The organism is Tunturibacter empetritectus, assembly GCF_040358985.1.
Lineage (GTDB): Bacteria > Acidobacteriota > Terriglobia > Terriglobales > Acidobacteriaceae > Edaphobacter > Edaphobacter empetritectus.
Genome location: NZ_CP132932.1, coordinates 4,194,251 through 4,309,593, shown reverse-complemented (window position 1 = coordinate 4,309,593; position 115,343 = coordinate 4,194,251). Strand labels below are relative to the sequence as shown.

101 protein-coding genes and 2 pseudogenes (2 of these 103 running past the window's edge) are annotated in these 115,343 nt (G+C 58.6%); 39 read left to right on the top strand and 64 right to left on the bottom strand.

Annotated elements, in window-relative coordinates:
• A protein-coding gene (locus RBB75_RS18005) for a carboxypeptidase-like regulatory domain-containing protein (RefSeq protein WP_353068860.1) crosses the window boundary here: on the bottom strand, nt 1-1,512 show its 5' portion. The gene continues 120 nt to the left of window position 1, outside the view; the window shows 1,512 of its 1,632 coding nt (coding positions 1-1,512); its start codon is at nt 1,510-1,512; its stop codon lies beyond the left edge, outside the window.
• A 162-nt stretch (nt 1,513-1,674) separates the two neighbouring features.
• Here RBB75_RS18005 and RBB75_RS18000 point away from each other — a divergent pair, with 162 nt between their 5' ends.
• Nucleotides 1,675-2,946, top strand: coding sequence for a WD40/YVTN/BNR-like repeat-containing protein (locus RBB75_RS18000; protein ID WP_353068859.1), 1,272 nt, complete (start codon nt 1,675-1,677; stop codon nt 2,944-2,946).
• A gap of 316 nt (nt 2,947-3,262) precedes the next feature.
• Here the strand turns inward: RBB75_RS18000 and RBB75_RS17995 are convergent, their stop codons facing one another.
• Nucleotides 3,263-4,243, bottom strand: coding sequence for an AraC family transcriptional regulator (locus RBB75_RS17995; RefSeq protein WP_353068858.1), 981 nt, complete (start codon nt 4,241-4,243; stop codon nt 3,263-3,265).
• A gap of 121 nt (nt 4,244-4,364) precedes the next feature.
• On the opposite strand from RBB75_RS17995, the gene RBB75_RS17990 reads away from it, so the two are divergent.
• The 8 genes and pseudogenes from RBB75_RS17990 (at nt 4,365) to RBB75_RS17955 (ending at nt 11,516) form a co-directional block, all read left to right on the top strand.
• Entirely contained in the window at nt 4,365-5,096 is a 732-nt protein-coding gene (locus tag RBB75_RS17990) for an SDR family NAD(P)-dependent oxidoreductase (RefSeq protein ID WP_353068857.1), read from the top strand.
• A 78-nt stretch (nt 5,097-5,174) separates the two neighbouring features.
• On the top strand, nt 5,175-5,909 hold the full coding sequence (locus tag RBB75_RS17985) for an SDR family NAD(P)-dependent oxidoreductase (protein ID WP_353068856.1): 735 nt from the start codon (nt 5,175-5,177) through the stop codon (nt 5,907-5,909).
• Nucleotides 5,910-6,070: 161 nt separating this feature from the next.
• On the top strand, nt 6,071-6,673 hold the full coding sequence (locus tag RBB75_RS17980) for an NADPH-dependent F420 reductase (protein WP_353068855.1): 603 nt from the start codon (nt 6,071-6,073) through the stop codon (nt 6,671-6,673).
• Between the two features lie 95 nt (nt 6,674-6,768).
• A complete protein-coding gene (locus RBB75_RS17975) occupies nt 6,769-7,185 on the top strand; it encodes a nuclear transport factor 2 family protein (RefSeq protein ID WP_353068854.1) in 417 nt (138 codons plus the stop codon).
• 89 nt (nt 7,186-7,274) lie between these two features.
• Nucleotides 7,275-7,379 (top strand): annotated as a pseudogene (locus tag RBB75_RS17970) (SDR family oxidoreductase); the annotation flags it as partial.
• Nucleotides 7,380-7,633: 254 nt separating this feature from the next.
• Nucleotides 7,634-9,166, top strand: a complete 1,533-nt coding sequence (locus tag RBB75_RS17965) for a hypothetical protein (RefSeq protein ID WP_179638017.1) — start codon at nt 7,634-7,636, stop codon at nt 9,164-9,166.
• Nucleotides 9,163-10,245 (top strand): acyltransferase family protein, encoded by a 1,083-nt coding sequence (locus tag RBB75_RS17960; protein ID WP_179638016.1) that lies wholly within the window; start codon nt 9,163-9,165, stop codon nt 10,243-10,245. Before RBB75_RS17965 ends, RBB75_RS17960 begins: the two co-directional genes overlap by 4 nt.
• Nucleotides 10,246-10,289: 44 nt before the next feature.
• Nucleotides 10,290-11,516 carry a glycosyltransferase family 4 protein gene (locus tag RBB75_RS17955; RefSeq protein WP_179638015.1) on the top strand — a complete coding sequence of 409 codons (1,227 nt, stop codon included), beginning with the start codon at nt 10,290-10,292 and terminating at the stop codon, nt 11,514-11,516.
• On the opposite strand, the gene thiS is transcribed toward RBB75_RS17955, so the two are convergent.
• The 9 genes from thiS to RBB75_RS17910 form a co-directional block, all read right to left on the bottom strand.
• Entirely contained in the window at nt 11,492-11,710 is a 219-nt protein-coding gene (gene thiS / locus RBB75_RS17950; RefSeq protein ID WP_179638014.1) for a sulfur carrier protein ThiS, read from the bottom strand. The genes RBB75_RS17955 and thiS overlap by 25 nt on opposite strands.
• Before the next feature lie 27 nt (nt 11,711-11,737).
• The gene (locus RBB75_RS17945) at nt 11,738-12,094 is read right to left on the bottom strand and encodes a hypothetical protein (RefSeq protein WP_179638013.1); all 357 of its coding nucleotides are present in this window, start codon (nt 12,092-12,094) and stop codon (nt 11,738-11,740) included.
• A 229-nt stretch (nt 12,095-12,323) separates the two neighbouring features.
• Nucleotides 12,324-13,130, bottom strand: coding sequence for a bifunctional hydroxymethylpyrimidine kinase/phosphomethylpyrimidine kinase (gene thiD / locus RBB75_RS17940; RefSeq protein WP_179638012.1), 807 nt, complete (start codon nt 13,128-13,130; stop codon nt 12,324-12,326).
• A gap of 87 nt (nt 13,131-13,217) precedes the next feature.
• Nucleotides 13,218-13,658: a DUF1801 domain-containing protein gene (locus RBB75_RS17935; protein ID WP_179638011.1), complete on the bottom strand. Its 441-nt coding sequence runs from the start codon at nt 13,656-13,658 to the stop codon at nt 13,218-13,220.
• Nucleotides 13,659-13,774: 116 nt separating this feature from the next.
• Nucleotides 13,775-14,194 (bottom strand): DoxX family protein, encoded by a 420-nt coding sequence (locus RBB75_RS17930; RefSeq protein WP_179638010.1) that lies wholly within the window; start codon nt 14,192-14,194, stop codon nt 13,775-13,777.
• On the bottom strand, nt 14,178-14,615 hold the full coding sequence (locus tag RBB75_RS17925) for an SRPBCC family protein (RefSeq protein WP_353068853.1): 438 nt from the start codon (nt 14,613-14,615) through the stop codon (nt 14,178-14,180). The genes RBB75_RS17930 and RBB75_RS17925 overlap by 17 nt, the downstream gene beginning before the upstream one ends.
• On the bottom strand, nt 14,612-15,076 hold the full coding sequence (locus tag RBB75_RS17920; protein WP_353068852.1) for an SRPBCC family protein: 465 nt from the start codon (nt 15,074-15,076) through the stop codon (nt 14,612-14,614). Before RBB75_RS17920 ends, RBB75_RS17925 begins: the two co-directional genes overlap by 4 nt.
• Nucleotides 15,076-15,375 (bottom strand): ArsR/SmtB family transcription factor, encoded by a 300-nt coding sequence (locus RBB75_RS17915; protein WP_353068851.1) that lies wholly within the window; start codon nt 15,373-15,375, stop codon nt 15,076-15,078. Before RBB75_RS17915 ends, RBB75_RS17920 begins: the two co-directional genes overlap by 1 nt.
• A 145-nt stretch (nt 15,376-15,520) precedes the next feature.
• Entirely contained in the window at nt 15,521-16,474 is a 954-nt protein-coding gene (locus RBB75_RS17910) for a winged helix-turn-helix domain-containing protein (protein ID WP_353068850.1), read from the bottom strand.
• A gap of 265 nt (nt 16,475-16,739) precedes the next feature.
• Between RBB75_RS17910 and RBB75_RS17905 the strand changes: the two genes are divergently transcribed.
• Nucleotides 16,740-17,402, top strand: a complete 663-nt coding sequence (locus RBB75_RS17905; RefSeq protein WP_353068849.1) for a YceI family protein — start codon at nt 16,740-16,742, stop codon at nt 17,400-17,402.
• Between the two features lie 387 nt (nt 17,403-17,789).
• Nucleotides 17,790-17,990: a hypothetical protein gene (locus RBB75_RS17900; RefSeq protein ID WP_353068848.1), complete on the top strand. Its 201-nt coding sequence runs from the start codon at nt 17,790-17,792 to the stop codon at nt 17,988-17,990.
• Between the two features lie 123 nt (nt 17,991-18,113).
• Here RBB75_RS17900 and RBB75_RS17895 read toward each other — a convergent pair whose 3' ends face one another.
• The 4 genes and pseudogenes from RBB75_RS17895 to RBB75_RS17880 form a co-directional block, all read right to left on the bottom strand.
• A complete protein-coding gene (locus RBB75_RS17895; RefSeq protein ID WP_353068847.1) occupies nt 18,114-18,863 on the bottom strand; it encodes an SDR family NAD(P)-dependent oxidoreductase in 750 nt (249 codons plus the stop codon).
• 88 nt (nt 18,864-18,951) lie between these two features.
• Nucleotides 18,952-19,251, bottom strand: a complete 300-nt coding sequence (locus RBB75_RS17890) for a winged helix-turn-helix domain-containing protein (protein WP_353068846.1) — start codon at nt 19,249-19,251, stop codon at nt 18,952-18,954.
• A gap of 132 nt (nt 19,252-19,383) precedes the next feature.
• Nucleotides 19,384-21,248 (bottom strand): annotated as a pseudogene (gene htpG / locus RBB75_RS17885) (molecular chaperone HtpG).
• 132 nt (nt 21,249-21,380) lie between these two features.
• Nucleotides 21,381-22,880: a B12-binding domain-containing radical SAM protein gene (locus RBB75_RS17880; protein ID WP_353068845.1), complete on the bottom strand. Its 1,500-nt coding sequence runs from the start codon at nt 22,878-22,880 to the stop codon at nt 21,381-21,383.
• Nucleotides 22,881-23,359: 479 nt separating this feature from the next.
• On the opposite strand from RBB75_RS17880, the gene RBB75_RS17875 reads away from it, so the two are divergent.
• The 4 genes from RBB75_RS17875 to RBB75_RS17860 all read left to right on the top strand — a co-directional run bounded on the left by RBB75_RS17875 (nt 23,360) and on the right by RBB75_RS17860 (nt 25,925).
• Complete coding sequence (locus RBB75_RS17875) at nt 23,360-24,187, top strand: cytochrome P450 (protein ID WP_353068844.1); 828 nt, start codon at nt 23,360-23,362, stop codon at nt 24,185-24,187.
• A gap of 174 nt (nt 24,188-24,361) precedes the next feature.
• Complete coding sequence (gene pyrF, locus RBB75_RS17870; protein ID WP_353068843.1) at nt 24,362-25,093, top strand: orotidine-5'-phosphate decarboxylase; 732 nt, start codon at nt 24,362-24,364, stop codon at nt 25,091-25,093.
• Nucleotides 25,094-25,345: 252 nt separating this feature from the next.
• The gene (locus RBB75_RS17865; RefSeq protein WP_353068842.1) at nt 25,346-25,729 is read left to right on the top strand and encodes a hypothetical protein; all 384 of its coding nucleotides are present in this window, start codon (nt 25,346-25,348) and stop codon (nt 25,727-25,729) included.
• Nucleotides 25,713-25,925: a PEP-CTERM sorting domain-containing protein gene (locus RBB75_RS17860; protein ID WP_353068841.1), complete on the top strand. Its 213-nt coding sequence runs from the start codon at nt 25,713-25,715 to the stop codon at nt 25,923-25,925. The genes RBB75_RS17865 and RBB75_RS17860 overlap by 17 nt, the downstream gene beginning before the upstream one ends.
• A 437-nt stretch (nt 25,926-26,362) precedes the next feature.
• Here the strand turns inward: RBB75_RS17860 and RBB75_RS17855 are convergent, their stop codons facing one another.
• From RBB75_RS17855 to dnaE, 6 genes are all read right to left on the bottom strand, one after another.
• Nucleotides 26,363-27,271 (bottom strand): dimethylarginine dimethylaminohydrolase family protein, encoded by a 909-nt coding sequence (locus RBB75_RS17855; protein WP_353068840.1) that lies wholly within the window; start codon nt 27,269-27,271, stop codon nt 26,363-26,365.
• Nucleotides 27,272-27,487: 216 nt separating this feature from the next.
• Nucleotides 27,488-27,667: a hypothetical protein gene (locus tag RBB75_RS17850; RefSeq protein WP_020713649.1), complete on the bottom strand. Its 180-nt coding sequence runs from the start codon at nt 27,665-27,667 to the stop codon at nt 27,488-27,490.
• A gap of 200 nt (nt 27,668-27,867) precedes the next feature.
• Nucleotides 27,868-28,992: a hypothetical protein gene (locus RBB75_RS17845; RefSeq protein ID WP_353068839.1), complete on the bottom strand. Its 1,125-nt coding sequence runs from the start codon at nt 28,990-28,992 to the stop codon at nt 27,868-27,870.
• 137 nt (nt 28,993-29,129) lie between these two features.
• Nucleotides 29,130-30,164, bottom strand: a complete 1,035-nt coding sequence (locus RBB75_RS17840; RefSeq protein WP_353068838.1) for a CPBP family intramembrane glutamic endopeptidase — start codon at nt 30,162-30,164, stop codon at nt 29,130-29,132.
• 29 nt (nt 30,165-30,193) lie between these two features.
• Nucleotides 30,194-31,051, bottom strand: coding sequence for an acetyl-CoA carboxylase carboxyltransferase subunit alpha (locus RBB75_RS17835; RefSeq protein ID WP_353068837.1), 858 nt, complete (start codon nt 31,049-31,051; stop codon nt 30,194-30,196).
• Between the two features lie 50 nt (nt 31,052-31,101).
• A complete protein-coding gene (gene dnaE, locus RBB75_RS17830) occupies nt 31,102-34,650 on the bottom strand; it encodes a DNA polymerase III subunit alpha (RefSeq protein ID WP_353068836.1) in 3,549 nt (1,182 codons plus the stop codon).
• A gap of 73 nt (nt 34,651-34,723) precedes the next feature.
• Here dnaE and RBB75_RS17825 point away from each other — a divergent pair, with 73 nt between their 5' ends.
• Nucleotides 34,724-35,098, top strand: coding sequence for a DUF3592 domain-containing protein (locus tag RBB75_RS17825; protein ID WP_179637994.1), 375 nt, complete (start codon nt 34,724-34,726; stop codon nt 35,096-35,098).
• A gap of 14 nt (nt 35,099-35,112) precedes the next feature.
• Here RBB75_RS17825 and RBB75_RS17820 read toward each other — a convergent pair whose 3' ends face one another.
• A complete protein-coding gene (locus RBB75_RS17820) occupies nt 35,113-36,150 on the bottom strand; it encodes a M20/M25/M40 family metallo-hydrolase (RefSeq protein WP_179637993.1) in 1,038 nt (345 codons plus the stop codon).
• A gap of 62 nt (nt 36,151-36,212) precedes the next feature.
• Here RBB75_RS17820 and RBB75_RS17815 point away from each other — a divergent pair, with 62 nt between their 5' ends.
• Nucleotides 36,213-36,917, top strand: a complete 705-nt coding sequence (locus RBB75_RS17815; RefSeq protein ID WP_373563142.1) for an alpha/beta hydrolase — start codon at nt 36,213-36,215, stop codon at nt 36,915-36,917.
• Between the two features lie 4 nt (nt 36,918-36,921).
• Here RBB75_RS17815 and RBB75_RS17810 read toward each other — a convergent pair whose 3' ends face one another.
• Nucleotides 36,922-37,854, bottom strand: coding sequence for an alpha/beta fold hydrolase (locus RBB75_RS17810; protein WP_353068835.1), 933 nt, complete (start codon nt 37,852-37,854; stop codon nt 36,922-36,924).
• 337 nt (nt 37,855-38,191) lie between these two features.
• On the opposite strand from RBB75_RS17810, the gene RBB75_RS17805 reads away from it, so the two are divergent.
• Together RBB75_RS17805 and RBB75_RS17800 are read left to right on the top strand one after the other, a co-directional pair.
• Complete coding sequence (locus RBB75_RS17805; protein WP_179637992.1) at nt 38,192-41,200, top strand: GAF domain-containing sensor histidine kinase; 3,009 nt, start codon at nt 38,192-38,194, stop codon at nt 41,198-41,200.
• Nucleotides 41,193-42,638 (top strand): sigma-54-dependent transcriptional regulator, encoded by a 1,446-nt coding sequence (locus RBB75_RS17800; RefSeq protein ID WP_179637991.1) that lies wholly within the window; start codon nt 41,193-41,195, stop codon nt 42,636-42,638. The genes RBB75_RS17805 and RBB75_RS17800 overlap by 8 nt, the downstream gene beginning before the upstream one ends.
• Here the strand turns inward: RBB75_RS17800 and RBB75_RS17795 are convergent.
• From RBB75_RS17795 to recN, 8 genes are all read right to left on the bottom strand, one after another.
• Nucleotides 42,635-43,711: a zinc-dependent dehydrogenase gene (locus RBB75_RS17795; RefSeq protein ID WP_179637990.1), complete on the bottom strand. Its 1,077-nt coding sequence runs from the start codon at nt 43,709-43,711 to the stop codon at nt 42,635-42,637. The two genes, RBB75_RS17800 and RBB75_RS17795, sit on opposite strands and share 4 nt — an antisense overlap.
• Nucleotides 43,712-43,721: 10 nt before the next feature.
• Complete coding sequence (locus RBB75_RS17790; protein ID WP_179637989.1) at nt 43,722-44,471, bottom strand: nucleoside phosphorylase; 750 nt, start codon at nt 44,469-44,471, stop codon at nt 43,722-43,724.
• Complete coding sequence (gene hpnA, locus RBB75_RS17785; protein WP_353068834.1) at nt 44,468-45,478, bottom strand: hopanoid-associated sugar epimerase; 1,011 nt, start codon at nt 45,476-45,478, stop codon at nt 44,468-44,470. Before hpnA ends, RBB75_RS17790 begins: the two co-directional genes overlap by 4 nt.
• Nucleotides 45,479-45,559: 81 nt before the next feature.
• Entirely contained in the window at nt 45,560-46,006 is a 447-nt protein-coding gene (locus RBB75_RS17780) for a hypothetical protein (protein WP_179637987.1), read from the bottom strand.
• Nucleotides 46,007-46,011: 5 nt separating this feature from the next.
• Complete coding sequence (gene hpnH / locus RBB75_RS17775) at nt 46,012-47,151, bottom strand: adenosyl-hopene transferase HpnH (RefSeq protein WP_179637986.1); 1,140 nt, start codon at nt 47,149-47,151, stop codon at nt 46,012-46,014.
• Nucleotides 47,152-47,199: 48 nt separating this feature from the next.
• A complete protein-coding gene (gene shc, locus RBB75_RS17770; protein WP_353068833.1) occupies nt 47,200-49,224 on the bottom strand; it encodes a squalene--hopene cyclase in 2,025 nt (674 codons plus the stop codon).
• A 29-nt stretch (nt 49,225-49,253) separates the two neighbouring features.
• A complete protein-coding gene (locus tag RBB75_RS17765; RefSeq protein ID WP_179637984.1) occupies nt 49,254-50,267 on the bottom strand; it encodes a 4-hydroxy-3-methylbut-2-enyl diphosphate reductase in 1,014 nt (337 codons plus the stop codon).
• 370 nt (nt 50,268-50,637) lie between these two features.
• Entirely contained in the window at nt 50,638-52,332 is a 1,695-nt protein-coding gene (gene recN, locus RBB75_RS17760) for a DNA repair protein RecN (RefSeq protein WP_353070412.1), read from the bottom strand.
• 166 nt (nt 52,333-52,498) lie between these two features.
• Here recN and RBB75_RS17755 point away from each other — a divergent pair, with 166 nt between their 5' ends.
• The 6 genes from RBB75_RS17755 to RBB75_RS17730 all read left to right on the top strand — a co-directional run bounded on the left by RBB75_RS17755 (nt 52,499) and on the right by RBB75_RS17730 (nt 57,968).
• Complete coding sequence (locus tag RBB75_RS17755) at nt 52,499-53,290, top strand: MotA/TolQ/ExbB proton channel family protein (RefSeq protein ID WP_353070411.1); 792 nt, start codon at nt 52,499-52,501, stop codon at nt 53,288-53,290.
• Nucleotides 53,291-53,292: 2 nt separating this feature from the next.
• Nucleotides 53,293-53,706, top strand: coding sequence for an ExbD/TolR family protein (locus tag RBB75_RS17750; protein ID WP_353068832.1), 414 nt, complete (start codon nt 53,293-53,295; stop codon nt 53,704-53,706).
• A gap of 82 nt (nt 53,707-53,788) precedes the next feature.
• Nucleotides 53,789-54,511 carry an energy transducer TonB family protein gene (locus RBB75_RS17745; RefSeq protein WP_353068831.1) on the top strand — a complete coding sequence of 241 codons (723 nt, stop codon included), beginning with the start codon at nt 53,789-53,791 and terminating at the stop codon, nt 54,509-54,511.
• A gap of 94 nt (nt 54,512-54,605) precedes the next feature.
• A complete protein-coding gene (locus tag RBB75_RS17740; protein WP_353068830.1) occupies nt 54,606-55,976 on the top strand; it encodes a translocation protein TolB in 1,371 nt (456 codons plus the stop codon).
• Nucleotides 55,977-56,054: 78 nt separating this feature from the next.
• A complete protein-coding gene (locus tag RBB75_RS17735; protein WP_257030918.1) occupies nt 56,055-56,819 on the top strand; it encodes an OmpA family protein in 765 nt (254 codons plus the stop codon).
• A gap of 147 nt (nt 56,820-56,966) precedes the next feature.
• Complete coding sequence (locus RBB75_RS17730) at nt 56,967-57,968, top strand: tetratricopeptide repeat protein (protein ID WP_353068829.1); 1,002 nt, start codon at nt 56,967-56,969, stop codon at nt 57,966-57,968.
• A 2-nt stretch (nt 57,969-57,970) separates the two neighbouring features.
• On the opposite strand, the gene RBB75_RS17725 is transcribed toward RBB75_RS17730, so the two are convergent.
• Nucleotides 57,971-59,029, bottom strand: a complete 1,059-nt coding sequence (locus RBB75_RS17725) for a dihydrodipicolinate synthase family protein (RefSeq protein ID WP_179637978.1) — start codon at nt 59,027-59,029, stop codon at nt 57,971-57,973.
• A gap of 122 nt (nt 59,030-59,151) precedes the next feature.
• On the opposite strand from RBB75_RS17725, the gene RBB75_RS17720 reads away from it, so the two are divergent.
• Nucleotides 59,152-59,637 carry a hypothetical protein gene (locus RBB75_RS17720; RefSeq protein WP_179637977.1) on the top strand — a complete coding sequence of 162 codons (486 nt, stop codon included), beginning with the start codon at nt 59,152-59,154 and terminating at the stop codon, nt 59,635-59,637.
• Between the two features lie 29 nt (nt 59,638-59,666).
• Here RBB75_RS17720 and carB read toward each other — a convergent pair whose 3' ends face one another.
• The 3 genes from carB to RBB75_RS17705 all read right to left on the bottom strand — a co-directional run bounded on the left by carB (nt 59,667) and on the right by RBB75_RS17705 (nt 64,922).
• The gene (gene carB / locus RBB75_RS17715; RefSeq protein ID WP_179637976.1) at nt 59,667-62,981 is read right to left on the bottom strand and encodes a carbamoyl-phosphate synthase large subunit; all 3,315 of its coding nucleotides are present in this window, start codon (nt 62,979-62,981) and stop codon (nt 59,667-59,669) included.
• A 72-nt stretch (nt 62,982-63,053) separates the two neighbouring features.
• Entirely contained in the window at nt 63,054-64,193 is a 1,140-nt protein-coding gene (gene carA / locus RBB75_RS17710) for a glutamine-hydrolyzing carbamoyl-phosphate synthase small subunit (protein ID WP_179637975.1), read from the bottom strand.
• 417 nt (nt 64,194-64,610) lie between these two features.
• Nucleotides 64,611-64,922, bottom strand: coding sequence for a Rieske (2Fe-2S) protein (locus RBB75_RS17705; protein WP_353068828.1), 312 nt, complete (start codon nt 64,920-64,922; stop codon nt 64,611-64,613).
• A 98-nt stretch (nt 64,923-65,020) separates the two neighbouring features.
• Here RBB75_RS17705 and RBB75_RS17700 point away from each other — a divergent pair, with 98 nt between their 5' ends.
• Nucleotides 65,021-65,995 carry an alpha/beta hydrolase gene (locus RBB75_RS17700; protein ID WP_353068827.1) on the top strand — a complete coding sequence of 325 codons (975 nt, stop codon included), beginning with the start codon at nt 65,021-65,023 and terminating at the stop codon, nt 65,993-65,995.
• A 54-nt stretch (nt 65,996-66,049) separates the two neighbouring features.
• Entirely contained in the window at nt 66,050-66,448 is a 399-nt protein-coding gene (locus RBB75_RS17695) for a DoxX family protein (protein WP_353068826.1), read from the top strand.
• Nucleotides 66,449-66,734: 286 nt separating this feature from the next.
• On the opposite strand, the gene RBB75_RS17690 is transcribed toward RBB75_RS17695, so the two are convergent.
• From RBB75_RS17690 to RBB75_RS17675, 4 genes are all read right to left on the bottom strand, one after another.
• Entirely contained in the window at nt 66,735-68,057 is a 1,323-nt protein-coding gene (locus tag RBB75_RS17690) for a DUF1501 domain-containing protein (protein ID WP_353068825.1), read from the bottom strand.
• Nucleotides 68,058-68,185: 128 nt separating this feature from the next.
• On the bottom strand, nt 68,186-70,432 hold the full coding sequence (locus RBB75_RS17685; protein ID WP_353068824.1) for a DUF1800 domain-containing protein: 2,247 nt from the start codon (nt 70,430-70,432) through the stop codon (nt 68,186-68,188).
• A 207-nt stretch (nt 70,433-70,639) separates the two neighbouring features.
• The gene (locus RBB75_RS17680) at nt 70,640-72,841 is read right to left on the bottom strand and encodes an alpha-ketoacid dehydrogenase subunit alpha/beta (RefSeq protein ID WP_353068823.1); all 2,202 of its coding nucleotides are present in this window, start codon (nt 72,839-72,841) and stop codon (nt 70,640-70,642) included.
• A 176-nt stretch (nt 72,842-73,017) separates the two neighbouring features.
• Entirely contained in the window at nt 73,018-75,327 is a 2,310-nt protein-coding gene (locus RBB75_RS17675) for a sodium-translocating pyrophosphatase (RefSeq protein ID WP_257030916.1), read from the bottom strand.
• Nucleotides 75,328-75,543: 216 nt separating this feature from the next.
• Between RBB75_RS17675 and RBB75_RS17670 the strand changes: the two genes are divergently transcribed.
• Nucleotides 75,544-77,247, top strand: a complete 1,704-nt coding sequence (locus RBB75_RS17670) for a S8 family peptidase (RefSeq protein WP_353068822.1) — start codon at nt 75,544-75,546, stop codon at nt 77,245-77,247.
• A 196-nt stretch (nt 77,248-77,443) separates the two neighbouring features.
• Here the strand turns inward: RBB75_RS17670 and RBB75_RS17665 are convergent, their stop codons facing one another.
• Nucleotides 77,444-77,806: a hypothetical protein gene (locus RBB75_RS17665; protein WP_353068821.1), complete on the bottom strand. Its 363-nt coding sequence runs from the start codon at nt 77,804-77,806 to the stop codon at nt 77,444-77,446.
• Nucleotides 77,807-77,922: 116 nt separating this feature from the next.
• On the opposite strand from RBB75_RS17665, the gene RBB75_RS17660 reads away from it, so the two are divergent.
• Nucleotides 77,923-78,855 (top strand): mechanosensitive ion channel family protein, encoded by a 933-nt coding sequence (locus RBB75_RS17660; RefSeq protein WP_353068820.1) that lies wholly within the window; start codon nt 77,923-77,925, stop codon nt 78,853-78,855.
• Between the two features lie 104 nt (nt 78,856-78,959).
• Here the strand turns inward: RBB75_RS17660 and RBB75_RS17655 are convergent, their stop codons facing one another.
• Both RBB75_RS17655 and RBB75_RS17650 read right to left on the bottom strand, forming a co-directional pair.
• Complete coding sequence (locus RBB75_RS17655) at nt 78,960-81,182, bottom strand: thioredoxin domain-containing protein (RefSeq protein WP_353068819.1); 2,223 nt, start codon at nt 81,180-81,182, stop codon at nt 78,960-78,962.
• Between the two features lie 486 nt (nt 81,183-81,668).
• Nucleotides 81,669-83,816 carry a TolC family protein gene (locus RBB75_RS17650; RefSeq protein ID WP_353068818.1) on the bottom strand — a complete coding sequence of 716 codons (2,148 nt, stop codon included), beginning with the start codon at nt 83,814-83,816 and terminating at the stop codon, nt 81,669-81,671.
• Between the two features lie 475 nt (nt 83,817-84,291).
• Here RBB75_RS17650 and truA point away from each other — a divergent pair, with 475 nt between their 5' ends.
• From truA to RBB75_RS17605, 9 genes are all read left to right on the top strand, one after another.
• Nucleotides 84,292-85,155, top strand: a complete 864-nt coding sequence (gene truA / locus RBB75_RS17645; protein WP_179637965.1) for a tRNA pseudouridine(38-40) synthase TruA — start codon at nt 84,292-84,294, stop codon at nt 85,153-85,155.
• Complete coding sequence (locus RBB75_RS17640; protein WP_353068817.1) at nt 85,155-86,504, top strand: M20/M25/M40 family metallo-hydrolase; 1,350 nt, start codon at nt 85,155-85,157, stop codon at nt 86,502-86,504. Before truA ends, RBB75_RS17640 begins: the two co-directional genes overlap by 1 nt.
• Before the next feature lie 399 nt (nt 86,505-86,903).
• Nucleotides 86,904-87,773 (top strand): hypothetical protein, encoded by an 870-nt coding sequence (locus RBB75_RS17635; RefSeq protein ID WP_179637963.1) that lies wholly within the window; start codon nt 86,904-86,906, stop codon nt 87,771-87,773.
• Nucleotides 87,774-87,964: 191 nt separating this feature from the next.
• Nucleotides 87,965-88,531, top strand: a complete 567-nt coding sequence (locus RBB75_RS17630; RefSeq protein ID WP_179637962.1) for a TetR/AcrR family transcriptional regulator — start codon at nt 87,965-87,967, stop codon at nt 88,529-88,531.
• 53 nt (nt 88,532-88,584) lie between these two features.
• Entirely contained in the window at nt 88,585-89,517 is a 933-nt protein-coding gene (locus RBB75_RS17625; RefSeq protein ID WP_353068816.1) for an SDR family NAD(P)-dependent oxidoreductase, read from the top strand.
• A gap of 578 nt (nt 89,518-90,095) precedes the next feature.
• Nucleotides 90,096-91,880 (top strand): amidohydrolase, encoded by a 1,785-nt coding sequence (locus RBB75_RS17620; protein ID WP_353068815.1) that lies wholly within the window; start codon nt 90,096-90,098, stop codon nt 91,878-91,880.
• Nucleotides 91,881-92,807 (top strand): DMT family transporter, encoded by a 927-nt coding sequence (locus RBB75_RS17615; RefSeq protein ID WP_353068814.1) that lies wholly within the window; start codon nt 91,881-91,883, stop codon nt 92,805-92,807.
• A gap of 162 nt (nt 92,808-92,969) precedes the next feature.
• Nucleotides 92,970-94,637, top strand: a complete 1,668-nt coding sequence (locus RBB75_RS17610) for a trypsin-like peptidase domain-containing protein (RefSeq protein WP_179637958.1) — start codon at nt 92,970-92,972, stop codon at nt 94,635-94,637.
• Nucleotides 94,638-94,862: 225 nt separating this feature from the next.
• On the top strand, nt 94,863-95,282 hold the full coding sequence (locus RBB75_RS17605; protein WP_179637957.1) for a peptidoglycan-binding domain-containing protein: 420 nt from the start codon (nt 94,863-94,865) through the stop codon (nt 95,280-95,282).
• Nucleotides 95,283-95,351: 69 nt separating this feature from the next.
• Here RBB75_RS17605 and RBB75_RS17600 read toward each other — a convergent pair whose 3' ends face one another.
• From RBB75_RS17600 to flgC, 22 genes are all read right to left on the bottom strand, one after another.
• Complete coding sequence (locus RBB75_RS17600; RefSeq protein ID WP_179637956.1) at nt 95,352-96,359, bottom strand: hypothetical protein; 1,008 nt, start codon at nt 96,357-96,359, stop codon at nt 95,352-95,354.
• Entirely contained in the window at nt 96,347-96,655 is a 309-nt protein-coding gene (locus RBB75_RS17595) for a FliM/FliN family flagellar motor switch protein (RefSeq protein WP_179637955.1), read from the bottom strand. The genes RBB75_RS17600 and RBB75_RS17595 overlap by 13 nt, the downstream gene beginning before the upstream one ends.
• 14 nt (nt 96,656-96,669) lie before the next feature.
• Nucleotides 96,670-97,683: a flagellar motor switch protein FliM gene (locus RBB75_RS17590; RefSeq protein WP_353068813.1), complete on the bottom strand. Its 1,014-nt coding sequence runs from the start codon at nt 97,681-97,683 to the stop codon at nt 96,670-96,672.
• A 59-nt stretch (nt 97,684-97,742) separates the two neighbouring features.
• Entirely contained in the window at nt 97,743-98,672 is a 930-nt protein-coding gene (locus tag RBB75_RS17585; protein ID WP_179637953.1) for a sigma-70 family RNA polymerase sigma factor, read from the bottom strand.
• Nucleotides 98,673-98,728: 56 nt separating this feature from the next.
• Nucleotides 98,729-100,813, bottom strand: coding sequence for a flagellar biosynthesis protein FlhA (flhA, locus tag RBB75_RS17580; RefSeq protein WP_353070410.1), 2,085 nt, complete (start codon nt 100,811-100,813; stop codon nt 98,729-98,731).
• A gap of 35 nt (nt 100,814-100,848) precedes the next feature.
• Entirely contained in the window at nt 100,849-102,039 is a 1,191-nt protein-coding gene (locus RBB75_RS17575; protein ID WP_353068812.1) for an EscU/YscU/HrcU family type III secretion system export apparatus switch protein, read from the bottom strand.
• 53 nt (nt 102,040-102,092) lie between these two features.
• Nucleotides 102,093-102,875 (bottom strand): flagellar biosynthetic protein FliR, encoded by a 783-nt coding sequence (locus RBB75_RS17570; protein WP_179637951.1) that lies wholly within the window; start codon nt 102,873-102,875, stop codon nt 102,093-102,095.
• 8 nt (nt 102,876-102,883) lie between these two features.
• Nucleotides 102,884-103,153, bottom strand: coding sequence for a flagellar biosynthetic protein FliQ (locus tag RBB75_RS17565; protein ID WP_353068811.1), 270 nt, complete (start codon nt 103,151-103,153; stop codon nt 102,884-102,886).
• Nucleotides 103,154-103,170: 17 nt separating this feature from the next.
• Nucleotides 103,171-104,088, bottom strand: coding sequence for a flagellar type III secretion system pore protein FliP (fliP, locus tag RBB75_RS17560; RefSeq protein WP_353068810.1), 918 nt, complete (start codon nt 104,086-104,088; stop codon nt 103,171-103,173).
• On the bottom strand, nt 104,088-104,396 hold the full coding sequence (locus RBB75_RS17555; protein WP_353068809.1) for a flagellar biosynthetic protein FliO: 309 nt from the start codon (nt 104,394-104,396) through the stop codon (nt 104,088-104,090). Before RBB75_RS17555 ends, fliP begins: the two co-directional genes overlap by 1 nt.
• A gap of 87 nt (nt 104,397-104,483) precedes the next feature.
• Nucleotides 104,484-104,822 carry a FliM/FliN family flagellar motor C-terminal domain-containing protein gene (locus RBB75_RS17550; protein ID WP_179637948.1) on the bottom strand — a complete coding sequence of 113 codons (339 nt, stop codon included), beginning with the start codon at nt 104,820-104,822 and terminating at the stop codon, nt 104,484-104,486.
• 41 nt (nt 104,823-104,863) lie between these two features.
• Nucleotides 104,864-105,451: a flagellar basal body-associated FliL family protein gene (locus RBB75_RS17545; protein WP_179637947.1), complete on the bottom strand. Its 588-nt coding sequence runs from the start codon at nt 105,449-105,451 to the stop codon at nt 104,864-104,866.
• A gap of 200 nt (nt 105,452-105,651) precedes the next feature.
• The gene (locus tag RBB75_RS17540; RefSeq protein WP_179637946.1) at nt 105,652-106,887 is read right to left on the bottom strand and encodes a flagellar hook protein FlgE; all 1,236 of its coding nucleotides are present in this window, start codon (nt 106,885-106,887) and stop codon (nt 105,652-105,654) included.
• 83 nt (nt 106,888-106,970) lie between these two features.
• A complete protein-coding gene (locus RBB75_RS17535) occupies nt 106,971-107,465 on the bottom strand; it encodes a flagellar hook capping FlgD N-terminal domain-containing protein (RefSeq protein ID WP_353068808.1) in 495 nt (164 codons plus the stop codon).
• Between the two features lie 46 nt (nt 107,466-107,511).
• The gene (locus tag RBB75_RS17530) at nt 107,512-109,329 is read right to left on the bottom strand and encodes a hypothetical protein (protein ID WP_353068807.1); all 1,818 of its coding nucleotides are present in this window, start codon (nt 109,327-109,329) and stop codon (nt 107,512-107,514) included.
• 69 nt (nt 109,330-109,398) lie between these two features.
• Nucleotides 109,399-109,881 (bottom strand): hypothetical protein, encoded by a 483-nt coding sequence (locus RBB75_RS17525; RefSeq protein WP_353068806.1) that lies wholly within the window; start codon nt 109,879-109,881, stop codon nt 109,399-109,401.
• A 3-nt stretch (nt 109,882-109,884) separates the two neighbouring features.
• Nucleotides 109,885-111,225 (bottom strand): FliI/YscN family ATPase, encoded by a 1,341-nt coding sequence (locus RBB75_RS17520; RefSeq protein WP_373563137.1) that lies wholly within the window; start codon nt 111,223-111,225, stop codon nt 109,885-109,887.
• Nucleotides 111,222-111,962, bottom strand: coding sequence for a FliH/SctL family protein (locus RBB75_RS17515; protein ID WP_353068805.1), 741 nt, complete (start codon nt 111,960-111,962; stop codon nt 111,222-111,224). Before RBB75_RS17515 ends, RBB75_RS17520 begins: the two co-directional genes overlap by 4 nt.
• Nucleotides 111,943-113,031 (bottom strand): flagellar motor switch protein FliG, encoded by a 1,089-nt coding sequence (gene fliG, locus RBB75_RS17510; RefSeq protein WP_353068804.1) that lies wholly within the window; start codon nt 113,029-113,031, stop codon nt 111,943-111,945. The genes RBB75_RS17515 and fliG overlap by 20 nt, the downstream gene beginning before the upstream one ends.
• Nucleotides 113,031-114,827 carry a flagellar basal-body MS-ring/collar protein FliF gene (fliF, locus tag RBB75_RS17505; protein ID WP_353068803.1) on the bottom strand — a complete coding sequence of 599 codons (1,797 nt, stop codon included), beginning with the start codon at nt 114,825-114,827 and terminating at the stop codon, nt 113,031-113,033. The genes fliG and fliF overlap by 1 nt, the downstream gene beginning before the upstream one ends.
• Before the next feature lie 32 nt (nt 114,828-114,859).
• On the bottom strand, nt 114,860-115,165 hold the full coding sequence (fliE, locus tag RBB75_RS17500) for a flagellar hook-basal body complex protein FliE (protein WP_179637941.1): 306 nt from the start codon (nt 115,163-115,165) through the stop codon (nt 114,860-114,862).
• A 74-nt stretch (nt 115,166-115,239) separates the two neighbouring features.
• A protein-coding gene (gene flgC, locus RBB75_RS17495; protein WP_353068802.1) for a flagellar basal body rod protein FlgC crosses the window boundary here: on the bottom strand, nt 115,240-115,343 show its end. It continues 424 nt past the right edge of the window; 104 of the gene's 528 nt are visible here — the last part of the coding sequence; the start codon falls outside the window, past its right edge; it ends in the stop codon at nt 115,240-115,242.

Genomic DNA, 115,343 nt, shown 5'->3' with positions numbered 1-115,343 from the left:
GTCGGCTGAGTGCCGTCGCTCAAAGGCGATAGCCTGATAACTCCCTGGCGGAAGATGATCGAAGCTATAACTGCCGGTCGAACTGCTGCGGGTACTGTAATCCAACTGAGCGCTCCGCCTGTTCGGGATCAGATACACCCAACTCGCCACAGGATCGCCGTTGAGGCGCACCGTCCCCTGCAACGCCGCCGTCTGATTGCTCACCATAATCCGTATAGGAGTTCCAGACGCTCCAGGCGCTACAACCAGCTCCTGCTCCAACAGGTCGGAGTCGCCATAGCTGGCAGACTTGATATACCACGCGCCGCTATTGCGTCCCACCAGCCGATAACTTCCAGGAGCAGCCGAGAAGAAGAAGGTCTGATTGCTCCGAGGTGACAACCTGACACTGGCCGATCCGCCATCGGAATCAGCCTGCTCACTCTGCAGACTGAGGCCCAGTTGCGCCAGTACAGTGATACTCGCGGCGGAGGAGGAAGATTCGTCGATCAACAGCTCCACCGGAATCGACGGCACTGGCGAAAATCGTAGAGCCACTCCAGAGATATCGTGATCCGGAACCGTAACCGTTGTCTCAGCCAGCTCGGGAGCATCGGTATCACCCATCGTTCGCACCGTCAGCGCATACGTTCCCTGGGGGAGCTGTATCTTGGTCTCATCTCCGCTTGCCGGCATCGAGCTGACCTGCACCGTACCTCCATTGGAGGCGCGGGCAGAGATGCGCTGGAAGCCGCGATCAGGGCGAACCTGTGAAATCTCAACGGTGTGAATCGCACTAACCGCCGGACGCAGTTCGAACGTCTGCTCTTCGCCGCTATGAATCCGAATGAGTTGTGAAGTATTACTTGCGCTACCGCTCGGAAATGTAACAGGAAGTACAGCTTCGCCAATTGCGGAGCTCCGCGGCAAGTAGCCTGTCTGCACTCGGTACTCCCCGGCAGGCACAGGAATTCGAAAGCCCCCATGCACGTCTGTCTGACGTTGATCAACCGGCACCCAACGTCGCCCCATCTCGTCATACACCCTTCTCATCGCGGTCACCGAGATCTCCGGAAGAGGTGTTCCATCCGGAGCCAGAACCACACCGGTAAGCAGCGCCTCAGGATAGATGCGAAGCTCCAGCGATGCCGCAAGTTGTGCGGACTGCAGATACAGATTGCCGGCATCGCCATACTCTGCACTCGCATAAAACCCAGGCTTGGTCACCAGAAGGTTGGCGCTACTCTCTTTATTCTGTTCGAACCGGAATCTGCCTTCGCTATCGGTCAGTACTGCGCGGGTGTTGAGCCGAACCAGCGCTCTACGAACGGGCTGACCGGTGGCGGCATTGATCACTCGTCCCGAGATCAGGTCTGGCATACCAGAGCTTGCAATCGATGGGCCTCCCCCCGCACTGCCGCCAACCTGGGCAGGCGAGCGAACTCCATCCCCCAGCAAGGCACAGACCAGAGCTACAAAGCAAAGCAGCGAATCGCTGCGTCGGAGGCGACAGACGATTCGGTTTACGGACACGAAGCAGCACCTCGCCAGAAATAAGACGTCTCACACCCATATTAGTGAGAACCGAGTACCCCGGGTGAACTTTGCCTGACGCTACCCACAACTCATAAGATCCTGCGCCTTGCGATAGATTTGGGATGTTGTTGATTCAAGCGCATCGAAACTGTTCTGGCCATGCCACGCCTACTCCCATATCGAACGGTCCTCAGTACAAGCCTGCTCCTCTGGATGACCCTCCCTGTAGCAGGGCAGGGCCAGGCTCTGACTTCCACTCCGAATCAAGCCGTCAGCACAGAGAGCAACGCAGCGAACGACAGGAACACCTGCTTCGTTCATCGAGTGACTGGCCTGCCGGGAAGTCATCAATTTGCCAGCGACTTTATCGAGGCCATAGCTGCCGACCCCAGCCCTGACGCCAATCCTGACTTGATCTGGGGGCTCACTGCGGATCTCAGCAACAAGCTTCCATCCCAGGACCGAGCCATGTACATCTCGAAGTCAACCGACGGAGGCGCGTCATGGACGCAGATCGCTCGAGTCGATTCCACATACTTCGATGCTCGAATCGGTGAGGGTCTACGCAATGGTTTCATCATCTCTCCCGATGCAACTTACTTTGTAATCACCACGCAACGGGGAGCATTTCAAGTATCTCCTCAATCAAACCCCAACCAGCCGCTGGTCAAACCCATTGCAGGTCCCCGCGTTCCAGATACGCCGCCCCGCACTCCCATCACGAAGAAGCCGGGCGACCCCCTGAGAGCCAGCGTCGTAGAGATCACACCCGACGGACAACATCTCCTCATCGGCTATGGCTACTTTGACCTCGAGCCCCAGCTCCTCCGCTACCACAAAGAGAGTGACGGCTCATGGATCGAAGATGGACCCATCCCACATCTCCCAACCGATATGGACCTGCTCTCCCTTCAATTTGATGATCCCAAAAAACTCAACCCAGGCTTCCTCTATCTCGGAACAGGGGATCAGGTCTACCTGCTCAACCTCCACTCGATGAAGTGGAGCCGCATCGAAGGCGTCGGCCCTGACTCGGCGATCCATGGGATGAGTGTCGTCGGCGGTCTCCACCTGGCCGCGTGCTGGGGAGTCTACAACCCCTCAGGTCCAGGCACCGTCCGGCGAGTCACCAACGCCAGATTTCTCCTGCATAGATCAACCGACGAAACCGGCTCCAACGTCCGCGCCTATAGCGTAGACGTCGACCCTGCAAAGCCAAGCCGGGAGGTCGTCACCTCGCTCACCGGCGTCTACACCAGCCAGGACAGCGGCGAAACCTGGACGAGGCTCAACGATCTTCCAGAAGAGGAGTTCCGCTCCGCCCACTTCAACTCCGATGGAACCATCCTAATCTCCGGCATCGCAGGCACCTTCCTAACCAATCCATTCGCTGACTCCTGTAAGCCTCATCTAAAGAATCGCGAGAAATAGCTCTCGTACTTTGTTGATAGCGACGCAAGTGGAGTTATTGAGAGGCAACAGAACTAAAACACAACGTCCGATAACACATATTATGTATAGTGAGGAGGCAGTCGACAGAAGTGTCATGGTTCTAGCCATTAGCGCATTTTTGCCAGCTTTCATGAGCTAGTTCCATAAGCGTTTGCTATCCTTCTGCACGTCCTGAAGATCTGCACTGGCCTATATCCATCCCCGTGGAAAAGCTGAGCATATCTCTTGTGCCACCGTGAGCAGCGCTACGTCGGAAGCCAATTGACCTTGGGTCTCCCGCTTCCCTATCGCGTTTTCAGAAGGCATTACCCTGGTCTCCAAAACCACGTTTGAGGTATTCTCCAGGGCTTGCCCCGACAACTCGTTTGAACGCTTTACTGAACGCAGCGTCGGACTCGTAACCGACCGACCGAGCAACGTCTATGAGCTTTTTGTCACGCTCTTGTATCAGCTGCATCGCCTTCTGCATCCGCCACTCGGTTACATATTCCAGTGGTGTTTGTCCGAGTAGCTCTTTAAAACGGACTGCGAATGCGGAGCGAGACATGGTTGCCGCTGCGGCCAGAGATTCGACTGTCCAGGGTGTACTCACACTGTCGTGAATGGCACTCAGGGCAGGGCCCATCTGAGGATCAAAAACCGCACGAAGCCATCCTCTGTTACGTTCCGGTCCCGACGCGATATGCGCACGGAGCACTTGAATAAACAGAACCTCGGCCAGTCGAGTCGCGACGACTTCAGATCCCGGCGCCTGTTCTGCCATCTCTGACGCCAGCGCTTGCACTGTGCTGTGAAGCGCAAGCGTGCGTGCCTGATCGGCCTTCATCAGAATGAAGCTCGGCAATAACTGAGTGACCGGCTTCAGGCTGGCGCGATCGAAACTCAGGGACCCACAGACGATTGTCGTCGGTGCGCCACCACCTCCATAAAGAGCGACATTGCCGTTGGCCCTAGCCCCGATCTCGCTGAAACTCCACTTCGGACGTGTTCGCGGGCTGTCGCGCAAAACAATCGAAGTTCCCTTAGCCAGCAAAAAACAATCACCCCCGGTGAGCGGAATCGGCTCCGCAATCCCTTCCACACTCAGCCAGCAGTTGCCGCGCGAGACCATGGCGAAGTGCGCCAAATCTGTGGGCGGCATCTTATTGCCGGAAGGCGTGATTTTTTCTTCGGTCTGATTTTCCTGTTTCACGCCCCACGGAGCTGTGGCTTCGAGCCTGTGCAGGCCGAAAGCGGTTACATGCAATGTTCTGAAGATATCTGTTATCGGGTCCAATTTAGCCTCCCCTTTTGGACGAATAGACAAAATATTAGGACTACTGAGCAGTTCTCGTCCACTGCCAAAGAACTCTACTCTACTGTACCGGATGCTACACATCTATCAAAAGGGAGTCATTATGGGAAAGCTTGAAGGAAAAGTTGCAGTCATCACAGGTGGATCGAGCGGCCTGGCGCTAGCAAGCGCCAAGCGCTTCGTTGAAGAGGGTGCCTACGTTTTCATCACAGGCCGGAGGCAGGAGGCGCTCGATGAGGCCGTCAAGCTGATTGGCCGGAACGTGACCGGCGTGCGCGGCGACGCGTCCAATCTCGACGACCTCGACCGCCTGTTCGACATAGTAAAGCGGGAAAAGGGCAAGATCGACGTCCTGTTCGCGAGCGCCGGCAAGGGCGAAGCCGCCAAACTGGGCGAGATTACCGAGCAGCACTTCGATGCGGGCTTCGACCTGATTGTGCGCGGAACGCTGTTTACCGTTCAGAAGGCGTTGCCGCTGTTGAACGATGGCGCATCGATCCTCATGACCGGGTCCGTTGCTTCTGTGAAAGGCTTCCCTGGTTTCGGCGTGTATGCGGCGAGTAAGGCGGCATTGCGTTCCTTCGCACGCACATGGCTCAACGAACTGAAGGGCAGGAAGATCCGGGTGAACGTGTTGAGTCCGGGGCAGGTGGACACTGCGGACTCGCAGCGACTCGACGAGCAAACGAGGCAGATGTTCGAGTCCCTGATCCCACGAGGAAAGATGGGTCGCCCTGAGGAGATCGCAGCGGCCGCGTTGTTTCTTGCTTCCGACGAAGCAAGCTACGTGAATGGGGTGGACTTCGCTGTCGATGGCGGCTTCTCGGCGATCTGAATCGGGGGCTGTTGGTGAGTGCGCTACACAACTATCAGCTACACAACTATCAGTTACACAACGATCAAGGGAGTCATTATGGGAAAGCTTGAAGGTAAGGTTGCAGTCATCACAGGTGGGTCAAGCGGCATGGCGCTGGCGAGTGCCAAACTGTTCGTGGAAGAGGGTGCCTACGTTTTCATCACGGGCCGAAAACAGGAGCAGATCGACGAGGCGATTAAGGTAATAGGCCGGAATGTAACCGGCGTCCAGGGTGACGCGGCCAATCTCGACGACCTCGACCGACTGTTCGACACAGTCAAGCGAGAAAAGGGCAAGATCGACGTCCTGTTTGCGAGTGCCGGTATAGGCGAGCCCGTCCCGCTGGGAGAGATCACCGAGCAGCACTTCGACAAGACATTCGACCTGAACGTGCGCGGCACCCTCTTCACGGTGCAGAAAGCGTTGCCACTGTTCAACGATGGTGGCTCAATCTTCATGACCGGGTCCAATGCTGCGGCAAAAGGTTTCCCTGGTTTCGGCGTATATGCGGCGAGCAAGTTGGCGTTGCGCTCCTTCGCACGCACCTGGCTCAACGAACTCAAGGACAGAAAGATCCGCGTGAACCTGCTGGTTCCCGGTGCCATTGCCACACCGATGCAGGAAGGAGTTCTCACCAAGGAGGCGAGGCAGTATTTTGAATCACTGATCCCACGGGGAACGATGGGTCAATCTGAGGAAGTTGCGACGGTCGCGCTCTTTCTTGCTTCAAACGACTCGAGCTTCGTGAACGGGGTGGAGTTATTCGTCGATGGCGGCATGACGGCGATCTAACGTCTGCAGACCTCGGCTAGTGGCTGACCTTCCGGCCGCCCGCAAATTTGATTTACTGCGGGACGTTTACGGAAGGTCGCCACAGAACGAAACTGGATGTCCCTCGCCGTCGAAGGTTGGAAATCAACAGCAACACGGATCAGAAAAAGGATCGGGGAAACATGATGAGCTATGCAATCGTAGGATTCGGAAAGATAGGCCAGGCCCTCGCCCACGCCTTCGCCCGCAACAACATCAACGTGACAGTCGCGAGTCGACGGCCACCTGAGGAGTTGGCACCGCAGGCTCGAGCGATTGGACCAACCGTCACAGCCAAGTCACTGCAAGAGGCGCTCGAGGCCGACATAATCATCCTGGCGGTTCTGTTCGAGCAACACCGCGAGGTTGCGAAAGCGCTTCCGAGTTGGAAGGGCAAGACAATCATCGACACGACGAACGCGTTAGTTCCCTCTGAGGATCTGGAAGGCCTGCTGTCCTCCGCCTTCGTTGCGAAGTCTTTTCCCGGCGCCAAGCTCGTGAAAGGCTTCAATCATCTGGGTGCGGCCACCCTGGCCACCGATCCGATCGTTGAGGGCGGACATCGTGTCGTCTTTCTATCGAGCGACGACGAAGACGCGATCGCTCCCGTAGCGGATTTGGCCAAACAGCTCGGGTTTGCACCCGTGAAGCTAGGAAAGCTCAACGAGGGTGGCGCGCTGGTGCATGCGCGCGACCGCATTTGGGGTCCACTCATCTTCCAGGATCTGTTCAAAAAGAAGCAGTAATCGATCTACGAGCGTGTGATGCTGCCCAAGAAGTACCACTGCAAAATGCCTGATTCGCTCGAATACGCATTCCTGTACGGGAAAAGGAGATTTCGATGAGCATTGAAAAGAATGTCCAGACTGTAAAGAATTTTCTTGCGGCACTTGGCAGCCGCGATAAGCATGGCCTGCTGGCGTTGTCTGCGGAAGATATTGAGTGGACCGTTCCAGGCGAGGACTGGCCGCTGGCCGGCACGTACCGCGGGCATGCAGGATTGGAGAAGTTACTTCAGAAGGCTAACGAAACGGTGGAGACTTCGTACCCAGAGCCCCCCGAGTTCGTAGCGCAGGGAGACCGGGTTCTGGTCGTCGGCTTCGCTACGGGGAGAGTCAAACCAACCAATAAGACCTTTGAGGATCATTGGGTCTTCGACATTACCGTTCGAGACGGCAAATTGAAGAGCGTCCGGGAGTATGTTGACACGCAAGCACTGGCGCGGGCCGCCGAGATCGACGCGAGCCCCAGGCCCTGACCCATCGCACCGATCCCACACGAACCGATTCGTAAGGTCTACGAACACGTTGAACAGGGACAACGCTTTCTGAACCTTAAACAGCGTGCCGTCCTGAGAAATTTGCGACGGTCGCGCTGTTTCTTGCTTCAGACGATTCGAGCTTCGTGAATGGGGTGGAGTTGAATGTCGACGGCGGCTTCTCGGCCATCTGATATCAGCGATCTCGGTGAGTGCATGATCGCCAATGCGCTCATTGCTTCAGGCCGCACGGCTACGGCGAGGTATAGAGTGACATTTCTAAAGGGCGAATCCCCCTGTCATTTCAATTGAGCAGCAACAGACGACCTGGCGACCTAGGCCAATCCTAGAGCCAGACTCTATACTTCTCTCTGAAACACAATCCGGAGGCTCGGCCCTGACGCAACACAATATCGGCATCTCTTCCCCTGCGCTCAAACCGTCGACCTTGCGCATCCTGTTCGCCCTTCTTACCGTCTGGCTAGCGGTCTCCGTAGGTATCACAATCGTTCACTCCATGCACTGGCCGCTGGTGCACGACAGCCCCATCCTGCTCTACATGGTCTACCTGAGCGAACATGGAATGCGTCTCTACCGCGACATCGTCGAAGTACAGTTTCCCGGATCGCTTCTTCTTTACAGCCTCGAAAGACACCTTCTCGGCCCCAGCGACCTCGCATTCCGCCTCTTCGATCTCTTCGGCCTCGCCGTAGCTTTTACCTCCATGCTAGTCATCACGCGCCGGCGAGGACTCTGGTTCGCCTCCGTCTTCGGCATCTCGTTCTTCGTGCTCGAGCACACCGGTACCTGGGCCGGCATCATCAACCTCGGGCAGCGAGATTTCTACATGACCTGCCTGCTCGGGGCCGGTGTCGCATTGCTGCTTGAATCCTTCCATCGCCAACGCCCGCTCCTCATTCTCTTCTTCGGACTCTCAGTCGCGCTGGCTTCGACGATCAAGCCTACCGCCATTGTCTTCATTCTCCTCGTTCTGCCGTTGATCCTGGCACTTCGCAAGCGGCAACTCCCCCTCCGCTCTTATCTTGGATATCTCCTCGCCGGTTTCGCCGCCGGTTTCGCAGTCATATTTGCCTATCTCCTCTACGAAAAAGCTGTCGGCGCCTTTCTCAATCTCGAATGGACCATGGTTCCGGTCTATGCGACCACAGCCTCAAGGAGCTTTCTGGAGATACTTCCAGCCATCTTCGAACCAATCCATGTCTTGCCGGAGCTGGCAATCGGCTCGCTGCTCCTCGTCGCGCTGCAACCGGCCCTCAGAGACGACCTCGACCAGCAGACCTTACTCCTCGCCACAGTGCTGGGCGCCGCATCCTTCTTCCTGCAACACAAAGGCTTCACCTATCACCGGCTGCCCTTCTATTACTTCTTCTTTCTCTGGGCCGCCTGGGTCCTCGTAGCCACGGCCAGACAAAGCACAGCAAGCTATCGATGGCTGGCTCTCGCCCTGCTCCTGTTTTCCTCCGCAATCTACCCCCGTCTCTCACGTCCAGCCACGTGGGACAGGTGGAACGAAGGCGCACTTCAGAGTGACCTGACGGCCCTGCACGCTTCGGATGCGCCCGGCGAGGTACAGTGTCTTGACGTGACCAGCGGCTGTCTCAACGTCCTGCTCCACATGAACCTCACCATGGCCACTGGCTACGTCAACGACACCGTCTTCTTCCTCGACCGCAACGATGCGCGGGTAGAACACCTGCGAGACGACTTCCTCGCACAGTTAAAGAAATCCAATCCGCGGATCATCATCCTGACCAATGAACAATGGCCGACCTTCGGTGCCCGTGGCTACGACAAGCTGCAGTTCTGGCCACAGTTCACTGATCTCCTGAACCAGAACTACATCCTCTCCATACAACGTGGCGGCGATGCGCAGCACGAACGCGGCTACCGCATCTACCTTCGAAGAGACACTCCAGCGGCGACCCCACTTACCTTGAAGCCGGCCTCCCTCTCTCGATGAAACGACACGACTCGATCCAGATCCTCCGAGCGATCGCGGCCCTGCTCGTCGTCTACGTCCATTCCCTCTTTGTCGTCTCAGGCCACGCAGTCTCCCGCCAAAGTCACTTCTTCAACCTCACCAACTTTGGCGCCTGCGGAGTCGACATATTCTTCGCGATCAGCGGATTCATCCTCTCCACCGTCGCCATGAGCGTTCGCCCCACTCATCCCAACCTGCCCCATGGCGCAATCGACTTTCTCCTTCGCCGCTTCCTCCGCATCTTCCCCATCTACTGGATCCTCTCCTTCTTCTTTGTCCTGGTGCAGTGGAAGCAACACCATCTCACCCTTGCCTGGCTTCTCAACTCCTACCTTCTGCTTCCCTCGCTACGCTTTCCCATGCCGACGCCGCTCATCTTCATCGGTTGGACGCTCATCTTCGAGATGTTCTTCTACTACCTCCTCACCCTCAATCTCTTCTTCGGCGTCGTCCATGTAGTCGAACGAACTATCCTCACTATCCTCGCCTTCGTCGTTGTGGGTGGCCTGCTCGGCTTCCATCAGCCTGTGCTCATTTTGCTGGCCAATCCCCTCAACATCGAGTTCACCTTCGGCTGTCTCATCGGCTTGGCCTACGCGCGTTTTGGCAAGCGCCACGCCGTCGGCACCATGCTGCTCGCCGTCGGATCGCTATGGCTTCTCTCCACGCTCTTCTGCGGCTACTATGACCTCGGCAACGCAAAATATGTCCTCAACGGAGACCTCAGCTGGCATCGCGTCTTCCTCTGGGGCATCCCCGCTGCCATGATCACTGCAGGCCTCGTCTTCCGCTCTACGCAGATCACCTCCACCACCGGACGTTTCGGTGTCTTCCTCGGCGACGCCTCCTACTCCATCTACCTCGTCACGCTCCTCGTCTTCTACGGATACGATCGACTCTATCCCCATCTCGCGCGCCTGGGGCCCGACATAAACGTAGTCCTCGCCTTTCTGTCGGTCGCTCTCATCGGCCCACTCTGCTATCTCTTCGTCGAGCGACCCGTCACCCGCTTCCTCACCGCCAAATATCATCGCCCCGCCGTCCAGTCCGCCCCCTGACCACCTTTGTTACGATGAACCGAGGTCAATCGCCCACTGGCGCTATGCGAATTGTTCAGACGGTCTTCGGTGTCTTCCATCACTTTGAACTAGCCCGCCAGCTTAACCGCCGAGGCCATCTCCAGCGCATCTACTCGACCTGGCCCTGGACGCGCCTCAAGCGCGAAGGCCTTCCCCGCGAACTGGTCGAGACCTTCCCTTGGGTCCACACCCCCGAAATTCTCATGCAACGCTTTGGCATTCACCATCCATATCTAATGGATCAAATAAGTTATGCAAACTCACTCTCCTTCGATGAGTGGACCCTCCGGCGCACCCGCGCCGCCGCAACCCCAAACACAACCCCGGACGCTGTCATCGCCATCTCCGGCTCAAGCCTCAAAACCGGCAGCGAGATCCAGTCCCGCGGTGGCCGCCTCATCTGCGACCGGGGCTCCTCCCATCAGCGCTATCAGGAGACCATCGTCTCCGACGAGTACCAGCGCTGGAATGTGACCCGTCCCGTCACCGACATTCGCGACATCCTCCGCGAAGAAAAGATCTACGCTATCTCGGACGCCATCACCGTCCCCTCAAGCTTCGCCGCCCGTTCCTTCATCGAAATGGGCCTGCCAGCTGAAAAGATTCACGTCATCCCCTACGGCGTTCGCCTCGAAAACTTCACCCGCACCGGCGAGCCTCCCGATTCCAACGACCGCTTCGAGGTCCTCTTCGCCGGCTCCGTCACCCTACGCAAGGGAGTTCCCTACCTCCTCGAAGCTTTCGCCAAACTCCGGCATCCCGCAAAGCGCCTGCGCCTCGCCGGGTCCATCCACCCCGACATGAAGACCGTCCTCGATCGCCTTCCTCAGCAGCAAGTCGAGTTCCTCGGTCCACTCCCGCAGGAGCAGCTCGCCACCGTCATGAGCACCAGCCACGTCATGGTTCTCCCCAGCATCGAAGAGGGTTTGGCGCTGGTCCAGGGTCAAGCCCTCGCCTGCGGCTGCCCTGTTCTTTGCTCCACCAACACCGGCGGCGAAGACCTCTTCACCAACGGCGTAGAAGGCTTCGTAGTCCCAGTTCGCGACGCAGCCGCCCTCACCCAGCGCATGCAGCAACTCGCCGACGACCCCGGCCTCCAATCGCAGATGAGCGAAGCCGCCCTCCGCCGCGTCCAGCTACTAGGAGGCTGGGACGACTACGGCGACCGCTGGGAGTCTCTTCTAAAACGTCTGACAGCGAAAGATATACCGCACAAACCGGCCCATCAAACCCCACCCCCGACAAAGTGAACCACCTCCAGCCGGTCCCCTGCGCGCAGCGCCGTCTGTGCCCAGTTCGAGCGAGCAGCAATCTCCCCATTGTGTTCTATCGCCACGCGGTCGCTCTTCAATCCCAGCTCCACGACAAGTTGTTCAAGGCTGGCAGCTTCTTCAAGCGCGTCAAAGCTGCGGGACTGGCCGTTCAAGATCACCGTAAGTGCCATACCTATTCAGCCTAGCAGCATCGCCATCTAATCCAGCAACCGCACCGTCCGCTCAACAAACCAGTTCCACAACCTGCGAGTCAGCGTCTTCGGCTGAGCAAAGTCCTCAAACACACTCCGGCTCAGACCCATCAGGATGTGAATCGCCTCATCGTCAGATTTATTGTCGAAGGCCTGAATCGAATAACGCCGCGAGTTTGCCAGATACTCGGCCGCATGGCCCAGCGTCAGCAGCGTGCGGCCATGGTGTGTCTGGCTGATCCTGTGAATCGTCAGGTCTGCGTTCTTCGGCGCGGGGTTCCCCGGCGAAAGAGTTGGAACGCTCGAGGCGCTCCGGTTTACGAGTTCGGGTCGAAAGACCCCGGGAAAAGCTACTGTGGACATGGACCTGAATCCTCCGTCCTAATCCCTATCGGCCAACCTCTCCAAGGCATTATCCGGAATATTCCGACTAAGGCAACTCAACGCAGACCCTCAGCGCTATTCAAATAGTCCAGCCAAAGCCCGGCAATGACCCAAACGATGTAGTTTGTTCGTCTCAGAACCTGCCTCGCCACCCAAAACCGCCCCGCCACTCCAATTCCCGATTCAGCACACACCTTGTGCCATATAACTACTCATCCCGCAGAGGCCACAGCGGATTCACCGGCCCCAGCCCCGCACCCCTCGGCTCGGCCGTCCGAATCGCCTCCGCCACATACCGCTTCGCCATCCTCGCCGCAGCCAGTGGAGCATCTCCCATCACCACTCTGCTCAGCAGCGCACTTGAAAACGCACACCCCGTCCCATGCGTCGACCGGCTTACAATCTGCTCCCCCGGCAGCCACTCCATCTCTCCAGTCGCACGCACCAGTAGATCGTCCGGCGGCATCAGGTGCCCACCCGTCGCCACCACATTTAACCCAGCTCCCATCGCTTGCAGATCCCGGGCCGCCGCTGGCATATCCCCCCGCTGCATCACAATCCGCCCCGCCAGAACCCCCAGCTCTTCCAGGTTCGGCGTCACCCAATCCACCAGCGGCAGCAGCCTCCCCCGCAGCGTCCCTACTCCCTCCGCATCCAGCAGTTCCCTGCCCGAGCTCGACCGGATCACCGGATCCAGCACCACCGGAACCCGCCACCCCCGCCCGCGCAGGCCCTCAAGAAACTCCGCCACCGCAACCACATTCGCTGCTGTACCCAGCATCCCAATCTTGATCCCCTCCGCCGGCAGATCGCTCTCCAGACAACCGAGCGTAGCCCGCACCAACTCCGCGGGTACCGGCAGACTATCCCGCACCCCCAGCGTCGACTGCACCGTCAGGCTTGTTATGCACGAGGTCCCAAACAACCCATGCGCCGCAAACACCATCAGGTCGGCGGTCACACCCGCACCCGATGAGGGATCAAATCCAGCAATCGTCAAAACTGTCTGCGCCATCGCCTCTCAAGCATAAAGGAAGCGCTGCCTTCGATGAGCCCGCGATCGACAAGTAGTAGCGGAGATATCTCCAGCAGCTGCGAGAAGCTAGCCGCCTCGTTCGCTGAGCGCCGGCCGGAGCTTAGGCTGGCTCTTGGCTTTGCCCTTGCCCTCGAGATTGAGCGCCACCGCAGCCCTGATGAGATCCTTCAAAGCCGCTTCATTGATCTTGTCGCCTTCCTGGATATCGATGGCACGCCTGACATTCCCTTCAAGGCTTGAATTGAACAGACCTGAAGGATCCTTCAATGCAGCTCCCTTGGCAAAGGTCATCTTGACGACGCTCTTGTATGTCTCTCCCGTGCACACAATGCCGCCGCGGGAAAAAACGGGAGTTCCCATCCACTTCCACTCTTCGACGATCTCAGGGTCTGCCTTACGGATGATCTCGCGCACCTTCGCGAGCATCTTCCCACGCCAGTCGCCAAGTTCGTTGATCTTCGCGTCGATCAACGCAGAAGCAGACTCCACCGGAACGGACTTCTTCATGGACATCTCCAAATCTCGCAACCTAATTTAGCCGTACTCAGCGCAACCTGCAACCTTCGCCAACCGCGCAGACTCCCTGCACCCCTTCTATCCAGAACTGTTCGCTATTCACGTGACTATACCGGCCTGCTGTCTGTCGAAGGAAAGAGCACACCGATAATACGGCTTTGCGGTCGCAGTGCCCACGACACCGCTGTAACTACGGTGAGGATGAGTGGGGCGAGGACGTGAAAGCCATAAGCACCATAGCCGCCGACTGCAGCGCACGATGCGGCAGCGCCCGTCAGATCGAAGAAGATACCGGCATACGCCCATTCCTTGAGCCGCGGAAGACCCGGCACAAGAATGGCGATGGCTCCAAGCATCTTCCAAACTCCCAGGATGGCGAAGAAGTACATTGGGTAGCCAAGCGCGGGCACGACGCCGTGGGGGTTGCGCTGAAACTGTACCAGCTGCCCGGCGCCGCCGCTTCCGATAAAAAACGCTATAAGTGCGGTGGTCGTCCAATACGTAACGTTCTTAGTCTTCGCAGTCATTGCACCTCCCGAGAACACGCTCGAGGCCACCAAAGAACCTCTGCCAGCCGTAGTTTGCACCTTGATACGCCGCCTGTTGATCCGGACCGAAGCCGGACTGCTCCATGCGAAGGTGGGTTCCACCCGCCTCTGGAGTCAACGTGAAGAGTACGACCCATTGAAGCCCGGCTTCGCCCCCTCCAACGCCCCAGTTATAGGACAGCCGTTGCAACGGGTCGACGACCAGCACCTCGCAGTCGACAATGCCATTCCAGTTCGGCATAGGATCGGCGCGGAACTGGAACCTCCGTCCAACCACCGGCTCGAAGTCGTTGTTCATCATCCACTGCGCGAGCAGCGGGCTCTCCGTAAGCGCGCGCCACAGCTTCTCTGGTGGGTGCGGGAAGACTCGTTCGACGACAAGGGTATTGGGGGAGGTCATTGGTCCACCTCCTCTGCATTCAACTCACCAGCCACACGCTCGAGGTTAGCGAGAACACGTGGCCAGCCGAAGCTCATCGCCTGATAGCCGCCCTCGTCCTGCGCGCGGAAGCCGGACTGCTCCATCCGAACGTGGGTGCCAGCATCAGTGGGCGTCAGGGTCCAGGTAACAACCGAACGCAGGCCGTCGGCTGCCTGCTCGCCGGAGGCGTTCTGGCTCCAGGAGAGACGCTGCGGAGGCTCGACGAGGAGAACCTCGCAGTCAGAGACCCCGTTCCAGCCGGCCATGGGTTTGGCGCGGAAGTTGAACTTGTGCCCGACGATCGGCTGAAAATCGTTCTTCATCAGCCATTGCTCGATGAGCAGGCCTTCGGTGAGCGCACGCCAGACTTTTTCCTGTGGATGCGGCATCTGGCGTTCGACGACGATGGAGCGAGCGGAGGTGTCAACGGCTGGGGTCATTAATCCATCCTTTCCAAAAGTGCTTCAAGCTGGTCGAACCGGTCGCGCCAGAAGGCGCCGTAGTGATTGAGCCAGTCCACCATCGGCGCCAGTGCATCAGGCTGCGCACGATAGTGAGTCTCGCGACCCGCACGGCGATGCCGTACTAGCTTTGCCCGCTTCAGTACCGTCAGATGCTTGGAGACGGCAGGCTGGGAGACCCCCGCATAGTGAGTCAATGCGTGGACGGTCTGCTCCCCCTGTCGGGTCAGCTCCTCAAAGATGGCCCGGCGAGTCGGATCGGCAAGAGCACGGAACACGGGATTTGCATTGGCCGGTTTCACAGCAAAACCATAACCGTATGGTTATGGTTTGTCAAGAGAAAGAATCAACGTAAAAGTCATCCGATCGCTTCCGACAAGTCGGCCTAAAGGAATACGCGCTAACCGAATCAGCTTGCAGTGTTCAGCTTGGCTTAAACTCCGTCGACGCCCCCAGCGCCTTCGTCACTTCACCTGCGATGTCGTCCTGCACCATGAGGAGATCGTGAAACGGACGATCGTACGTCTCCGACCACACCACATACCCGTTATCCGCACGGATCAGCCGCGCCGCCACCCGCACCCGCGCACCAGACTTGCGTACGCTCCCATCCAGCACATACATCACACCCAGCGCCTTTACGATCTCCGCCACCGGCATCTCTTTATCCCTGTAGTAGAACGAAGACGTCGGAGACGGTACCTGCAGCCTGGGGAGCTTGCTGAGCTTGTCGATCAGCTCCTCTGTCATGCCATCGGCGAACTCCCCTTCATGCATCCCCTGGGTCAGGTCAAGAAACGGCAGCACCGCAATGGACTTCTGCGTCTGTGGAGCAGCGATCACAGCCGACTCCACCGGAGAATGATTCGGAGTCTTGGCGCGCAACACGAGGGCAAAAACAACCGCAAGACAGATCACCGCACCGCTAATCGTCAGGGCTATTCGGCGCGAACCCGGCCGCGGCGCATTCGCAATCGCAACCGAAGCTTCGCTCTCGGAAGCCACTGAAGATACCGTCGGTGAAACTGTCTGAGCAATCGGCTCCTCCAACCAAGGACTCACCGTCGCCACCATGCGATACCCCAGCCGCGGTACCGTCGCAATATAAGTAGGCTGCTTCGGGTCGTCGCCAAGCAACCGCCGCAACGACGCCACTGCCTGATAAACCGAGTCGGGTGACACGATAACCCCGGACCACACCTGGCTAAGCAGATCGTCGATGCTCACCACTTCTCCGGCATGCTCGGCCAGACACACCAGCAGCCGCATCGTCCGCGCTTCAAGCCGTGCGCTCTCTCCATCTCGTGAAATCTGGCCGGATGCCGGATTGACGCACCAGGTGCCGATGCGAAGCATTGTTGTGGGGGTGCGTTCCATACAGGTTCAGTACTACCTTCTGCCTTTAAATCAAGCTTCCATAAAAACCAGCGCCTGCCGATTATACCGATACCCACCATCCGAACGCAGTTCAACCCTTAACCCGCACTTACAGCCTTATTTCAGAACTATTCAGAGTATTTCAGACTGGATTCAGGACTTCCTCGCGCTCCTCTGCGTAGCGTAAGAACCGCAATGCGAGTTGCATCAACCGGAGGCAAGTGAGATGGTCAGCAGGAAAGTAACAAGATCAGTTTTAGAGAAATTGCACGATCTCTTTGGAGTCAGTGCTCTGCTTCTGGCAACTTATGCGATGTCCTGGACCTTTGCGGTGGCGGAGCCCCCTGCACCCGTTCAAAAGAGCGTCAAAGCTGACGCCCTTCCGGCTCCGGGAACATATAAGATCGATCCCGCTCACAGCTTCGCCTACTTCAGCGCGTGGCACCATCTGGTCGGGCGTGTGCGTGGCCGGTTCGACAAAGTTACGGGAACTATCACTGTATCGCCGGACCCAGCTGCCTGCAGCGTAGACGTCACGATCGACGTCTCCACGATCAGCACGCAGATCAGCAAGCGTGATGAGGATCTTCGCGGCGACGCGTACTTTGATGTGAAGAAATTTCTGACGATGACCTATCAGGGTCGCGGCATTCACCGTATTTCCTCAGATCTGTGGAGGATGGACGGCTCGCTGACAATGCACGGTGTTACCAGGGTCGTGCCGCTCACCTTCAAGTTCAATGGCACCTTCTCCGATACTGAGCCGAACGAGCCGGCCAGAGTGGCGTTCCATGGAACCGCAGGCTTGAAGCGTGCTGCATTCGGCATGGGAGCGCGGGACAACGCATCAGAAGTCGGCGACTCTACGGTGCCCGATGTCGATATCGAGATTGACGTTGAAGCAGACGCAAATCCCGCAACTCCATAGCAGAACTCAGTCTTTTCCTCCCTACTAGCCTCGACCACAAAACTCCCGCCAACCAGGGCGTCCAGTGACTCAAGAGGGATGTTGCAAACCAACCAGAAGTGAAATAGGAGATCTCAATGATTCAAGAGTCCGCACCCACGCGAACAACAACAAGAAACGCTCTACTGGCAATCGGCGTGGCGGGTCTCGTCGGCGCAACACTGGATCTCTTACAGGCCATGATCCTTGCGGGCCACGACATTATCCTCGTCATTACCTACGGCCTGGTAGGGGAAAAGGCGCTTAAGGGAGGCCCCGGCAAACTATACTCTGGGTGTCCTGCTGCACGTTATCATCTCCCTCATCTTCGCAACCTTCTACTACGCCGTAAGCCGCAAACTGAGATTCATGACGGAGTATCCGCTCATCTGCGGCCTCTGCTTTGGTGCTGGCGTTCACCTCGTCATGATGCTCATCGTCCTGCCGCTCTCCGCCCTCCACCAATACGACCCCATTACCATTCGCGGCATGCGCCTTGGCCTGCTCATCCACATGATCGTCTTCGGACTACCGGTCGCCTACGGCATCAGCCGCTTTGCAAAAGATTAACACTTGGTACTGGCATAACCGGTTGTCCACAATCGTGGCGACTCGGAAGTATCACCTCGGTTCCTACAGACAAAAAGCTCCGAGCTTCATCTCGAAGCCCGGAGCGCTCTTTCGGCAAATTCTTTACCGCATTCCACCCGCAACCTGCAGCAGCGAACCGGTCACCCACTTGGCATCGTCCGATGCAAGAAACGCAACCACGGTGGACACATCATCTGGCTGCCCGATTCGGCCGAGTGGCGTGCTCTGCAGCATCTGCTTTTCGAAGTCGCTTCCCTCAACCCCGGCAGACTTGAAGCCCTCCGTTACGATAGGCCCGGGGTTCACCGCATTCACTCGAATCTTCTTTGGCCCCAGCTCCTTCGCAAGCACGCGCGTAATTGCATCCACGGCGCCCTTCGTGCTGCTGTACACCGCCGACATCGGAGGCGTCTGGTCACTGGCAACCGATCCTATATTGATCACGCTGCCACCCTCCGCCGGAAACAGAGCCACGCCAGCCTTTGTAGCGAGCAACAGTCCCTTCACATTGATGCCCAGCATCCGGTCGATCGACTCCTCCGTAATCCCCTCCAGCGGAGCGAACTCATACACGCCGGCATTGTTCACCAGGATATCGACCCTGCCATAGGCCTTCTTCGTCTCAGCAAAAAGCGCATCAATCTCCGCAGTCTTCGCGACGCTCCCGCCCACGGCAATCGCCTTCCCACCGGCCTTTACGATCTCGGTAACCACCTTATCGGCGCCCTCTTTGCTCAACGCATAGTTCACCACCACCGACGCACCCTGCGCCGCCAGTTCCTTCGCAATCTCCGCGCCAATACCCTTCGACGCTCCTGTCACAACCGCTATCTTTCCTGTAAGCTTTCCCATCGCAATCTCCTTATTTCGATATCTATCGAACAGTGCAGCTATCGAATAGATGCGGGCAGGGTCCGGCCCGATTCGTCATTTACCAGATCTAAATAGAGGAGAGCCGTCTGACATAAGCCTCAAACACCGAACGGTGCAGATATAGGTTGGCCCCTCGACCCACGCGTCTTATCTCAATTAACCCCGCCTCGCTCAACTCCTTCATATGGTGGGACACCGTAGCCGGACTGATCGACTCATGCTCCTGCAGCGCACTGCACTCCATCCCCTCACTGGCCCCCACCTGTTGCAGAATCGCAAACCGGCGCGGATCACTCAGCGCCCGAGCAATCGCCTGAAACTGATCCTCCGACAGCATCACCTCCGCGCTTGGATCCCTCTTCTTCATACCCGAAACAGATGTCCCCCATTGGTCATTCGATGCAACACTGAGTCCGCACAGTAACGGGCCGGAACTCGCCAACTAATCTCCATGCAAAAAAGCATAGCGGCTGCTCCTCCCGCAGCCGCACGAAAGCCTCTAAACAGAAAGACTCAGCACACGATTCAGCCGCTGCACAAACGCCGCAGGATCCTGAATCGTCACACCCTCCATCAGCAGAGCCTGATCAAACAATAGCCACGCCGCATCCTGAGCCACCGAATCATCCGACCGCGCCAGCAGCTTCTTCACAATCTCATGGTCCGGATTGATCTCCAGCGTAGGCTTCATCGCAGGAAGATCCTTCTGCCCCATCGCCCGCATCATCTGCTGCATCTTCAGCGACGGCTCCTCCTCATCCGACACGATGCACGAAGGGCTATCCGCCAGCCGCACCGACGCTCGTACATCCTTCACCCGATCGCCCAGCGTCTTCTTCAGCATCTCGATCAGCGGCTTCAGACTCTCGCTCTTATCCGCTTCATCCTCGCCCCTCAAATCCTCGCTGGTAGAAGATTTATTCACTGCCTTCAGATCGATCTCGCCATACTTCTCTACCCCCGAGAAGATCACCTCGTCGAAGTCATCATCGAGAATCAGAACCTCAACATCCTTCTTCTTATAAATCTCCAGTAACGGCGAAGTCCGCAGCAGCGACTCCGCTCCACCTGTGATGTAGTAGATACTCTTCTGATCTTCCTTCATCCGCGACTTCACATCCGTAAGACTCGTCAACCCCTCCACCTTGGTCGACTTGAACCGCACCAGCTCCAGCAGAGTCTCGCGATTCGCATAGTCCCCGTACAGTCCCTCCTTCAGCGGACGGTTGTACTCAGCAATAAACTTCAGGTACTCCTCAGGCTGATTCGCCGCAACGTTCTTCAGCTCCGAAAGAATCTTCTTCACGCTAGCCGTGCGAATGCTCGTCAGCACCTTATCTGCTGCAGAATCTCACGACTCACATTCAACGGAAGATCTTCGCTATCGATAATCCCCCGGACAAACCGCAGGTACTGCGGCAGCAGCTCCTTCGCATCATCCATGATGAAGACGCGCTTCACATAAAGCTTCACCCCAACCTTGTACTCCGCGTTATACAGATCCAGCGGAGCCTTCGCCGGAATATAAAACAGCGTCGTGTACTCCAGACTTCCCTCTGCCTTCGTATGAAACCAAAACAGCGGATCATCCCAACCACCCGACACCGACTTATAAAGCTCCTTATAATCCTCGTCCGTCAACTCACTCTTCGGTCGACGCCACAACGCACTCGCCGCATTCACCTGCTCCGTCGTACGAACCTTGTCTGACTTCTTCTCCGCCTCATTCCACTCACTCTTGTCGTAGGTCAAAAAGATCGGAAACGCAATGTGGTTCGAGTACTTCTTGACAATCTCCTGCAGCCGCCAACTATTCGCGTACTGCGCCCCCTCGTCGTTGAAGTGAATCACGACCGTAGTCCCGGCAACGTCACGCTCCGCCGGCTCAATATCGAAACCTGTCTTACCATCGCTCACCCACCGCCACGCCTGCTCCTCCCCAGCTTTGCGCGACACGACCTCTACCTTATCCGCCACCATGAACACGCTGTAGAACCCAACACCAAACTGCCCGATCAGATTCGAATCCTTCTTCGCATCTCCCGAAAGCTGCGACAGAAAGTTCTTCGTCCCCGACCGCGCAATTGTTCCCAGGTTCGAAGTCAGATCCTCCTCATTCATCCCGATGCCGGTATCGCTGATGGTAAGCGTCTTCTTCTCTTCATCAAGCTCCAGATCGATCCGCGGATTGAACGGCAGCGCCTTATAAGCCTCGTCCGTAAGCGTCAGATGCCGCAGCTTATCCAGCGCATCCGAAGAGTTCGAAACCAGTTCACGAAGAAAGATCTCAGGGTGAGAGTAAAGCGAGTGGATGATCAGTTGCAGCAGCTGACTAACTTCAGTTTGAAATTCACGTTTCGACATAACCTCTATTATCGCCAAAAACGAAGCCAAAGACGAGAGCGGCAACCGAGCGAAAGGCCCGCTTTCATCTAACCGCCAGACATAGATTTCAGGTTCGCCGAACCGAAGACCGTACCACTGCAACTCCAGAGATCAGCACACCTTCGAGGCTTCCACTGGGAGTTCCTGTCCTGTGACGAGTGAACGACGTCTCACCAGATGCTCTGTGAGCTTTGAGAGCCACAGCTCCCAAGGAATGGAAAAAAGACTAAATTGAAGCCGCCAGCGAATCGTCGTTTCGAGTATCAGATCGAGTACTCGTTTTGCGAAGTTTGCTTCGTCAGAGTGCTTGCGCAGCTGATTTAAAAGAAGGAAATAGGAGAGCGTCCGCTCGAAGTGGCTAAACTCAGGTCCTTGAAGCCAGGGTAAGAGATTCGCACCCAGCGGCATATCCATCCATTGCTGTAGCGTCTTAGGTTCTACCACCCCCAGTTCGCGAAGCTGCGGCCAAATGGGAATTCCAGGATAAGGGGTGAAGATATTGGGTGAGAAGCGCATGTTACCGAACCTTCTACCGATATCGCTCATGGTTCGGAAGGTAATCAGCCGATCCTCGTCCGTCTCGCCAGGATAGCCAAGGATGAGGTTGAAGGTGACGCGAATGCCAGCCAGACTTGTCTTGCGCGCCGTCTCGTACATCTCATCGACGCGCTGGTGCCGCTTATTCATCAACTTTAGTACAGCCTTCGATGTGGACTCTGTACCAAAGCCCATATGAGTCACACCGCTATCAGCCAGTAGTTGAACCTCTTCCTGACTCATGCGGCAGATAAAATCAGTAGAAGCCTGAAAGGTCCAGGCGAACTTTACGCCTGAGTCGCAAATGCCCTGAGCAATGGCAATCGCACGCCGCAAATCGACCGGAAAGTTGGAGTCGAGCAATGCGACGTGGGTAATACCATACTGCTTGACGAGCCCAGTCAACTCACCAACGACATGTTCAGCGGAATAGGCATTGAAGCGTCGCTTATAGACGACCATGTCGGTGCAGTAGTTGCATGCATAAGGACAGCCAACGCTGGTCGCATAGGCCAGCTCTCGTCTTCCCGAAGCTTTTTCATAGGCATCAAAGTCGGTTAGCTCGTAGGCGGGAAGAGGAAAGGTATCGATCGGTTGAACGCGCCGTTCAAGGTTCTCGATTAGGCGCCCGTCCTTCTTCCAGGACACCCCCGGAATAAAATCCAGAGCCCTGTTATCGGCAAGCGCCCCTGCAAGTTCGACGATTGTGATCTCGCCCTGCCCACGCACCACCACATCGACAAACTCTTCTCGCAGAGTCGACTCCGGACAGAGAGTAGGATGCCAGCCGCCAAATACGACGCAGACATCAGGTGTATGTTTTTTTACGTGTTGGGCTGCCTCAATCGCACCGCGAATCATTGGGCCGGTCAGCACAGAGATACCTATGCAAAGAGCGAACTGACATTCTTCTTCAAGACGCAGCAGATAGTTCGGCTCGATCGCCGCATCGATCAGGACAACTTCGAAGGACGCCGCTCGAAGCGTTCCAGCCAGAGCAAGAAGTGAAAGAGGCGCACCAAGAGGTGGTCCGTCGTATGGCGGATAGAAAAGTACGACCTTTCCACGTGTCATCACGGCTAATCGGTTACCACGCTCTCAATCTGAGGATCGATCGCTGCGCGCAGAGGTGTGTCAGTCTGGTGTCATCGTGTTGTAAGCAGATTGTCATCGGTGTTTTGCATCGCGCATGTGGCTGTAATGATGAATCATGTCGCGTATCTCAAGGGCTGTTCTTACTGTCTTGTCATGCGCTCATGTGAGGCCGCAAGTCTCTTCGCGGAGGACGAGTTGCTATGAGTCTCTCGGATACTGTTGTGCACGAAGCTATCAACTCTCCAGTGCGGGAGAGACGCTGCGTGTCGGAAGATGATTGGTTAGGGGCTCGCAGTCATCCACAAGTTGAGCCTGCTTATTTCGATTCGAAGGCTGACTGTTGGATTCTGAGCCGTTACGCCGACGTCGTTGCAGCACTTTATTCTCCTGAGCTAACGTTGGTCGGCCCTTCGCGCAAGAAAGACGAGTTGATAGTCGATGAAGATGCGAGACTTCGCATGAGATTAGAGACACGCGACGCACTCTCGCCAAAAATGTTGCGCTCGGTGCGAAGACAGATGTTTGAAGATGCCAGAGCACAACTTGCAACTCTCCACTGGGACCAGCCTGTTGATCTAATTAGGGAGTACGCCGAGCCCGTCTGTCTTGCGCTTGCGCTCGAAGTGACGCAACCCTCCTGTAGCGACATAGACTTGCTCAAGCAGTTGGCCAGGCAGGTATCCGCCTCGTCTGCCGACCCCTTCGATCCTGAGATTAAATCAAGATCGAAGGCAGCCTCTGCCGTGCTGTGTCCTTACTTTGCCTCAGGCCCAATGCCTTTGCGTGAGTCTGGTTTTGTGGCACTCTCGCAGACTATGGTGCACCTGCTGGCGAATGTATGGTTCGGGCTCATCACTCATCCTGAAGAATGGAGTCGTCTTCATCGCCAGCCTGCTCTGATTGCGCGTGGAGTAGAGGAGTTGTTGCGCTTCGCCGGATTAACGCGATTCGTCTATCGGCGCGCCCAGGCCGATACGGTGATCAACGGAATCTGCATTAGCCAGGGAGAGCGGCTTACGCTGCGCATCTTCGCAGCCAACCGCGACCCTGATCGCTTCTCCAATCCAAACGCCGTCTCTGTAATGCGTCGCGGCCTGGGACAGGTCAGTCTTGGCGCTGGGCGGCATGCATGCGTCGGAGCACCTCTTATCCGTACCGCCGCTCTTGCCGCCACCTACGCACTCGTCGAGCGTCTTCCAGAGGTGCGCCTTCTCTCACCCATAAACTGGCGCGGTGGCGATGGCTTCCGCTCGCCCTCGACTTTGCCTGTCGTCGCTTCCTTGTAAGAGATCGCAGCCATGGAAGTACGGCCACCATCATCCTCATAAGGTGGTCTGGGTGGAGTAACTCGCGTCGCACGCGAACCGCTTTCTCGAAGATGGGCGTAGACGCTCGCAACTCCCGTACAAATCGTCACACTTCACTCCCATCCGGCAGCACAAAAAAGTTAAACTAACCTCATGCCCGATCCAAAAGCTCGCTTGGCAGTAGCCCTCGACTATCCAGACGCCCTGCAGGCCCTCAAACTAGTCGATACTCTCGGCCACACCTGCCAATGGTTCAAAATCGGCATGGAGCTCTACTACGCCGCCGGCAACACCATCGTCCGCGAACTTAGAGACCGTGACTTCGACGTCTTCCTCGACCTCAAACTTCACGACATCCCCAACACCGTAGCCGGTGCCGTCCGCTCCGCCACACAAGCCGGAGCAGGGCTCCTCACCATTCACGCCAGCGGAGGCTCTGCCATGATGGCCGCCGCAGCCGAAGCCGCCCGCGCCCCCGGCGGGCCCCGCCTCCTCGCCGTCACTGTCCTCACCAGCATGGACGCCGCTCAACTCACAGGCACAGGCATCACCGTCTCTCCCGCCGACCAGGTCCTCCGCCTTGCAAAGCTCGCCACTCAATCAGGCATTGACGGCTTCGTCTGCTCCGCCGAAGAGGTCGCCGCCGTCCGCGCAGCCACCGGCCCCGACACCCTCCTCGTCATCCCGGGAATCCGCCCCGCAGGCGCGGCCCTCGGCGACCAGAAACGCATCGCCACTCCAGCGCAGGCCATCGCCGCAGGAGCCTCCATGCTCGTCGTAGGCCGCCCCATCACCCAGGCCCCAGACCCCGCCGCCGCCGCCCAGGCCATCCTTCAAGAGATAGCCGAAGAGATAGCCAAAGCCGAAGCCCGCCAGAAAAAGTAATTCAACCTTAGCCGGATACGGGTGCCCCATATCTCGACTCTGAGATGTGGGCATTCGCGCCACGCGCGAACCGCTTTCTCTACACGCCGCCTTCAGAATCTCGTCGCCGAATACACATTCATGCACTTTCATCGCATGATGTGAGCCTTCGAGCAAAGCTCGAACCGATTCCACCGCCTCACAAATTCACTTGACGCCCCCCAAACCAAGGCGCACCCTTATTTCACTTAAAACTCGAGAAGGGATCCACTCATGCACAAAACTCTCTTCGTCCTTGCCCTCCTTGCCTCTGCCTTGTCCATCCCTCCAACCGCTCACGCCGACACCATGTACCAGATCACCTTCGACTTCCCCTCCCCTCCCGGAGTCCGCGGAGGCATCACCACCCTCGACTTCGCCCCCACCCCCTACTTCATTTTTTCTCCCCCATGCCCCCCGCTCGATTGCCTCACCGTTCTGGCCACCGACCCCGCCGAATCCGGATTTTACTCCCTCATCGACTTCACCCAGATTTCACCCACCGAGATGGTCGTCGGATACGCCCCTTACTCCCTGTCCTTCCCTTACCCCCCCTCCCGGTGCTTTCACCAATATCGTTATCTTTGGATCGCTTCTTCCCTTGGCCGGCCCAGCTGACGCTCCCACCGTTCTCACCGGAACCTTCGACGGCATGTTGGTACCCGACGCACCAATCCCAAACATCCCCGGCACCATCACCATCGAACCTCTCACCAACTCAACCGTTCCCGAACCCTCCTCCTTCGCCCTGATGGCAACTGGAATCCTCGGAGCAATCACCACACTCCGATACCGCAGATTCATAACAAGCTAAGGCCGGGTACAACCCAAACCTCTACCCCACCCTTAACGACTGGGTGCCCCATCCAACCGGGTGCCCCATCCTTCGCGCCTTTGCAAAGGGTGGGGTGCATTTTGTCAATCCATCATATATCCATTCCATCGGGTGCCCCATTCATGCAGCTTCATCGCATGAGTGGGCCTTCGAGCAAAGCTCGAACCTTCACCACAGAGCATAATCCCAATCGAGGAACGATCTGGTCACGCCCACCGCTGGCATACCCCAAAAAACTTCAAAAAGTTGGCGTATTTTTAGCACCCAAAAGAGCGCTGCTAAAACACCACATCCACCACACAAAACACCACAACTTCACCACCAAAACACCACGCGAAAGAGGCGCTTTTCGGAAAAACCCCCGAAAAAACGCCTCTCCACCACGCCAAAAAAAACCATCCACAAAAATGGGGAAGCTAGACCGCCGAATCGATCCGAAGATCCCCCAAAGCCTGCACCGAATCACTCAGCCGCAAAGCCAGCGACTTGGCCGACCCGCCCCCACGCTGGAACTCGCCCAGAGGCATCTCGGTCACATCAAAACCACGCTCCATCAATCGTTTAGCTAGGTCCGTCTCCACCGCGCCCATCAAAACATCGCGCCCCACATTGATCACATTGCAGCCAAACTGAGTAGCCTCTAACTCGCTGACAACAATCCTCTTATCCGCTGCATAGGCAGCATGGATCTTCTCGAGCGAAGCCGCATCGAAGGCGCCCGGAAAGTACATCAGGTACCCTCCGCTAAGTGGCGCAAAACAAAGATCCAAATGATAAAACCGTGGATCCACCAGATGCAGTGACGTCACTCGCGTATGCCACGCATCCCCCAGGTGCCGATGGCTATGCCTGCAAGTCCGAACCCCGTGTGCCGCCCACAGATGCCCGCCATTGGCGTCAAAGAGCGCATCCCCCTCACCCTCGAACGAAGTCTCCCGCGGCGTCTCCCACAGCAGAAAACCCGCGTCCTGCAACCACTTTCGCAGATGCCCCTCTTCGGTCTGCCGCTGCGGATGAGCAAAACTCGACACCGCCGCCAGCCCATGCTGCACCACCGCCGCATGCGCCACAAACACCATATCCGGCGACCCCTCCCGAGCGTGCAGCAAGCGAACATCCGCCACCCGCTGCAGCTGCCGGTACAGGTTCTTCCACTGCATAAACGCAGTATCCCGCGACGGTCGATGCAGATTCCCCGCCATCCACGGGTTGATCACGTAGTCCACGTCATAAAACTCAGGCGGGCACATCAGAAATGTAGGGCGAGTGAAGTGCGGGAGAGGTGCAAAAGCAGAAGAGGTCACTGCAGAGCTGCTGTTCATCATAAAACTGGGTTCCTACTTTCCAGCGTCGAGTCTGCCCGTCTCAACCAACGATCGTCAAGTCTCTCACGGTAAATTATCTGTACAACTTTGGTGCATAATCCTCAACGAACCCCAACCCATGTCAGACACTCACAAGGCACTCAAAAGAAAGGTCCGCACACAACAAAGAGCCCACACAGGGCCCTTTGTCGGTTGCATCTTTGTTGAATCTTTCGCTTAGAGTTTTTCGAAGAAATCGCACGCGGAGCAGGAGATATACACTCCGCCAGGAGTACCGCGCTCGCGGTCCTTCACGCGCTTCACAATGCGAGTTGGTTTGGAGCACTTTGGACAATCCGTGCTCTTGTTAGTATCCATGACCTTCTTACGGTCGCCGGTCTTGGCAATCTTCGCCATAATGCTTGCTCTCCCTAATACGAACGTTACAAATATCTCGGCCCACGCATTGGATATCTCGATCGACTATGACCATCGCGGGCAAGCAGAATCTCATCATCCGGTGCTTCTCGTAAAGATTGTCCGGGACGAACCACGGCGGGAATCGGAGGAGAAGAACTGCGATTGAAGCTCTCCTACAAGTCTACACGACCAAAGCCCTAACGTGGCTGTTGAGCCAACGCAAGATTGTTCGAAGGAGGCTGTGCCGACGGTGCGGACGCTCCGCCCTTACTGTCCTTCTTGTCATCCGGAAATTGAACTTTACCATCGGTGCGGCCCGCGGACGCCGCCTCACCCGGCTTTAGCAACGTCGGCGGAGCATTCGTCTTCTCGGTTCCATCAGGGGCCTTGTCTCCCATCGCGACCTCACGCGCTGGCTCGCCTGAGTTATACCCAGCCATCTCATCCTTGTCATGAATCTCGATCGGTTTGCCCAGCGCCGCAATCTCCACGACCGTCACGCGGTCCCCTACAAACCGCACAAACCGAATCGTCTGCGGCACGTGACCATAGATCCACTCCTCGTATCGTCCACCGCTCGCATCTCCGCTCGGCTGGTCCCGCATCTTGTTCTCCGGAGCGCCCAGCGCCGCCAGCACCATTCGATGATTCATCCCCACCAGAACTTCATGCGCCGCAATCGCCTCCTTCAACGAGGGAGGCAGAGTATCCGCATAAGCCTGTTCGGAGGTCTTCACCCCAAAATCGATCACTGGCTCCAGCAACGCCTTTACCTCCGGCGCGGAGATCTCCGGAACGTGCCCCTCGAAGATCAGCGTAATTCGCGACCCCGTGGCCCGGTCCTGATTCGTCTGCGCAACCGGCGCGTCATTGATCTGGATATGACTTAGAAACCGATGTTTCAGATACGGACCGCCGTTGAGGTCCAGCACAATCCGATCAGGCTTGATCTCCAAAGACGTAATGATGACTCGGTCGCCCAGCGCCGCAGCCTCACCCTTCTGGTAGATCATCTTTCTATACTCCGCCCCACCGGGACTAATCGGTCCATTCGCTCGCAGCGTCACCCCCGCGCTCACCGGCAACGCACGATGAGCGAACCCCTGCTCTGCTTCAAGATTTCGAACTAGCTCACGACGACCACGCTCCGTCATCGGCGTATCAGGCAACGAAACATGTGTAGGGGAAAAATCCGTAGAGATGTCAGCAGTCGCAGTCCCTTCCCCGACCACAAAGACCTGACCATGAGCCGCCTTCAAAGACAGCGACGACAATGCCAGACTACCCAGCAAAAGAGCCGACCTGTAGCGAAAAAGTGCCATGGAAGCGCCTCAGATACACAACAGCTTGCGCCTTCTCTTCCCCTTTGACAAGAGCCGGTTCACGAATTTTGATCAGACCACAGAGAAGTAGCGTTAAAGTCCCAAAATCAAAACAACAGCGCCTCAATCCGACCCGGCTAGAGCTTCGGTTCCTCGCCAACCGATCGCGATTGGGGAGTGGCCGGCAAAATCTGAACCAAGGATGGCACAGCGGCCGGTTTTGCCTCCTGCTCCATCGCCGCATGTGCCGGAGGTGGCGGAATCTCGATCGCATAGCCGCCCGCAACAATGGGTTTATGGGTGTAGTCCCATGCATAATCGCGAGTGATACGGACCAAAACCGCCACTGCGATCAGCAAAACGAAAGCCGTGAAAACCGCTCCCTCGGGTCCGTAGTTCCCTCCCGTCAGCCACAGTGGACCGAAGGACCGCGTCTGCACCACGCTCGAGAAGTCACTGATTCCGCTGATTGGAAGGCCAAACAGGATGCCGATGCTGGCGTTCCAGGCAAAGTGAAGTCCCCACGGTAGCCACAATCCGTGGGTCCGCAGCCACGCCACCGACAGCAGCAGGCCAGCTAGCATCGTCACAAAGACGCTCGTCCACGTAGCCCCCGGATTCAGTGCATGTCCGAGCCCAAAGAAAAGAGACATTCCAATTGTCGCCGCTACTGGTCCCATCGCTTCAATCAAGCGCCGAAAGGGATAGCCGCGAAATGCTACCTCCTCGGCCAGAGCCGCGACCGCAAGAGTTCCAAGATTCAAAAGCAGCAGCCAGATCGCCCGCGGCTGCAACCACAGCTGGACATCCAACTTTCCCGTCAGAGTCATAGGAAGAACGGCCAGCACCACGCAACCCCAGCCAACAGCGACCCCAAGGGTCCACTCCCGCCGCGATGTCACTCGCCTTGGAAGACCCAGAACCTCCCGAAGCGAAGACTGCCGATGGGCAATAGCCTGCAAGATCGAAAACCCGACCGCCAACAAAAAAAGAAGAAAAAGCGCCGCCAGCAGAGGTCTCTCCGCGTCAAGCCCAAATCGCTCCGAAAGGCCACGCGCCGAACGTCCCGCCAGAATATCGGAAGCCACAAACCAGGTCGCAGATGTTACGAAGAGCGCCAGCTGCAGCGTGCGCTCAGAGCGGCCTGAGTGTGTCGAATTGAGGGATTGCAACGCTGGCTGCTCCAGAAACGGTGGTTCCGCTAAACGGTGGTGTAAAACTGTGCGATATTACGAAACTTGGTGTAGCGCTGCTCAAGCAGGGTCTCGAGCGGCAGTGCCCGAAGCTCTGCGAGGTTGCCCCGCAGTCTTTCGTCGACCAATGTCATGGCCTCTTCCGGATTGTTCTGCGTCCCACCCCACGGCTCAGGCAATACCTCATCGACACAGCCAAGTAATTTGACGTCCACGGCGGTGTACTTCAACGCCGTCGCTGCCTGCTGCTTCTTGCTGGCATCCTTCCACATAATCGACGCGCATCCCTCAGGAGAGATCACCGAGTAGATCGCGTTTTCGAGCATCAACACTCGATCGGCTACCGCCAGCGCTAGTGCTCCGCCCGATCCACCCTCACCCGTAATCGTGGCGATGGTGGGCACCCGCAATCGGGACATCTCCAGCAGACTCCGTGCGATTGCCTCCCCCTGCCCGCGCTCCTCCGCCCCGATGCCAGGATTCGCTCCAGCGAGGTCGAGGAAGGTAAACACAGGCCTGCCAAACTTTTCAGCAATCTTCATCGCCCGCAGAGCCTTGCGATACCCTTCTGGATCGGGGCTGCCAAACTTCCGCGCCACCCGTTCCTTCAGCGTCCTCCCCTTCAGGTTCCCGATCACCATCACCGGTTCGCCGTGAAAGACCGCCATCCCACAACTCATCGCGGCATCGTCGCCAAAGGCGCGGTCGCCATGGATCTCGCTGAAGTCGGTAAACAATGCTGCAATGAAATCCATCGGGTAGGGGCGCTGGGGGTGCCGCGCCAGCTCCGTCTTAATCCACGCTTCGGGAGTCGGTGCGGATACTGCCTGGGAGTGCGCTGTTCTTCCTGTCTCGTGTTCTGCCATTGTCTAGGTGTGCTTCACTAACTTCTCTCTCGATTGTATGGCATTGGCGGCTAGTCGATGATGCGAACCCCTCCGCGGCCCACCAGTTCCTCCACCTGATCGATGAAAAGCCGATCCGCGGCGACCAGGCAGTTGTGGGGTTCAAGCACCGCACAAAACTCCCCCGGCTCTTCGAGATCTAGCAGCAGCTTTCCTTTGCCAGGAGCTCCAACCAGGATGGCATGCAGCTTCTCAAGCAGCGCCGCATCAGGATTATGCAGGGGAACCTTGATCCGCAACGAATCCGGCAGCTTGATCTTTACATCCTCCAGCGCCTGAATGCTCGAAACGGCAAGCTTCGGCGCCGAATCCTCTTCGCCGCGCAACACGCCCCGAACCACCACGGGCACATCGATCTTTAACTTCTCCGCAAGCTTCTCGTACGATTGCGGAAACGCGATCAACTCGATCTTACCCACCGTATCCTCAAGCGAAGCCTGCGCATACATCTCCCCCGAGCGCTTCGACTTCGCGACCTTCAGGCCTGTAATCACGCCCGCAATAGAGATCTCATTCTGCGGCTCTTCACTTCGTCCTCGTCGAAATACCTGCGGCTCAGGCTTCATCTCGCAGGCCGTCGCTGTATCGACAACCTTCATGTTCCGAAGCTTCTCGCGATACTTATCCATCGGATGCCCGGACACAAAGAATCCCAGCACCTCTTTTTCATTCTGCAAACGTGTGTGTTCGTCCCACTCCGCAACGCTTGGCAGTGCCTCCTCACCATTGTGCGAAGAAGGAGAATGAATATCCGCATCGAAGATTCCAAACAAGCCATGCTGCCCAGCCGCCTCATCGCGTTGAGACTTCTGTGCCCGCTCCATCGCCTTATCCAGAGCAGCGCACAACGCCGCCCGGCCGCCAAACACATCCATCGCGCCAGCTTTGATCAGAGACTCCAGCACACGCTTATTCAGCAGCCGCAGGTCAACTTTCTCGCAGAACTCCCACAAGCTGGAGAACCCCTTCTTTCCCGCAGCCTGCAGCGCCGTCCGCGCCGCAATGATCGACTCAATCGCGTTATGCCCAACATTTTTGATCGCTGCCAACCCAAATCCGATCGCAGCCCCACCGGGTGTTTCGATCGGAGTAAAGTTCGCATCCGAAACCTGCACATTCGGCGGCACCACCGAGATATTCATCTCGCGGCACTCCGAGATGTACTTCACCACGTTCTCCGGCTTCGACGTTTCGCTCGTGAGCAGAGCCGCCATAAACTCCACCGGATAATGCGTCTTCAACCACGCCGTGTGATAGGCCAGCAGCGCATACGCAGCCGAATGTGACTTATTGAAGCCATATCCGGCAAACTGCGCCATCAGGTCAAAGATCTTCCCTGCCGTATCCTTCGGATGTTTATTCGCCGCCGCGCCACTCATGAAGCGATCGCGCTGCTTCGCCATCTCCGCGGGATCCTTCTTCCCCATCGCCCGCCGCAGCAGGTCCGAATCGCCCAGTGAGTAGCCCGCCAGCACGTTTGAGATCTGCATCACCTGCTCCTGGTACACAATGACCCCCAGCGTCTCGCGAAGAATCATCTCCAGTTCAGGCAGCTCATAACTCACCGCCCGCCGTCCCCACTTGCGCTCGATGAAGTCGTCGATCATGCCACCCTGAATCGGCCCCGGACGATACAGCGCGTTCAAAGCAGTCAGGTCCTCAACCGTGTTCGGCTTATATCGCCGCAACACATCTCGCATCCCGCCCGACTCAAACTGAAACACACCCGAGGTCAGCGCCCGGTGATACACCTGCTCATACGTCTTCGCATCATCCAGCGGAACCATCGCCATATCGACATCCGTACCCGTCGTCGACTTGATCAGCTTCAACGCATCATCAATCACCGTCAGCGTCGTCAGTCCGAGGAAGTCCATCTTCAGAAGCCCCATCTTCTCGACAGCCTTCATGTCATATGCTGTGACGATATCGTCGTTCTTCGCACGCGTCACCGGAACCAACTCCGTCAGCGGCTTCGGCGCAATCACGACACCCGCCGCATGCACGCCCGCGCCGCGAACAAGTCCCTCCAGCCGCAGCGCCGCATCGATCAACTCCTTAATCTTCGGATCGCCCTCATACGCCCCTGCCAACGAAGGCGAATCCTTCAAAGCCTGATCGATCGTGATCCCAATCGTAGTCGGAATCATCTTCGCGATCCGGTCGACCTCGCCATACGGCATATCCAGCGCACGTCCCACGTCCTTGATCGCAGCCTTGGCCGCCATCGTGTTGAACGTAATAATCTGCGCAACCTGATCCCGCCCATACTTTCGGTTGACGTACTCAATCACCTCACCACGCCGGTTCATGCAGAAGTCGATATCGATATCCGGCATCGACACGCGCTCCGGATTCAGAAAACGCTCAAACAACAGTTCATTCTGCAGCGGATCGATATCCGTAATCTGCATCACGTAAGCCACCAATGAACCCGCAGCCGATCCACGCCCCGGTCCCACTGGAATCCTTTGCTCGCGCGCATACTTGATAAAGTCCCAGACAATCATGAAATAACCAGGAAACTTCATCTGTTTGATGATGTTCAGCTCGCGGTCCAGCCGCTCGTGATACTCAGGAATCGTTTTTTTCAACAATCCCCGGGAACGCAGATGGGCAACAGCCGTTTCGAGGCGCATCTCCAGGCCCTTGCGGCACACCTGCTCAAAGTAGGTATCAAGCGTCTCTCCCTCAGGCACGTTGAAATCCGGAAACGGATTGTCCACCTTCAACATCTTTACGTTGCATCGTTCAATAAACTGCATTGTCCGTGTGCAGACCTCGGGATTCTGCGAGAAAGTCCGCAGCATCTCCTCCGCGCTCTTGATGTAAAACTCCTGCGTATCGAACTTGAATCGCTTCGGGTCGTTCATGCTGCCGGCCGTCTGCACGCAGAGTAGAATCTCATGCGCTCGCGAATCATCCGAAGCGACATAGTGGCTATCATTGGTCGCGATCAGAGGAATATCAAGCTCGCGCTCCATCTTGAACAACGCATCGCAGACGCCCTTATCCGGCGCCAGTCCATGGTCCTGAATCTCGAGAAAATAGTTGCCTTTACCGAAAAGATCCTGATAAAAGCCAGCAATACGCTTCGCCTCCTCGTACTTGTCCTCCATCAAAAACTGATTCACCTCACCCGCAAGACAGCCCGAGAATCCAATCAAGCCCTCCGAATGTTTCGCAAGAAAATCCTTCGACACGCGCGGCTTTCGATAGAACCCATGCAGCGCCGCCTCGCTCGTCAGCCGAACCAGATTGCGATAGCCCTCCTGATTCTCTGCCAGCACCAACAGGTGGTTATACTTATCTCCCTCCGGCGCGGCACGATGATCGTCGTTCTTGCAGATGTAAAGTTCGCACCCGAGAATCGGCTTGATTCCCTTCTTCTGCATCGCTTCGAAAAAGTGCACCGCGCCATAGATATTTCCGTGGTCGGTCATCGCAGCCGCTGTCTGGCCAATCTTGCTCAAATGCCCGGCAAGTTTATCTACGTCGCAGGCGCCATCGAGGAGTGAGTAGTCAGTATGAAGATGAAGGTGAGTAAACTCTGCTGCCATCTCTATAGTTTAGAGCCGTCCCACCCATAGGAAAACGCGTCCCAAATTGCCGTATTAGAATCGTTACCCAAGTATGGTCGGCATCTTTTTCATCGACGCAATCAGCCGCAGGCTCCGGCGCAAAAATCGCGAGAAGAAACTTTGCCTCGCCGCTCAATGGCCTGTCGCCAAGGCCGAAATCAACCACTGGCAAGTCCTCTCCGCCGACGAAGACGTGGTCTCACCTGGGGTCACCTACCAGATCGAAGCCGGTTTCCACTTCAAGATCAACGGGGAATACTATGGCGGCTATCTTCGCAGCGTAGCTCTCACTCATCATGAAGCCGAGTCGAAGTCGACCGGCAGCCCCTCGGTAAACATCCGCTACAACCCCGCCAATCCAGACGAGACGGCCGTACTCGCCGAAGACAACCTGGGAAGTCTACCCTTCCGCATCCTCTCCGGCTGACATAGGAGGACACGCTACGACCGAACCAACTCCTCCGCCAACCGCACATAGAGATCGACACAGTCCAACAGTTCTTTCTTTGCGATCTTTTCATTTGGCGTATGTGCTACATGAATCGACCCGGGCCCCAACAGGAACGGCTCACCCCAGGCCGTCAGCTTCGGAATATCCGTCGTAAACTTTGCAATCATCGTCGGCAGCTGCCCAACCTTCCGCATCCTGACAAATGGTAGATCGAGGCTGAACTCAACATCCGCCCTGTCGCCGACGGCCGCAACGATCGATCTCCTCACTTCCTCCGAAGGCCCCACCAGGCGAACCAGAATATGTGCCTCTGCCTTATCCGCGATTACATTCGGAGCTCGCCCCCCTTCAATCAATCCGATGTTCAACGTCGAAGGGCCGATCTCCGGCTCAACCGGCAACGGCATCGCCAGAACATCATGCAGCGCTTCTATCAACTTATCGATAGCCGACTCCCCCAGCTCAGGATAGGCAGAGTGCGCCATGCGGCCCTTCGCCCTCAGTTCAACCCGCAACGCGCCCTTCGATGCCAGCGCCAGCCGGTTATCCGTCGGCTCTCCATTGATCAAAAACCGCGAACCCTTCGGAGATAAGTTGGCGACAGCAGCGCCCGCCGAATCCCGCTCCTCCCCCACCACAAAAAGCAATCCAACCTTCACTCCGCCATCGCGCAGCCGATCCGCCGCCGCAACCTGTGCCGCAACAATTCCCTTTGCATCGCAGGTTCCCCTGCCATACAAAAACTCGTCGTCCTCCGTGCAGCCAAAGAAGGGAGGAACCGTATCCATGTGGGTCGAAAGCACCACATCCGGCGCGACCCCAGGCATGGCGGCGTACACATTGAACCGCTCCCCACTGCCTGCTCCCGGGGTACTGGCACGGTCCGGCTGCTCAACCGCCGTTCGCTCCACCTCGTAATGCTGCGCCCCCAGATAATCATAAAGAAACGCACCGGCAAGACCCTCGTGATACGTAGTGGACTCAATATTTACTAGCTGTTTCGTCAGTTCGATAGGGTCAATCGCCATGCCCTCCAGCATACGGTATCCCCTATAAAGAGCGGACAACGAACACACCCGATAAACTGAAAATGATGACGCAAACTTCCAGCTCCCAGACCCCTAGCTCACAGATCCGTTCCATCGACGATCTCCACGGCCCCACCGGTCGCCTCGAAGCCCTTCTCAACACAGGTCGCGACGATGCCTCGTATGCTGCGCTCGTCTGCCATCCGCACCCCTCGGGAGGCGGAACCATGCACAACAAAGTGGTCTATCACGCCATGAAGGCCTTCTTATCCTTCGGCCTTCCCGTCCTTCGCTTCAACTTCCGTGGCGTAGGCCTCAGTGAAGGCGCTCACGATCACGGGCTCGGAGAACAGGACGACGTCCTCGCAGCTCTCGACTGGTTACAACACAATCTCGACCGTCCCATCCTCTTCGCCGGCTTCTCCTTCGGCTCGAACGTCGGGCTGCGAGCCTGCTGTGGTGATCCCCGCGTGAAGGGTCTCGTCGGCCTCGGCGTTCCCGTCCACGCAGAGGGCCGCGACTACACCTATAAGTTTCTGCCTAATTGCACCCAACCCAAGCTCTTTATCAGCGGCGACCACGACCAATACGGCCCACGCGACATTCTCGAAGGCGTCTTTGAAAGAGCGCCTGAACCAAAGCGCCTGGTCTGGATCTCAGACGCCGACCACTTTTTTCAGGGAACCACCGCGTCGCCCAACCCGAAGCTCGATCTGATGCAGGCCGAGATTCGCCTCTGGTTGCAGAGCGTATTCAGCTTAAGTTAGCGAACTAAGCCGCGCCTCGTTCAGCCACCTGGTTGGCAAACGCGGCAGACTCCGCATGCCGGCTCACCGTCACACGCGCTTCAGAAGGCAACGGTTTCTGTAACCACTCCCGCATCGCCGTATTGCAGATCTCCGGCATCTCCTCAAACGCGATGTGTCCGACGCCTGGAAGCACCATCAAACTCGATTGAGGCAGAATCCGCTGCAGCTCCCGCCCCGAGTTCAGGCCCACCGCCCTGTCGCGATCGCCCCAGATCAGCAGCATTGGCTTCGCCACCAACCGCTCCAGCACAGATCGCAGCAATCCCATATCTACAAACCAGCGCTGCACAATCTGCAACACGTGGTCCATGGTTCCGGGAACGTGTAGCCCTTCGATATACCCCTCAAGCGCCCCGGCTGAAACCCGGGAGGGATCCCCATACATGCGGCTAAGTGCTGTCGCCTTCAATCTCCTCGGGAAAGAAGGAATCTGTCGTGCGAACCAGATCCCAAATCGTGTCTGATAAAACCGGATCAACTGGTGTCCCAGGTCGCAGAACGGATTTGCCGGCGCGAACAGGATCAACCGGCGCACACGATCGGAGTGCCGTGCGGCAAACATCATAGCCACGGCCCCACCATGGGAATGAGCTGCTATATCGGCCTCGTCCAGACCAAGCGCGTCCATGTAAGCTGCCAGCCGGTCCGCCGTCGCTTCCAGTCCGGCATCAAGTCCAGGCACGCGCTCCGACTCGCCCATATTGAACAGGTCGATCGCGTACACGTCAGAGTCCTGCGCAAGAAAACTAATGTTTCTCCGCCAATTTTTGGCCGATCCTACCAGGCCGTGCAGAAGCAGCAGTGGTCTGCCCGAACCGGCGCGTTGATAGTGGACCTTCACCCCGTCCACCACAACAAACCCCTCACCAATTTGACTAATCTCTCTTCGTGTCACTTTCCGGCAGCCTCATTTTGCTCAAGGAAGGTCATTCCAAAGCAACCTTCAAATATTACAGGAGTATTAATTGTTTCCTATGGATTATTTTAGCTAAATCCAATATCACCTCAGAGATGTTTCAAATCCGATAATTGGCTCCTCCAATTACATAGATGCGTAGGATGTGAACAATTTCTTCATCGGCAGCGTAAGATTTGAAATAACTTCGAGTATTACGGAGTAGGTTATGATTTTCTGTAGACTTCAAGATGGCAAGTGACCTCCTGCTGGTGCATTGAACGTTATATCGTTTGGTCCTTAATGTGCTCACGTTGTTCTAAGCCGCCAGATTTTCATGAAAAACGCCTCCCAAACTCGCATTCTGGCTATCGTACTTGCAGTGGCGACTGTCGCCGCCTGCGTCCTTGCAGCCATGAACTTCGATCGGGAGAGCGGTTTCGACGTCCCCACTGACGGCATCTGGTGGGTCGAGGCAGCCACCGGCCTCCGGGCTGAGCGCGTTCCAGCGATATCCCCAGGCCATCGCGCCGGCATACGTACCGGCGACATTCTCGTCAGTGTCGACGACCAACCCACCCCCCGCGTCGCATCACTCACCCGCGAGATGTTTCGCAGCGGCATCTGGGCCCATGCCACCTACTCCATCCTCCGCCCGGTTCCGCAATCCATTGACCTCCACGGGGCGACCAAGCTCGACATTCAGGTCATTCTCGAGCCCAAAGACCGCACCATCAATCAAGGACTTCGCTTCATCGCGCTGGTCTATCTCTGCATCGGCATCTACGTCCTGTTCCGGCGCTGGACCGCTCCAAAGTCTGTCCACTTCTACGTCTTCTGTCTCGCCTCGTTTGTCCTCTACAGCTTCCGATCTACCGGCGAACCCGGCACCTTTGACTGGTTTATCTACTGGGGCAACATGGCCGCGCAGGCGCTCCAGCCAGCCCTCTTCCTTCACTTCGCAGTCAGCTTCTCCGACAACTTCGCCTCCGACCAACGCAACCGTCTGCGCCGACGCATCGGCTGTGCGCTGCTCTATCTCCCAGGAATATTTCTCATCGGTCTGCAGTACACGGCCATACGCTTCTGGTCCGCGACCGAGGTCCTTCTCCACCGCCTCGACCAGATCGCCCTTGGCTACCTGGCCCTCTACTACGTCATCGCCGCCATCGTCTTCCGCCTCCGTTATCGCTGGGCCGAGTCCGCACTCGAACGCCAACAACTCAAGTGGCTCACCCGTGGCACCCTCATCGCGGTCACGCCGTTTACCCTGCTCTACGTCATCCCCTACCTAGCTGACTGGTCGGTCAACAGCCAGATCGCCAAGATCGCCGGTCTCTCTCTCGTCGTCCTTCCCCTCACCTTCAGCTGGGCCATCGTCCGCTACCGGCTCATGGACGTCGACCTCATCTTCAAACGCGGCGTCACCTACACCCTGGCCACCGCATCGCTCGTCGGCCTTTACTTCGGCATCATCGCCCTCACCGGCGAGATCGTCCACACCCGGCTCTCCAGCCTCGGCGTCTGGGGCCTTCTCGCCGCCATCATCATCGCCGGGATCGTCTTCGATCCGCTTAAGCGCATGATTCAGGCGCGAGTCGATCGCGTCTTCGATCAAAAGCGCTTCGACTACCGCGAAACCCTCGTCGAATTTGGCCGCGGCATCAACGCCCAAACCGATCTTCGTGCCCTGCTGGACTCCATCGTCGAGCGCCTTCCCCAGACTCTCCTCGTCACTCGCGTCGCCGTCTTTCTCGCCTCGGAGAGCGAGGGCATCTACACCCCGCGACACTTCGATCTAGCCGCCTCCCACGGCCTCACCAACCTCCACACCGCCGAACTCCGCAGCCTCGATGTTCGCTTCCTGGACTTCGACCGCCCCGGAGCCAATAACCACATCTTCCTCGAAAACCCCCAGCAGATCCTCCGCCTCCCCGAAGCCCAGCGCCAGAGCGCAGGCCGCCTCGACCTCAACTACTACCTTCCCTGCCGCGTCGCCAATCGCGAAGGCGGTGGAACCCGCACCGTCGCGGTCATCGGTCTCGGCCGCACCGACGACGGAGACTTCCTCTCCAGCGAAGACATGGAGCTGCTCGAATCCCTCGCCGGCTACATCGGCATCGCCATTCAAAACGCGCAACTCTACCGCCGCCTCGAACAGAAGATCACCGAGTTCGAAAGCCTCAAGGAGTTCCACGAGAACATCGTCGAGTCCATCAACATCGGCGTCTTCGCCGTCGACCTCGACGACCGCATCGAAAGCTGGAACACCCAGATGGAGGGCATGTACTCGAAGTCGCGCAGTGAAGTCCTCCGCCAGCCCCTCTCGGCCATCCTGCCGCCGGACTTCGTAGCCCGTTTCAACAGCGTGCGCGAGGAACACGGCACCCACACCCTCTACAAGTTCCGCCTCGTCCTACCCGACGGAAAGGTCCGCATCGCTAACATCGCCATCGCCCCACTGGTCACGCGTAACTTCGTCGCCGTAGGCCGCATCATTCTCGTCGACGACATCACCGACCGCATTCAGCTCGAAGCCCAGCTCACCCAGGCTGAAAAGCTCTCCTCCATCGGCCTGCTCGCCGCCGGCGTCGCCCACGAGGTCAACACTCCCCTCGCCGTCATCTCCAGTTACACCCAGATGCTCACCAAGCACATGCGCGACGATGAGCGCCTCGCCCCCGTGCTCGAAAAGATCACGCAGCAGACCTTCCGCGCCTCCGAGATCGTCAACGGCCTGCTCAACTTCTCCCGCACCAGCGGCGCCGAGTTCGCCCCCCTCAACCTCAACGAGCTTCTCCGCGACACCGTCACTCTGCTCGAGCATCAGTTCAAAACCGCGCAGATCCGCGTCGAAACCAACTTCGATCCACACCTCGCCCGCATTCACGGCAACCAGGGCAAGCTGCAACAGGTCGTTCTCAACCTCATGTTGAACGCGAAGGACGCGATGTTTGGAACCGCCAACGCGACGCTCAAGATCGCAACCTTCAACGGCGCTGGCCGCGTCATCGTCCGCATTCAGGACTCCGGCAACGGTATCGAAAAAGAGCACCTCCACCGCATCTACGATCCCTTCTTCACCACCAAGACCAAGCCCCAGGAGGGCGAACACAAGGGCACCGGCCTCGGCCTCGCCGTCAGTTACGGCATCATGCAGGAGCACGCCGGAAAGATCCACGTTGAGAGCGAGATCGGCGTCGGCACCGCCTTCCAGTTGGAGTTCCCCACCTCAGCCGCTCGCCCTCCCGTCATCGCGGATGGACCTCCGAAGGCCGAAGCAGTAAAGGCCGAAGCGGTGAAGACCGAAGCAGTAACGATCGACAGGAAGGCGATGCATGTCTGAGATCACCGAGCTCGCCGCCGAAACCCTCCATCTCCAACGCACCGCCCGAGTCGTCGGCGATCCCCGCATCCTCATCATCGATGACGAAGCAGCCATCCGCGAGTCGCTCGACACCCTGCTCACCCTCGAAGGCTTCACCGTCAGTGCCGCAAGCGATGGCCCCTCCGGCCTCGAGCTGCTCTCACGCAACGAGTACGACCTGCTCCTCCTCGACCTCGCCCTGCCTGGTGAAAGCGGATTGGATCTCCTCCCCCGTATCGTCGAGATGCAGCCCAACCTTCCCGTCATCATGATCACGGCCTACGGCACGGTCGGCAACGTCGTCGACGCAATCCGCGCCGGAGCAGAAAACTTCGTCCAGAAGCCGTGGGACAACGAGAAGCTGCTTGCCGACATCCGCGCCGCCGTCGCTCGCCATCGTGCCGAAGAAGAGGTCGTTCAACTCAAGCGCACCCTCAAGCAGCGCTACAACTTTGAAAACATCGTCGGCAAGAGTGAGCCGATGCTCCGCCTCTTCGACCTCATCGCACAAGTCGCCCCCAGCCGCTCGACCGTTCTCATCCAGGGTGAAAGCGGCACCGGCAAAGAACTCATAGCCAAGGCCATCCACGCCAACTCCCCTCGCAAGGATCGTCCTTTCGTGCCGGTCAACACCGGTGCCGTGCCATCCGAGCTGCTTGAATCCACTCTCTTCGGCCACGTCAAAGGCGCCTTCACCTCTGCCGTCACAGCTAAAAAAGGTCTCTTCGAAGTCGCTAACGGCGGTACGCTCTTCCTCGACGAGATCGGCACCATGGGTATGGACATGCAAGCCAAGATCCTCCGTGTCCTTCAAGACCGCCGCTTCATGCATCTCGGCGGCGTACAGGAGATTCAAGTCGACGTTCGCATCATCGCCGCCACCAACGTCAACCTTCAGGACGCCGTCCGCGCAGGACGCTTCCGCGAAGACCTCTTCTACCGCCTCAACGTCATCAGCCTGGAACTCCCGCCGCTTCGTTCCCGCCGCGAAGACATCCCTCTGCTCGCATCACACTTCCTCAAATTTTACGCAGAAGAGAATGGTACGGAGACGCGCTCCCTCTCCCCTGAGGCGATGCGCATCATCATGGACTACGAGTGGCCCGGCAACGTTCGCGAACTTGAGAACGCCATGGAGCGCGGTGTCGTCCTCTCCACCTCCCGCAGCATCAATCCAGACCTGCTGCCCACTCAACTCACCGGAAGCACCTACTCGGCCAGCCTGCTCGACCACCAGCCAAACGCCAGTCTCTTCGACCTGATGGAAGAGATCGAGCGTCGCATCATCTCCGACCGCCTCGAACGTTGCCACTGGAACCAGACCGAAGCCGCCGAATACTTCAAGATTCCGCTCTCGACTCTCAACCAGAAGATCAAGCGCCTTAACGTAGAAGTCAAGAAACGAACCCGCGACTAGCCTCCAGGCTGAATCACAATCTTCATCGAGTCAGCCTGGGGATGCGACGCCAGATCGATCGCCGCCACCGCATCCTCCAGCGAAAACCGGTGCGAGATCAGGTTGGTCAAATCGAACCCGCTACGGTAGCCGTCGAACACCATCCGCGTCACCTCATCCTGTATCGCGACCGACGCACTGTAAGACCCCATCAACGTCTTCTCGTCCATACACACAGCCGCAGGATCGAACGGTGCCTCCCCATGCTGCGTCGAAGCAAACAGCACCACTCGTCCGCCCGGCCGAATCGCCTCCATGGCAACCTTGATCAACGCATCGCTGCCAACCGCCAGCAGAGCGATATCTGCACCGCGTCCTTCGGTAGCCTTCTTCGCCGCTGCAACCACATTTTCACGAGCATCAACAGGATGATCAAGCCCGAACTTCGCTGCCACGGCGTGCCGCTCTTTATACAGATCACTGGTCAGAACATTAGCTCCCGTCCGCCGTGCTAGCGCAGCCAGCAAAATCCCAATCGGTCCTTGGCCAATCACCAGCACTGTCTCATCCGCCTTCAAATCGAGCAACTGAATCGCCTTATAGCAGGTGTTCACCGGCTCCAGAAACGCCGCCTGCTCAAACGGAATATTGTCGGGAATCTTCACCAACCCACGCCGCACAATCCAGTCCATCACGCGAATGTACTCGGCAAAGCCGCCGCCAGAGGGCGCAAAACCCGCCGTACATCCAACCCTCTTATAAACCTCACACTGCGCAAACGTCTGTTTGCGACAGTAATAGCACTCGCCACAAGGAATGTGATGGTAAGCCATCACCCGATCGTCGACAGCGAACCTCTCAACCCCGGCGCCCACTCGCACAATCGTCCCCGCCATCTCGTGCCCAAAGACACGCGGCGCATCATGCGAACCGCTATGAATCTTCTTCAAATCCGTCCCACAGATTCCGCAGGTATGGATCTTGACTAACACCTCCCCGTCACCAATCTCAGGTACCGCGATCGTCTCAATCCGAACATCATCTACACCGCGATAGACCGCAGCACGCATCGTCTCAGGAATAATGTGTGACATCAACCGATCCTTATCTCTGCTTCTCAGTGTAGTCGCCGCTCGATCTGCGCACCGAACCACTCTCATCCAACCATTCATAGAGCGCCTCTGCCAAATTCTTAGCCGCGGCAGAACTATGTCTTCCCAACTTCATCAAAGCCGACCACGATCCAGGCCGCATCGCAACATGCGCCAAAAACGCAGGCATCTTTAACCGCCCATTCTCTGCGACAAACGGATTCAAGTCTGGCAACCGCGCATTGGCATCATCCGATACGGCCTTAAAGCAATAGAACGGAATGCCTTTTCTCAAAGCAGTCCGGGCAATCGTCGCTGCTTCCATATCCACAAGCCCCGCTCCGTAGCTTGCAGCTAACCGCTTCTTCTCGCGCTCATCAGCTACTTGCGTCGTAGTTGCCAACACTGGCCAAGATGGCTGAAAATCCGTCGGCCGAAACCGTTCTCCGGTCTTTGTATCGATAACTAAAGAGACGCCTGAAACGGATTCCGCCGCAGTAGCTCCATTCAGAGCACCCGCCCATCCCACCGAGCAAACAGCGTCAACCGCAGCAACCTTCTCCGCTTCAGCAAAGGCCACAGCAGCCCTCACTTCCCCCATGCCCGCGCACGCGGCAATCCAGCACCCATTCGCATGGCGGTACTCCCACACCGAACATCCTTTACCCGAATCTCTCCGCTTCCAACTCCCTGCACCTCGACCGCGAACCAGCGGCTTCAGTTCCCCTTCAAGCGCAGCAATAATCGCGATGTTTCCCTTCATGCCGCCTGTCCATCCAGTGGCGGCGCATATCCATGGGCGACGAACCACTCAATCGCCGCTCGCAACGCACTATAAACAGGCAGCACCTGAAATCCCAGATCCCGCTCTGCCTTCGCCGAAGAGGCAAACATCATCTTCTTTCCCATTCGAACAGCCTCGACGGTCGCACGAGGCTCCTTGCCCCTCAACTTGCCAGTAACGTTTTCATCAAAGAAGGCAAAGGCCATCGCCACCGCATGCGGCACCTTCATCGTCGGAGAAGGAAGCCCCGTAATCGCCGACATACGATCCAGAATCTGCTTCAGCGTAAGGTTCTCTCCACCAAGGATGTATCGCTCCCCAGGAGTTCCACGCTCGAGCGCGACGACATGCATCCGCGCCACCTCGACCACATCCACCAGGTTCAGCCCGGTATCCACATATGCAGGAAAATTTCTATTCAGGAAGTCGACAATGATCCTCCCCGTCGGCGTTGGCTTCGAATCGCCAGGGCCAATCGGCGTTGTAGGATTCAGGATCATCACATGCTGACCGGCCTTCGCCGCTTTGATAGCCTCAAGTTCGCCAAGAAACTTGGACCGCTTGTAGTGGCCGATCATCTCCTGCAACGAGACCGGCGACTCTTCATCCACGATCGTCCCATCTTTCTTGAAGCCCATCGTCGCCACGCTTGACGTATAAACCACACGCTCGACCCCAGCCTGGCAAGCGAGCCTCAGCAGCTCCCGCGTGCCAGTCACATTGGCTGCGTACATCTGGTCCGGGTCACGCACCCACAGACGATAATCCGCGGCAACATGAACCAGAGCATCGCAACCCACCAAAGCCGAGCGGAGCTTCTCAGGCTCGCGAAGGTCTCCGGTCACCATCTCGGCATCAAGGTCAGCAAGAGAGTCCAACCGGCTCGTCTGCCGAGTCAGCAGCCGAAGGCTGGCGCCCTCTGCCGCATAACTTCTGGCCACATGGCTTCCAACGAAGCCCGTCGCTCCCGTAATAAATACGCGCACTCTCGCTCTTTCCAGCCAAACTGGCAGGTAACCCTGGAACATCAACCTGCTACCCGGCAAACTCTACGCCCGACTGCGGTCTTAGTCCAGCTTCTCCGGCTCGATCTGGATGTTCTGTTCGCCGGCTGCCTTCTTCTCCCAGTACTTCTTCACCCACGCTTCGAAGGTCTTGCCCGCCGCCGTATCGCGGCCACTGAACGCAATCGCCGCAATGTCCGCGTAAGTGATACTTACCTTCGTCTTCTCATTCACTGGAAGAATTCGTACAAACGAATCAGCGAGGGAGGCACCTGTCCGTCGATCGAAAAGATAGCCAATCACTTGAGACCCATCTTTACGAGTAACTGTAATATCGCCGCGATAGTCAAATGCCTTCTCCAACGCCTCGGTGATCTCTTGATCGGTCGCAAGCGTCGGAATCCAGCCTTCAAGTTGTTCGCGGTCGCGACCCGCAATGTGCTCGAGTTCGTCCGCACTCTGATGCCGCAACTGTTCGATCTTCAGATGTTCCTGTTGTTCTGTTGCCATGACACCTAGTCTCCTGAGATCGATTGCAGTTCTGTCTTCGTTGTCCCGACTGGAGCTTGAATCTGAATTAGCGGACTGGCATGCTCCGGCCGCCACTCGTTGAGCAGCTTCTGTGCACCCTCATCAGGATAGAGAGACGAAAACATATACCTCTTGGCCGTGGTCAGAAAGCCCTTCAGAGAGCCAAAGTTATAGTCCACCGCAGAAGCTTCGTGTCCGGAGTGCACCATGCAGTTCGCGCATTGGGGATTACCGCTCTTCGCGCCGTAGTTCTCCCACTTTGTGGAGTCCAGCAGCTCTTGAAAGGTATCCGCATAGCCATCCTGCAGCAGGTAGCATGGCTTTTGCCAGCCAAAGATGCTGAAGGTTGGCATTCCCCACGGCGTACATTCAAAGTTCTGCTTCCCCATCAAAAATTCGGAAAAGAGGGGGTGAGTATTGAACTCCCACTCTTTTTTGCGATTGGAGAGTATGGCGCGAAACATTCTGCGAGACTTCGCCTTGCCGAGAAAATGATTCTGATCCGGCGCCTTATCGTAGGTGTAGCCAGGCGATACCATCATGCTTTCGACGCCGGCTGCCATCATCTCGTCGAAGTGGGCACGAACACTATTCGGATCAGCCCCGTCGAATAAAGTGGTGTTGGTCGTAACGCGAAAACCAGCCGCAACTGCAGCCCTTACGCCCTCCATCGCAATATCGTATCCACCTTCGCGGCAGACGGAGAAGTCATGATGTTCGCGCTGGCCATCCACATGGACTGAAAAAGAAAGATACTTGCTTGGCTTGAACAAGTGCAGCTTCTCTTTCAAAAGCAGAGCATTGGTGCACATATAAACGTACTTCTTGCGCGCTACCAATCCGGCAACGATCTCGGGCATCTGAGGGTGCAGCAATGGTTCCCCACCGGGAATCGAAACCATCGGCGTTCCGCACTCTTCCACAGCCTTGAAACAATCCTCTGGCGAAAGCTCTGACTTCAGGATGTGCGCGGGATACTGAATCTTCCCGCAGCCGGCGCACGCCAGGTTGCAGCGAAACAACGGCTCCAGCATCAGCACGAGCGGATACTTCTTCCGGCCCATCAGCTTCTGCTTCAAAACATAAGTTGCAACCGTCCAGGCTTGCGAGACTGGCACTGCCATCGTGTCTCCTCCAACTCCAGATAAATTCTTGACGCGCGGCTTACTGAGTTAGTGAGCCGTACCGCTCCTCATGGCACGTTCGTAGGTCGTCAATGCCAGCAGCGGGAAGTACTGTTTGTAAAGGTGGTATCCCAGATAAAACACACGCGGGAACCCCGTACCCGTGTAGTAGCTCTCGCCGTTGCGCCCCGGAACAAGCTCATCCCAGCTTCCATCTTCATGCTGGCGATCTACCAGCCAGCGAATACCCTTCGCCACCGAATCAGAACGCGTATCCCCCGCAGCCAGTAGTCCAAGCACAGCCCACGCCGTCTGCGAGGGCGTACTCGGTCCAATGCCACGCTGATTCGGATCGTCGTAGGTACCGCACGTCTCGCCCCAGCCGCCGTCCGCATTCTGCACCATGCGAATCCACTCAGCCGCCTGTTGTACCGCTGGTTCGTGATTCCAGAACCCCATCGCCTCCAGGCCACGCAGCACCAGGAACGTTCCGTAGAGATAGTTGACGCCCCAGCGCCCGAACCAACTCCCGTCGGACTCCTGCTCCTTCAGGATGAATTGAATCGCCTTCTCCACACGAGGATCGCTTCTTGTAACTCCATACAGCGCGAGCATCTCCAACATGCGACCGGTAATGTCGACTGTCGGCGGATCAAGCATCGCGTTATGGTCCGCAAACGGGATATACTGAAAGATCATCTTGGTGTTGTCGCGATCAAAACTCGCCCAGCCACCGTTCTTACACTGCATCGCCCAAATCCAGTTCAGGGCGCGCTGGCAAGCATCATACTGATATCGTTCCCGCGGATTATCCACGCAATTGAGCGCAAGAAGAACCTGTCCCGTATCATCCACATCCGGATAAAACTCGTTGTTAAACTCGAAGTACCAACCGCCCGGTTCAACATTCTTGACCTTCTCCGCCCAGTCGCCTTTTTGACGCACTTCCTTCGACAGGATCCAATCCGCAGCCTTTAACATGCGCGAATCGTCTCTGCGAACGCCCGCTTCACCAAGTGCATACATAGCCTGAGCTGTGTCCCACACCGGCGGAAAACAGGGCTGCATGCGAAATGTAGGCGTCGAATAGTCGTCCGTGCCATCAGGACAATCGATACCAAGCTTCTCAAACTCATCGAGCGCACGAATCAACTGAGGATCATCTACTGAGCGCCCCAGGCACCGCAGAGCCACGATCGAATTCAACATGGCAGGATATATCGCGCCCAGTCCATCAGACTTCTCAAACCGCTCCAGCATCCAGGCCTCGGCCCGCTTCAGTGCCACCTTACGCAATGGCCGAATGTGAACCCGCTCGGCCAAATGCATCACCCGATCTACGGCAAGAAAGAAGTTGCGCCAGCCAAACGGCTTTTTCTTATCCCAGCGAAGATGCAGATTGGCATTCTCGCGCCCGCCAACAAAAAGCTCCTCGATCCCCTGCTCCGGCGCGAGCTTTTTGAACGGTTTCTTCGCATAGATGATCGACAGCGGAACAAGAATGCCGCGCGACCACGAAGAGATCTCATAGATATTGAAGTAGCACCAGTTTGGAAAGAGAACAATCTCCGGCGGAATAGCCGGCACAGCGTCGTAATCGTACTGCCCCAGCGCGCACAGATAGATCTTCGTAAAAGTGTTGCACTCGACGACTCCACCATGTGCAAGCACCCACTCACGAGCCTTCACCAGCACTGGATGATCCTTCGACCATCCCATCAGCTTCAGAGCAAGATAAGCCTTGACCCCGTAGCTGATATTGGACGGTCCACCCGGAAACAAACCCCAGCCTCCATCGTCATTCTGGTGCCGAAGAATCTCATTGATCGCGCGTTCCATCCGGCCCGGTTCGCCTGTGCCCAGCAGCGTATGCATGAAGATATAGTCAGACTCCAGCATGCTGTCTGCTTCGAGCTCGCCGCACCAGTACCCGTCTGGATGTTGCTGCGCAAAGAGCCAGTCCTTCGCCCGCGCAACACCCTGCGTAATACGATCCAGTCCAACATCCATCCGGCCAAAACGCGGCTGGGCCGGCTGATCAACGCCCTTCGGATTACTTGCAGATATACCCATGAAAAGCAAACTCTCTGTTACGAAACTAGTTACCGGTTTACTGGTGGAGCAGATGCAATCGCCTGAACGATCTCCGGAGGCAAACCAAAGCGCACGTTCTCCGGCATCACTTCAACCTCATCGACGGAGCCATAGCCCATCGTCTGCAGATATTCGACGACATCCTTGACAAGAACCTCAGGAGCCGAAGCGCCAGCTGTCACAGCAACTGTATCGACACCATCAAGCCACTCCGGCCGAATAGCATCTGCCGTATCGATCAGATACGAATTCGTATCCAGATTCTTCGAAACCTCGACCAAACGGTTGGAGTTGGAGCTGTTTGTCGATCCGACAACCAGCACCAGATCCGCTCCATGAGCAACGTTCTTCACCGCAACCTGCCGGTTCTCCGTTGCGTAGCAGATATCCTGTGAGTGCGGCCCAACGATATTCGGATACTTGTTCTTGAGCGCCTGGATCATATCCCGGGCCTCATCGAGCGACAGCGTCGTCTGCGTCAGATACGCCACACGATTCGGATCCGGCACAACCAGGTCCGCAACCTCCTGCACCGTCGAAACCACCTGGGTCACATCCGGAGCCTCACCCTGCGTGCCCTCAATCTCGTCATGGTCACGATGCCCGATCAGCACCAGTGAGTACCCCTGCTTGGCAAACTTGATCGCCTCCACGTGAACCTTCGTCACCAGCGGGCAGGTCGCATCCACCACCTTCAACCCGCGTTCCTTCGCCCGGTCGCGAACCGCCGGCGAAACTCCATGAGCCGAGTAAATCACCCGAGCGCCCTCTGGAACCTCGTCAAGTTCGTTGACAAAGATTGCGCCCTTCTTCGCCAGGTCGGTCACAACATAGCTGTTATGAACAATCTCTTTGCGAACATAGATCGGAGCGCCAAAGGTCTCCAGCGCAATCTGCACGATATCGATCGCACGCACTACGCCGGCACAGAAGCCGCGAGGCTTGAGGAGGAGAACCCGCTTAGTTTTCGTTTTGTTGCCGCTCTCGGTTCCAGCAGCGTGGTCAAGGGTGGTTGTAATCACGTCCCTAGTATACCGCGTTCAACCCTGTCTTAGCACAGAATTGAACCATTCTAGGTGCAACATAACAAGCCAAGAAAGCAACAAAAGCCGCACAAATAATGGAACCTTTTAAGCTCCCCGGCATCGTCCAATCGCGCCAAAACCCTAAAGCTTTTGGCCAGCGCAGGCCGGGTGTCCGCAATCGCATTGCAGCTTCGTCTCACCCTTCGCAGTTTCACAATAAGCAGAACAGTACTTCTGCCCTTCAGGCGGCGTACAGAGACAACCCTTCATAGCGCACTTATTCGAATCGTTTGACATCGCTCATCCTCCTGAATCGCATCTCCTCACTCGGATGCGTACGCCGTCTTACAAGATGTGCGGCCAAAAATCAGCGGCTGCTCTCCAGCAAATGTGCTGCATGCTTGAGGCTGGTCTCCGTCAACTTCGCCCCACTTAACATGCGCGCAATCTCCTGCGTTCGCTCTGAGTCCTCCATGCGGCGAACCTCAGTCTGGGTGCGTCCACGCTTCTCCGTTTTTTCGATCAGAAAGTGCTGATCCCCAAACGCCGCAATCTGCGGCAGATGGGTAATACACAACACCTGCTGGCCTTTGGACAACGTCTTCAGCTTTCGCCCAACCGCCTCCGCCGCCCGTCCGCCGATGCCGATATCGATCTCGTCAAACACCAACGTCCGTGGCAGAACCGACTTCTTCTTCCTCCCCGCCCCACCCGACGCCGCCTCCTCCACAGTCACCTTCAGCGCCAGCATCACCCGCGACATCTCACCACCCGAAGCAATCTCATACAGCGGTTTCATCGGCTCCCCGGCATTAGTCGCGATCAGACACTCTACCTGATCCCAGCCATGCGCGGTCCAGCTCTCCGTCGACTTCTCCGCGGTCACGCGCACATGAAACCGCGTGCTCATGGCAAGATCGTTGATCTGCGCCTCCGCCAGCTTCTCCAGTCTCTTCGCAGCCTCTGTACGCCCAGCGGTAAGCTTCGCCGCAACAACCCTATAGGCCTCCGCGTCCTTCTCCTGCTTAACCTTAAGTTCCACCAGCAGCGCATCGCGATTCTCCACCTCAGCCAGCTGCCGCGCCGCCTCCGCACCAAAGTCGATAACATCTTTCAAGCTCTGCCCATACTTCCGCTTCAACCGATCGAGTGCAGCCAGCCGATCTTCAATCTCCTCAAGCCGCCCGGGCGCAGCATGAACATTGTCGGCAAAATCCCTCACCTCGGCATCGACATCTTCCACGATCGCCTTCGCCGCAGCCAACTGTTGCGCAGGCTCCTGAAACCGCGCATCGTACCGCGCCAACTCCTCCACATGCTTCAAAGCCGCACCCAGCGCGCTCTCCGCAGAGCTCTCCGACTCATACAGCAGCTCATGCGCGCTCATCGCCGCCGTATAAAGTTTCTCAGCATTTGCCAGCACTCGCTTCTCAGCCTCAAGCTGCGCGTCTTCATCCTCGGCACTCAGCCCAGCCTGATCGATCTCTCTACTCTGAAACCGCCACAGATCCGCCATCCGCAAACGGTCCTGCTCCGCAGACTGCAACTCGTCCAACTTATCCGTAGTCGCACGCCACGCAGCAAACGCCTCTGCCACTCCGTCCACACTCACCGCACCAAAGCGATCCAACAAAATACGTTGCTGCGCCTGGTCGAACGAGCCCATCGTCTCCCCCTGCGAGTGCACCAGCGCAAGCTCAGGCGCAAGCTGTCGCAACACGCCAACCGTCGCTGGCTGATTATTCACAAACACCCGTCCCTTGCCGCTAACCAGGATCTCGCGTCGCAGCAAAAGATGATCCGACTCACTGTCGATCCCATTCGCCTCAAGAATCGCAGCCGCTCCCTGGGTCAGTTCGAAGACGCAACTGACCACCGCCTTCTCTTCCCCATGACGAACAAAATCAGCCGATGCCTTCCCCCCCAGCAGCAGTGCCAGGGCATCGATCAGAATCGACTTTCCCGCGCCCGTCTCGCCAGTCAGCAGGTTAAGGCCCAGCCCGAACGTAGCGACCGCACGGTCGATCACAGCATAGTTTTCCGCTCGCAACTCCAGCAGCATAGGGCCCTCAGGCAAACACGTATCGCGAGAATAGCAAACCTCGCCCCCAACTATCGTTTACACCTGAAACACCCTCGAGATCCGCACCACAGAAGGTGCTCCAACCCGATTGCCAGCCACATTTGCCTCAACGACGATTTACACTAAGCACTGGTACACAACAACTATGGTCTGGACCCTTTCGTTAGCTCTTTACTTTTTCCAGGAAGATCCCTCAGCCGCCGCACCCCCCGCGGCCTCCAACACCAGCGCCTTGGTAGAGATGATCCACAACAGCGGCCCTGTCGCCTTCGCCGTCCTGATCATCCTGCTTATCGCCAGCATCTTCTCCTGGGCCATCATGTTTTCCAAGTGGTCCAGCTTCAGCAGAGCCCACACCCAGAGCCAGCGCTTCGTCCGCGCGTTTCGCAAATCGACTCGCCTCAGCGAAATCGCCGCTGTAGCCGACCAGTTCAAGCCCAGCCCACTCGTCGCCGTCTTCACCGAGATTCACGACGAGTACCAGCGCCAGAACGGCGGGCGCGGCCTCCCCCGCAACCCCGTCGCACTCGAACGCGCAGCCCAGACCGCCTCGAGCGAAGCCCTTACGTCAATGGAGAGCCGTATGACCTGGCTCGCCACCATCGCCGCCACCGCTCCCTTCATCGGCCTCTTCGGCACCGTCATGGGCATCATCGACGCCTTCCACGGCCTCGGCACCGCAGGCGCCGCAACCCTCCGCGCCGTTGCTCCCGGTATCTCGGAGGCCCTCATCACCACCGCCGCCGGCCTCGTCGTCGCCATCCCCGCCGTCGTTGGCTACAACCAGCTCACCGCACGTCTCCGCGAGTTCGGCGCACGCATGGACGACTTCGGTCGCGAGCTCCTCAACGCCATCGAAAACGCAGCTATGATCACTCCCAGCCAGCCCCAACCGCCCCAGCCGCAGCCCGAAGAGATCCGCCGGAGGACCTTCTAGCGATGGCCTTCTCTGCAAAAGGACGCACCCAGACCGCGCTCGCTGAGATCAACATCACGCCGCTGGTCGACGTCGTTCTTGTGCTCCTGCTCATCTTCATGCTTACCGCGCCGGTTCTCCAGTCCGGTGTCGAGGTCGCGATCCCCAAGACGCGCTCCGTCAATCAACTCACCGAAGAGCGGATGGTCGTCACCATCGACCGCGAGCAGAACGTCTTCCTGCAGGACAAGCCCGTCAACGTCAACCAGCTCCCCACCCTGCTCAGATCCACCGGCAAAGCCGACCCCTCCAAGCGCATCATCTACTTGCGAGCCGACGAACGCGTGCCCTTCGGCGCCTTCGCCTCCGTCATGGATGCGGTCAAGCAGGCCGGCATCACAAACATCAGCATCGTCACCCAGCCGATCCAGAAGTGAGGAGGGTGACATAAATACATCTCTCACAATCGGTCGCGACAGCAATCCCGACAAGCTCGGCGCAAACTTCGTCGGCTCCATCGTGCTGCACGGACTCATCGCTGCCGTCATACTGGGCTGGGCCTTCATCTTCCACACCCGAGGCCACGACTGGGGCGAGAACGCCTCAAATGCAGGAGCCATCCAGGCCACCATGGTCTCCTCGCTCCCGCTCCCTCCCACACAACGCACCCTCGATACCGGCGTCCTCACCTCGGAGGCCCCAAGCCCCGCCCCCGTCATTACCAAAGAGAGAACCGAACCGCCCCCGACTCTCAACGAAGTCGCAATCCCGGAGAAGATCACCAAGCCCATCAAAGAGGCTGAAAAACCCACGCCCGCGCCGCCAAAACACATCCAGCCCGTCACCCCTCCACCCACCAAAGCAGTCACCGGCGAGACCGCAGGTGTCCGCATCGCGCAATCGACGCTGGAGGTAAAAAACGGCACCGCCAGTGTCTCGGTCGAAGACCGCACCTTCGGCCAGCGCTTCGCCTACTACGTCAACATCGTCAACAGCAAAGTCGCACAGAACTGGTACACCGCAGAGGCCGACCCGCGCACCTCCATCGGCAAAAGCACAACCATCATCTTCGATATTAATCGCGAAGGCGTCCCCTCCAACGCCCGCATCGAGACGCCCAGCGGCTCCCCCTCGCTCGACCTCTCCGCCATGCGAGCCGTTCAGCGTGTCGACGGCTTCGGTCCCCTGCCGCAAGGCGATCACATCACCGTCGAATACACCTTCCACCTTCATCCCCAGTAAAAGCTTCGTTTTCAAGGAGTGTTTCTTTTGATTCTCCTTGACAACTGCCCGAAGACACCCCGTCCTGACGATTTTGCGTCTAACATAGAACAGAATGCATAGACAGAAACGTACGCCGTTCCTCCGGCACGCCTACCTTTGTCGTCTTGGAGTTCTTCTCCTTCTTCTCGTTGGCGCCTCCGCTCTGCAGGCGCAGGAAGGCTTCAAGACTGAAACCTCCAGCGGAGTCTCCAACATCCGCATCGCCGTCGCAGACTTCAAACCTGCCTCAGCAGATCCGCAAACCTCTGCCTTCAAGCACACCTTCGATTCAACCCTCTTCGCCGATCTCTCGAACGCAGGCATCTTCGACATCGTCTCCAAGAGTCTCCTCCCCCAATCCACCCCCGGCGCGCCCGCCGAGATGAGTATTCAGCAGTGGGCCAACGCCCCGACCTCCGCCGCCATGGTGGCCTTTGGCAACTTCAGCGTTCAAGGCAACAGAATCATCTGCAACGGCTTCCTCTTCGACGCCAAAAATATCCAGTACCCTCAGGTGCTCGCCAAGCAGTACAACGAGGACGCCAGCGACGACGCAGCCCGGCAGATCGCGCATCGCTTCGCCGACGAGATCATCTTCCGTCTCAGCGGAGGCAGCCAGGGTATCGCCGAATCAAAGATCTTCTACGTCAAGCTCACCGGCGCCGACAAAGAGATCTGGCAGATGGACTACGACGGAGCCAACCAGCACCCTCTCACTCACCTCGGCACCATCTCGATCTCCCCACGCATCTCGCCCGACAACTCCCGCCTGGCCTTCTCTTCCCTCGGTCGCGACGGCTTTCAGATCCGCATGTTCTCCCTCGTCCTTAACCGTATGGTGAACTTCTCCTCAGCCGGCGGCACCAACCTCTCCCCGGCATGGTCCCCCAACGGCAAGGACATCGCCTTCTCATCCTCCCGCAGCGGCGACCCCGAGATCTGGATCTCCGACACCAACGGAGGTTCCTCCCGCCGCGTCACCAGCTTCCGCGGCCCCGACGTCTCACCCGTCTTCAACCCACGCTCCGGCTCTCAGATCGCCTGGATCAGCGGACGCACCAATCTCCCCCAGCTCTACGTCATGGACACCGACGGATCCAACGTCCAGCGTATGACCGACGGCGGATATGCCACTTCGCCTTCATGGTCGCCTAACGGACAGTTCCTCACCTTCGCATGGGATCGCAAATACGGCCCCGGCGCACCTGGTGGACAGGATATCTACGTCATGGAGATCGCCACCAAACGCTGGATTCAACTCACCCACGATGGCGGTCGTTGCGACTTCCCTTCGTGGTCCCCGGACGGCCGCCACATCGTCTACGCCAACTCCCCCGACGGCAGAGCCACCCATATGAAGATCATGACCATGCTGGCCGACGGCACGCAAAAGCATGAGCTCACCGGCGCCGGCGCAGATATGCCCAACTGGAGTTGGAAGTAACAGCTTTTTATCGTCTCTGCGGAAACGCTTCGCAGGAAACTTGATCTTTGCACTATTACCGTTGGCAGGAGACAACAAATGAACGCGATGCAAATAGGAATTCGCAAGACCTTGGTGATTGCAGCAACTCTCATCTCCATAGGCGCCGTCACCGGCTGCCACAAGAAAGCCAGCGGGATCGACCCCAACGCGCTCGGGCCCGCGCCTGCTCCTCCCGCTGCCGCGCCCACCGCCACCATCACCGCCGATCCCCTCGCCATCGACCTTGGTCAATCTGTCATCCTCAACTGGCGCACCCAGAACGCCGCCACGGTCTCTATCGATAGCATCGGCGACGTCGCCACTAACGGCACCCAGACCGTCTCCCCATCCACCTCCACCAACTTCCATCTCACTGCTAAAGGTGACGGTGGCACCACCGAAGCTAACGTCCGCGTAACCGTTCGTGTCCCCGTAGCGCCTGCTGCTCCTCCGGCAGATACCGACATGGGCAGCGAAGCAGCCTTCCACCAGAACGTTCAGGATGTCTTCTTCGACTACGACAGCTACGATCTTCGTCCCGACGCAGTTGCAGCGACAACCCGGGCAGCCGCTTACCTCACAGTTCATCCCGCTATTAAGGTCGTCATTGGGGGATACTGCGACGATCGCGGCTCTGCAGAGTACAACCTCGCCTTAGGCGAGAACCGCGCCAACGCCGCACGCACCGCTTTGGTGAACTCCGGTGTGCCGGCCAGCCGCCTCCGCGTCATCAGTTACGGAAAAGAAAAGCAGTTCTGCACCGAAGAAAACGAAAGCTGCTGGCAGCAAAACCGCCGCGCTCAGTTCTCCCTCGACCGCTAACCACATTGCATCCCGATTCCAAACCACCCTTCCCCTGTCCTGAATCAAGGACAGGGGTTTCTGCTAACCTGACCCCACTCTTTCAGCTCCCGTGCACTCCACCGCCCGGAGGGCCGACCAAAAGACAGAAAGCCGAGTGCCTCTGACATGATCAAACCAAAGCAGCACCATCTCCGTAAGTTCCTCTCCCCGGCAATCCCATTAGCCGCTCTCCTCGCGGCCATCCTATTCTGTGCAGCCCCAGCCTTCGCTGTCAGCAAGGACATGGTGCAGCTTCAAACCCAGATCCAGGAGCTGCAGGACGCCGTAGCTCGCCTTCAGCAGTCTAACGACGAGCGCATGGGCGCCATGAAAGACCTCATCCAACAAAGTGCCGACTCCATCAACAAGATGGGCGCAAACGTCGACGTCATGCGCAAGCAGCTACAGACCCAGCAGGAGGCGCAGGGCGGGAAGGTCGACCAGGTCTCCGGTCAGATTCAGTCCCTCAACGACTCCGTCGACGAGATCAAGGCCCGCATCGCAACCCTCCAGAAGCTCATGCAGGACGTTCAAAACCAGCAGCAATCAATGAGCGCCGGCATGCCCCAGCCGACTGGCTCCCCGGCCCCGCCGCCCTCAAACCCAGCTCCGCTCACAACGCCCAGCCCGGCCTCCACCCTCCCGGCCAACCCTGCCTCCGGTCCCAACGGGAAAAGAGTCAAACCGTCAGCAAACGTCCCACAGGCAACCGACAGCCCCGGCCCCGCCGTACCACCCGCCGACGAACTCTACAAGACCGCCCTCGGCGACTACATGGCCGCCAAATATCCCCTCGCCTCCTCCGAGTTCGGCGACGTCGTCAAGTACTACCCCGACAATCCCCTCTCAGGAAATTCCTTCTACTACCAGGCGGAGATCAACTATCGCGACGGCCACTACCCCGCTGCCATCAAGGCCTATGATGCCGTCCTCGAGCAGTATCCCGACAGCAACAAGGTCCCCGCCTCTCACCTTCACAAGGGCATCGCCCTCTTCAACCTCAAGGAGAACGAAGCCGGTACCCGCGAGCTCCGCACCCTCATCCAGCGCTTCCCCAACTCGCCCGAGTCCATGCAGGCCCGCAGCAAACTCAGCGGAATGGGCATCCCCGTCACACCGAAACGCTAGCCTTAGTTCCGCATCCCCTGCATCAAAGCCTCAATCTCGGCTCGCTCGTCCCCGCCAAGCGCCAGCAAAGGTAGACGCGGCCTCCCTCCAAAGTACCCATTCAAGTCACACCCAAATTTGATACCCGCAACTCCCATCTGCCTTTCAATCCTGGCCGCAACCTCCTGCAGCCGAACCTGCTTCTCCCGCGCCAACCCCTCATCGCCATCCTTCCACGCCGCCAGCACCTCGTAGCAGGCCTGCGGAGCCGCCGCCGCAAACACTGGCATCGCGCCAACCGCGCCACCGCTCAAACCTTCCAGCATCCCATCCGTGCTGCCAGCCAGCCGTTGAAATCCCACCACCTTCGTTCGCGTCTTCGTCACCGTCTTCGTGGCCGTCGCCACCGCAGGCATCCCATCCATCAACTCAGTGGCTAGGATCAAATCTTTCGCCTCCGCACCCTCACTTCGACTCTGCATCCTCCCGGTCACCGCTGCGAACACGGCAGTCACAGTCACATCTCGCTTGTAATTCGCAGTCCCCGCCTTGATCGATTCCACCCGAGCACCGTCCCCCGAACCATCCACCATTCCAAGAATCTTCGAGTGCCCCGCCAGCTCGATTACAACCTCGGCAGGCAGCGCAGCTCCATCCTCCGCCGCAGAGCTGGACAACACCACCGGCAGCGCTGACCGGTCACTTACCGCTTGAAAGTAAGCCAGCAGCTCCTTCCTCCGCTCCCCGTTACCTCGGAGCATCGAAGGCCGCCTCACCAGCACCGCATCATAGCCAAACTCCGCAGCCGACTCCACCAGCTCCAGCGTCCCCGCCACGCTATCGCGAGACACTCCAGCGATCAGCACCTTCTCTGGCGCAGCTGCAGCCGACACACTCCGCAACACGTGCCGCGTCTCCTCTTCACTCAGCAGAGTCGGCTCTCCCACCTCGCTCAGCGCAACCAGCCCCGCGGCCGGCGTCTTCGAGTAGCGTGCCACATTGTGTTCCAGCTTATGAAGATTGAGGCGTCCGTCAGGATAGAACGGTGTAGTCAGCGGTAGTTGAAGCCCATCGAGCAGCATCTCTCTATTCTAAAAGCGAATGCCCAAACCATGCGATGAACCCGCAATCTCATACCCCGAAAGACGTAACAAACAAGCCGTCTCGACGAAACCCTATTGCAGTAATCTAGCTCTTGGTGCCCATGACCAACGGACGAGACATCCCGCAGGGTAAATCTCTAGGCGACCTCGGCCGCGAAGCCTCTTGGTTTCTCACCCACACCCTCATCGCCGTCCTCATGCTTGCGAGTGTCATCGTCGTCCTCTCTCTCAATCATCCAGACCCGGACTCAGCCAACCCCAAGCTGCTCGCCACCATCCTGGCCGCCCTCGTTCCCATGCTTGGCGGAGCCATCGTCACGCGCCTCCTGCAAAACGACATCGCACCTTACACCTGGATCTCCGGCCTCGTCATCTTCTCTATCGTCTGTGTCTGGGTGCTCGACCTGCCCACCGGCAAAGGCCTCTGCGAGAACTGCGGCGCAGTCGAAAAACTCTGGCGCACCTTCTTCACCTTCCACCACGGCAGCGGGCTCATGGGCGGGGACGGCCTCCTCATCGGCACTTGGCTCCCCCTCTCCATGATCAGCTACGCCATCGGCGCAAAGTTCGCCATGGATCCCTACTAGCCCCCTACTAAACCACCTTCCGGCGCCAGCTAATCCACAACAGCAACCGCTTTGACCTCGGCCGCAATTCTGTTCGCATGAAGCGTCTGGAGCGCAACCACACTCAACGTACCCTCCTGCAAAGCGGAGATACCCTCAGCCGCCGCCCGTGCCGCTGCCAGCGTCGTGATCGTCGGAACCCGCGCCATCACCGCCGCCCGTCGAATCGCCTTCTCATCGAAGAACGTATCCTGCCCATGGGGTGTATTCACAATCAGATGGATCCGGTCTCCCTTGATGAGATCGACCACATTCGGCCGCCCCTCCTTAACCTTGTAGACGCGCTCCGGCTGCAGTCCCGCCTGTTCCAGCACAAGCGCCGTACCATGCGTAGCCACCAGATGAAATCCCATCTCCACAAAATCCCGCGCCAGCGACACTGCGCCTTCCTTATCATGGTCGTTGACGCTGAGAAACACCGTCCCCTGCAACGGAAGCACCTGCCCCGCGGCGATCTGCGCCTTCGCAAACGCCTCGCCGAAGTTATCCGCGACCCCCATCACCTCGCCCGTAGACTTCATCTCCGGACCAAGCACTGTATCGACTCCAGGGAATTTGCCCCACGGAAACACCGGCGACTTCACAAAGTAGTGCGAACCCGTCTCCAGATCCTTACCGCTGGTTGTCTGCTCCGGCAACAACTCCTTCAACTTCCGCCCCACCATAATCCGCGAAGCAATCTTCGCCAGTGGAATCCCCGTCGCCTTCGAAACATAAGGCACCGTCCGCGAAGCCCGGGGATTTACCTCGATCACGAAGACAATCCCCCGCTGAATCGCGAACTGAATATTCACCAGTCCACGCACACTCAACGCCATCGCCAGTTTGCGTGTGTACTCACGAATCGTCCGCAGCACGTCATCATTCAGATCAACCGCTGGTAACACGCAGGAAGAGTCGCCGGAGTGAATCCCCGCCTCTTCGATGTGTTGCATGATCCCAGCAATCACGACATCGTCGCCATCGCACAGTGCATCCACATCACACTCCACGGCATCTTCCAAAAAGTGGTCGATCAACACCGGCCGCTCCTGCGAGTACTCAATCGCAGTCGACATATACCGCACAACTGCCTCATCGTCATAAGCGATCACCATCGCGCGTCCGCCCAACACATACGAGGGCCGCACCAACACCGGATAACCCACACGATTCGCGCCGGCAACAGCCTCTTCCACGCTTGTCGCCATCGCTCCTTCAGGCTGCGGAATCTTCAACTCCTCAATCAGCTTCCCAAACCGTTTGCGATCCTCCGCCAGGTCGATCGACTCCGGCGACGTCCCAATAATCGGCACGCCGGCCTTCTTCAGCGGCAGCGAAAGATTCAGAGGCGTCTGTCCGCCAAACTGCACGATCATCCCAATCTCCGCACCCGAAGAGGCCTCATGCTCGTACACTCCCAGAACATCCTCGAGCGTCAGCGGCTCGAAGTACAGCCTGTCACTTGTGTCATAGTCGGTCGACACCGTCTCCGGATTGCAGTTCACCATGATGGTCTCGTACCCATCCTCACGCAGCGCAAACGCAGCATGGCAGCAGCAATAGTCAAACTCAATTCCCTGCCCGATACGATTCGGCCCACTCCCCAGGATCAGAATCTTCTTCTTCTTCGTCGGTGCCGCTTCATCCTCTTCGTCGTAGCAGCTGTACAGATAAGGCGTGTAGCTCTCAAACTCGCCTGCACACGTATCTACCATCTTGTACACCGGCATCACGTTCAACTTCTTCCGCAACGCGCGCACTGCCGACGTGCCCTCCGCACCAGTCAAACCCCAACTCGCCGCCAGCCTCTCATCCGAGATCCCCATCCGCTTCGCCGCACGCAGCTGCTCCGCCGTCACCTCGGCCATCGGCACACCGCCAACCGCCTTGATCTCATCCGTAATCTGCTTTATTTGGTACAGGAACCAAGGGTCCATCGAGGTCATGCGAGCAACCTCACGCACCGTCATCCCGCGCTCAAACGCATACCGAATGTAGTTCAGCCGCTCCGGATGCGGAGTCACCAAACGCTGCGTCAACCGCCGCGGTTCAATATCATCCGCCGTCGCCTTCTTGCCCGTCTCCAGCGACCGCACCGCCTTCATCATCGCTTCCTTGAAGGTCCTGCCGATCGCCATCACCTCGCCAACCGACTTCATCTGCGGCCCCAGCACCTCATCCGCACCAGGAAACTTTTCAAACTGCCACTTCGGAATCTTCACCACAACATAATCAATGGTCGGCTCAAAGCAAGCAGGCGTAGCCTTCGTGATGTCGTTCTGAATCTCATCGAGCGTATATCCCACCGCCAGCCGCGCTGCAATCTTCGCAATCGGAAAGCCCGTAGCCTTACTCGCCAGCGCCGACGAACGCGACACCCGCGGATTCATCTCAATCACCGTCATACGCCCGTTCAGCGGATTCACCGCGAACTGCACATTGCTCCCGCCCGTCTCCACGCCAATCTCGCGAATCACGCGAATAGCCGCATCCCGCATCACCTGGTACTCGCGATCGGTCAGCGTCTGCGCTGGTGCTACCGTAATCGAATCGCCCGTATGCACGCCCATCGGATCGAAGTTCTCAATCGAGCAGATGATGATGACGTTGTCCTTCAGGTCCCGCACCACCTCCAACTCATACTCCTTCCAACCCAGCACACTCTCTTCGAGCAGACACTCATGCACCGGCGAAAGATCCAACCCGCGCGAAAGAATCTCCATCAACTCTTCGCGGTTGTAAGCAATTCCCCCACCCGAACCGCCCAGCGTAAACGAAGGCCGAATCACCACCGGAAATCCGATCTTCGTCGCAAACTCCAACCCGTCGCGGATGTTATTGATCAACGCAGACCGCGGCATATCCAGCCCGATCTTCGTCATCGCGTCCTTGAACAGCAGTCGATCCTCAGCCTTCTTGATCGCCTCCAGCTTCGCGCCGATCAACTCGATACCAAGCTTGTCCAACACACCAGAATCCGCCAGATCCACCGCAAGATTCAGCGCCGTCTGCCCACCCACCGTAGGCAATACTGCAAACGTCCCCTTGCCTCCAAGGCCATCCGGATCAAGCATCTCCTTCTCAACGCGAAGGATCTCCTCAAGATAAGCGGCATTCAGTGGCTCGATGTAAGTCCGATCCGCCACCTCAGGATCGGTCATGATCGACGCCGGGTTCGAGTTCACCAGCACCACCTCATACCCCTCGGCCTTCAGCGCCTTACAAGCCTGCGTCCCGGAGTAATCAAACTCCGCCGACTGCCCAATCACAATCGGCCCCGAGCCGATCACCAGAATCTTCGCAATGTCATTCCTGCGTGGCATGTCTTTTCTTCTTCCTCTTACCGATCTCTATGTGCCGAAAAAATGCGCGACCAAAGCCGCGCCATTTAATCTCTATTTTTTGAACTCTTCCATCATCTTCCGAAAATCCTTGAAGAGATAATGAGAGTCATGCGGCCCCGGACTCGCCTCCGGGTGATACTGCACGCTGAACATCGGGTCCGTCTTGTGCCTCAAACCGGCCAGAGTCTGATCGTTCAGATTCGTATGAGTCTTCTCAACATCGTTCGGCAGCGAATCAGGATCCACGTTGAAGTTATGATTCTGCGCCGTGATCTCTACCTTGCCCGTCTGGTGGTTCATGATCGGGTGATTCCCGCCGTGATGCCCAAACTTCAGCTTGTACGTCTTCCCGCCCAGAGCCAGCCCGAAGATCTGATGACCAAGACAGATTCCGAAGATCGGCTTTTTGCCCTGCAGCTCTCGCACATTCTCGACCGCATACTCTAACGGCTCCGGATCACCCGGCCCATTTGAGAAGAAAACCCCATCCGGCTCCATCGCCAACACATCCGCAGCCGAGGTCTTCGCCGGAACCACCGTCACCCGGCAGTTCTCCCGCGTCAGCATCCGAAGAATATTCTCCTTGATCCCGAAGTCATACGCGACCACATGCATCTGCTTCGCATCTTCACCGCGCGCCGCAGTCAGCAGCGTATCGCCCGTCTGATTCTTCGGTTCATTCGCATCCCACTCATAAGCAACCTTCGTACTCACGACGCTCGCCAGGTCGGTGCCATCCATCTTGCGTATCGATCGCGCCTTCGCCACCAGCGCATCCACATCGAGATTCTCCCCCGACGCAATCACTCCACGCATCACACCATTCGCCCGCAAGTGCCGCACCACCGCCCGTGTATCGATCTCCGCGATCACCGGCACGCCATAGCGTTCCAGATACTCATCCGCCACCTGCGTCGAACGCCAGTTTGAGCTCATCGGTGAAAACTCGCGCGTCACCAAACCCTCGATAAACGGCTTCTTCGACTCCGCATCGCTCGGCGTCGTCCCATAGTTTCCAATGTGTGGATTTGTCAAAACCACGATCTGACCCGCATAAGAGGGATCGGTGAAAATCTCCTGATAGCCGGTTAGTGATGTATTGAAGACCACCTCGCCCGAGCATTCCGCCCGCGCGCCAAAACTCTTACCCCGAAACACGCGCCCATCTTCTAGCGCCAGTATTGCCTGCATTGCCTCTCCTGTCTGGAGTGGATTTAATAGATTCTATCAGCATTAGCGCTGCAAAACGCTGACTGCAGGCAAATCCCTTGGCACGCAAAAAGACTCGGCACAATGGCCGAGCCCTTTCACAATCTGTTCAAACTCTACCGCTGGTGATGATGGTGATGCCGATGGCGATGGTGGCGTTGATGATGATCGTCTTGCGCGTTTGCTGGAACTACGGCCCCCACCAGAACGACGAAAGCGATGACGGCAAGAAATATACTACGCAACTTCATGATAAGAACTCCCTCTCTACCGGCCACTCCTTCGAATGGTCTGTCAGTAAGATGCAGCTTAGCCTGTCATCTTGTGGGTTGGAAACATCAATTCCCGAAATTACGAAGTGTTCCAAGCTTGATTCCCCAAGATTCCCCAAACGGATCACTACTCAATATCCACCAGAACATTCTCCCCCTCCACCCGCAGCGGAAACACCCCCACCCTCTCATCCGCCGGATACTCCGCCAACCCCGTCTTCGCATGGAACGCCCAAGAGTGCCACGGGCAGATCACCGCCTCCCCCTCAACCCAGCCCTGCCCCAGCGGTCCCTGCCGATGGGGACAAACATTATCCAGCGCCGACAGCTCCCCATTCACATTCGCCAGGCAAATTGCGACGCCCTCTACTTCGGCCTCCATCACCCGTCCCACCGGCGGAGCCTCCGCCACCCCACACAACCTTACCCACTGCGCCACTCGAAATCCTCCACGATCTCCATGTTAGAGCCTCGCACTCACCAAAACGACTCAGCTACGTAACCCCGAATGCTAAAGTCGATACAGAAGCCCGACTCATGCCCCGCCCTACTCCAAAGCCCAGCCAGCGCACTCCGCCAACCACCGCCCAGCCTGAAGTCGTAAGTCCTCTCTGGCTCGTCAAAGCCATCGCACTAACCATCATCGCGGCCCTCGGCTGTGGCTATCTCACTCTCTGCCTCCTCTTCTACCAGGGCCAGTGGCAGCTCGTCCTCCACCCCACGCGCACCTCGGCCGCCCCCACCTCCATCGCCGGCATCCCCTACGAACTCATCCGCTTCGGCCCCGACGAGTCCGCCATCCCGCAGCTCACCGGTTGGTGGATCCCCTCCTCCCCTAACGTCCGCTACGCCCACTCCACCATCCTCTTCCTCCCTGGCGCCGACGGCTCCCTGGCCAACTCCATCCCCACCCTCGCCAGCCTCCACAACCTCGGCCTCAACGTCTTCGCCTTCGACTACCGCGGCTACGGCCAGAGCGCCACCACCCGCCCCAGCCAGCAAAACATGGCCCACGACGCCGACTCCGCGTGGCAGTACCTCACCAACTCCCGAGCCATCCCCGCCCAACAAATCATCCTCTACGGAACCGGCGTAGGAGCCTCCCTGGCCACCCAATTAGCCGCAAATCACACCACCATCCCCGCCTTGATTCTCGACGACCCCCACGCCGACCTCCTCCCACAAGCCCAGCGTGACCCCCGCGCCCGTCTCCTCCCCGTCCGCCTCCTCTTTCACGAGCAGTTCCCCCTGGCCGCACCGCTCTCCACCCTGAAAACTCCCAAACTCCTCCTCTCCCCCAGCACTTCACCCAACCAAAGCTTTCGCACCGCCGCCGATCCCAAACTCACCGTAGAACTACCGTTCCCAGAACTCCCCACCCCAGAACTCCCCTCACCCTCCAGCTCTCTCTACACTCAAAGCCTCACCCGATTTTTAGATCAATATCTAACCCACGATCTTTCACCCGCGCCAACCCAGCAACTCGTACCTTCCCCGGCACCCACCCATTAAGATCCAGTTCATCTTCACAACACCCCACGATACCCTCTTCCAAAAGGGATCTATATGACTAAATGGCTCAACAGTCTCCAGCCCACCGGTGCGCTCCTCATGCGACTCATCCTGGGTGTCTCCATGGCGATCCACGGCTACCACAAGGTCCTGCCGCTCTCTGCCCTGCACCACTACGCCCACTACGTCACTACCCTTGACCTGCCTTACTGGCTCGGATACATCTCGGCCTACACTGAGTTCGTTGGCGGTATCCTCCTCATCCTGGGTCTTCTCACCCGCTTCGCCGCCTTTCTGGTCGCCACCAACATGCTGGTAGCCTTTGCCACCGTCGGAATCCATCAGGGCTTTGGTATCTACAACTACATCCTCGCCCTCGCTGCCCTGGCCATCATGCTGATCTTCTACGGAGCCGGAGCCATGGCCCTCGACCGCAAGATAGGCTTCGCCTGACTCGAAACCAACAAGCGCAGAAAACCAAAAAAGTGCCGACCAAAAAGGAGTGAAGGCTCCCGATACTCTGGGAGCCTTACATTGTGGTGGGGAGTTCTTTTGTTGCGGATATTGGAAGCCGGAACTGTGGGAACTGCAAGCCCGACTGTCGTGTGTTACATCCAATAAGACGCAGAATATAAAGAAAAGTTGCCGTGCTTTTTCCACTATTTTGTATCTTGCTGATTTTTACATTCCATAAACAGAAGAGTGACACAGTAGAGACATTCGCGCTCGTCAGGCTTCATCACCCCTGAGAGAAGTTCAAAAACTCACTCGGACTCACGCGCGATCCAGGGAACACCATCTCAAGATTCTTCGCCCCCAAAGTCTTATAAGCTGTTTCACCTAGCACCCGCCGGAAATCTGTTGTCACCGTCAGGTCCCGTCCTTCGTTCAGCTGTTCGTTAGCCAGCCCAGGCCACTTGCCATAAATTTTGCCGCCCTTCACCCTGCCACCCAGTACAAACATCACATTCGCATGACCGTGGTCGGTTCCGCCCGACCCATTCTGCCGAGCCGTCCGTCCAAACTCCGACATCGTCACCACCGTCACATTCTCAGCGTCGCTCCCCATGTCCTTCCAGAACGCCGCAATCGTATCCGAAAACTCCTTCAGCCGATTCGCCAGCTGCCCATTCACATTCCCCTGGTTCTGGTGCGTATCCCAGCCGCCCATATCCGAGAACGCCGCCTCCACCCCCAGGTTCGCCTTCATCAGTTGCGCCACCTGCTTCATGCTGTTGGCAAATGGAGTATTCGGATACACCACTCCAGCTGCCGGCTGATACTTCGCCGGGTCCGCCGACTTCAGCATCTTCACCGCCTCGAACGTCTCCTGCCCAGTCCCATGCAGCACCGCGTCCGTACTCTCGTCATACATCGCCTGAAATGCGTTACTGATCGGCGAAGTCTGCGGTCCCTTCCCAGCCACCGAAAAATCCGCCAGATTACTCACCGCAATCGCCGGCACCCTCCCCTGCAGCGTTCGCGGCACCTGCGTCCCCAGCGCCACCGCACGAAACGCCGTAGGCTTCCCCGTCAGGACCTCCGTCTGCAACGCGCGATTCAACCACCCGTCCGTCGTAGCCTTTACGCCGGGTGTCCCGCACTCCATATAATCCTGCGCGTCAAAGTGCGAACGCGTCGTATCGGGCGAACCCGCCGCATGAACAATCGCCAGATGCCCCTGGTCATAGAGCGGCTTGAACGCCGTCATCGCCGGATGCAGTCCAAAAGATCCATTCAGATCCAGAACATCCTTCTCCTCAATCGCAATCGAAGGCCGCATCGCATAGTAGTTCTTCTCTTTGTAAGGAACCACCACATTCAGCCCATCCACCGCGCCCCGCTGAAACAGCACAACCAGCTTCTTCTTGTTCGCCGCCGCCGTAGTTACCTCAGCCAGAACGCTTCGCGACAAAAACGCCGGAATCGTCGAAGTCCCGATCAGCGCCAGCGCGCCGCCCTTCATAAATCCGCGCCGCGTCACCTGCCGCCGCGCCGCATCGCGCCCATGAAGATCGCAACCCCAGTCGCTCTGATCCACCATACTCTTCATGTTCGCCATCTTAGACCCCTGTCCGCGTATCGCATCACGCCATCTGCATCTACAAACGCATTTACTTCGGAGAAGTTGCCAAATCGGAACAATTCCAACTCACGTGCACTCATTACACCGCACCTAAGACCACAACTCTACCGCCGTTGAAACTCCGGCGAACCAAGCAGCAATCCAGCCATTCCCGCCGCCTCACGGTCCAGCGGCGGCCTTACCTTTTGCTTCGGCGAAGAGATGTTCAACACCTGCGCCATCGGCTCCTGTTCATTCGCTCTGATCCCGAAGCTCTTCTCCGCCTGCTGCTGCGTCGTCTGATCCTGAAACTGTGCCAGCACCGTCTCCCTTGTTCGATCGCTCACCGCCTGCCCAAGCAGCGCGACCTCCAGCTTCTTCTCCTTCTCCGCAGCCGAATCTCCCGTCGCCACCAAACCCTGCGCCGAACCCTGCTCCCCCAGCATCCGTGCCCAATCCGTCTGCACTCCCCCAACCCGATCGTTACTCAACGACACCGCAAAGTTCAGCCGGTTCACCAGATCGCCCGAGTTCACCCACGGCTCCGCCATCCAGCTATAGCCATTCGGTGTCTGCATCCCATATAGCGGCATACCCAGCTTCTCCAGCGCCTGATAAAGCGGAATCGCCGTCGTCACCTCAGCCCCGCTCGCCCGCACCGCAGACACCACAAACTCCTCCGGCGTCTTTACCTTCGCACGGCGTACCTCCGGCGACCAGAACTCCGGCGAATCAAACATCGTCCGCAGCACCGTCTTGATGTCACCCCCGCTCACAACAAACGCCTTCGCCATCCTGTCCACCAACGCAGGCGGAGGAGTATCGCTCACAAACCGCACCGCCAGCTTCCTCGAAACAAACCGGGCCGTCGCCGGACTGGTCGCCAGCAGATGCAGCACCTCCAGCCCCTCTGCCTCACCCTTCTCTCCAATCTTCTTCCCGAGAACAGTCTTCGTCCCCGGCTCATGCCGCCGCTCTTCAAACCGATACGTACCACTCCGCGCTGGCTGATCGATCGTCCATCCCGTCAGCACCTCCGCCACCTCGGTCACATCCTGCTGCGTATACCCACGCCCGCAAGCCTTATCCAACATGCTCACCGGACGATCCGCGCTCACCTCGCACTGCACGCCCAGCGTATGCAACTCCATCAACTCCCGCGCATAGTTCTCATTCAATCCGCGGTCCTTCAGAGCCTGCTTCACCTGCGGGTTCTGCGCAAACTTCGCCAGCTTACCGCCATTCCTCGCCGCCATCGAATCCGGCCCAATGCTCTGCCAGTTATCCAAATACATCAACATCGCCGGACTCTTCGCCGTCGCCACCAGCAGGTCTTCAAACTTCCCCAGCGCACGCGGCCGAATCACATCCCGCTCATAAGCAGGCAGCAAAAACGGCTCATTCTGATTCTTCTTGATATACACATTGAAGTGGTTCAGCCAGAAGTCAGTCATCACCGCCTCGAGCTGCCGTTCGCTGTAGATATCGCGCAGCATCCGCGACTCCAGCAACTCCGCGCCAATTATCCTCGGCGATCCCTGCAGCGATGTCAGCGTCTCCCGCTGCATCGGAGAGAGACCATCCGCTGCCGCAGCCATCTCACTATTGCTCAAACTCTTGCGAAACCTCACCAGTTCCTCCGGCGGCATCGCCAGAATCCGCTGCATCCTCTCATCCGGCGGCAGGTTGATCACCCGCACCGCATCCAGCCCCGAATAAAACTGCTCCTCATGCGTGGCCATCGCAGGAGTAGCGGGATCAACTCCATCCCCAGGCAGCGCCGCAGTACCCTTCATCTCCTCCGCACTCTTAGCCATCGAGCCGTCACTAGCCATACCACCCGCCGCCGGCACTCCATCCTCGCCGCCGCTGTTCTTCGCCGCCGCAGCCTGCTCCGCCTCTTTCTTCGCCTTCGCCGTCTTGTAAAACGCAATCTGATCCGCGTAGATCGCATGCTCTACGGGATCACTCGGCAATGGCTCATTCTTTGCAATCATCTGCCGCAACACCGCAGGACTCGGATAGCGCTGCATCAACTCCGTCTGCTCCATCTGCATCGCAGGAAACGCAGCCAGCCGCACCTCCAGCGCCGAATCGTCGATGCTCTGCGGATTCAGCTGCCGCTCGAACCACGCCTTCACCCCAATCTCTCGCACCGCCGCCACATCTCCCGGCCGCGGCCCAAACGTAAATCGGTTCAGCGCATGCAGCGCCCTCTGGTCACTCTCAATCTGCTTCACCGAAGGCTCTACCGCCCTCTTCGTAGCCGCAGCCGCCACCATTGGCTGCTCCACCATCAACACGCACAAAACACCCGAGAGCAAAACCCGCACTCCACCGACAAAAACTCCGGCTCTCTGTCCAGATCGCATCGCCACTCCTAACCATGCGCCGAAAAATTATGCAGCGCAGCCAACCGCAGAATTACACACTGCAATCAAAGACACCAAACCAACGCATCAGTTGCGCAATCTTTGTGTCTGACCAACGGGAAGACCCATGCACACCCCCAGCCAAGACCGGTATACACGTCACGAAGTGACCGCCCTCCGCGTAGGAGGCCCGTCCGGCAGGACGCTTTAGAACGCCGCCAGTTCCGCCATCGCCCGATACAAATCCTCCGGCTGCGGCAGAATCGCATCCTCCAGCAGCGGCTGATACGCGACAAACGTATCCATCGCCGCCACGCGCCTCACCGGAGCGTCAAGGTCATGAAACAGCTCATCCCCTATCCGCGCCGCGATCTCCGCGCCATACCCCCAGCTCAACATATCCTCATGCGCCACAATCACGCGGCTGGTCTTCCTCACGCTCTCCGCAATCGCCTCCCAGTCATAGGGAGTCAAACTCCGCAGATCGATCAGCTCCACATCCACACCCGTATCGCGATGCAGCTTCTGCGCCGCCTGCAGCGCCCGCGGCACTACCGCGCCATACGTCAGCACGGTCAGGTCCTTCCCCGGCCGCACAATCTTCGCCTTCCCAAACGGAATGCAGTAGTCCGGCCCCGGATAGGCCGCCCGCCCAAACGTCTCGCGATACAAACGCTTGTGCTCCAGAAACAACACCGGGTCATCGCAGCGAATCGCCGTCCGCAGCAACCCCAGCGCATCCAGCGCATTCGACGGCATCACCACCCGCACCCCCGGCGTATGTGTAAAGATGCTCTCACCCGACTGCGAGTGATAGATCGATCCACCCGTCAGGTACCCGCCAATCGGCACCCGCATCACCAGCGGGCAGCTGAAGTCGCCATTCGATCGCCACCGCACCAGCGACAGTTCATTCCGCATCTGGTGCATCGCCGGCCAGATGTAGTCGAAGAACTGAATCTCCACCACCGGCTTCATCCCGCGCACTGCCATCCCAATCGCACGGCCCGTAATATTCGCCTCAGCCAGCGGCGAGTTCCAGCAACGGTCACTGCCAAACTCCGTCTGCAATCCAGCCGTCAGCTTGAACACACCACCCTTGCCCTTGATCTTCCCCGCCCGCAGCGCACCATCGCGAGTCGCATCGGCCACATCTTCGCCAAACACCACCACCCGTTCATCCCGTCGCATCTCGTCCTTAAGGCAGCAGTTGATCAGGTCTGCCATCGTGCGCTCCGTAGCATCCGCAGTCGGCTTCGGCTCGGTCGCAAACCGCGCATCCTGCGAACTCAGATCCTCCGAGTAAACATGCTTCGTAATCGAAGCCACCGCAGGCAGCGTAGCCATCACCGCGCGATCCGCCGCCCGCTGCACCTCTTCATCCACCTGTCGCTCCAGCTTGTTGATCGCATCGGCATCCAGAATCCCCTCGCGCAGCAGCCACATCTGCATCCGCGAGATCGGGTCCCGCGCAGCATCCGCATCCAGCTCCTCCACCGACCGATAAAGCCTCTCATCATCGCTCAACGAATGCGAGTAAGGCCGAATCACATGCCCATGCACCAGTGCCGGTCCCTTCCCCGAACGGCAGTAAGCCACCGCCTCCACCATCGCCTTATAACTCGCAATCGGATCGGTCCCATCAATCTCCGCAAAGTGAAAGTTAGGAAAATTAGCCACCAGCTTCGAGATATTTCCCCCCGGCGTATTCACCTCCACCGGAGTCGAGATCGCATACCCATTGTCCTCGACCACATACAACACCGGCAGCTTCCCATTTGAAGCCGTACTCAACGACTCCCAGAACTCTCCCTGGCTCGTCGACCCCTCACCAATCGAAACATAAACCACCTCATCGCCATGAAACGTCACATCCTTGAAGCTCCGATAGTCGCTCTCGCGAGAGTCGCCGTCCGGTTTCTTAGCCGCCTCAGGATGCGTCGTAAAAAATCTCCCGGCCTCCGCACACCCAACCGCATGCAGGCACTGCGTAGCCGTCGACGAGGACGGCGAAACAATATTCAACTTCCTGCTCGACCAGTGCGAAGGCATCTGCCGTCCCCCGCTCGCCGTATCGTCCGCCGCACCCACCGCCTGCAGCAGCTGCTCCTCCACCGTATTACCCAGCGTTAGACAGATCGCGCGATCCCGATAGTAAGGAAAGAACCAGTCATACCCCGGCTTCAGCGCCATCCCCGCCGCAACCAGCAGCGCCTCGTGCCCGGCACAAGAGATCTGAAAAAAAATCTTCTGCTGCCGCTTCAAAACAATCTCACGATCATCGGTACGCCGCGACAGGTACATCAGCCGATAAAACTCCACCAGCTGCTCCCGCGTCAGCAAGCTCTCCGCCGCGCCTCCCGCCGTCTTCTTGCTCTCCTGCACACCCGATCCAGACTGTCTTGCCATACACCCATCCTTTACATCGAAGAGCCATCGAAAGTCCGCAGCTCATTGAACACTACCGACACAGATTGTACCGGGAAGCCACTACACTTGACTTCCCCGTCTCCCGCTTTCCACAGCTAAAACCCAGAAAAATGGGCAGCCCAAAGGCCACCCACCCATCAACACGCATCTCACAACTAAACAAACAAAGGCGCAAGCACCAGCGTAATCGTAGCCAGCAACTTAATCAGCACGTGCAAGCTAGGCCCAGCCGTGTCTTTAAACGGATCGCCCACCGTATCCCCCACCACCGCCGCCTTATGCGCCTCCGACTTCTTCCCGCCATACTGTCCTGTCTCGATAAACTTCTTTGCGTTATCCCAGGCCCCGCCGCCGTTGTTCATCAACATCGCCAGCAGCACGCCAGAGATCGTTCCAACCATCAGCAACCCAGCCACAGCCTCCGCACCAGCCAGATTCACCGCAACGCCGCCAATCGCCGGCACCGGCAAGATCGTCCCCGGCGCATACAACGCAGAGCTGGCTTGATAACTTGCACTCAAGTGCCGGAAGATCAACCCCACCACCACCGGCAGCCCAACCACCAACACCCCGGGCAACACCATCTCCTTCAGCGCCGCACCGGTTACGATGTTCACGCACCGCGCATAGTCCGGCTTCGACGTACCGGCCATAATCCCATGATTCTCCTTGAACTGATTCCGGACATCCTGCACCACCATCTGCGCCGTCCGCCCCACCGCCTTGATGGCCATCGAGCTGAACAGATACGTCAGCGTCGCACCCAGCAGCGCACCAACAAACACCGGCACCTGCGCCAAATTGATATTGGTAAAGCTCCAACCCGCAGGCATATATCCACCTGCATTTGCCACCTTAGCAGTTACAATTACTTTAATCTCTTCCAGGTAAGCCGAAAACAAAAGAAACGCCGCCAGCGAAGCCGATCCCACCGCGTACCCCTTGGTCAGCGCTTTCGTCGTATTCCCCGCCGAATCCAGCTTGTCCGTCCGCTCACGAATCGAATCCGGTTGATCCGACATCTCGATAATCCCGCCTGCATTATCGGTGATCGGACCAAACGTATCCATCGCCAGAATGTAAGCAGCGCAGCTCAGCATCCCCATCGTAGCGATCGCCGTTCCGTAGATCCCCTTCGCATAGTCACTGATACCCGCAACTCCAGCCAGCCCCTGCACGCCAAAGTAGTAGCTCAGCAACAACGCAGCCGAGATCACCACCACCGGCATCGCCGGCGTCTCCATTCCCACGGCCAGCCCGCTGATGATGTTCGTCGCCGGTCCCGTCACCGAAGCCTCAACGATCGACCTTACCGGCCGAAACTTCGCCTCCGTGTAGTACTCCGTAATCCACACAAAGAGAAATGCCGTCACTAACCCAACCACGCCACACCCCAGCAGCCACAACGGCTGCACCTGCGGCCCATTCAACATCGTGTAAACCGCACCGGCAAATCCCGCCAGCGCCAGCGCCGATGTCACATAAAATCCCTTGTTCAGCGCGTGCATCGGATCCTCATCCTCGCGCGTGCTCACCACAAACACGCCGACAATGCTCGCAATCAAATTGATCGCAAGCACAATAAGCGGAAACAGAATCCCCTTCACGCCAAACACCGGATAAAGCGCCGCGCCCAGAATCATCGCGCCCACATTCTCCGCCGCAGTCGATTCAAATATATCCGCACCACGACCCGCGCAGTCACCAACGTTATCGCCCACCAAGTCCGCAATCACCGCTGGATTCCGCGGATCGTCCTCGGGAATCCCCGCCTCTACCTTCCCCACCAGGTCCGCACCCACATCCGCGGCCTTAGTATAAATTCCACCGCCAAGCTGCGCGAACAGCGCCACCAGTGAAGCCCCGAACCCAAACCCCACCAGCTGATACGGCACAGCCTGCGGATGCTCCAACCCGCCAAAGAACAGGAACAGCACCCCGACACCCAGCAACGAGAGCGCGACCACCACCAACCCCGTCACCGCCCCGCCGCGCAACGCCATCTGCAGCGCTTTATTCAAGCTAGTCCGCGCCGCCGAAGCCGTCCGTATGTTCGCCCGAATCGAGCAGTACATTCCCGTAAATCCCGCCAGCCCCGAGCACACCGCCCCCACCAGAAAGCTCACCACCGTCTTCAGCGCATAGGGCGAAGTCCGCGGCGACATCTTGTACCCCACGAAGACAACCACCGCCAGCACCAGTGCAATCGACCCGATCGTCTTATACTGCCTCCGCAAAAACGCCTCTGCCCCTTCACGAATCGCATTCGAAATCGCCTGCATCTCCACTGTCCCCGTATCGGAGGCGATTACGGCCCGCGCCAGCATCAGTGCAGCAACCAACGCCAGCACCCCAACCGTCAGGGCAATCCACAAATAGACTCGCCCGTCGCCGCCGTCCACAGACGCAGAGGACACAGGAACCTGCGACTGAACGGCCAACGCCAAAATACTTACTCCAACCATGCAAGGGTCTCCTTAGAACAAAAACTTTCTCTCCGCTTCACAAAGGCGCAATTAGAGCACGTGCGATCAAACAGGGTCAACGTATCCGCTAATCGAGCAGGATCAGTCAGATTTCACTCAATCGACAGACCAAAGTAATAGCACACAACCGGACTGGCACTAATGCAAATTCGCGCACAGCCGATTCATACCTCAGCACAACCACGAGGTGCCTCCGTGTTCGTCTTCCACAAAATCGCTTCACCAGAGCCAACTCCGCCAGAGGCTCGCACCCGTCACCTCCGCCGAAGTATCTCGCGCCTCGCCGCTCTCTTTCTCCCTCTTCTTCCACCCGCTGCCATAGCCCAGATCGACACCACCAGCATAGCTCCCCATCGCTACCTCGTCCTCTATCGCAACGCCACCATCCCCGGCGACGCCGAGGCCCACCTCCTCTCCGCCGGCACCCGCCTCACCCAGCGCAACGAGCACCTCGGCATCGCAGCCGTCCAGTCTCCCGCCTCACAGGACGACGCCACCACCCTCCGCCTCCTCGCAGCTCAACCCAATGTCAGTTACGTCCTCCACGACCGAATCGTCTCCGCTCTGCACATCCGCCTCAAGCCCATCGCACCTACCTCGAACGACAACAACGGAGCACAATCTCTCCCGTCAACCTCAACCATAGGCCGCCTTCCCACCCACGGCCCCATCACCACAGCACCGCCCTCCAACCCAACGCCGCCCCCCTCTACTCCGCCACCGCCGCCCCCAGCCCATGACACTTACGACACCTATTACACCTCCACCCCCCAGGGATGGGCTGTCCAGCAGATCGGCGGCTACGGAAACAACACCCCCGGCGCACCCGCGCACGGCCCCTGGGACACCACCATGGGCAAAGGCATCCGCATCGCAATCCTCGACAGCGGCGTCGATGCCACCCACCCCGACATCGCCCCAAACCTCGCCCTCAATCTCACCGAGGTCGACCAAAGCGCCTATCCCAGCGCCTGCGACGACGGCAGTCCACAGGATCAGCAAGGCCACGGCACCTGGACCTCCTCCCTCGCCGCCGGAGCCATCGGTCCCGGGACCGGCAAGATCATCGGCGTAGCCCCCGCCGCCACCATCCTCAACATCAAAGTCCTCCAGCGCATGCCCATCTCCATCACCGGCGACACCAACCCCGCCGACCTGTGCGAAGCCGGCGAAGCCAGCGGGCTCCTCAGTTGGGTCATGAAAGGCATCGAAGACGCCGTCACCAACCGCGCCGATGTCATCTCCCTCTCCGTCGGCGCGGTCGCCGACCTAACTACTGGAGACGGAGCCGGCCTCCTCGCCGCCTTCAACCAGATCACCTATGCCGCCGCCCAGGCCAACATTGTCCTCGTCTCCTCCGCCGGCAACGACGGCCTCGACCTCTCCAACCTTCGCTACGTCGAACTCCCCGCACAGTCTCGCAGCGTCCTCGCCATCGCCGCCTCCACCAACCCGGCCTGCGCGCAGAACACCACCCCCGGCGCCACCTGCACCCCCGGCCCCGTCTCGCTCGCCTACTACAGCAACTATGGAGCTCCCCTCAACGCCCTCGCAGCACCGGGTGGCAGCTATCCCGACGGCCCCGATACCGGCGTCAGCGGTTGGATCCTGGGTGCCTGCAGCTCCGGCCTCCCCAACACAACCGACGGCCTCCCCGCCGACTCCGCCCACAGCTACGGCTGCTTCAACCTAGGCCACACCGCTTACGTTCAGGCCATGGGCACCAGCGCCTCAGCGCCCCTCGTCGCCGGAGTCGCCGCTCTTGTCCGCGCAGCCCACCCGGACTGGAGCGCCGCAACCGTAGTCACCGCCATGCGAAACTCAGCCGTCACCGTCCCCGGCTTCTCTATCCCCCAGGTCAACGCTGCAGCAGCTCTCTCCCTACCTACCCCACAATAAACTGTCCTGCCGGACGGGCCTCCTGCGCGGAGCGCGGCCACTTCGTGGCGTGTGTACCTTATTTGGGCGAGGCTTGCGGCATCGGTCCTCCCGTTGGTCAGAATCGACTTCTCTTCCGACCAACGGGAGGACCACGCGAAGCTTTAAAAAGGCGTGTGAACGCCCGCCCCACGCGCAGTGGGCCCGTCCGGCAGGACTAGCCCTTCATCCGCTCCTTCACGCTATGGGCCAGCTTCTCAATCTCATCCGCCTTCTTGATCACATCAACCGACAGAATATTCTTATTCGTCTTATCCACCTGCTGCTTTAGATCCGTCGCCAGCGCCAGCAGTTTATCCGTATCCGCCACCAACCGCTTCTGCCGCTCCGTGCTCCTAACCTCCTCCTGCTGCTCCGCACGACGCGAATCCATATTCGGACTCATATCGTCCGGCTGATGCCCCTGTCCCGGGAAGCGCTGTGGCGGCGGTGTAAACTGCTTCGGCTCTCCCCCGCTCACCCGTCCCGACACGCCCATCATCAACGCCACCCCCATCATCGCCACTCGAAGCATCCGCATAGCACCCTCCCATCACGTCCCGTCGCCACCCCACATCCCCTGCCTGAATTGCATCTTACAAACACCTGACGCATTCTGTTCACAGTATTCTTTTTCGAAAGCGAGACGCCGTAATCATGCTCCTTCTGGTAGTTCCCCCGCAAGACGAGCGAATCCTCCAGGTCATCGAACGCGACTGGCATCAGGACATCATCCTCTTCCTGCAGAACAAGCTGCCCAAGATCATCGTCGTCCTCCTGGTCCTCTTCATCCTCCAGCGCGTCGTTCTCCTCTTCGTCAAAAAGATGCGTACCCGCGCCGACCACCAGGTGGGCAACTTCCACCGCGCCGCCCAGCTCCGCACCATCGCCTCCATCGTGCGTGCCACCTCCTACGGCGTCCTCGGCTTCATCGCCTTCCTGCAGCTGCTCAACATCTTCGACATCCCCTACCAGCCCATCCTCGCCTCCGCAGGCATCGTTGGTGTCGGCATCGGCCTCGGCGCGCAATCCATCTTCAAGGACATGCTCACCGGGATCTTCATCCTCATCGAGGACCAGTACAACGTAGGCGAAGTCGTCGCTCTCGCCGGACTCAAGGGCACCGTCGAAGATCTCTCCCTGCGCAGCACCCGCGTCCGCGACGCCGACGGCACCCTCTACATCATCCCCAACAGCCAGATCGCCAATGTCGCCAACTTCTCCCGCGACTACGCCGTCGCCACCCTTCCCGTCAGTGTGGACGCCAGCGCCAATCCCGACAAAGTCATCGCCGTCCTCACAGCCCTGGCCGAGCAGGTTCGCCAGGACTCAGCCTTCAAAGACATTGCCATCGCCGATCCGGTCGTCCTCGGTGTCGACAAGATCAACGGCCGCGAGGTCACCTATCCCATCCAGCTCCGTGTCCGCGCCAACCAGAGAGATGCCGTCCTCCGCGAACTGCGCCGCCGCATCATCCTCACCTTCGAAAAGGAAGGCATCCCGCTAGGCAACGATCCCGCGAACATGCTCATCCTCCGAGCGCCAAACCCAACAGGCCCACCCTTACAGCAGCCTCTAATAGGTAGCTAGCAAATCAATCCGACCGACGGAAGAATCACGCGAAGCGGTATACAAGTCACGAAGTGACCGCCTCGCGCGCAGCGAGCCCGTCCGGCAGGACAACCCTTACACCCTCACAAAGCCTTATTCATAGCCTCAATCAACTCATCCGCGGTAGCAACCGGCGGCAAACACCCCTTGCCGCTGCAAACCACCGCAAAGCTCCCCTCCCCCTCAAGCCCCGGCAGATGCGGCAGCGTCTCCGCCAGCGCCGGAGGCAGCGCCCCCAGCTGATCCCGCCGCAGCCGAATCACGCTCTTATTCACCGCATACCGAGCCAACGCCACCGCCTCAAGCCTCCTCGCCGCGGCATCGTCCCCAATCACGCAGATCTCCACCGACCTCAAGACCATCCTCTGCAACGCCAGCCCATAGCTAGCGGCATACAGCCCAAAGTGCTCCACCACCCCGGCAAACGTCTCCAGCGTCTCCAATGCCTTCACTGCATAGTCTTCCCGCCCATTCAACGCTTCCAGCCGCAACAGCAACGCCGCTCCAACAGAGTTCCCCGCAGGTGTAGGCGAGTCCTGCAACGGCTTCCTCCGCGTCACCAGCGCCCCCAGCCGAGTCTCACCCTCCGCAACACTCTCAGTATCGAAGAACGCGCACCCAACCGGGTCATAAAACTTCATCACCGCACTCTCCATAATTGCCATTGCAGCCGTGTAGTATCGCATCTCCCCGGTTAGCTCCCACGCATCCAGCGCTGCATGCCCCAGGAACACATAGTCCTCAAGCACCCCAGCCACCCGCACTCCCTTCCCGCCTTGTTCGCCATAAGCGACCACATGCGCCACGCCAGCCTTGGCCTCCCACGCCTCCGCCAGCACCCGGTCCAGAGACTTCAGCGCAAACGCCCGCACCTCCGGCATATCCAGCACCCGCCCCGCCTCCAGGTACGCCGAGATCATCATCCCATTCCAGCCCACATAGATCGTCTTATCCACATAAGGAGTAGGCCGCCTCAGCCGCGCCGCATACAGCTTCTCCTTGGCAGCAGCCAGCCGCTCCTTCGCGACCTCCACCGTAATCCCATTCGCCTTTGCCACACCCTCCAGCGTCCCTCGAACATGCAGAACATTCTTCGCCGGGTTGTGGTGCATATCGCCGATCTCGCCAATATCGTAGTAAGCGCTCGCCACTGCCAGTTCCTCAGCAGTCAGCGCCTCAGCGGCCTCATCGCGCGTCCACGTAAAGTAGTCGCCGTCATCCTCGAGCGAAAAGTCCGCATCCTGCGAAGCATAAAACCCGCCGCGCTCCCGGTCGCTCAGCCACTCGTCGATCCACCCAATCATCTCCCGCGCCACCCGTGCCGCCTCCGGCTCCACAAACGTCTGGAACGCATGCACATAGTTTTTCAGCAGCTCGCTGTTGTCATACGACATCTTCTCGAAGTGCGGCACCACCCACCGCTCATCCACCGAGTAGCGATGAAATCCCCCCGCCAGATGGTCATAGATCCCACCCCTCGACATCTTCTGCAGCGTCACCATCGCCGCAGTCTTCGCCGCCTCGCTCACATTCTCCATCCCGCCGGCCGACACGCGCGACGCCACATCCAGCAGCAGATCGATCGCCCCCGAGTGAGGAAACTTCGGCTGTGACCCAAACCCGCCCGACCGCGAATCAAACTGCTTCAGCGCCGACCCCACCAGCTTCGCCACCAGCTCCGGCCCCGGATTCCCTGCCCTCCCCATAAACGATTCGTTATGCTCAATCGCCGCCATCACGCTTCCAGCCGACTCATTTACCTCATCCCGCCGATTCTGAAACGCCTCCGCCATCGTCAGCAGCACCCGCTGAAACCCCGGCCGTCCATGCTGATCCGCCGGCGGAAAATAAGTCCCCCCAAAGTAAGGCTTCCCCTCCGGAGTCAGAAACGCAGTCAACGGCCAACCACCCTGCCCGCTGATCGCAGACACCGCCGCCTGGTACCGCGTATCCACATCCGGCCGCTCATCCCGATCCACCTTCACCGCAACAAAGTGGTCGTTGATGATCTTCGCCGTAGCCGCACTCTCATACGACTCCCGATCCATCACATGACACCAGTGGCACCACACCGCGCCGATATCCAGCAGGATCGGCTTATCCTCTACCTTCGCCTTCTCGAACGCCGCCTCGCCCCACTCCTGCCACTCCACCGGCTGATGCATCGCCGACCGCAGATAAGCCGAAGCCGCACTCGCCAAAGAGTTCAAGTGCCCATCACCCTGCGCGTGAATCCCCGCCGCTTCCTCACTCGCCACCGGTTCGTTGCTCACAGTCGGATCGTTACTCGCCGCTTTATGACTCATAGACCTCCAGTCTAGTTCAAACGCGGTCCCCAACCTCATACCTTGTTCGTCATTCCGAACCTTTGGTTTGTCATTCCCGAAGGGAATCTGCGGTTGTCTTCCTACGCACCAATAGCAAATCCGCTTTAGCCTCTCATCACCCAAAAAAGCACCGTCATCTCGACCAAAGGGGTTGCTCGTCATCACGATCACGAACAGAGCCCGTCATTCTGAGCGCAGCGAAGAACCCCCTCATTTGCCTTTGCCTTGCCCGTTGCGTTTGCCTTTGCCGTTGCCTGCTCTTTTGTTTTTATTCCGCAGCGAAGCGGACGAATCCGCCGCTCGCACTCGCAAACAGCCGGGTGCCCCATCCATCGCGTTCTCTGCGATGGGTGGGAAAGCACAATGTTCGCCGCCCTGAAAGCCTGCTTTGTAGCAGTCTTGCACCCACTCAAAAACAAAAAGGGCCCGAGCCAAAGCCCGAGCCCTCCATCAAATCATCCCTTGCTACTGCTGCGGCGGAGCAGCACCAGGATTTACATCAATCGGCTTCGGCGGCTCAGGAGCCTTCGGAGCCGTCAGCCCAGGAATCACCGGCGTCGGCATTCCCGCGCCTCCAACCGCCTGCGCCGCAGCTTCGATACTGATCCCATAACGATCCAGAGTGTTCGCCAGAAGCTGGAACAGTTGCGCCCGGTCTCTCGCATACGCTGCCGTAGCGGAGATCAGGTTGTTCTCCCCCGTCGCCAGATTTCTGCCCTGCTGCAGCACATTCGCAGTGGTCGATGCTCCCAGCTTATACTTCTTCTGTTCCGCATCCAGGCTCTGCGCCGCGAAGTCTCTCGCCGCCTGCGCCGCCTGCACCTGCGCCCGGTCGTTGGTCAACGCATACTGCTGGTTCGTCACCTGAATCCGAATCAGCGTGTAAAGCTGCTGCAACCGCATCTGCGACTGCCGGTACTCCATCTGCGACCGCGCCTGATCCGCCTGCGCCTGCCGGTTCCGCAGCGGAATCGTCATGTTCACGCCAACACCCTTATCCGGAGCGTTGTTGTTGAACGTGTTCTGAAACACATCGCCATACCCAACCGAAGGAAACGTTCCAGGAGGATACTTGTTATTGGGCGGAGGAGCAGTGGAGTTGAAGTTGACGGCATTCGGGTTCTGAGCACCACCCAGAGCGCTCCCGCCATAGAACGCATACGCATCGACAATCGGCAGCAATCCATTCTTGAACGCCTTGATCGTGATCTCGTTATTCTTCATATTCAACACCGCCTGCTCAATCTGCGGGTTGTTCGCATACGCCTGCTTCACCAGATCCTCGACCTGCAGATCCTCCTCAGGCAATCGATCCAGCGCCACCCGGTCAGTCGGAATCACCGGAGCCTGCGACATCTGCGGATCGTTAAGATTCCGCAAAATCGCCTGCTTCATCAGCAGCTGCTGATACTCAAGGTTCGTCTTCGACGCCACCAGCGCCTGCTTGTCGCTCGCCACCGCGCTGTCTGAGTTCACCACATCCAGCGGCGCCAGCGTGCCAATCTCCAACTGCTTCCGGTTGTCCGAGGTCAGTTGCGACGACTGCGTCAGTTGACGCTCCTTCGCCTGCTCATCTTCATACGCGCTCACCAAAGCCCAGTAGATGTTCTCCACCTGATTTACCGTGTAGAGAAGCTGCTGACGAAACGCCGAGTCCGTAATCCGCCGGTCGTTCTTGGCCTGCAGGATAAACCGGCCATTCACGCCCCAGCCAAAACCCTGCAGCAGGTGCTGCGTCGCCGTCGCTTTGAAACTCGTCGTCAACGAAGGGCTGTAGTTGCTGAAAGGATTATCCGTCGTCACGCGCGTATTGTTGAACCCCACCGTCAACTGCGTGCCGGTAAGAAATCCCTGCGCATAGCCGAAGTTGTAAGTCGCCGTATCCGTCGTCAACACCGACAACCCACCGCTGAACAGCGTATTCAACTGCGGCTGCGTTGACGCCTCATACTCCAGCTGCCCCGTCAGCACCGGATCCAGATTCTCCGGAACCGGCCCGCCGCCGTTCGTGCTCACAACGATTCCACCGACACCGGTACCGCCGCCGCCCACGCCCTGCGACGTCGCTCCCGGTCCGCCGCCCGTCGTAATCGTCGTCGTCGTTCCGCCAATCGTATTCGTCAGCAGACCCGTCGAAACGCCGCGCAGTGAAGATCCCGCTCGTGCCCGCAGCAGATCTGTATCCGCAATATCAAGATTGATCCGCGAGATCGCAATATCGTAGTTATTCTGCAGAGCCAGCGTCACCGCATCCGCCAGGCTCAGATAGATCTTCCCATCCTTCAGCAAACTTCCCAGCGTCGTGTTCCCCATCTGGAAGGTCGGAACCTGAATCGCAGTATACGGAGCGATCGGATTCCAGATATGGCTCTTCGGCTTCGTATAGTCGCGGCTCGTATCGCGCAAAAACAACGGCTCGGTCGGCTTCGGATCAGGAGCCTGCGGCAATCCCGCCTGTCCCGTCGTGTCGTTGGCCACCGCTTGCGGCGCTGCCGGCCTGGTCGCACTGGTTGGGTTCGACTGCGTCTGCTCCTGCCCCAAGCTCGGCTGTGTGCACAGACTCATCAGCAGCAGTGCAATGCTCGCCGCCCCCTGCATATCCTTTAATCTCACGATTCGCTCTCCAACTCTTTCCTGAAGCTTCTCGACGCTCTACCGGCAACGCCCTACACCGGAATAATCAACTTCACCGAACTCCCGGTGACTCAACAGCTCTCCCAACCCCGCTCAACCACACGAGGGGTTCAGCCTCACAACCAGATTTTGCAATTCTTATTCAGACGCGCAGCACCTTCCCAACGACTCTTAAATGACAGCCACAGACATGCGAAGGCACCTATGCCACGACACTAGGAAAAATCCTGCTAACCCAAACACCGCTCTAACCATCAACGTTGTCGGGGTTCCAGCACAGATACGCACTCATCGCCCGCTTCGTTCCCAACATCTTCAGTAAAACTACATTCCCAAAAGTGAGTATCTGGATACGATACGGTAAGTATATCAACCCCCTGCCCTTACCAACAGCTGCTCTCGCCCGCGTCCTCTACTTCATCCCTCCCAACCGTGATACCGTCCAAAGCAGCCCATGCCGCACTGGAAGACCATCCTCACCTACGACGGAACCCCCTACAACGGCTGGCAGATCCAGCCCTCTCTCCCCACCGTTCAGGGAACCCTCGCCCAGGCCATCCATCGCGTCACCGGCGAAACCGTCCTCCCCCAGGGCTCCGGCCGCACCGACACCGGAGTCCACGCCCTCGGCCAGGTTGCCACCTTCTCGCTCTCCGTCCCCATCCCCGCCGCCAACCTCCATCGCGCCCTCAACCGAGCCCTCCCACCCAGCATCCGCATCCTCGCCATCGAAGCCGTCTCCGAAGATTTCCACGCCCGCCACAGCGCCCGCCGCAAAACCTACGAGTACCGCATCCTCCCCTCGTGCGACGACGAAGACCGCATCTGCTCCCCCATGCTTGCCCCCTACGTCTGGGCCTGCCGCCTTCCCCTCGAGCTCGCCGCCCTGCAACAAGCTGCCATCCACATCCTCGGCACCCACGACTTCACCTCCTTCGCCGCCGCCGACCCAGACCTCACCACCCGCACCAGATCATTAGAAGAAGCCGCAGTCACGCCAACGACTGACAGCACACCTTCTCCCATCCCAACCGACAACACCCGCACCATCTTCCACTCCGCTTGGCACCAACAAGAGGACCTCCTCATCTACCGAATCACCGGCTCAGGCTTCCTACACCATATGGTCCGCAACCTCGTCGGCACCTTCGTCGAAGCAGCCGCCAACCGCCTCCCCCCCGACGCCATTCCAAAGATCCTCGCCGCCCGCAACCGCTCCGCCGCCGGCCCCACCGCCCCCGCCCGCGGCCTCTTCCTCGTCGAGGTCTTATATACAGACGCCGAGATCACGCATACCGAAGCCGAGGCCAACTCCTGATGCCAGCCACAGCCGCATCGACGGCGAACGCCCAGCGCCGCATCTCTCGCCTTGCCACCCTCACCGCCGTCCACCGCGCCTTTCACTGGCTGCACCTCCACCAACCCCAACTGCGCCAGTGGCAGCTCGAGCTCGTCCGCATCCCCGCCCCACCCTTCGGCGAATCCGCCCGAGCCGCCTGGTTCCTCGAGCGCTTCCACCACCTCGGCCTCACCAACCTCCACCTCGACGACGCCGGCAACGCCCTCGCCGAACTCCAACCCGAAGCAGCATCCTCTCCTGCTCTAAATAACGACACCTCGATCGAAGCCGCTGACACTCTCCCTGACCACGGCACCGTAGACAAACCCTCATCGCCAGACAGCAGCCAACTCCAACCCTGCATCCTCCTCTCCGCCCACCTCGACACCGTCTTCCCCCCCAACACCCCCATCGACCTCACCGAAGAAAAAGACTCACCCCGCATCGCCGCCCCCGGCATCTGCGACAACGCCGCCGGCCTCACCGCCCTCCTCGCCATCGCCGCAGCCCTTCGCTTCGCCAACATCACGCCACCCATCCCCATCCTCTTCGCCGCCAACGTAGGTGAAGAGGGCGAAGGCGACCTCCGCGGCATGCGTCACCTCTTCGAGCGCGGCCCCTATCGCACCAGCATCGCCGCCGCCCTCATCCTCGAAGGCGGAGGAACCGCCGCCGCCATCAACCAAGCCCTCGGCAGCCTCCGCTTCCGCGTCACCATCACCGGCCCCGGCGGTCACTCCTGGGCCGACGCAGGCACCCCAAACCCAATCCTCGTCCTCAGCAAAGCACTCACCGAGATCGCCGCCCTCCACCTCCCCACCGACCCCCTCACCACCCTCAACGTCGGCCACATCTCCGGCGGCACCTCCATCAACTCCATCCCCGAGTCCGCCTCCGCCCTCCTCGATCTCCGCTCCACCGACTCCACCCTGCTCACCTCCACCGCCTCCCGCATCCACCAGATCTTCGACGACATCGTCACCGCACAATCCACCACCACCACACCACTAAAGCTTCACATCGAGACCATAGGAAACCGTCCCGCCGCCACCCTCCCCGACGACTCCCCCCTCCTCCACACCCTCCGCGCCGTCGACCGCCATCTCTCCCTCCGCACCGAGCTCCGCCTCGGCTCCACCGACGCCAACATCCCCCTCTCCCGCGGCATCCCCGCCCTCGCCCTCGGCAGCGGCGGCATCGGCGGAGGCATCCACACCCTCCAGGAGTGGTACGACCCCACCGGCCGCGAGACCGCCCTCCGCCGCATCCTCCTCACCCTCCTCGACACCACCCAACTCGTGGCCGAAGGCCTCCCTGGCAACAACTAGCATTTGTCTCAAGCCTTCTAAGCCTTTGCCGTCATCCTGACCTGAGCGAAGTCGAACCTACTCATCAATTTTTCTTAGCAACTTTGCAAAAACTACCGTGTTCCCACCGCAGACAGCACAAAAACTTTGCAAAGCACTAAAGAGATCAACCTTTGTGCCGATATAGCCGAGAGCTAAGGTACCCCAACGAAGGGTCCTGACCAGAAGCGGCAAACTTTGGAGGTGCCTAAATTTCGATCCACAGAAAATTAAGTGGCAAGCCGCCACAATTAAGCTAAAATCCTGCCCAAGAATCCGCCTAACATTCTGGCACGTCTCGAGATCAACCCCCGCGATCCGGCGAACCCAAGGTGTAAAGCACACGGCACTCCAGCTCTCCGTGTGTTGTGGAGGTCCCCCATGAAGCGCATCTTTGCCACGTTGCTCCTTCTTCTGCCCGTCTCCCTCACCGCAGGCGCAGAGCAGCTCATTCCAGCCGGCTCCGTCATGCAGTGCATGGTCTCAGACAAAATCTCATCCAAGACCTTTCACCTCGGCGACCCCGTCCTCTGCCAACTCAGCCGCGTCGAGCTCTACGGTCGCTCCGTTCTCCCCTACGGTAGCTACCTCGTCGGCCGCTTTGAAGACTACAAAGATCCCGGCCACTTCGTCGGCAAGGGCTGGATGGAGCTCAAATTCGATCGCATCGTCGTAGGCAACGATACCGTTATCCCCATCTCTACCCGCGTCATCGCAGACTCCGGCAAAAATCGCGTTGACTCCAACGGCCGCATCCTCGGCACCGGACACGCCACCCGCGACACCATCGAGTGGCTCATCCCCGTCCTCTGGCCCATCGATCTCATCAACCTGCCCCGCCGCGGACCCTACCCCGTCCTCAAGCCCGAGACCCGCCTCACCATCAAACTCCTCGACGACATAGGCATCCCCACCAAGTCAGAGGTCCAGCATCAGCCCGAGATGATCTCCCGCTTCAACTACGCCGATCCCACCCCAGCTCCAGTGGAGCGGCAGGCCGCCCCCATCCAACAGGCCTATCCCCAGCCGGCTTATCCGCAACCCGTCCAGCAGTCCTACGCGCCCCAGCCCTACTATCCCCAGCAACAGAACCCCTCGGTCGTCGTAGTCCAGGCCCAGGCACCCGCCCCAACCATCATCCAGCAGGCCCCAGCCGTCGTACACCCGCACGTGGTCTACGGCTATCCACCTCCGCCACCCCCGTACGGCTACGCCTACCCACCGCCCTACGGCTACTACCGCCCCTACTAAACACCCGACAGCACCAGTCCCCGGCAAGTCCCCATCATGGCGCTTCTCGCACTTATAGCGGGAAGCGCCATGATGGCATAGTTCCTGAATGCTGTATCGCTCGTCGCTCGCATAGGGCGTTTTGTACAAGCGTATTGACTGACTAGACACTCTCTTATATGCTAAATATGCAGCACAAGGAAACAAAAGCGATGGCCAGACCAAGAAGTGAAGACAAGCGCAGCGCCATCCTGACAGCGGCAACTCGCGTCATCGTCACCCAGGGGCTCAGCGCACCGACCGCAGTCATCGCTAGAGATGCTGGCGTAGCCAACGGTTCCCTCTTCACCTACTTCGAGACCAAAGCTGATCTATTCAATCAACTCTATCTCGAACTGAAAGCCGGGATGGCCTCTGCCTCCCTCGAAGGACTTCGGCCCGGGGCTGAGCTTCGGACCCAGGTATCTCACGTCTGGACAAACTGGATGGCCTGGGCAGTCTCCAATCCCGAGAAGCGACGCGCGCTCACCCAACTCGGCGTCTCCGACGAGATCACGCCCGCGACACGTGCCGCCGGGCATAAGACCATGACAGCCATCGGCGACCTGTTGGAACGCAGTCGCGCCAATGGTCCCCTGCGCGGAGCTCCGATGGGCTTTGTCGTCGCGATCATGAACTCGCTGGCCGAGGCAACGATGGACTTCATGGTCCAGGACCCAGCCAACGCGGACAAGCACTGCAAAGCCGGTTTTGACGCCCTGTGGCGCGTATTAACCTAGCCAGTTTCTTAGCCAAATAATGACTGACTAGACACGCAATTAAATGGAGAAAAATGTCGAATAATCCCACCAATCGCAAGGCGTACCTCATCACCGGCCCGACCTCCGGTATAGGCCGCTGCACGGCATTTGAGCTGGCCACGCACGGCACGGTCGTCCTGGTCGGACGCGACCGCGGAAAGCTCAATGAATTGCAGAAGGCAATTGAGCGAAAAGGTGGGCATGCGGTATCGGCCGTCTGCGATCTGTCGGATCTTGTGAGCGTACGGCGCGCGGCTGCGGAGATCGTCGCGCTCCATCTCCCGATCGTCGGGCTGCTCAACAACGCCGGCATCATGCAGATGCGCGCTACAAAGAATGCAATGGGCTGGGACATGTCCTTCGCAACCAACCACCTCGGCCCATTCGTACTGACCGAAGCGCTCATACCGCATCTCCCCTATGGTGCGACCGTCATCTTCGTCGCCTCCGCTGTAGAAGATCCCGAGCGCAAGCCGGCGAAGATGGCGGGCTTCCGCGGCAGCCGCTATCTCTCCGCCGAGGCAAGCACGCGCGGCGAGTGGAACCCCGGCGGCTCCAGGATGCCAGGCGCGGACGCCTACGCCACCTCGAAGCAGTGCAACCTCGCCACAGCAATGGCCTTCGCCCGCGAGACTCCACGGCTGCACTTCAACGCGGTCGAGCCAGGCCTGAATCCAACCACCGGTTTGGGAGGGCATGACGCCGGGGCCCTTGTGCGCTCTCTGCAGACATTCGTTATTCCGCTGCTTGTGCCGCTGCTCATGCCCTTCATCAAAATCTTGAGCACCCCAAAGCGAGCCGCGAGCGTAATCACCAAAATCCTGATCAATGAATCCGGTGAGACCGGCATCTACTACGACGAGCGCGGACGCCCAATGCCCGGCTCCGTGCTCGTCCGCGACCCCAACTTTCAGGACCGTGTCGTCGCAGAAACGCGCGCCTTACTATCGACGTTTCCAAAATGAATGGAGGCCAGCGCCCCGCCTGAGGGCGATCTGGCCTGAGTATCCTCTGATTAAGTTGTTTTGAAAGGGCGGGACTTTAGTCCCGCCGCAGTTGATCCGCTGGAACGCGACTTTAGTCGCTGAGGGAATGCTGGTACTTAATCAGAGTCTCCCTAAAGCAAGTTCTACACAGCCTCTGACGCGTCTGTTCGAAAACCTGTCAAGCCCCTAATCACACAAAACCCGCGCCAGCCGCGAACTTTAGCGTGGCGTATCAGTTATGCTCCGCCCGGTATAATAGAACTAAGCCAATAAATCAGATCTCAACACAGCCCCCACGCGTGGTCAGCAGTCACGCAGGATAAAACCTGCACTTTCAGACGAAGTACTACCCGCAACACAAACAAAACAAGTATTTTGTGCGCAACTCATTTACCTTCTATATTTTAGCGCCATCAACCACCTGTAAGCCACTGATTCAAATACACTTCCCTGCAAGATACCTCAAGGAGGGGAGGGGGAGGGTGCAGTCAACAAAAGTCCCGCTCTAAACCACACTTCTCCACAAACACCACCACACTCCGCGATACACTCCACTCGTGAAACCCTTCACTCTCACCGCCACTCTCCTCCTAACCACCCTCGTCCAGGCGCAGAAGACTCCGCCTGACACCATCTACCTCCATGGCAACATCCTCACCGGCACCCACCTCCGCCCCAACGACCCCTCCCCCACCCCCGCAAAGGTCCAGGCCCTCGCCATTGCCAAAGGAAAGGTCCTCGCCGCCGGCACCGATGCCGAGATCCTCAAACTGAAGGCCCCGAAGACCCGCATCATCGACCTGCACAACGCCTTCGCCATGCCCGGCTTCAACGACGCCCACACCCACATGGCCTCCGCTGGCCGCCAGCAACTCTCCATCAACCTCGATGGAGTCAGATCCCTCGCCGAGATGCAGCAACGCATCCGCACCTACGCCGCCAAAGCCCAGCCCGGCTCCTGGCTCCAGGGCGGCGGCTGGGACCACACCCTCTGGCCCGGAGCCAAACTCCCCACCCGCGAGGACATCGACCCGATCACCCAGGGCCACCCCTGCATCCTCGAGCGGGTAGACGGCCACATCGCACTTGCCAACTCCGCCGCCCTCGCCGCCGCCGGCATCACCGACGAGACCCCAAACCCCCAGGGGGCCAAAATTGACCACGACTCCTCCGGCAACCCCACCGGCATCCTCCGCGAATCCGCCGCGACTAACCTCGTCTTCAACAAAATCCCCTCGCCCGGCCCCGAGGAGCGCACCAAAGCCCTCAACCTCGCCATCAACGACGCCCTCGCCCATGGCGTCACCAGCGTCCAGGACTACTCCGACTGGGAGGACTTCCTCGCCCTCGAAGAGTTAGAGGACGCGAACAAACTCCACCTCCGCTTCGCCGAGTGGCTCCCCTTCGACAAACCCCTCGAGGTCCTCAAGGAGCGCCGCGCCAGCCACCCCACCGACGACCCGCTCCTCCACCTCACCATGCTCAAGGCCTTCATGGACGGTTCCCTCGGCTCCCGCACCGCAGCCCTCGATGAGCCCTACTCCGACGACCCCAACAACTCCGGCCTCCCCCGTTACGACCAGAACAAGCTCACCCAACTAGCCTCCGAGCGCGCCGCCGCAGGCTTCCAGCTGGGCTTCCACGCCATCGGCGACCGTGCCAACGCCATGGCCCTCAATGCCTTCGGGGCCGCAGACCAGGTCGCCACCCTCGCCCCGCCAACCCCCAACCCCAACACCCGCGGCCCTGATAACTCCAGCCCTGATAACCCCGACGCCCACATCGTCACCACCCCCGCAGCCCTCCGCTTCCGCATAGAACACGCCCAGGTCCTGATGCCCGAAGACTTTGACCGCTTCGCGAGCGAGGGCGTCATCGCCTCCATGCAACCCTCCCACCTCCTCACCGACATGAAGTGGGCCACCGACCGCCTCGGCCCCGACCGCGCGAAGTACGCCTATGCCTGGAAGAGCTTCCTCGACCACAACGTCACCCTCGCCTTCGGAACCGATTACCCGGTGGAGTCCATCAACCCCTTCCGCGGACTCTACGCCGCCATCACCCGCCAGAACGAAGCCGGCACCCAGACCTTCCAGCCACAGGAAAAAATCTCCCTCAACGAGGCCCTCTACGCCTACACCCAGGCCTCCGCCTTCGCCGAGTTTCGCGAACACCAGAAGGGCCGTCTCGAACCCGGATACCTCGCCGACCTCATCGTTCTAGACCGCGACATCACCACCGCAACCCCGCAGCAACTCCTCCACACCACGATCCTTCGCACCATCGTGAACGGCAAAACGGTCTACTCGTCACCGAAGCCCAACGCCGGAGCGAGCAACTAGTTGCCACGCCAACTAAGCCCCACCACCCTGGCCCACCTCTTACTTCTCGCGGTCGTCATCATCTGGGGGGCCACCTTCGTTTTAGTAAAAGATGCGCTCCAGGACATCTCACCCCTGCTATTCAATCTGTTCAGAATGGCTCTTGCCTTCATCGCCCTAGCCATCGTGAACTATCGTCAACTCCGCGACATTAACCGCGAAACCATAGTGTCCGGCGTCATCGTCGGACTCTTCCTCGCCGCTGGATACCAGTTCCAAACCACCGGCCTAGCCCGCACCACCGCGGCGAAGTCCGCCCTGATCACCGGTTTGGTCGTAGTCTTCGTCCCCCTCTTCACCCTCATCCCTGCGATTCGCCCGCAAGGAACACCACCTCCCCGCTGGACATCCGCCATCGGAGCCATCCTCGCCTTCGCCGGGCTTCTCCTACTCACTACGCCCGCCGGAACATCCTGGCGGAATCTCTCCAGCAGCATCGGTGCGGGAGATCTACTCACACTGGGTTGCTCCATAGCCTTCGCCGCCCATCTCCTGTCGTTGGCTCATACCTCCCGCAAGGTCCCAACCGCCCAGCTCGCCGCTCTCCAGATCGGAGCAGCTGCATTCCTGATGGCCATTACCCTACCCTTAGGCGGAAGGCCTCATCTCACCCTCACGCTTCGGTTAGTCACAGCGCTCGCCATTACCAGCCTCCTTGCGACAGCCGCAGCCTTCACCATCCAAAGCTGGGCGCAGCAGCACCTACCCCCCACCCACACCGCGATCCTCCTCACTCTCGAGCCCATCTTCGCCTGCCTTACCTCATTCTTCGTCCTGCACGAACATCTAGGCCGCCGTTCTCTCCTGGGAGCTGCTCTCATTCTCTCTGGGATCGCCTTCATCGAGACCTTTCCCTCGGAAGCTCCAATCCCTACCTACCCGGCCTGAGCTTTACGCAGACTTTCGTCTTCTTTTTGCGTCTAATGAGATTGTGAAGCTGACCTCACCTCAGGCCAAAGCACAAAACACCGCAGCGACTATACTTAAACTTTACGCCGCGCACACGATCCGGCACACAGCAACACATAATACTGAGGTCAAGACCTACTAATGGATACACCGAAGAACACATCCTCCACCTTGCTCGAACGCGTCCGAACCCATCGCCTCGCCACGACGTTCACCCTTCTCGCCACATTGTCGGTCGGCATACTCGCAGGTTCAATTCTCACGCGCAATGTCAGCGGCAAAGAGCAGTCTGAGGTCAACTCCAGCGACGCCAAACCGCTCGTCATTCCCTCTCCGGTCGCGCTCTCCAATGGCTTCTCCCAGATCGTCAAACAGGTCGGACCCGCCGTCGTCAATATCAATACTGAAGAGCTACCCAAGCCATCAACCAGCAGACGTGGCAGACGCGGCACGCAGAAAACACCCCAGCCGAGCGACCCCAACGGGGACGATGACAGCCAGCAGTCCCCAGGCGATATGCAGGACTTCTTCAACCGCTTCTTCGGAGGCGGCCAGGGTGGCGACGATGGCGACGGTGGTGCTGCGGGCGAACGCCGCGCGCTCGGCTCCGGCTTCATCGTCGATCCTCGCGGCTACATCATCACCAACAACCACGTCGTCGATAAAGCCGACAAGATCTACGTAAAGCTCTCCACCGACCCGGACGGCGGTCCCGGTGACGAAGGCCGTCATGCCACCGTGATCGGCGTCGACAAAGACACCGACATCGCTGTTATCAAGATCGACACCAAAGAGCCGCTCCCCACCGTCAAGCTCGGCAACTCCGACGGCGCACAGGTCGGCGACTGGGTCCTCGCCATCGGCAGCCCCTTCGCCCTCTCAAAGACCGTGACCGCCGGCATCATCTCCGCCAAGAACCGCAGCATCGACGAGCCTAGCCCCAACGGCGTCTCTCAAACCCAGTTCCAGCGCTTCATCCAGACTGACGCCGCCATCAATCCCGGCAACTCCGGCGGCCCGCTCGTCGACATGGCAGGCCAGGTCGTCGGCATGAACACCGCCATCTACACCCAGTCCATGGGCTCGCAAGGTGTCGGATTCGCCATGCCCGCCAACATCATCGCCACCGTCTACAACATGCTCATCGGACCCGAACATAAGGTGGTTCGTGGCTCCATCGGCATTCAGTTCCAGGTCGCACAGTCTTCTGCTGTCAACCGGGTGTATGGCTTCTCGAGCGGCGTTATCGTTGGCGTCGTCACACCCAATGGCGGCGCAGCAAAGGCCGGCATTCAAGCAGGCGACGTCATCGTCTCGATCGATGGCCGGAACATCAAAGATGGCGATGATCTGGTCAATGACATCTCAGCCCGCCATGTCGGCTCAACTGTAAAGCTAGGCTACCTCCGCGACGGCAAGCAGAACACCGCGAATGTAGTCATCGGTGATCGTGCCAAGACTTATGCCGACATCACCGGCCAGCCCGACGACACCTCTACCCCGCAGGAGGCTGATGCAGGAGAGGGCAAGCTTGGCATTACCGTCTCGGTGATCCCGGCCTCCTTAGCAGCCAAGGTGGGAATCAAGGGTGGCGTCATCGTCACCAACGTCCGCCCCGGCTCCTTCGCTGATGAGATTGGTCTCGGCAAAGGAACGATCATTACCGCAATCAATCGCAAACCCGTGACAGATGAGGCCAGCTATCGTGCCATCGTCTCCACCCTCAAATCTAAAGACGACGTAGTGTTTGTCATTCAGTCTGCCACCCAGAAAAACCTCAACTCCTACGTAGGCGGCACGCTGCCGTAGCTGTTCCTCTCATCGAAACTGCAGAAGAAGGAGTGTCCTGATAGATCTCAGCCTCACTCCTGCTTCATCGCCCGATGAACTACACAAATAGCCCACAAAAAAGATGTATTCCCATTAGTCAACCTTTTTGTTGCGCAGCGCGTTACTATCGGGATACTCTACTGTCAACATCGACGGCCGTATCGGGTATCCACTACCGATCTACTCCAAGGTGGTGTTCTAACTATGCAGTTTGGCAAACAACTTCTCACCTCGACGTTACTTCTGGCAACGGCACTCCCATGCCTGGCGTTGACTCACCCGCGTCGTGGCCCCACATCGCACAAGGTGTCGAGCAAACATTCTAAATCCGCAAAGCCAGTGGGTCAGCGAACCATCGACGATGCGCGAGCCACCCAGATCCAGACTTCCCTGATCAAGTCCGGCTATCTCTCCGGCGAGGCATCAGGCCATTGGGACTCCCAGACGCAATCAGCAATGCAGAAATTTCAGGAAGATAACGGCTGGCAGACAAAGTTGATCCCCGACTCCCGAGCCATCATCAAGCTCGGTCTCGGACCCGAACAGAGTTCCAAGGTGACGAACGGAACCTCTGCAATGACTGTCTCCGGTGTATCTCCAACCTCAGGTTTCATGAAGCGATAAACATTCGCTCACACAAAAAGAGGGCCAATCGGCTCTCTTTCCTTTCGACGAGACTCGCATACGTTGTTGCTACTGAATCCGGATGGTAAAGACGTGGTCTTTCACGTCCTCATGTGACACCGGCAGATTACCCGCTCTTCCCACTGTGCCGCTTTCCAGCCACATCCTCAACCAATAGTCCTGATGAAGTCGTACTAGGCGAGCCGCCACTGGTTGCTTTTGTTCTAACACCGCGGTAATCCGCGCCGCCATCGAATTCTTATCCGCAGCAGTCTCCAGTTTTGCCTCCACTCCTTCGCACGCAAGAAGCCTGCTTCGAGCAGCCTCGAACTGGGCCCCCTCCACCACTCCGCTCTCAACCTTCAATCCAGTCATCTGCTCCATCGCCAGTGCGGACGACGCATCCAGATGATCCGCGAAGCCGATGTACAAAATTCGTGAGCCCGCAACTCTCAACGGCAGCAGACCGAACTTTTCAACGAATACCCTGGGCATCACCAAAGCCATCGCCTCTGGAGAAAATCCCTCGGTCGTCAGCACCGGACACCCCCACTGCATGCTCAATCCACGAGTAATCTGCTCAGCCTCCACGCCGCACTCGCTCAGGAGCCATTCGCCGATCTTCCCTGTCCCGTTCTCTCTTTGTGCCGCCAACGCCCTCTGAAGCTGGGGGTGAGTAATCCACCCCTGCGCCAGCATCAGCAGGCCAAGTGGAACTCGATGCCGATGCGGAGACAAATCTGCCGACGCCCCTCCATCTCGCAGCTCGCGACGCACTGCCGCCTGCACAATCGCGAGCACGCACCGTCCGCTGCATCCCCACTGTCCTTCGAAGATCGGTCGGCGTCGATTGCGCCAGGGCATCGTCCAACCACTCTCACACTCGGAGTTTTCGCATATCCTCCGCTGCGGCGTCTTCCCAGCAGAAGCCGGAAGACCATACCCTTCAAATCCCACAAGCTCCTTCGACGGCCTGTACTCATCCTCCTGCCAGGCCACCCCGTTCCCTACTCTCAAGGCACTCGGCATCAGCGCGCTCACCTTCATCGCTCCCGTCTTCTTCGTTAGAAAAGGCATCGAATGCTCTCCAGTCTCAACTGCGGCGTAGCCACTTCCGTGATGCGCAGCGCGAAGTTGCCGCTGACGACAACCACCTCGCCCCGAGCCACGATTCTGTCTCCCACTACAAGGTCCACCGGTTCGGACACATGACGGTCCAGCTCCACCACGTCTCCCGGTCCAAGCTCCAGTACCTCTCGCAGCGACATATCACGCGAACCGAACTGCAAGGTCGCATCCAGCTCAATGTCACACAACAGTCCCATCCCAGCATCAATTCCTGTAATCCCATCCGAACCCGTCACCTTCTCCATGTCTCGTCCCTCTCTTAGTTCACACTCATCGTTTCGGCTGCGCTCTGAGTCTCCAAAACGCCGCTTAGGTCTTCACTCTCGATCGCGCCCTCTAGCTGAGCCCCACGGTGTTCACCGGTCCTCACCGGGTGCGCTCTTCCCAGCTGCAAGCCGCCAACCCGCAACTCGGAGATAGCGTGTTTCGCCAACGGCAGACGCAGGACCATCCCCGGTTCCAGAGCCGCTAGCTCACTCGCTCGAAGTCTCATCGAAGGAAACTGCAAGGCAGCGCCGAACTTTACCTCGCCCATCAATTGCCGCACCCTTGCCTGCGCCTCCTTCGATCGCCTCTTGGGACGATCCCCTTCAGAGATCAAACGCCGCAGAATCGCATTCAGCACAACCGCCGGCAGACAGAGATTCATCGCGCCCTGAGCCTCAGGCATACGCGCCTCGAAGCTCACGCACAGCGTCTTTTCTCCAGAAGTCAACATCCGGGCCACCGCCGCCTCTGACTCGCGCTTCTCAAAGACGAACTCCAGCCCGACCGACTGCCAAGCCAGGTTCAGCTCCTGCACCGTCATCTGCACAACCGACGTCAGAATCGCATCTTCAATATCGGTCAACTCTCGCGCTGGCCACGCTCGCCCCACCCCGCCCAGCAGAACATCCACGATTGGTGATGCCAACGCCAGCTCCAGCTCCAGCAACCCAACAGCTCCCAGTGGCTCCAGCCGAATCGAACAGATGTAATTCGGAGAGGAGAGCCGTTCCAGAAATTCGCTGAATGGGAGCTGCTCCCCTGCGACCAGCTTCATCTTGAATGGAGTCCTCAACCACGCCCCCAAGGTGTGCATCAAATTCCTCGCAAACAAGTCGTTCACCGAACTGATCGCCCGCATCTGATCGTTGCTGATCTGCCCCGCGCTGCTGAAGTCATACCGCTCCAGCACCACCTCCCCCTCGGCTCCTTCAGGTTTCGCCGAAGCATTCGCCCCAGCCGCCGCAAACAGCGCATCAATATCTCCCTGCCCAAGCTGCTTTCCCATGCATCCCTTTCTTCGGTTAGAGATCTCTCATAATGATCGGATCAGAGCATCAACGTGCTTCAGCAATTGCGCTTCGAAGCCTTAGCCTTCACAACCCCGACAGAGTCGCCTGGCCGCAGACTCGCAAGAGACGCCCTCAGCCTCAGCACCGCCGAAGAGTGGATCTGAGAGACCCTCGACTCCACCACGCCCAGCGTCAGCCCAATCTCTTTCATCGTCAGCTCTTCGTAGTAGTAAAGCGTTAACACCATGCGCTCTTTCTCCGGAAGCTCATCGATCGCATCCGCAAGCCTCTGCTTCATCTCCCCCTTCAAGCAGCGAAACAGCGGGTCGTCCTCCGGCGCACCAGGAACATACGCAAGCTCCTCATCACCAGAGTCCTCCGACCGCTCCATGTGCAGGCTTCCAATCTCGAGCCCCTTCAGATCGCCTAGCAATGCCTGGTACTCTGCCAGCGTCAACACCATCTCCCGCGCAATCTCCTGCTCCGATGGCGCTCGCCCAACCCGCTGCGTCACTGCGCGAATCGCTTCTTCGACCGCCCTGCCCTTCCGCCGCAGATCCCTCGGGCTCCAATCCAGCGTCCGCAACGAATCAAGAATCGCACCGCGAATTCTGAACTGCGCATAGCTCTTGAACTGCACCTTCTTCTTGTGGTCAAACTTCGTGAAGGCATCGATCAAACCTACGACACCGGCCGAGACGAGGTCGTCCAACTCCACATGCTGAGGCAGACGTTCATGGATGCGTCGCGCCAGGTAACGCACCGTCGGCAGATGCTCCATCAAAAGCAAGTCCCGCTCCGTGGCACTGCCATCCACTTGTGCTACCAGCGCCTCCCCGGTAAACGGAGCGAATATCCCCGCCTCCGCAATACCCATCACCTCGTCAAACCGTGCAGCCTCCAAAGACGTCCACTGCTCGCCCGTCAGCTTCCCCTTCGACAACTTCTGCCCTACCTGCACCGGAATCGAACTGTCTGTGTTCATACTTCCTCCATTCCTCATCTGCCGCTACTCCCTTACCGTCGTCCTACGAACCGTCTCTACCCAACCGTGCCAATGCTCCGAACCCGAATCTCCGGAGGAATTTCTCCCGGTGCCAACACCGTCACCTTGGGCAGAAACGGCTCCAGCCAACGCCGCACGTGATAACGGGCCGGACTCGGACATAGAAGCACGGGGAGTGCCGAGGTCGAGGCTCCTCCGGTTAGGCGTTTCACAGATTCCACCAGGCGTTTCAAAAAGTCCGATCGCATCCCCGCTGGGCGCGCACCATCTCCCAGCAGCAACCCCGCTCCCTGGGGATCAAAGGTCTGCTGCAACTCGCTCTCCAACTCCGGATCAAGCACCAGCACCTTCAGGCCGCCCTCGTTATCCAGCAGAGAGTGCACCAGCCCTTTCCCCAACGACTGCCGCACACTCTCCACCAGGTGCACCACGTTCTTCGACTGCTGCGCGGCCTCCACCAAAATCTCGAGGATCGCCCCCAGGTCGCGGATCGAAACCTGCTCGCGAAGCAGCTGCTGTAGCACACGCTGCACCTCGCCGAGCGTCATCAGCTTCGGCACCAACTCTTCCACCAGCTTCGGATGACTCTCGTTGAGGCTGTCAAGCAGACGCTTCACCTCCTGCCGTCCCAGCAGCTCATGAGCATGTCTGCGGATCAGCTCGCCCAGGTGCGTCCCAATCACTGTCGTCTGGTCCACCACCGAGTAGCCCGCAGCCAGAGCCTGCTCTTCCAGCCCCGGCTGAATCCACCGCGCCTGCACGCCAAACGCCGGCTCCTTCGTCTCCACACCAGGCAGCACCCGCGCCTTCGGATCCGAGTTCACAGCCAGCAACCAGTTCTGCTCCGTCTGCCAACGCGCAATCTCAATCCCGCGAAGACTCACCACATACTCCCGAGGCTTCAGCCGCAGGTTGTCCGTGATATGAATCGGCGGAACGATAAACCCAAGCTCGGTCGCCAGATGCCTACGCAGTGCACGAACGCGGTTGAGCATTTGTCCCCCTTGCTTCTCATCCACCATCGGAATCAGCTGGAATCCAATCTCCAGCGTCAGGTCATCCATTTTCAGCAACGAAGCCAGATTCTCGCCCTTCGCCGCATCCCCCGCCTTCGCCTTATCGCCCTTCACATTCGCTTCAGCCGCCTCCTCCGCCAACAACAGAGAGGCCTCCTTCGCCGCAGGCAGCCGCCGCGCAATCAACCCAACCCCAACCGCCAGCAACACAAACGACAGCTTCGGCAGTCCGGGAATTAGAGCCAATCCAAGCAACACGCCACAAGCGATCCAAAGCGTGTTGCGCCCCTTCAAAAGCTGCGTTCCCAGCTCTTCATCAAGCGACCCCGCAGACGAAGCCCGCGTCAACACCATGCCGCCCGCAATCGAAACCAGCAGGCTGGGAATCATCGTCACCAGGCCATCGCCCACTGTCAGAATGGTGTAAGTCTTCACAGCGGTGGCGAGATCTGTGCCATGCTGCAGCACACCGATCAACAATCCCGCCACAATGTTGATCGCCGTAATCAAGATCGTCGCCAGCGAGTCCCGCTGATTGAACTTCGCCGCACCGTCCATCGCGCCGTAGAACTCAGCCTCCCGCGCAATGGCCTGTCTTCGCTTCCTCGCTCCCTGCTCATCTATCAGGCCGGCGTTCATATCCGCATCGATCGCCATCTGCTTACCCGGCAGAGCATCGAGGGTGAACCGCGCCGTAACCTCCGCAGTTCTCACCGCCCCGTGGCTCACCACAAGAAACTGAATTGCGATCAGCGCAAGAAACAGCACCAGCCCGACGACATAGTTTCCGCCCACTACAAACTGCCCAAACGCCTCAATCACCGAGCCAGCCGCGTGCGTTCCCTCCTGTCCATGCAGCAGAATCCTGCGGCTCGAAGCCAGATTCAACGACAGCCGAAATAGTGTCAGCAGCAAAAGCAGCGTAGGAAACACGGAGAAGTCCACCGCTCTCCGCACCTGCACCGCCGTCAAGAACACAATCACTGAAGCCGTAATGGAGGCAGCCAGCAGAATATCCAGCATCACACTCGGTACCGGGATAATCATGACGAACACTATGCTGATCGCAGCCACCGGCAGCATCAACGTCTGCAGCTTCGCCATCTGGAAGCCACTATTTTTCTTTATCGTTGTTTCACTCACATCCCACCTCCAAAGCCACGCATTCCAACCATCCCAGTCGCTCCCACATTGCCTCTCCCGTCAAGCAGCTTTCCCACAAGCTGAGCCTTCTGCTCGCGCTCTTTCGCCTGGCGATCCTGCCGCACCCGCTCCTCAACCTTCTGCCGATACAGAAAAGCCAGAATTCCAGCCACCGCCGCATACAGATCGAATGGAATCGACTGCCCCGGCTCGACCATCTTGTATAAACTCCGCGCCAGCGGCGGATTCTCAATGATCGGAACCCCCGCCCACCGCGCCTCTTCGCGAATCTCCGCTGCCAGCAGATCGCGCCCCTTGGCCAGCACCGTCGGCGCCGACATCGTCTCGAAGCTGAACTCCAACGCCACCGCATAGTGCGTGGGATTGGTAATCACCACACTCGCGCGCGACATATCCGCCTTCACCTTGCGCTTGCGCATCGCCCGCTGAATCTGCCTGATCTTCGCCTTGATCTGCGGATTGCCCATCGCATCGCGCATCTCTTCGCGCATCTCCTGCTTGCTCATCTTCAGGCGCTGATTCCAACTCCTCCACTCGATCGCGTAGTCCAGCGCGGACCACGCCAGCGTGACCCACGCTGCATCGAGCGCCAGCCCATACGCGGCAGAAAACGTAGCCGGCAGCCGCAGCAGGCTCATCACAGGCATCGGAATCATCAACGCCTTCAAGGCTCCCCACCCCAACACCACCATCACCGACGCCGGCACCAACGACTTAACCAACCGCGTCGCAGATCGCAAGCTGAGCAGGTTCCCCAAATTCGTAATCGGATTCAACTTCGAAAACTTGAACTCAACCGCACTCGTATAGATCTGCACCCCTCCGCTCTGAGCCACTCCCGACACCAGAGCCCCGGCGAAGCTCGCCGCCATCACCAACCCCACCGGCAGAAGAGAGGGCACAAGGATTCGCCGCACCGCCACATTAAAAAGCTGCTCGCCGTTCTGCCCGTTCAAGCCGCTCGCGTTCGTCGTAGCCGAGCGCAGGCTCTCCTGATACACCTTGCCCCAGCTGGCAACAAACCCATTCGACATCGCCCCAAGCATGACCACCCCGCCCAGCATCGCCATCGCCGACAACAACTCCCGGCTATGAACGCTGTCGCCCTTCTCCTTTGCCTTCTTCTTTCGTAGTGGCGTAGCCTGCTCTGTGCCTTTATCTGCCATGAAGGTTCCCTCTCATGCAGCACGCCATTGTTTCTCAAACGCCATCATGACGCTCATGCCCGCACCAGCATCTTTGCCGCCGCATCCAGCAGCGCCGTGAAGTGCCGCTCAATCCATCCGGGCCATACCGCAAGGCTCGCGATCAAGACCACATACGACACCATCGTCTTGATCGGGACACTGATCACAATCGAAGGCAACTGCGGCGACAGCCGTGCCACCAGTGCAATAGTTACCTCCACTGCCAACGCAGCAGCCATCACAGGAGCAGCCAACTGCACCCCAGCCAGAAAGATTCCACTCGCCATCATGGCCAGTGCCACTCCGGTCTTTGCCTGCATTACGGCCTGTCCCACAGGAACCGCAGAAAAGCTCCTCACCACTGCGGCCAGCAGGCTCCGGTCAAGACCCGAGCCGATGATCACAAGCACCCCGAGCCAGCTCAGCATCTGCCCCAATACCGCGGTCTCAATCATCGAGTTCGGGTCCAGCAGATTCACCAGCGAGAAGCTGAACTGCAACCCCAGCAGCGTTCCCGCAAAGGTCAACGCCTCGTTCAACAACATCAGCGAAAGTCCAAACAGCAGACCCACGCTCAACTCACCCAGCAGCGCCCTTCCATCAAGCACGGCACGTGCGCCCGGAACCGTCGCCACCGCGGGCGCCAGCAGAATCGTCATCGCAAACACAAACCCAGCCTTGATCCGAGGCGCAATCGCCGAAGAGGAGAACACGGGAGCGAAGACCATCAGCCCGCTCAACCGCACCATCACCAGAACCGCCGCCGACAGGTACTGCGGCCAATCCGCCATCAACCCACTTACTTCACGTTTCATAGCGGCCTCTATCCCAGGTACCTGTGAAAGTCGGTGAACAAACGCACCGTGAAGCCCACCAGCCGATGCACCATCCACGGCAGCACCGCTACGGTGATGACAAAGACCACCACCAATCTCGGAACTGCGGTCAGCGTCTGCTCCTGCACGCTGGTGAGCGTCTGAAGCAAACTCACCGCAAGGCTCACCAGAGCCGCCGTCACCAGCAACGGCGTGCTCAGAAGCATCGCCTCAATCAACACCCGCCGCATAATCTCAACTGTCTGGTCCGGCCCCATCACTGCTCCAATCGCTACTAACGCGCCACCCTAAAACTCTTAATCAGCTGATCTGCCAGCAGACTCCAACCGTCGATCATCACGAAGAGCAGAATCTTCAACGGCGTCGAGATCACAACCGGCGGCAACTGCATCATGCCGATTGAGGTCGTAATGCTCGCCACCACCAAGTCCACCAGCAGGAACGGTAAAAACAAGATCGCGCCAATCTGAAATCCAGCCTTCAACTCGCTCAAGATGTAAGCCGGAATCACCACCTGAATCGGCAGGTCCTCTCTCTTGTTCGGCCGCACAGCCATCCCTGCAGAGGCAAACACCGCAAGATCTTTCTCCCGCGCATAACGGAGCATGTAACGCTTCACCGGAGCGACGCCGAGATCCAGTGCCTGCTCGCCCGTAATAGTCCCCGCACTGTAAGGAGCAACCGCACTCTGCTCTACCTCCAGCAAAACTGGCTGCATAAGGAACCACGTCATCATCAGCGCCAGCCCCATTAGGATCTGGTTAGAAGGCGCTGTCTGTGTCCCCAGCGCCTGCCGCAAAAAGTGAAACACCACCAGCAGCCGCACCATCGGTGTCATCGACAAAAGCAGTGCTGGCAGCAGCGTCAACAACGTCAGCCCAACCACGATCGACCACGGAACGCTCTTGCCTCCCGCAAGCTCCGACGTAATCGAATCGTTCTTCTTCGCCCCCGAAGCTACACCCACATTCGCACTCGAACCCAGCCCGTGCGCCTTCACACCAGTTCTGCCACTCTTTGAAGCAGACTGGTCATGCCCCGCAGTCGAGCCTCCTGCGGGCTTCTTGACCCAGAATGACTCCGGCGCCATAACAGCAGCCACTATCATCGAGCTCTCTGCGCGAGCATGAACTGCAGGCAAAGCCATCGCCAACCCGGCCAGAGCCAACCCCAGCCAACGAAATCGGCTCACTACACGCATCGCTCCTCCATCCTGTCCGTCGTATGGTCTGGCGATGTCTCAGCCCTCAACCGCACGATCATCTCCACGCTATCGAAGCTGCCTCCAACCAGAAAGCTCTCCCCCGCACACCTCACCAGCATCAGCTGCCGCTTTCCGCCAAGCGACAACGTCTCCACCAGCTGAAGCTGCTTCTGCTTACACTCTCCTTGTCCACGCCACCCATGCACTAGCGCCAGCAACCATCCCGCAAGCCCAGCCACCTCGGGTACCGACGCTCCCTCCAAACTTCCCGGTCTCACACCCTGCCAAAGCCGCATCTCAACTCCCCGTTCTAATACTTTGTTCTGTGCTAAAAATCCGCATGATCGCTTGCACTCGATGTCCGTTACTCTTCCCTCACGGCCTTATCCAAGCCGAGTCAATCGAAGTCCCATACGCTGATCGACGACCTCGAACTCGCTCCAACCCAGTTGCACCTGACCAACCATCAGCGGCACGTCTTCGGTCTCAGGCGAGACGCTTTCAAGGACCTGCCCCACCTTCAATGTCAGCAGGTCCCGCACCCTGAATCGGTTCAAAGCCACTCCAACCCGCATCGCGATCCGCAGCTGCGACAGCGTCTCCCATGAGGGATGTGTCTCAATCCGTGCCATCCACGGTGCGGCCGGCGTCGTCTTTACCAGACCCAGACCCGTCATCCCCACCCCCTCTGCACCAAGTACCGCAAGCTCCGTCCCCGTCATCGTCTCCCCCTCTCTCTTCTCTGCAACGGTCCCAATCTTGCTTAGCGCTGAACCAGAAAATCGGTGAAGAATACATCCATCACCTTCAAATCAGCGTTGTGTTCTGCCAACGCAGCTTTCAACTCGGCCTTTAGCTGTTCCTTTCCATCGACAGCCAACAACCGATCCGCCGTCTGTCTCCCCAACACCGTCAGCATCGTGTCGCGCACCGCGGCTACGTCGCCACTGTTCTCCTTGCCTTCTTTGGGCTTCTCTTCCGTGGGCTTGGCCTCTTTGCCCTCCGTGGCGTCAGCCACTCGCAGAGTCATCGCCACCCGCAGGTAGGAACTCCCACTCGCATCCGCCAGGTTCACCAGCAGCGGCTCCAGCACCATCGAATGAGTCGCAATCGGAGCAGCAACTTCAGTCTTAAGAGCCGCACCCTCTCGCCCCGAGAGTCGCCCAGTCCGCGCCAGGTAGTACCCAACCCCGCTGACAGCCAACGTAGCGACGAGAACTCCCACCACCACAGCGATCAATAAGGGAATGAGCGGAAACTTGGCTTCCACCGGAGCCGCTACCGAAGCGGGAGAGGAATCCGGAGGAGCCGCAGAAGAGGCGCCGGCAAGTACTGTAGGTGAAGTAGCCATGATGCCTTGAGAGAATGCAAACAAGTGGCCAGTCAAGCGTTCGCGAACATTAGCGAATCTTCAGGATCGCCCCATGAGGCTCATCCCAGCGCCGCCGACCCATACAAATACAACAAAGAGCAGCTAAGGGCGGCCAGCCGGTAGGACCGATCTTCTAGGTCCCGCACCCGCTAAGCCGCCTCATCCAGATTCAGGAGATGTTACCGAACCATTGCAATCACATCCTGCGAGATCGTATCGAAGGTCGTCACCGTCTTCGAGTTGGCCTCAAACGCCCTTTGCGCGACAATCAGATTAGAGAACTCTGTTGAGATGTTGACATTGGACTGCTCGAGCGTACTGTCATCGACCACGCCGCGCCCACCAGTTCCGGCCACTCCTGCAACCGCCTGCCCCGAAGCCCCAGTCGTCTGGAAGTTATTCCCCCCGACCGATACTAATCCCTGCACGTTGGCAACGTTCGCCACCGCCACCTGGCCGATTGTCTCCGAGTTGCCGTTGCTAAACTTGGCTTGGATCACCCCGCTGGGATCAACAGTGAATCCCGTATAGTTTCCACTCGCGAAGCCGTCCTGCGGGGTATTGCCATTGCTGCTCGCCGAAGCCAGCTGCGTGACCAACGGGCTTGACCCACTTCCATTCAGGTTCCAGTTGAAGGTAAGATTCGCTGCCCCATCTGCCATTCCTGGGAAGCTGATCCCACTCACTGTGTTGGTCGGTGACGTCAGATTTCCGCTGGAATCGAAGGTCAATGTCCCCGTATTGTTCACTGGAGTTCCGGTCGCATCACCGGCGGGTAGCGCAATCGAGTAACTCCATGAATTGGTCGCGGTCTTATCATAGGTGATCGTCGCCTGATGGCTCTGTCCAAGGGAATCGAATACCTCCAGCGGAGTTGAAAAGGTTGTGCCGACAGTCGCTCCTGAATTCAGATTTGCTGTCACCGAAAAATTCTGCGTTGCCTGTGCTCCCTCGGTTGCGCCTACTGGAAGTGTGATCGGCTGTGGATTGGTGTTCGTGTTCACCACTCCGTTTACGGCCGGATAGCCCAGCACAAATTGACCGTCCTGCGTAGTCAGACTGCCGCTATTGCCAACCGTAAAGTTACCGGCTCTGGTCAGAGACTGTTGACCGTTCTGCTCCACAATGAAAAAGCCATTTCCATCCAGAGCCATATCGCTCGTGTTTCCATTCGCATCTGGCAAAAGTGTTCCTTCACTAAAATCAGTCGACGTCGAACCAACCTTCGTTCCTGATCCAACCTGGATCGGATCGCCCGCACCTGACTCCCCAAGCTGCTGGTGGAACAGATCTTCAAACGAAGTCGTCTGTCCTTTGTAGGCGGTTGTGTTAAGGTTTGCCAGATTGTTGCCAATCGTGTTCAGCGCCGTCGTATCGGCTTCCAATCCTGACAGTGCAATCGAAAAATTTCCCATCGTCTTCTCCTCGTTCTTTCTATTGATCGTTCTGTTGATTGCGGTCCGCTCTCAAGCAACTCTACGGACTGCCAATGTTTGTCTTAGCTTGTAGCCGAGCCGCCCCATATCGCGTTCTGTCCTCGAATCGACTGCAAACTCGTTGCAACGTTCGCACTCGCAACCGCAGCCACTGCATTCGAACTCGCCCCAGACCCTGAACCGGATCCTGAAGAGCCTGAACTAGAACTCGGAGACACTGCACCATCAAGAGTCCCGATTCCCTGGTTAATCGAGATCAACTGTTCAAGGCTATTAACCTGTGCCAGCTGCGTGATGTACTGGTTCGGATCCGTAGGCTGCGTAGGATCCTGGTTCTGCAGCTCGCTCACCAGCAGAGTGAGAAAGTCCTGCGACGTAATATCCGAGTTAGCCGCGGAACTGCTGTTGCTCCCGCTCGCCGGACTGCTGCTGTCTGCCTTTGGTGTCGCTTTTACCGCTGCGTTTCGCGGAGCCAGTGCCGAAGCCACCGTTCCCGCCGCTGAACTCCCGGACCCTACACCTGCCCCTACAATCGAAGTTATGTTTGACCAATCCATTGTTCCCCTCCTCGTGTCTTATGCCGTTGAAATGAATTCCCCTCGGTTATGCCCTGACGCTTAACCAGCTTCCGCCGCTTCCATAACTCGCCAGCGGTGACATCCCATCCTCATCAACTCCGTGCAAACCTCTATAACTCGTGACGCCTTCCGCAACCTCCGCGGCTGTCTTGACCGAACTCTGTTGTTGCCCTCCTTCATGGCTCTGCCGTGGTGCCTGTCCGCTACCTCCGCTCTCCGGTCCAGCAGAGTTGCTTCGAGACTCCGCTCCCGCGCTCGCCGCCGGATGAACGACAACCGTGTTCACCGCAACCTTCTCCGACTGGAGATAGGCCGTCAGCGAAGGCAGCTCCCGATGCAGCATCTCCTGACTCGCCAGCGAAGCCGCCGACACCGATGCGTTCACCACGCCGCCATCGGAGATCTCCGCCCGAACCTTCAACCACCCGTGCGTTCCATCCGGGATACCAACCTCGAGAGCCGTTGGAGTCGCCGACAGAGTTCGCGGCATCGGCTCCATGGGCTCCATAGACCGCACCACACCGTCCGAGCCATCCTGCTCTCTCAGCCCATTCGACGAACCGGCGGTTGAGATGCCCGTCTCACCACCGGATAGCTTCGTCAATCCCGCGATAGCCGGCGCTGCAGATCCTGCCGTAACCTCGCCGCCTGACGCGACAGCATGGACCACCGCGACAGGAGTGTCGCTAGTCGTGCGGGTCTTCGTATCACTGTCACTACCTGCATTCGCCGCCACCTGCGATCTCTCTTCCTTCGCGTCAGGCTTTGCTGGGGCAGCCAAATCTCCTTGAGCTGCCTGTGTAGTCTCACGATCCGAAATAGAGGTTTTCGCGCCATGCACAGCATTCCTATTGCTGCCCGAAACCTCGGCAGCCACAAACCCGACGCCCGACGATGTACCTCCAGACAAAGAAGCAGCGCCAGAGCCAACTCCGCTCTGGCCACTCACCACATTGAGTGCAACATTCGAAGCAGCAATAGGCACAGCAGGCATACCAGACGCAGCCATCGCAACACACTTAGCAGGCGTAGCAGACGCGGCGACCTCAACCGGCAAAGCAGGCGTCGCAGCTGTATGTGCCGGGATCGGATTGGCCATCTGGACAACAACCTGGACACCAACTCCGTGCGTCGACTTCGTCTCATCAGCCACCGCAGCCATTGTGACTGTCCCGCTCTTCGCAGTCACAACCGGCTGGCTAGCATACCCCGCTTGCGTCTTCGTTGTTGTCTTCTTCTCGGGAGCGGCCTCCAGCGCCTTGCCCGTTGCTAAAGCCTCTCTCTGACTCACTGGCGTCTGGAACCGAGGCAGCTGAATCTGATTTCCTTCCGCCTGCTGCTCCAGTGGTATCCCTGTCTCCGTCTGCAAGCTGGCGATCGGCGCAACCTGAGCGACCACGGGAGTGTCTGTCTGGTTCTCTTCTATGTTCCCGACCGGTTCAGCAACCCACGTCTCTGCCTCTTCCGTCTTCTTCTGAATCTTTGTTCCCGCCACGATTGCAGGCTGCAATAGCGCAATCTTTGCGAGGTTGATCTCTTTGCTCTCGACCTGAGCTGGCGTCAACTGGCCAGCGAATATCTTCGCCTTGACACCAGCCGCCAGATCAGGCGCATCAACAAGATTCTTCGTAGTCGCTTCGGTCTTTCCATTCGCCGCCTCAGGCAGAGTCGCAACCTTGGAGTTTCTCCCCAAGTCCTTCTCCAAAATCGCCGGAGAGGTCCCCACACGAGCATCGAGAGTCTGCGCGAACGTGGGCCGGTCGAAATTTTCTACGTCGAGGGCTACCAACTGCTTCCCGCTCTGCTCTGCGCCCATTGCCATCAGAATCGCCGTACTCATCATCTCGGTCCTCGCCCATCTCCTGCGACTAGTGCAATAGCAAGTACCATTCCAAAACATGCGACGAAACGATTAGGAAGCCTTCATCTGTTCCCGCTCTTCTGTCTTCTCCTTCGCATCGGTCCATCGCCGTCGCGATAGAAAGAGATCATCGGAGGAGGACTGCATTCTTCTCCCCTCTTCCATCTGCACCCGTGCCTCCATCTCCTCGAAGACACGTTTCATCTGTTCCTTCTTCAACCGGCTCGCAACATACTGTTCTCTCGCCGCATCGCTCAATTCCTGGCGATCCATCCGAACCTCTTCCAGCTTCTGTCGCCTCCACCCCGCGGTCTCTTGTTGCGTCTCGGACATCATCCAGACCACGCGATCGCCCTCCGTTAATGCCTTACGCCCATCGATACGGGCTACCTCCGCCGCACTCTGCTCGACGGCAATCGCCTGCTGCGCCTCGCGAACCGCCGTCGTCAACCTTTGCAGCTCCGTCGAGTGCATCTGCTCGACTGCGGTATACAGATTCATCAATCGCTGCAGCGTCTCTAACCGTGTCGACATTCTCTATAACTCCATCGCATTCAGTCGTGCCACACTCTCCTGCATCGTCACGCGCTCGTCGCTTCCCTGCTCAAGAAACGCGCGCAGCACAGGCATCGCCCGCATAGCCCGATCCAGATCTTCATCTGTCCCCGGCTTGTAAGCTCCAATACGAATCAGATCCTCCGACCGCGCATAAGCCGCCAGCAGTCTCCGCACCGTCGAAGCCTGTGCCCGATGCTCCGGCATCGTCACCGCAGGCATCAACCGGCTCAGCGAATCCAGCACGTTCACCGGTGGATACCATCCACTCGCCGCCATCGACCGAGACAGCACCACATGCCCATCGAGCAGCGATCGCACCGCGTCCACCACCGGATCCTGCTGATCGTCGCCCTCCATCAGCACTGTGTAGAACGCCGTGATGCTACCCTTGCGAAAGTTCCCCGCCCGCTCCACCAGCTTCGCCAGCTTGGCAAACACCGACGGCGTATACCCTTTGCTCGCCGGTGGCTCCCCCGCCGCAAGCCCAAGCTCTCGCGCCGCCATCGCATACCGCATCAACGAATCCAGCACCAGCAGAACATGCTTCCCCTGCGCAGCGTAGAACTCCGCCACCGCAGTCGCCGCCATCGCCGCCCGCATCCGCAGTAGCGGGCTCTGATCCGAAGTCGAAACCACTACCACCGATCGCTTGCGTCCTTCCTCTCCCAGCGAGTCCTCCATAAACTCCCGCACCTCGCGCCCGCGCTCTCCCACCAGCCCAACCACCGTAATATCAGCCGCCGTATTCCGCGTCATCATCCCGATCAAAGTGCTCTTGCCCACACCCGAGCCACCAAAGATTCCCACCCTCTGCCCGCGCCCAACCGTCAGCATCCCATCCAGCACCCGAAGCCCTGTCTGCAGCGACTCTCGAATAGGTTCACGCTCCATCGGGTGTGGCACTGTGCCATCAAGCGGCCACATCTCAACTGCCCTAAGCGTCGGCAAGCCATCAAGGGGATCCCCCAGCGCATCGACGATCCTTCCCTCCATCTCCGTCCCCACAGCAATCTGCGGTGTTACCCCCATTGCAAGCACCGCGTCTCCATATCGAATTCCCTGCGTCTCCTTCAAAGGCATCGCCAGCACATGCCGCCCGCGAAATCCGATCACCTCCGCCCTGTGTCTCTGCCCCTCGCTGTCAACAATCTCGCAGCACTCCCCCACCGAACACAGCGGTCCCTCAGCCTCCAACGTCTGTCCATTCGCCTCCACCACGCGCCCGCTCCACCGCCACGCCGGACGATTCGCCAGCTGCGTCATGTAAGTCCCCAGCCCGTTCGCGTTCCCACCTATCGCACCCTGTAAGTCGTCGCTCATGCCGGCCTCTGCTGCATTAGATCGAAGAAGCCTCGCTCAATTTCCCCCAACTGCGCGCTTACACCCAGCTCCACTCTGCCAACATTCGTTTCGAGCACGCACTCGCCAGCCTTTAGCCGCTCATCTTCCACCAGCTTCATAGCGGCACCCTGATGCGCAGCAAACGTCCCCTGCCACATCTCAATCTCGTCCACAGGGACGCGCAGCACCACCGCACTATCCTTTGCAACCTTCTCGAGCGCCACTCTTACTACACCCGTCAACAGAAGTGGATCGAGCTTCACCTCGCGATGCAGCACCCGCGCAGCGACAGCCAGCGCCAACCGAACCACCTCGCCCTCCACCCCGGCAAAGTATCTCGTCCGTTCCTGGCGAAACTCCTCTTCAATCTTTTGCAGCCGCGAACGCTCCTGCGCAATCCTCTTGTCAAGCTCGGCCCCCCACACAAGACGAGCCTCAGCCACCGCCTCACTCCGCGCTTCTTCAACCTGTGCCGACACCTGCTCCGCGTGCGATCGCAGCCGTCCGTCGAGTGCCTCTTCTTCCTTCAGCAAAGCCTCTACATCAACAATCTTGTCCTCTGCCACGATCTCCGCAACGGGCTCCAGCCGATCTAACGGATAAAACTCAAGTCGCGACACGTTTCTCGCACCGGGTTTCATCAACCTCTCGGGCAACCCCACCGCAGTGCTGCGGCCAGCCTCTGCGCCAGTGTTCTCAGACGGCGAGATCATCATCCACCTCCATCTTCAGAATCATCCTGCCCTCGCTCTCGAGCTGCCTCGCCAGAGCCAGCAATTCCTGCTGGGCCGCGTTGACGTCTCGCATCCGCACCGGTCCCATCACCTCCATGTCCTCCTTCAACATATCGACGGCGCGCGAACTCATCGCCTTGAGCAAATGAGCCTTCACATTGTCCTTTCCGCCCTTCAGCGCCATCGCAAGCACCTTTTTGTCGGCCGAGCTTACAAACTCGCGAATGCTCTCCGCCGGCACCGTGCAAAGATCTTCGAACACAAACATCAGCTCCCGTATTCCAATCGCCACCTTCGGCTCGTTCTGTTCAATCTCTTCCAGAATCTCGCGGCTCTCGCCCTGGTCCAGACGATTCAACAGCTCAGCGACCGCCTTGAAGCCCGAGTACGACTTCCGTCCGCTCGACCCCATCTTCTCCATCCGCTTATGCAGCGCCATCGCAACCGTCTGCGCCATCTCCGGCGAGAACTGCCGCATCTCCGCCAGCCGCCGCACCACATCCACGCGCATTGCGCCGTGCAGATTCATCAACACCGTCGAGCCTCGCTTGGCATCCAGATGCGCCAGCACCAGCGCGACCGTCTGCGAGTGTTCATTCTCCAGAAACTTGCTCAGGTGTTGCGCGTCCATGCTCTGCAGCATCGCCATGTCGCCGTTCGTGCGCTCGCGAATCTTCTTCACCTGTAGCAGCAGTTCCTCCGCGCGCATTGCGCCAAAGGCCTCCGTCAGCAGCTTCAGCGCATACTCCGGACCACCGCGGACCATATACTGCTGAGTCTCCAGCAGCCCATAGAACTCCGTCAGCACCTGTGTTAACTGCGCCGCCGGGACGTCTCCCAACCGCGTGATCTCTTCAGTCACCCGGCGAACATCGTTCTCAGAAAGGCTCTGAAAGAGTGTCTTCGCCAGCTCATCTCCGATCGCTACCATAAGAATCGCAGCCTTACGCAGCCCTGGAATATCTGCCGGCATAAACCCCGACTCCGGTGTCAACAGCAACGGATTCTGCCGCATCGTCTCTGCCCCTGAAAACTGCATCGCTGTCCCCATTACGACCTCTCCTCAGACGTCCCAATCCATGCCTCAATCAACCGCGTGCTCTGCCCCGGCTCCCGTCGAATGTGCTCCGACACCTGCTCAAAGATTCCCTGCTGTAGTTGATAGGTCTTATTCCTCACTCGCGGTAGAGACCTCTCATCGATCGATTCGCTCGGCGGCAGAAGTTGCTCCTCATCGACTGCGTTGATCCCAACGTGTCCGGCCTCGGTTGGCAGCAACATCGGTTCACGCAACGCCGCAGTCATCTGTGTCGCAACTGGCCGCAGCACAAACAGCACCAGCAGCACGCCGCAGAGCCCAATCACCGCCGTTCGCATCAGTCCTGGCTGCGTGTGCAGAAACCCGCGTACCTGGTCCATCAACCTGTCCATCGTCGGCGGCTTTACCTCAGGCGTGTTCGTGCTGAAGCTCACGTTCTGCATTACCACCTGGTCGCCGCGTCGCGCATCGTAGCCAACCGCAGCCTGCGCCAGCTCCTCCAGCCGATGCATCTCCTCCGCACTCCGCGGCTTCCACACCACATGCTCCAACTTGCCCGCACCTTCAGTTATGCTCCGATCGTTCACCACCACCGCAGCCGACACACGCCGCACCCGGCCCGGACCCTTCTCCATATGCATCAGATGTTTTGTAACTCCATAGGTTTCATTCTCCTGGTGAATGCTCTGTCCCTGGGCTCCACTCTGCTGCGGATACACCGGCAGCGACTGACCCTGCTTCTGCAGCAGCGGCGGAGTACCCGGCGCGGCGGCCACCTGCGATCCTGCCACCGCACCCTCAGGCGACGCGCCAGGCGAGTTACTTGCCGTCCCAGGCACACCTGAAGGCCCTCCCCGTCCTGTCGAAGTCTGTTCGCTCTTCTGCATACTCAGCGTCGCCACCTCCGTCGGGTCGTAGACCTCGTCGGTCCGCTCCTCACTCCCCTCGTCGTAACTCACATTCACTGTGGCGCGCACATTGTTACGCCCAGCCAGGGGCTCCAGCATCGCAACCAGCTTCGCCTCCATTGCCTGCTCTGCATCCGCTTCAGACGCATTGCTCGAATGCGGCTTGAAGTTCACGCGCCCATCTGCATCCACCAGCGTCACCTGGTCTGTGCTCAGGTTCTCCACTGATCCCGCAACGAGACTACGAATCGCATCTGCTTGCTCAGGATTGAGCGCATCCCTCTTAAGCTTCAACACCACCGAAGCCTTCGCCACCTTCTCTTCAGCGGTAAACAGCGAAGGCTGTGGCAGTACTAGGTGCACCCGCGCCGACTTCACCACACCCAGCGTCCCAATCGTGTGTTCGAGTTCACCCTCCAGAGCCCGTTGATAGTTCACTCGCTCATCGAACTCGCTTCCCACCCAGTTCGGCTTATCGAACAACTCAAAGCCCAGTCGCCCCGTCTGCGGCATCCCCTTCGCCGCGACCTCCATCCGAGCCTTATCCAACATATCCGACGGCACCTGCACCCCTGCACCATCCGCCGTCGTCTCATATGGAATTCCCGCGGCTGCAAGCTCCTGCGAAACCTGCTGCACGTCCTTCCCATCCAACCCGCTGAACAGCACGCGCCAATCTGGACGCCCGGCGAACCAGACCATCCCAGCGCACACAGCCGCCAGAAAAACTCCAGCCGCGATCAGCCACGTCCTCTTCGCAGCAGGCATCGCCATCAGCTGCTCACGCATCGCCGTGACCATCGCCTGCGTCTTCTCGAGCGGTGTACCGCCAGCCACACCAGCGCCGGCTTCTCCCGCTCGTTGCATCCCCGCCCCGCCAACCTGTTCTGTCTCAGCCATCTCGCCCCGGTGTCTTTCTGAACCCTAAGTTCTTAGAACTGCATGCCCATCATCTGCTGATAAGCGCCTACTGCCTTGTTCCGCACCTGCAGCGCCAGCTCGAACGCCATATTCGCCTTCTGCGTCGCAATCATTGCGTCGTGCACCTCAACCCCCGAGCCATTCAACAACCCGGTCACGGCCTCAGACGCCTTCTGGTCGAGCTTCGTCGTCTCCTTCATCATCGACTGCAACACCCCCGCAAACGGCACGCTGCTCGCGCCCCCTGTGTTCGACGCCGCCACCCCCACGTCACTCAGGAAGCCATCATCGAGGCCTCCCGTCCCTACTCTGTTCATCACTCCAGAACCAACAGGCAATCCGACCACAATCCCTCCTCCGCTTTTCCTATGTCGCGCCCTGCACCATCGCTCTACTTCAAAAGATCAAGCGAAGAGTTGAAGATGCTCTTCTCCGCCGTAATCGCCGACGCATTCATCCCATACGATCGCGTCGCACCCATCAGATCCACCATCT

What these genes read in the sequence shown, in the direction of transcription:
- RBB75_RS18000 (WP_353068859.1), top strand. Translation starts at nt 1,675, where the DNA reads ATGCCACGCCTACTCCCATATCGAACGGTCCTCAGTACAAGCCTGCTC.
- RBB75_RS17990 (WP_353068857.1), top strand. Translation starts at nt 4,365, where the DNA reads ATGGGAAAGCTTGAAGGAAAAGTTGCAGTCATCACAGGTGGATCGAGC.
- RBB75_RS17985 (WP_353068856.1), top strand. Translation starts at nt 5,175, where the DNA reads ATGGGAAAGCTTGAAGGTAAGGTTGCAGTCATCACAGGTGGGTCAAGC.
- RBB75_RS17980 (WP_353068855.1), top strand. Translation starts at nt 6,071, where the DNA reads ATGATGAGCTATGCAATCGTAGGATTCGGAAAGATAGGCCAGGCCCTC.
- RBB75_RS17975 (WP_353068854.1), top strand. Translation starts at nt 6,769, where the DNA reads ATGAGCATTGAAAAGAATGTCCAGACTGTAAAGAATTTTCTTGCGGCA.
- RBB75_RS17960 (WP_179638016.1), top strand. Translation starts at nt 9,163, where the DNA reads ATGAAACGACACGACTCGATCCAGATCCTCCGAGCGATCGCGGCCCTG.
- RBB75_RS17955 (WP_179638015.1), top strand. Translation starts at nt 10,290, where the DNA reads ATGCGAATTGTTCAGACGGTCTTCGGTGTCTTCCATCACTTTGAACTA.
- thiS (WP_179638014.1), bottom strand. Translation starts at nt 11,710, where the DNA reads ATGGCACTTACGGTGATCTTGAACGGCCAGTCCCGCAGCTTTGACGCG.
- RBB75_RS17945 (WP_179638013.1), bottom strand. Translation starts at nt 12,094, where the DNA reads ATGTCCACAGTAGCTTTTCCCGGGGTCTTTCGACCCGAACTCGTAAAC.
- thiD (WP_179638012.1), bottom strand. Translation starts at nt 13,130, where the DNA reads ATGGCGCAGACAGTTTTGACGATTGCTGGATTTGATCCCTCATCGGGT.
- RBB75_RS17935 (WP_179638011.1), bottom strand. Translation starts at nt 13,658, where the DNA reads ATGAAGAAGTCCGTTCCGGTGGAGTCTGCTTCTGCGTTGATCGACGCG.
- RBB75_RS17930 (WP_179638010.1), bottom strand. Translation starts at nt 14,194, where the DNA reads ATGACTGCGAAGACTAAGAACGTTACGTATTGGACGACCACCGCACTT.
- RBB75_RS17925 (WP_353068853.1), bottom strand. Translation starts at nt 14,615, where the DNA reads ATGACCTCCCCCAATACCCTTGTCGTCGAACGAGTCTTCCCGCACCCA.
- RBB75_RS17920 (WP_353068852.1), bottom strand. Translation starts at nt 15,076, where the DNA reads ATGACCCCAGCCGTTGACACCTCCGCTCGCTCCATCGTCGTCGAACGC.
- RBB75_RS17910 (WP_353068850.1), bottom strand. Translation starts at nt 16,474, where the DNA reads ATGGAACGCACCCCCACAACAATGCTTCGCATCGGCACCTGGTGCGTC.
- RBB75_RS17900 (WP_353068848.1), top strand. Translation starts at nt 17,790, where the DNA reads ATGACGGAGTATCCGCTCATCTGCGGCCTCTGCTTTGGTGCTGGCGTT.
- RBB75_RS17895 (WP_353068847.1), bottom strand. Translation starts at nt 18,863, where the DNA reads ATGGGAAAGCTTACAGGAAAGATAGCGGTTGTGACAGGAGCGTCGAAG.
- RBB75_RS17890 (WP_353068846.1), bottom strand. Translation starts at nt 19,251, where the DNA reads ATGAAGAAGAGGGATCCAAGCGCGGAGGTGATGCTGTCGGAGGATCAG.
- RBB75_RS17880 (WP_353068845.1), bottom strand. Translation starts at nt 22,880, where the DNA reads ATGACACGTGGAAAGGTCGTACTTTTCTATCCGCCATACGACGGACCA.
- RBB75_RS17875 (WP_353068844.1), top strand. Translation starts at nt 23,360, where the DNA reads ATGAGATTAGAGACACGCGACGCACTCTCGCCAAAAATGTTGCGCTCG.
- pyrF (WP_353068843.1), top strand. Translation starts at nt 24,362, where the DNA reads ATGCCCGATCCAAAAGCTCGCTTGGCAGTAGCCCTCGACTATCCAGAC.
- RBB75_RS17865 (WP_353068842.1), top strand. Translation starts at nt 25,346, where the DNA reads ATGCACAAAACTCTCTTCGTCCTTGCCCTCCTTGCCTCTGCCTTGTCC.
- RBB75_RS17855 (WP_353068840.1), bottom strand. Translation starts at nt 27,271, where the DNA reads ATGATGAACAGCAGCTCTGCAGTGACCTCTTCTGCTTTTGCACCTCTC.
- RBB75_RS17850 (WP_020713649.1), bottom strand. Translation starts at nt 27,667, where the DNA reads ATGGCGAAGATTGCCAAGACCGGCGACCGTAAGAAGGTCATGGATACT.
- RBB75_RS17845 (WP_353068839.1), bottom strand. Translation starts at nt 28,992, where the DNA reads ATGGCACTTTTTCGCTACAGGTCGGCTCTTTTGCTGGGTAGTCTGGCA.
- RBB75_RS17835 (WP_353068837.1), bottom strand. Translation starts at nt 31,051, where the DNA reads ATGGCAGAACACGAGACAGGAAGAACAGCGCACTCCCAGGCAGTATCC.
- dnaE (WP_353068836.1), bottom strand. Translation starts at nt 34,650, where the DNA reads ATGGCAGCAGAGTTTACTCACCTTCATCTTCATACTGACTACTCACTC.
- RBB75_RS17825 (WP_179637994.1), top strand. Translation starts at nt 34,724, where the DNA reads ATGGTCGGCATCTTTTTCATCGACGCAATCAGCCGCAGGCTCCGGCGC.
- RBB75_RS17820 (WP_179637993.1), bottom strand. Translation starts at nt 36,150, where the DNA reads ATGGCGATTGACCCTATCGAACTGACGAAACAGCTAGTAAATATTGAG.
- RBB75_RS17815 (WP_373563142.1), top strand. Translation starts at nt 36,213, where the DNA reads ATGATGACGCAAACTTCCAGCTCCCAGACCCCTAGCTCACAGATCCGT.
- RBB75_RS17805 (WP_179637992.1), top strand. Translation starts at nt 38,192, where the DNA reads ATGAAAAACGCCTCCCAAACTCGCATTCTGGCTATCGTACTTGCAGTG.
- RBB75_RS17800 (WP_179637991.1), top strand. Translation starts at nt 41,193, where the DNA reads ATGTCTGAGATCACCGAGCTCGCCGCCGAAACCCTCCATCTCCAACGC.
- RBB75_RS17795 (WP_179637990.1), bottom strand. Translation starts at nt 43,711, where the DNA reads ATGTCACACATTATTCCTGAGACGATGCGTGCTGCGGTCTATCGCGGT.
- RBB75_RS17790 (WP_179637989.1), bottom strand. Translation starts at nt 44,471, where the DNA reads ATGAAGGGAAACATCGCGATTATTGCTGCGCTTGAAGGGGAACTGAAG.
- RBB75_RS17780 (WP_179637987.1), bottom strand. Translation starts at nt 46,006, where the DNA reads ATGGCAACAGAACAACAGGAACATCTGAAGATCGAACAGTTGCGGCAT.
- hpnH (WP_179637986.1), bottom strand. Translation starts at nt 47,151, where the DNA reads ATGGCAGTGCCAGTCTCGCAAGCCTGGACGGTTGCAACTTATGTTTTG.
- shc (WP_353068833.1), bottom strand. Translation starts at nt 49,224, where the DNA reads ATGGGTATATCTGCAAGTAATCCGAAGGGCGTTGATCAGCCGGCCCAG.
- recN (WP_353070412.1), bottom strand. Translation starts at nt 52,332, where the DNA reads ATGCTGCTGGAGTTGCGAGCGGAAAACTATGCTGTGATCGACCGTGCG.
- RBB75_RS17755 (WP_353070411.1), top strand. Translation starts at nt 52,499, where the DNA reads ATGGTCTGGACCCTTTCGTTAGCTCTTTACTTTTTCCAGGAAGATCCC.
- RBB75_RS17750 (WP_353068832.1), top strand. Translation starts at nt 53,293, where the DNA reads ATGGCCTTCTCTGCAAAAGGACGCACCCAGACCGCGCTCGCTGAGATC.
- RBB75_RS17740 (WP_353068830.1), top strand. Translation starts at nt 54,606, where the DNA reads ATGCATAGACAGAAACGTACGCCGTTCCTCCGGCACGCCTACCTTTGT.
- RBB75_RS17735 (WP_257030918.1), top strand. Translation starts at nt 56,055, where the DNA reads ATGAACGCGATGCAAATAGGAATTCGCAAGACCTTGGTGATTGCAGCA.
- RBB75_RS17730 (WP_353068829.1), top strand. Translation starts at nt 56,967, where the DNA reads ATGATCAAACCAAAGCAGCACCATCTCCGTAAGTTCCTCTCCCCGGCA.
- RBB75_RS17725 (WP_179637978.1), bottom strand. Translation starts at nt 59,029, where the DNA reads ATGCTGCTCGATGGGCTTCAACTACCGCTGACTACACCGTTCTATCCT.
- RBB75_RS17720 (WP_179637977.1), top strand. Translation starts at nt 59,152, where the DNA reads ATGACCAACGGACGAGACATCCCGCAGGGTAAATCTCTAGGCGACCTC.
- carB (WP_179637976.1), bottom strand. Translation starts at nt 62,981, where the DNA reads ATGCCACGCAGGAATGACATTGCGAAGATTCTGGTGATCGGCTCGGGG.
- carA (WP_179637975.1), bottom strand. Translation starts at nt 64,193, where the DNA reads ATGCAGGCAATACTGGCGCTAGAAGATGGGCGCGTGTTTCGGGGTAAG.
- RBB75_RS17700 (WP_353068827.1), top strand. Translation starts at nt 65,021, where the DNA reads ATGCCCCGCCCTACTCCAAAGCCCAGCCAGCGCACTCCGCCAACCACC.
- RBB75_RS17695 (WP_353068826.1), top strand. Translation starts at nt 66,050, where the DNA reads ATGACTAAATGGCTCAACAGTCTCCAGCCCACCGGTGCGCTCCTCATG.
- RBB75_RS17690 (WP_353068825.1), bottom strand. Translation starts at nt 68,057, where the DNA reads ATGGCGAACATGAAGAGTATGGTGGATCAGAGCGACTGGGGTTGCGAT.
- RBB75_RS17685 (WP_353068824.1), bottom strand. Translation starts at nt 70,432, where the DNA reads ATGCGATCTGGACAGAGAGCCGGAGTTTTTGTCGGTGGAGTGCGGGTT.
- RBB75_RS17680 (WP_353068823.1), bottom strand. Translation starts at nt 72,841, where the DNA reads ATGGCAAGACAGTCTGGATCGGGTGTGCAGGAGAGCAAGAAGACGGCG.
- RBB75_RS17675 (WP_257030916.1), bottom strand. Translation starts at nt 75,327, where the DNA reads ATGGTTGGAGTAAGTATTTTGGCGTTGGCCGTTCAGTCGCAGGTTCCT.
- RBB75_RS17665 (WP_353068821.1), bottom strand. Translation starts at nt 77,806, where the DNA reads ATGCGGATGCTTCGAGTGGCGATGATGGGGGTGGCGTTGATGATGGGC.
- RBB75_RS17660 (WP_353068820.1), top strand. Translation starts at nt 77,923, where the DNA reads ATGCTCCTTCTGGTAGTTCCCCCGCAAGACGAGCGAATCCTCCAGGTC.
- RBB75_RS17655 (WP_353068819.1), bottom strand. Translation starts at nt 81,182, where the DNA reads ATGAGTCATAAAGCGGCGAGTAACGATCCGACTGTGAGCAACGAACCG.
- truA (WP_179637965.1), top strand. Translation starts at nt 84,292, where the DNA reads ATGCCGCACTGGAAGACCATCCTCACCTACGACGGAACCCCCTACAAC.
- RBB75_RS17640 (WP_353068817.1), top strand. Translation starts at nt 85,155, where the DNA reads ATGCCAGCCACAGCCGCATCGACGGCGAACGCCCAGCGCCGCATCTCT.
- RBB75_RS17635 (WP_179637963.1), top strand. Translation starts at nt 86,904, where the DNA reads ATGAAGCGCATCTTTGCCACGTTGCTCCTTCTTCTGCCCGTCTCCCTC.
- RBB75_RS17630 (WP_179637962.1), top strand. Translation starts at nt 87,965, where the DNA reads ATGGCCAGACCAAGAAGTGAAGACAAGCGCAGCGCCATCCTGACAGCG.
- RBB75_RS17625 (WP_353068816.1), top strand. Translation starts at nt 88,585, where the DNA reads ATGTCGAATAATCCCACCAATCGCAAGGCGTACCTCATCACCGGCCCG.
- RBB75_RS17610 (WP_179637958.1), top strand. Translation starts at nt 92,970, where the DNA reads ATGGATACACCGAAGAACACATCCTCCACCTTGCTCGAACGCGTCCGA.
- RBB75_RS17605 (WP_179637957.1), top strand. Translation starts at nt 94,863, where the DNA reads ATGCAGTTTGGCAAACAACTTCTCACCTCGACGTTACTTCTGGCAACG.
- RBB75_RS17600 (WP_179637956.1), bottom strand. Translation starts at nt 96,359, where the DNA reads ATGCCTTTTCTAACGAAGAAGACGGGAGCGATGAAGGTGAGCGCGCTG.
- RBB75_RS17595 (WP_179637955.1), bottom strand. Translation starts at nt 96,655, where the DNA reads ATGGAGAAGGTGACGGGTTCGGATGGGATTACAGGAATTGATGCTGGG.
- RBB75_RS17590 (WP_353068813.1), bottom strand. Translation starts at nt 97,683, where the DNA reads ATGGGAAAGCAGCTTGGGCAGGGAGATATTGATGCGCTGTTTGCGGCG.
- RBB75_RS17585 (WP_179637953.1), bottom strand. Translation starts at nt 98,672, where the DNA reads ATGAACACAGACAGTTCGATTCCGGTGCAGGTAGGGCAGAAGTTGTCG.
- flhA (WP_353070410.1), bottom strand. Translation starts at nt 100,813, where the DNA reads ATGGCGAAGCTGCAGACGTTGATGCTGCCGGTGGCTGCGATCAGCATA.
- RBB75_RS17575 (WP_353068812.1), bottom strand. Translation starts at nt 102,039, where the DNA reads ATGGCAGATAAAGGCACAGAGCAGGCTACGCCACTACGAAAGAAGAAG.
- RBB75_RS17570 (WP_179637951.1), bottom strand. Translation starts at nt 102,875, where the DNA reads ATGAAACGTGAAGTAAGTGGGTTGATGGCGGATTGGCCGCAGTACCTG.
- RBB75_RS17565 (WP_353068811.1), bottom strand. Translation starts at nt 103,153, where the DNA reads ATGGGGCCGGACCAGACAGTTGAGATTATGCGGCGGGTGTTGATTGAG.
- RBB75_RS17555 (WP_353068809.1), bottom strand. Translation starts at nt 104,396, where the DNA reads ATGCGGCTTTGGCAGGGTGTGAGACCGGGAAGTTTGGAGGGAGCGTCG.
- RBB75_RS17550 (WP_179637948.1), bottom strand. Translation starts at nt 104,822, where the DNA reads ATGACGGGGACGGAGCTTGCGGTACTTGGTGCAGAGGGGGTGGGGATG.
- RBB75_RS17545 (WP_179637947.1), bottom strand. Translation starts at nt 105,451, where the DNA reads ATGGCTACTTCACCTACAGTACTTGCCGGCGCCTCTTCTGCGGCTCCT.
- RBB75_RS17540 (WP_179637946.1), bottom strand. Translation starts at nt 106,887, where the DNA reads ATGGGAAATTTTTCGATTGCACTGTCAGGATTGGAAGCCGATACGACG.
- RBB75_RS17535 (WP_353068808.1), bottom strand. Translation starts at nt 107,465, where the DNA reads ATGGATTGGTCAAACATAACTTCGATTGTAGGGGCAGGTGTAGGGTCC.
- RBB75_RS17530 (WP_353068807.1), bottom strand. Translation starts at nt 109,329, where the DNA reads ATGATGAGTACGGCGATTCTGATGGCAATGGGCGCAGAGCAGAGCGGG.
- RBB75_RS17525 (WP_353068806.1), bottom strand. Translation starts at nt 109,881, where the DNA reads ATGTCGACACGGTTAGAGACGCTGCAGCGATTGATGAATCTGTATACC.
- RBB75_RS17520 (WP_373563137.1), bottom strand. Translation starts at nt 111,225, where the DNA reads ATGAGCGACGACTTACAGGGTGCGATAGGTGGGAACGCGAACGGGCTG.
- RBB75_RS17515 (WP_353068805.1), bottom strand. Translation starts at nt 111,962, where the DNA reads ATGATGATCTCGCCGTCTGAGAACACTGGCGCAGAGGCTGGCCGCAGC.
- fliG (WP_353068804.1), bottom strand. Translation starts at nt 113,031, where the DNA reads ATGGGGACAGCGATGCAGTTTTCAGGGGCAGAGACGATGCGGCAGAAT.
- fliF (WP_353068803.1), bottom strand. Translation starts at nt 114,827, where the DNA reads ATGGCTGAGACAGAACAGGTTGGCGGGGCGGGGATGCAACGAGCGGGA.
- fliE (WP_179637941.1), bottom strand. Translation starts at nt 115,165, where the DNA reads ATGAACAGAGTAGGGACGGGAGGCCTCGATGATGGCTTCCTGAGTGAC.